106 protein-coding genes and 2 pseudogenes (2 of these 108 only partly in view) are annotated in these 113,840 nt (G+C 66.0%); 43 read left to right on the top strand and 65 right to left on the bottom strand.

The features are described from left to right. Together fadD12 and G6N15_RS09695 are read left to right on the top strand one after the other, a co-directional pair. Positions 1-1,229 carry the 3' portion of an acyl-CoA ligase FadD12 gene (gene fadD12 / locus G6N15_RS09700; RefSeq protein WP_083088757.1) on the top strand. 412 nt of this gene lie to the left of the window's left edge, so only the last 1,229 of its 1,641 coding nucleotides appear in the window; its start codon lies beyond the left edge, outside the window; its stop codon occupies positions 1,227-1,229. A 7-nt stretch (positions 1,230-1,236) separates the two neighbouring features. After that, positions 1,237-2,472: an alpha/beta hydrolase gene (locus G6N15_RS09695; RefSeq protein WP_083088758.1), complete on the top strand. Its 1,236-nt coding sequence runs from the start codon at positions 1,237-1,239 to the stop codon at positions 2,470-2,472. On the opposite strand, the gene G6N15_RS09690 is transcribed toward G6N15_RS09695, so the two are convergent. Both G6N15_RS09690 and G6N15_RS09685 read right to left on the bottom strand, forming a co-directional pair. Next, the gene (locus G6N15_RS09690; protein ID WP_083088774.1) at positions 2,469-3,887 is read right to left on the bottom strand and encodes a WS/DGAT/MGAT family O-acyltransferase; all 1,419 of its coding nucleotides are present in this window, start codon (positions 3,885-3,887) and stop codon (positions 2,469-2,471) included. The genes G6N15_RS09695 and G6N15_RS09690 overlap by 4 nt on opposite strands. Positions 3,888-3,930: 43 nt before the next feature. Further along, entirely contained in the window at positions 3,931-5,115 is a 1,185-nt protein-coding gene (locus G6N15_RS09685; protein ID WP_139797916.1) for an alpha/beta hydrolase fold domain-containing protein, read from the bottom strand. A 652-nt stretch (positions 5,116-5,767) separates the two neighbouring features. Here G6N15_RS09685 and G6N15_RS09680 point away from each other — a divergent pair. The 5 genes from G6N15_RS09680 (at position 5,768) to G6N15_RS09660 (ending at position 13,531) form a co-directional block, all read left to right on the top strand. Further along, positions 5,768-8,392: a carboxylate--amine ligase/circularly permuted type 2 ATP-grasp protein gene (locus tag G6N15_RS09680; protein WP_083088760.1), complete on the top strand. Its 2,625-nt coding sequence runs from the start codon at positions 5,768-5,770 to the stop codon at positions 8,390-8,392. Between the two features lie 14 nt (positions 8,393-8,406). After that, positions 8,407-10,188 carry an N-acetylglutaminylglutamine amidotransferase gene (locus G6N15_RS09675; RefSeq protein WP_083088761.1) on the top strand — a complete coding sequence of 594 codons (1,782 nt, stop codon included), beginning with the start codon at positions 8,407-8,409 and terminating at the stop codon, positions 10,186-10,188. 1 nt (position 10,189) lies between these two features. Further along, a complete protein-coding gene (locus G6N15_RS09670) occupies positions 10,190-12,121 on the top strand; it encodes an alpha/beta hydrolase family protein (protein ID WP_232070387.1) in 1,932 nt (643 codons plus the stop codon). Beyond that, positions 12,111-12,557: an ester cyclase gene (locus G6N15_RS09665; protein ID WP_083088763.1), complete on the top strand. Its 447-nt coding sequence runs from the start codon at positions 12,111-12,113 to the stop codon at positions 12,555-12,557. The genes G6N15_RS09670 and G6N15_RS09665 overlap by 11 nt, the downstream gene beginning before the upstream one ends. A gap of 62 nt (positions 12,558-12,619) precedes the next feature. Continuing rightward, positions 12,620-13,531, top strand: a complete 912-nt coding sequence (locus tag G6N15_RS09660) for an alpha/beta hydrolase (RefSeq protein ID WP_083088764.1) — start codon at positions 12,620-12,622, stop codon at positions 13,529-13,531. On the opposite strand, the gene G6N15_RS09655 is transcribed toward G6N15_RS09660, so the two are convergent. The 6 genes from G6N15_RS09655 to G6N15_RS09630 all read right to left on the bottom strand — a co-directional run bounded on the left by G6N15_RS09655 (position 13,500) and on the right by G6N15_RS09630 (position 20,106). Beyond that, positions 13,500-14,804, bottom strand: a complete 1,305-nt coding sequence (locus tag G6N15_RS09655; protein ID WP_083088765.1) for an amidohydrolase family protein — start codon at positions 14,802-14,804, stop codon at positions 13,500-13,502. The genes G6N15_RS09660 and G6N15_RS09655 overlap by 32 nt on opposite strands. Beyond that, positions 14,798-15,985, bottom strand: coding sequence for a CoA transferase (locus G6N15_RS09650; protein WP_163748011.1), 1,188 nt, complete (start codon positions 15,983-15,985; stop codon positions 14,798-14,800). Before G6N15_RS09650 ends, G6N15_RS09655 begins: the two co-directional genes overlap by 7 nt. A 93-nt stretch (positions 15,986-16,078) precedes the next feature. Beyond that, positions 16,079-17,374 (bottom strand): cytochrome P450, encoded by a 1,296-nt coding sequence (locus tag G6N15_RS09645; RefSeq protein ID WP_179961798.1) that lies wholly within the window; start codon positions 17,372-17,374, stop codon positions 16,079-16,081. Between the two features lie 13 nt (positions 17,375-17,387). Next, positions 17,388-18,767: an NAD(P)/FAD-dependent oxidoreductase gene (locus tag G6N15_RS09640; RefSeq protein WP_083089345.1), complete on the bottom strand. Its 1,380-nt coding sequence runs from the start codon at positions 18,765-18,767 to the stop codon at positions 17,388-17,390. Continuing rightward, positions 18,764-18,961: a ferredoxin gene (locus tag G6N15_RS09635; protein ID WP_083089359.1), complete on the bottom strand. Its 198-nt coding sequence runs from the start codon at positions 18,959-18,961 to the stop codon at positions 18,764-18,766. Before G6N15_RS09635 ends, G6N15_RS09640 begins: the two co-directional genes overlap by 4 nt. Positions 18,962-19,116: 155 nt before the next feature. Then, the gene (locus tag G6N15_RS09630; RefSeq protein WP_083089342.1) at positions 19,117-20,106 is read right to left on the bottom strand and encodes a MaoC family dehydratase; all 990 of its coding nucleotides are present in this window, start codon (positions 20,104-20,106) and stop codon (positions 19,117-19,119) included. A gap of 58 nt (positions 20,107-20,164) precedes the next feature. Between G6N15_RS09630 and G6N15_RS09625 the strand changes: the two genes are divergently transcribed. The 4 genes from G6N15_RS09625 (at position 20,165) to G6N15_RS09610 (ending at position 23,414) form a co-directional block, all read left to right on the top strand. Beyond that, on the top strand, positions 20,165-21,325 hold the full coding sequence (locus tag G6N15_RS09625; protein WP_139797986.1) for an acyl-CoA dehydrogenase family protein: 1,161 nt from the start codon (positions 20,165-20,167) through the stop codon (positions 21,323-21,325). 128 nt (positions 21,326-21,453) lie between these two features. Further along, positions 21,454-21,906: an Hsp20/alpha crystallin family protein gene (locus tag G6N15_RS09620; protein WP_372506518.1), complete on the top strand. Its 453-nt coding sequence runs from the start codon at positions 21,454-21,456 to the stop codon at positions 21,904-21,906. Between the two features lie 124 nt (positions 21,907-22,030). Further along, on the top strand, positions 22,031-22,519 hold the full coding sequence (locus G6N15_RS09615; RefSeq protein WP_083089340.1) for an Hsp20/alpha crystallin family protein: 489 nt from the start codon (positions 22,031-22,033) through the stop codon (positions 22,517-22,519). Between the two features lie 100 nt (positions 22,520-22,619). Continuing rightward, a complete protein-coding gene (locus G6N15_RS09610) occupies positions 22,620-23,414 on the top strand; it encodes an alpha/beta hydrolase (protein WP_083089355.1) in 795 nt (264 codons plus the stop codon). Here G6N15_RS09610 and G6N15_RS09605 read toward each other — a convergent pair. The 4 genes from G6N15_RS09605 to G6N15_RS09590 are packed head-to-tail and all read right to left on the bottom strand — an operon-like array spanning position 23,411 to position 27,685. Continuing rightward, positions 23,411-24,361 carry an enoyl-CoA hydratase/isomerase family protein gene (locus tag G6N15_RS09605; RefSeq protein WP_083089339.1) on the bottom strand — a complete coding sequence of 317 codons (951 nt, stop codon included), beginning with the start codon at positions 24,359-24,361 and terminating at the stop codon, positions 23,411-23,413. The two genes, G6N15_RS09610 and G6N15_RS09605, sit on opposite strands and share 4 nt — an antisense overlap. Before the next feature lie 3 nt (positions 24,362-24,364). Next, positions 24,365-25,882, bottom strand: coding sequence for a fatty-acid--CoA ligase FadD4 (gene fadD4, locus G6N15_RS09600; RefSeq protein ID WP_083089338.1), 1,518 nt, complete (start codon positions 25,880-25,882; stop codon positions 24,365-24,367). A gap of 34 nt (positions 25,883-25,916) precedes the next feature. Then, positions 25,917-26,975 carry an S-adenosylmethionine:tRNA ribosyltransferase-isomerase gene (locus G6N15_RS09595; RefSeq protein ID WP_083089337.1) on the bottom strand — a complete coding sequence of 353 codons (1,059 nt, stop codon included), beginning with the start codon at positions 26,973-26,975 and terminating at the stop codon, positions 25,917-25,919. After that, the gene (locus G6N15_RS09590; RefSeq protein ID WP_083089336.1) at positions 26,972-27,685 is read right to left on the bottom strand and encodes an SDR family NAD(P)-dependent oxidoreductase; all 714 of its coding nucleotides are present in this window, start codon (positions 27,683-27,685) and stop codon (positions 26,972-26,974) included. Before G6N15_RS09590 ends, G6N15_RS09595 begins: the two co-directional genes overlap by 4 nt. Before the next feature lie 57 nt (positions 27,686-27,742). On the opposite strand from G6N15_RS09590, the gene soxR reads away from it, so the two are divergent. After that, positions 27,743-28,213 (top strand): redox-sensitive transcriptional activator SoxR, encoded by a 471-nt coding sequence (gene soxR, locus G6N15_RS09585; RefSeq protein ID WP_083089335.1) that lies wholly within the window; start codon positions 27,743-27,745, stop codon positions 28,211-28,213. 48 nt (positions 28,214-28,261) lie between these two features. Here the strand turns inward: soxR and G6N15_RS09580 are convergent, their stop codons facing one another. The 3 genes from G6N15_RS09580 to G6N15_RS09570 form a co-directional block, all read right to left on the bottom strand. After that, positions 28,262-30,085, bottom strand: coding sequence for a phosphoenolpyruvate carboxykinase (GTP) (locus G6N15_RS09580; RefSeq protein WP_083089334.1), 1,824 nt, complete (start codon positions 30,083-30,085; stop codon positions 28,262-28,264). Between the two features lie 144 nt (positions 30,086-30,229). Further along, positions 30,230-31,777 carry a hypothetical protein gene (locus G6N15_RS09575; protein ID WP_232070386.1) on the bottom strand — a complete coding sequence of 516 codons (1,548 nt, stop codon included), beginning with the start codon at positions 31,775-31,777 and terminating at the stop codon, positions 30,230-30,232. Further along, positions 31,774-32,748, bottom strand: a complete 975-nt coding sequence (locus G6N15_RS09570) for a hypothetical protein (protein ID WP_083089352.1) — start codon at positions 32,746-32,748, stop codon at positions 31,774-31,776. The genes G6N15_RS09575 and G6N15_RS09570 overlap by 4 nt, the downstream gene beginning before the upstream one ends. Before the next feature lie 108 nt (positions 32,749-32,856). Between G6N15_RS09570 and trmB the strand changes: the two genes are divergently transcribed. From trmB to G6N15_RS09555, 3 genes are all read left to right on the top strand, one after another. Then, positions 32,857-33,648: a tRNA (guanosine(46)-N7)-methyltransferase TrmB gene (trmB, locus tag G6N15_RS09565; protein ID WP_083089333.1), complete on the top strand. Its 792-nt coding sequence runs from the start codon at positions 32,857-32,859 to the stop codon at positions 33,646-33,648. After that, on the top strand, positions 33,645-34,364 hold the full coding sequence (locus G6N15_RS09560) for an NYN domain-containing protein (RefSeq protein WP_083089332.1): 720 nt from the start codon (positions 33,645-33,647) through the stop codon (positions 34,362-34,364). Before trmB ends, G6N15_RS09560 begins: the two co-directional genes overlap by 4 nt. Positions 34,365-34,425: 61 nt before the next feature. Beyond that, positions 34,426-37,503, top strand: coding sequence for an MMPL family transporter (locus tag G6N15_RS09555; protein WP_083089331.1), 3,078 nt, complete (start codon positions 34,426-34,428; stop codon positions 37,501-37,503). Here the strand turns inward: G6N15_RS09555 and G6N15_RS09550 are convergent, their stop codons facing one another. Beyond that, complete coding sequence (locus G6N15_RS09550; protein ID WP_083089330.1) at positions 37,504-38,676, bottom strand: AI-2E family transporter; 1,173 nt, start codon at positions 38,674-38,676, stop codon at positions 37,504-37,506. Positions 38,677-38,793: 117 nt separating this feature from the next. Between G6N15_RS09550 and G6N15_RS09545 the strand changes: the two genes are divergently transcribed. Then, positions 38,794-40,038 carry a lysylphosphatidylglycerol synthase transmembrane domain-containing protein gene (locus tag G6N15_RS09545; protein ID WP_083089329.1) on the top strand — a complete coding sequence of 415 codons (1,245 nt, stop codon included), beginning with the start codon at positions 38,794-38,796 and terminating at the stop codon, positions 40,036-40,038. A gap of 23 nt (positions 40,039-40,061) precedes the next feature. Here the strand turns inward: G6N15_RS09545 and G6N15_RS09540 are convergent, their stop codons facing one another. Beyond that, a complete protein-coding gene (locus G6N15_RS09540) occupies positions 40,062-40,637 on the bottom strand; it encodes a hemophore (protein WP_083089328.1) in 576 nt (191 codons plus the stop codon). Between the two features lie 297 nt (positions 40,638-40,934). Between G6N15_RS09540 and G6N15_RS09535 the strand changes: the two genes are divergently transcribed. From G6N15_RS09535 to G6N15_RS09525, 3 genes are read left to right on the top strand one after another with little or no spacing between them, the layout of a single operon-like run. Further along, the gene (locus tag G6N15_RS09535) at positions 40,935-43,883 is read left to right on the top strand and encodes an MMPL family transporter (RefSeq protein WP_083089327.1); all 2,949 of its coding nucleotides are present in this window, start codon (positions 40,935-40,937) and stop codon (positions 43,881-43,883) included. After that, positions 43,880-44,383 carry a transcriptional regulator gene (locus tag G6N15_RS09530; RefSeq protein ID WP_083089326.1) on the top strand — a complete coding sequence of 168 codons (504 nt, stop codon included), beginning with the start codon at positions 43,880-43,882 and terminating at the stop codon, positions 44,381-44,383. The genes G6N15_RS09535 and G6N15_RS09530 overlap by 4 nt, the downstream gene beginning before the upstream one ends. Further along, positions 44,380-44,805, top strand: coding sequence for a CoA-binding protein (locus tag G6N15_RS09525; protein ID WP_083089325.1), 426 nt, complete (start codon positions 44,380-44,382; stop codon positions 44,803-44,805). The genes G6N15_RS09530 and G6N15_RS09525 overlap by 4 nt, the downstream gene beginning before the upstream one ends. A gap of 4 nt (positions 44,806-44,809) precedes the next feature. On the opposite strand, the gene G6N15_RS09520 is transcribed toward G6N15_RS09525, so the two are convergent. Together G6N15_RS09520 and G6N15_RS09515 are read right to left on the bottom strand one after the other, a co-directional pair. Further along, complete coding sequence (locus G6N15_RS09520) at positions 44,810-45,499, bottom strand: hypothetical protein (RefSeq protein WP_083089324.1); 690 nt, start codon at positions 45,497-45,499, stop codon at positions 44,810-44,812. Further along, entirely contained in the window at positions 45,496-46,134 is a 639-nt protein-coding gene (locus G6N15_RS09515; protein ID WP_083089323.1) for a hypothetical protein, read from the bottom strand. Before G6N15_RS09515 ends, G6N15_RS09520 begins: the two co-directional genes overlap by 4 nt. A 40-nt stretch (positions 46,135-46,174) precedes the next feature. Here G6N15_RS09515 and G6N15_RS09510 point away from each other — a divergent pair, with 40 nt between their 5' ends. After that, on the top strand, positions 46,175-48,160 hold the full coding sequence (locus G6N15_RS09510) for a M13 family metallopeptidase (protein ID WP_083089322.1): 1,986 nt from the start codon (positions 46,175-46,177) through the stop codon (positions 48,158-48,160). Positions 48,161-48,226: 66 nt separating this feature from the next. On the opposite strand, the gene G6N15_RS09505 is transcribed toward G6N15_RS09510, so the two are convergent. The 4 genes from G6N15_RS09505 to G6N15_RS09490 all read right to left on the bottom strand — a co-directional run bounded on the left by G6N15_RS09505 (position 48,227) and on the right by G6N15_RS09490 (position 51,572). After that, positions 48,227-49,258, bottom strand: a complete 1,032-nt coding sequence (locus G6N15_RS09505; RefSeq protein WP_163748009.1) for a L,D-transpeptidase — start codon at positions 49,256-49,258, stop codon at positions 48,227-48,229. Positions 49,259-49,400: 142 nt separating this feature from the next. Continuing rightward, entirely contained in the window at positions 49,401-50,627 is a 1,227-nt protein-coding gene (locus tag G6N15_RS09500) for an MFS transporter (protein ID WP_083089091.1), read from the bottom strand. A gap of 105 nt (positions 50,628-50,732) precedes the next feature. Then, positions 50,733-51,023, bottom strand: coding sequence for a copper-sensing transcriptional repressor RicR (ricR, locus tag G6N15_RS09495; protein WP_083089090.1), 291 nt, complete (start codon positions 51,021-51,023; stop codon positions 50,733-50,735). Beyond that, positions 51,024-51,572: a DUF305 domain-containing protein gene (locus G6N15_RS09490; RefSeq protein WP_232070385.1), complete on the bottom strand. Its 549-nt coding sequence runs from the start codon at positions 51,570-51,572 to the stop codon at positions 51,024-51,026. It lies immediately after the preceding gene. A 119-nt stretch (positions 51,573-51,691) separates the two neighbouring features. Here G6N15_RS09490 and ilvD point away from each other — a divergent pair, with 119 nt between their 5' ends. Next, on the top strand, positions 51,692-53,416 hold the full coding sequence (gene ilvD / locus G6N15_RS09485; RefSeq protein WP_083089089.1) for a dihydroxy-acid dehydratase: 1,725 nt from the start codon (positions 51,692-51,694) through the stop codon (positions 53,414-53,416). Between the two features lie 52 nt (positions 53,417-53,468). Here the strand turns inward: ilvD and G6N15_RS09480 are convergent, their stop codons facing one another. Then, positions 53,469-53,915, bottom strand: a complete 447-nt coding sequence (locus tag G6N15_RS09480) for an SPW repeat protein (RefSeq protein WP_083089088.1) — start codon at positions 53,913-53,915, stop codon at positions 53,469-53,471. A 169-nt stretch (positions 53,916-54,084) separates the two neighbouring features. Between G6N15_RS09480 and G6N15_RS09475 the strand changes: the two genes are divergently transcribed. Continuing rightward, positions 54,085-55,065 (top strand): NAD(P)H-dependent flavin oxidoreductase, encoded by a 981-nt coding sequence (locus tag G6N15_RS09475; RefSeq protein ID WP_083089087.1) that lies wholly within the window; start codon positions 54,085-54,087, stop codon positions 55,063-55,065. A gap of 3 nt (positions 55,066-55,068) precedes the next feature. Here G6N15_RS09475 and G6N15_RS09470 read toward each other — a convergent pair whose 3' ends face one another. After that, positions 55,069-55,728 carry an O-methyltransferase gene (locus G6N15_RS09470; protein ID WP_083089086.1) on the bottom strand — a complete coding sequence of 220 codons (660 nt, stop codon included), beginning with the start codon at positions 55,726-55,728 and terminating at the stop codon, positions 55,069-55,071. Positions 55,729-55,855: 127 nt separating this feature from the next. Between G6N15_RS09470 and mymT the strand changes: the two genes are divergently transcribed. Continuing rightward, positions 55,856-56,005: a copper-binding metallothionein MymT gene (gene mymT / locus G6N15_RS23180; RefSeq protein ID WP_083089085.1), complete on the top strand. Its 150-nt coding sequence runs from the start codon at positions 55,856-55,858 to the stop codon at positions 56,003-56,005. A 29-nt stretch (positions 56,006-56,034) separates the two neighbouring features. Here the strand turns inward: mymT and G6N15_RS09465 are convergent, their stop codons facing one another. The 4 genes from G6N15_RS09465 to G6N15_RS09450 form a co-directional block, all read right to left on the bottom strand. Then, positions 56,035-58,110: a beta-glucosidase gene (locus G6N15_RS09465; protein WP_083089094.1), complete on the bottom strand. Its 2,076-nt coding sequence runs from the start codon at positions 58,108-58,110 to the stop codon at positions 56,035-56,037. A 99-nt stretch (positions 58,111-58,209) separates the two neighbouring features. Beyond that, the gene (locus G6N15_RS09460; protein ID WP_083089084.1) at positions 58,210-58,713 is read right to left on the bottom strand and encodes a TIGR04338 family metallohydrolase; all 504 of its coding nucleotides are present in this window, start codon (positions 58,711-58,713) and stop codon (positions 58,210-58,212) included. Further along, positions 58,713-59,459, bottom strand: coding sequence for a DUF2786 domain-containing protein (locus tag G6N15_RS09455; RefSeq protein WP_083089083.1), 747 nt, complete (start codon positions 59,457-59,459; stop codon positions 58,713-58,715). Before G6N15_RS09455 ends, G6N15_RS09460 begins: the two co-directional genes overlap by 1 nt. Before the next feature lie 97 nt (positions 59,460-59,556). Then, a complete protein-coding gene (locus tag G6N15_RS09450; RefSeq protein ID WP_083089082.1) occupies positions 59,557-60,396 on the bottom strand; it encodes an alpha/beta hydrolase in 840 nt (279 codons plus the stop codon). Between G6N15_RS09450 and G6N15_RS09445 the strand changes: the two genes are divergently transcribed. After that, entirely contained in the window at positions 60,344-61,468 is a 1,125-nt protein-coding gene (locus G6N15_RS09445; protein ID WP_139797946.1) for a sigma-70 family RNA polymerase sigma factor, read from the top strand. The genes G6N15_RS09450 and G6N15_RS09445 overlap by 53 nt on opposite strands. A 15-nt stretch (positions 61,469-61,483) precedes the next feature. Here G6N15_RS09445 and G6N15_RS09440 read toward each other — a convergent pair whose 3' ends face one another. From G6N15_RS09440 to G6N15_RS23170, 3 genes are all read right to left on the bottom strand, one after another. Then, entirely contained in the window at positions 61,484-62,386 is a 903-nt protein-coding gene (locus tag G6N15_RS09440) for an endonuclease domain-containing protein (protein ID WP_083089080.1), read from the bottom strand. Between the two features lie 136 nt (positions 62,387-62,522). Next, positions 62,523-62,879 (bottom strand): hypothetical protein, encoded by a 357-nt coding sequence (locus G6N15_RS23175; protein ID WP_232070384.1) that lies wholly within the window; start codon positions 62,877-62,879, stop codon positions 62,523-62,525. A 6-nt stretch (positions 62,880-62,885) separates the two neighbouring features. Further along, entirely contained in the window at positions 62,886-63,494 is a 609-nt protein-coding gene (locus G6N15_RS23170) for a hypothetical protein (protein WP_232070383.1), read from the bottom strand. Here G6N15_RS23170 and G6N15_RS09430 point away from each other — a divergent pair. The 7 genes and pseudogenes from G6N15_RS09430 to G6N15_RS09400 all read left to right on the top strand — a co-directional run. After that, entirely contained in the window at positions 63,488-64,273 is a 786-nt protein-coding gene (locus G6N15_RS09430) for an IclR family transcriptional regulator (protein ID WP_232070382.1), read from the top strand. The two genes, G6N15_RS23170 and G6N15_RS09430, sit on opposite strands and share 7 nt — an antisense overlap. Before the next feature lie 96 nt (positions 64,274-64,369). After that, the gene (locus G6N15_RS09425; RefSeq protein WP_083089079.1) at positions 64,370-65,494 is read left to right on the top strand and encodes an NDMA-dependent alcohol dehydrogenase; all 1,125 of its coding nucleotides are present in this window, start codon (positions 64,370-64,372) and stop codon (positions 65,492-65,494) included. A 37-nt stretch (positions 65,495-65,531) separates the two neighbouring features. Next, complete coding sequence (locus G6N15_RS09420; protein ID WP_083089078.1) at positions 65,532-66,257, top strand: pirin family protein; 726 nt, start codon at positions 65,532-65,534, stop codon at positions 66,255-66,257. A 253-nt stretch (positions 66,258-66,510) separates the two neighbouring features. Then, complete coding sequence (locus tag G6N15_RS09415; RefSeq protein ID WP_083089077.1) at positions 66,511-67,215, top strand: hypothetical protein; 705 nt, start codon at positions 66,511-66,513, stop codon at positions 67,213-67,215. Positions 67,216-67,217: 2 nt separating this feature from the next. After that, positions 67,218-69,134: a YhgE/Pip domain-containing protein gene (locus tag G6N15_RS09410; protein WP_083089076.1), complete on the top strand. Its 1,917-nt coding sequence runs from the start codon at positions 67,218-67,220 to the stop codon at positions 69,132-69,134. A 202-nt stretch (positions 69,135-69,336) separates the two neighbouring features. After that, positions 69,337-70,383, top strand: coding sequence for a phosphodiester glycosidase family protein (locus G6N15_RS09405; protein WP_083089075.1), 1,047 nt, complete (start codon positions 69,337-69,339; stop codon positions 70,381-70,383). Positions 70,384-70,414: 31 nt separating this feature from the next. Further along, positions 70,415-71,203: pseudogene (locus G6N15_RS09400) on the top strand (aminotransferase class I/II-fold pyridoxal phosphate-dependent enzyme); the annotation flags it as partial. Here the strand turns inward: G6N15_RS09400 and G6N15_RS09395 are convergent. From G6N15_RS09395 to fadD5, 15 genes are all read right to left on the bottom strand, one after another. Then, complete coding sequence (locus G6N15_RS09395) at positions 71,176-72,189, bottom strand: FAD-dependent monooxygenase family protein (RefSeq protein ID WP_083089073.1); 1,014 nt, start codon at positions 72,187-72,189, stop codon at positions 71,176-71,178. The pseudogene G6N15_RS09400 and the gene G6N15_RS09395 sit on opposite strands and share 28 nt — an antisense overlap. A gap of 280 nt (positions 72,190-72,469) precedes the next feature. Then, the gene (locus G6N15_RS09390) at positions 72,470-72,712 is read right to left on the bottom strand and encodes an acyl carrier protein (protein ID WP_083089072.1); all 243 of its coding nucleotides are present in this window, start codon (positions 72,710-72,712) and stop codon (positions 72,470-72,472) included. 139 nt (positions 72,713-72,851) lie between these two features. Beyond that, positions 72,852-73,742, bottom strand: a complete 891-nt coding sequence (locus tag G6N15_RS09385; protein ID WP_372506517.1) for a mammalian cell entry protein — start codon at positions 73,740-73,742, stop codon at positions 72,852-72,854. Further along, complete coding sequence (locus G6N15_RS09380) at positions 73,709-74,341, bottom strand: mammalian cell entry protein (protein ID WP_083089071.1); 633 nt, start codon at positions 74,339-74,341, stop codon at positions 73,709-73,711. The genes G6N15_RS09385 and G6N15_RS09380 overlap by 34 nt, the downstream gene beginning before the upstream one ends. Continuing rightward, the gene (locus G6N15_RS09375; protein WP_083089070.1) at positions 74,338-75,321 is read right to left on the bottom strand and encodes an RDD family protein; all 984 of its coding nucleotides are present in this window, start codon (positions 75,319-75,321) and stop codon (positions 74,338-74,340) included. Before G6N15_RS09375 ends, G6N15_RS09380 begins: the two co-directional genes overlap by 4 nt. Continuing rightward, a complete protein-coding gene (locus tag G6N15_RS09370) occupies positions 75,318-76,073 on the bottom strand; it encodes a hypothetical protein (RefSeq protein WP_083089069.1) in 756 nt (251 codons plus the stop codon). The genes G6N15_RS09375 and G6N15_RS09370 overlap by 4 nt, the downstream gene beginning before the upstream one ends. After that, a complete protein-coding gene (locus tag G6N15_RS09365) occupies positions 76,043-77,599 on the bottom strand; it encodes a virulence factor Mce family protein (RefSeq protein WP_083089068.1) in 1,557 nt (518 codons plus the stop codon). The genes G6N15_RS09370 and G6N15_RS09365 overlap by 31 nt, the downstream gene beginning before the upstream one ends. Continuing rightward, positions 77,593-78,750: a virulence factor Mce family protein gene (locus G6N15_RS09360; protein ID WP_083089092.1), complete on the bottom strand. Its 1,158-nt coding sequence runs from the start codon at positions 78,748-78,750 to the stop codon at positions 77,593-77,595. Before G6N15_RS09360 ends, G6N15_RS09365 begins: the two co-directional genes overlap by 7 nt. Before the next feature lie 17 nt (positions 78,751-78,767). Continuing rightward, entirely contained in the window at positions 78,768-80,393 is a 1,626-nt protein-coding gene (locus G6N15_RS09355; protein ID WP_083089067.1) for a virulence factor Mce family protein, read from the bottom strand. Then, positions 80,390-81,994, bottom strand: a complete 1,605-nt coding sequence (locus tag G6N15_RS09350; protein ID WP_083089066.1) for a virulence factor Mce family protein — start codon at positions 81,992-81,994, stop codon at positions 80,390-80,392. Before G6N15_RS09350 ends, G6N15_RS09355 begins: the two co-directional genes overlap by 4 nt. Beyond that, complete coding sequence (locus G6N15_RS09345) at positions 81,991-83,031, bottom strand: virulence factor Mce family protein (protein WP_083089065.1); 1,041 nt, start codon at positions 83,029-83,031, stop codon at positions 81,991-81,993. Before G6N15_RS09345 ends, G6N15_RS09350 begins: the two co-directional genes overlap by 4 nt. Further along, positions 83,028-84,338: an MCE family protein gene (locus G6N15_RS09340; protein WP_083089064.1), complete on the bottom strand. Its 1,311-nt coding sequence runs from the start codon at positions 84,336-84,338 to the stop codon at positions 83,028-83,030. The genes G6N15_RS09345 and G6N15_RS09340 overlap by 4 nt, the downstream gene beginning before the upstream one ends. A 5-nt stretch (positions 84,339-84,343) precedes the next feature. Further along, entirely contained in the window at positions 84,344-85,213 is an 870-nt protein-coding gene (locus G6N15_RS09335) for an MlaE family ABC transporter permease (protein WP_083089063.1), read from the bottom strand. Between the two features lies 1 nt (position 85,214). Further along, positions 85,215-85,931: an MlaE family ABC transporter permease gene (locus G6N15_RS09330; RefSeq protein ID WP_372506523.1), complete on the bottom strand. Its 717-nt coding sequence runs from the start codon at positions 85,929-85,931 to the stop codon at positions 85,215-85,217. A 304-nt stretch (positions 85,932-86,235) separates the two neighbouring features. Then, positions 86,236-87,864, bottom strand: a complete 1,629-nt coding sequence (gene fadD5, locus G6N15_RS09325) for a fatty-acid--CoA ligase FadD5 (protein ID WP_083089061.1) — start codon at positions 87,862-87,864, stop codon at positions 86,236-86,238. 132 nt (positions 87,865-87,996) lie between these two features. On the opposite strand from fadD5, the gene G6N15_RS09320 reads away from it, so the two are divergent. Continuing rightward, positions 87,997-88,701 (top strand): GntR family transcriptional regulator, encoded by a 705-nt coding sequence (locus G6N15_RS09320; RefSeq protein ID WP_083089060.1) that lies wholly within the window; start codon positions 87,997-87,999, stop codon positions 88,699-88,701. Here G6N15_RS09320 and G6N15_RS09315 read toward each other — a convergent pair. Both G6N15_RS09315 and G6N15_RS09310 read right to left on the bottom strand, forming a co-directional pair. Further along, positions 88,698-89,153 carry an SRPBCC family protein gene (locus G6N15_RS09315; protein ID WP_083089059.1) on the bottom strand — a complete coding sequence of 152 codons (456 nt, stop codon included), beginning with the start codon at positions 89,151-89,153 and terminating at the stop codon, positions 88,698-88,700. The two genes, G6N15_RS09320 and G6N15_RS09315, sit on opposite strands and share 4 nt — an antisense overlap. A 30-nt stretch (positions 89,154-89,183) precedes the next feature. Then, positions 89,184-89,654, bottom strand: a complete 471-nt coding sequence (locus tag G6N15_RS09310) for an acyl-CoA thioesterase (RefSeq protein ID WP_083089058.1) — start codon at positions 89,652-89,654, stop codon at positions 89,184-89,186. A 14-nt stretch (positions 89,655-89,668) separates the two neighbouring features. Between G6N15_RS09310 and G6N15_RS09305 the strand changes: the two genes are divergently transcribed. Then, positions 89,669-90,778: an alcohol dehydrogenase catalytic domain-containing protein gene (locus G6N15_RS09305; RefSeq protein ID WP_083089057.1), complete on the top strand. Its 1,110-nt coding sequence runs from the start codon at positions 89,669-89,671 to the stop codon at positions 90,776-90,778. Here the strand turns inward: G6N15_RS09305 and G6N15_RS09300 are convergent. Together G6N15_RS09300 and G6N15_RS09295 are read right to left on the bottom strand one after the other, a co-directional pair. Next, entirely contained in the window at positions 90,775-91,347 is a 573-nt protein-coding gene (locus G6N15_RS09300) for a hypothetical protein (RefSeq protein ID WP_083089056.1), read from the bottom strand. The genes G6N15_RS09305 and G6N15_RS09300 overlap by 4 nt on opposite strands. A 91-nt stretch (positions 91,348-91,438) precedes the next feature. Continuing rightward, a complete protein-coding gene (locus tag G6N15_RS09295) occupies positions 91,439-92,614 on the bottom strand; it encodes a CaiB/BaiF CoA transferase family protein (RefSeq protein ID WP_163748007.1) in 1,176 nt (391 codons plus the stop codon). Between the two features lie 79 nt (positions 92,615-92,693). Here G6N15_RS09295 and G6N15_RS09290 point away from each other — a divergent pair, with 79 nt between their 5' ends. Next, on the top strand, positions 92,694-93,374 hold the full coding sequence (locus tag G6N15_RS09290) for a DUF427 domain-containing protein (RefSeq protein WP_083086773.1): 681 nt from the start codon (positions 92,694-92,696) through the stop codon (positions 93,372-93,374). A gap of 135 nt (positions 93,375-93,509) precedes the next feature. Here G6N15_RS09290 and G6N15_RS09285 read toward each other — a convergent pair whose 3' ends face one another. Further along, positions 93,510-94,391, bottom strand: coding sequence for an acyl-CoA thioesterase (locus tag G6N15_RS09285; RefSeq protein ID WP_083086776.1), 882 nt, complete (start codon positions 94,389-94,391; stop codon positions 93,510-93,512). 38 nt (positions 94,392-94,429) lie between these two features. Continuing rightward, complete coding sequence (locus G6N15_RS09280; RefSeq protein ID WP_083086778.1) at positions 94,430-95,356, bottom strand: LLM class F420-dependent oxidoreductase; 927 nt, start codon at positions 95,354-95,356, stop codon at positions 94,430-94,432. Positions 95,357-95,482: 126 nt separating this feature from the next. On the opposite strand from G6N15_RS09280, the gene G6N15_RS09275 reads away from it, so the two are divergent. Together G6N15_RS09275 and G6N15_RS09270 are read left to right on the top strand one after the other, a co-directional pair. Beyond that, positions 95,483-96,313 (top strand): SMP-30/gluconolactonase/LRE family protein, encoded by an 831-nt coding sequence (locus G6N15_RS09275; RefSeq protein ID WP_083086781.1) that lies wholly within the window; start codon positions 95,483-95,485, stop codon positions 96,311-96,313. Between the two features lie 16 nt (positions 96,314-96,329). After that, positions 96,330-97,139 carry a thioesterase family protein gene (locus G6N15_RS09270; RefSeq protein ID WP_083086783.1) on the top strand — a complete coding sequence of 270 codons (810 nt, stop codon included), beginning with the start codon at positions 96,330-96,332 and terminating at the stop codon, positions 97,137-97,139. 34 nt (positions 97,140-97,173) lie between these two features. Here the strand turns inward: G6N15_RS09270 and G6N15_RS09265 are convergent, their stop codons facing one another. Next, entirely contained in the window at positions 97,174-97,842 is a 669-nt protein-coding gene (locus G6N15_RS09265) for an SDR family NAD(P)-dependent oxidoreductase (RefSeq protein WP_083086786.1), read from the bottom strand. 124 nt (positions 97,843-97,966) lie between these two features. Here G6N15_RS09265 and G6N15_RS09260 point away from each other — a divergent pair, with 124 nt between their 5' ends. After that, entirely contained in the window at positions 97,967-98,503 is a 537-nt protein-coding gene (locus tag G6N15_RS09260) for a TetR/AcrR family transcriptional regulator (protein WP_083086787.1), read from the top strand. On the opposite strand, the gene G6N15_RS09255 is transcribed toward G6N15_RS09260, so the two are convergent. Beyond that, positions 98,500-99,840, bottom strand: a complete 1,341-nt coding sequence (locus G6N15_RS09255; RefSeq protein WP_083086908.1) for an FAD-binding oxidoreductase — start codon at positions 99,838-99,840, stop codon at positions 98,500-98,502. The two genes, G6N15_RS09260 and G6N15_RS09255, sit on opposite strands and share 4 nt — an antisense overlap. A gap of 59 nt (positions 99,841-99,899) precedes the next feature. Between G6N15_RS09255 and G6N15_RS09250 the strand changes: the two genes are divergently transcribed. The 3 genes from G6N15_RS09250 to G6N15_RS09240 all read left to right on the top strand — a co-directional run bounded on the left by G6N15_RS09250 (position 99,900) and on the right by G6N15_RS09240 (position 102,151). Beyond that, a complete protein-coding gene (locus tag G6N15_RS09250) occupies positions 99,900-100,796 on the top strand; it encodes an alpha/beta hydrolase (RefSeq protein WP_083086791.1) in 897 nt (298 codons plus the stop codon). Positions 100,797-100,859: 63 nt separating this feature from the next. Continuing rightward, positions 100,860-101,330 carry a GbsR/MarR family transcriptional regulator gene (locus G6N15_RS09245; RefSeq protein WP_083086794.1) on the top strand — a complete coding sequence of 157 codons (471 nt, stop codon included), beginning with the start codon at positions 100,860-100,862 and terminating at the stop codon, positions 101,328-101,330. Further along, entirely contained in the window at positions 101,327-102,151 is an 825-nt protein-coding gene (locus G6N15_RS09240) for a class I SAM-dependent methyltransferase (protein WP_083086796.1), read from the top strand. The genes G6N15_RS09245 and G6N15_RS09240 overlap by 4 nt, the downstream gene beginning before the upstream one ends. On the opposite strand, the gene G6N15_RS09235 is transcribed toward G6N15_RS09240, so the two are convergent. Beyond that, positions 102,114-102,788 carry a TetR/AcrR family transcriptional regulator gene (locus G6N15_RS09235; RefSeq protein WP_083086799.1) on the bottom strand — a complete coding sequence of 225 codons (675 nt, stop codon included), beginning with the start codon at positions 102,786-102,788 and terminating at the stop codon, positions 102,114-102,116. The genes G6N15_RS09240 and G6N15_RS09235 overlap by 38 nt on opposite strands. 131 nt (positions 102,789-102,919) lie before the next feature. Between G6N15_RS09235 and G6N15_RS09230 the strand changes: the two genes are divergently transcribed. Next, the gene (locus G6N15_RS09230; protein WP_004571620.1) at positions 102,920-103,045 is read left to right on the top strand and encodes a hypothetical protein; all 126 of its coding nucleotides are present in this window, start codon (positions 102,920-102,922) and stop codon (positions 103,043-103,045) included. Here G6N15_RS09230 and G6N15_RS09225 read toward each other — a convergent pair. From G6N15_RS09225 to G6N15_RS09215, 3 genes are read right to left on the bottom strand one after another with little or no spacing between them, the layout of a single operon-like run. Then, positions 103,042-104,466: an NAD(P)(+) transhydrogenase (Re/Si-specific) subunit beta gene (locus G6N15_RS09225; RefSeq protein WP_083086802.1), complete on the bottom strand. Its 1,425-nt coding sequence runs from the start codon at positions 104,464-104,466 to the stop codon at positions 103,042-103,044. The two genes, G6N15_RS09230 and G6N15_RS09225, sit on opposite strands and share 4 nt — an antisense overlap. After that, positions 104,463-104,843: an NAD(P) transhydrogenase subunit alpha gene (locus tag G6N15_RS09220; protein WP_083086805.1), complete on the bottom strand. Its 381-nt coding sequence runs from the start codon at positions 104,841-104,843 to the stop codon at positions 104,463-104,465. The genes G6N15_RS09225 and G6N15_RS09220 overlap by 4 nt, the downstream gene beginning before the upstream one ends. Continuing rightward, complete coding sequence (locus tag G6N15_RS09215; protein WP_083086818.1) at positions 104,844-105,941, bottom strand: Re/Si-specific NAD(P)(+) transhydrogenase subunit alpha; 1,098 nt, start codon at positions 105,939-105,941, stop codon at positions 104,844-104,846. Between the two features lie 145 nt (positions 105,942-106,086). On the opposite strand from G6N15_RS09215, the gene G6N15_RS09210 reads away from it, so the two are divergent. Next, positions 106,087-107,301 (top strand): acyl-CoA dehydrogenase family protein, encoded by a 1,215-nt coding sequence (locus G6N15_RS09210; protein ID WP_083086909.1) that lies wholly within the window; start codon positions 106,087-106,089, stop codon positions 107,299-107,301. Next, positions 107,298-108,116 (top strand): tyrosine-protein phosphatase, encoded by an 819-nt coding sequence (locus G6N15_RS09205; protein WP_083086819.1) that lies wholly within the window; start codon positions 107,298-107,300, stop codon positions 108,114-108,116. Before G6N15_RS09210 ends, G6N15_RS09205 begins: the two co-directional genes overlap by 4 nt. A 4-nt stretch (positions 108,117-108,120) precedes the next feature. On the opposite strand, the pseudogene G6N15_RS09200 reads toward G6N15_RS09205, so the two are convergent. From G6N15_RS09200 to G6N15_RS09175, 6 genes and pseudogenes are all read right to left on the bottom strand, one after another. Beyond that, positions 108,121-108,837: pseudogene (locus G6N15_RS09200) on the bottom strand (zinc-binding dehydrogenase). Then, positions 108,834-109,697 (bottom strand): SDR family oxidoreductase, encoded by an 864-nt coding sequence (locus G6N15_RS09195; protein ID WP_083086820.1) that lies wholly within the window; start codon positions 109,695-109,697, stop codon positions 108,834-108,836. Before G6N15_RS09195 ends, G6N15_RS09200 begins: the two are co-directional and overlap by 4 nt. A 48-nt stretch (positions 109,698-109,745) precedes the next feature. Further along, positions 109,746-111,164 (bottom strand): aldehyde dehydrogenase family protein, encoded by a 1,419-nt coding sequence (locus tag G6N15_RS09190; protein WP_083086821.1) that lies wholly within the window; start codon positions 111,162-111,164, stop codon positions 109,746-109,748. 119 nt (positions 111,165-111,283) lie between these two features. After that, positions 111,284-112,144, bottom strand: a complete 861-nt coding sequence (locus G6N15_RS09185) for an SAM-dependent methyltransferase (protein ID WP_456299209.1) — start codon at positions 112,142-112,144, stop codon at positions 111,284-111,286. A gap of 62 nt (positions 112,145-112,206) precedes the next feature. Continuing rightward, positions 112,207-113,136 (bottom strand): class I SAM-dependent methyltransferase, encoded by a 930-nt coding sequence (locus G6N15_RS09180; protein WP_139797763.1) that lies wholly within the window; start codon positions 113,134-113,136, stop codon positions 112,207-112,209. 40 nt (positions 113,137-113,176) lie between these two features. Beyond that, on the bottom strand, positions 113,177-113,840 hold the 3' portion of the coding sequence (locus tag G6N15_RS09175; protein WP_083086824.1) for an SAM-dependent methyltransferase. It continues 287 nt past the right edge of the window; the window shows 664 of its 951 coding nt (coding positions 288-951); its start codon lies beyond the right edge, outside the window; the stop codon is at positions 113,177-113,179.

The following is a 113,840-nucleotide window of genomic DNA, read 5'->3' as shown; positions in this document are numbered from 1 at the left end:
TCGTCGAGCGGGAAGGCGCCGACGCGATCATCTATGACGAGGAGTTCACCGGCTCGGTGGATCGCGCGCTGACCGACCGGCCGGACACCACACGCGTCGTTGCGTGGACGGATGATCCGGACAACCACGAGCTGACCGTCGAAAAGCTCATTGCCGCGCACAGCGGCGAGCGGCCGGCCAGGCCGCAGCAGAAGGGGAAACTGATCCTGCTGACGTCGGGAACTACCGGAAGCCCCAAGGGCGCCAAGCGTTCCGGCGGTGGGACCAGCGAACTCAAAGCGATCCTAGACCGGGTGCCGTGGCGCGCTGAGGAGACGACGGTAGTGGTGGCGCCGATGTTTCACGCCTGGGGGTTCTCGCAGCTCGTGTTCGCCGCATCGCTGGGTTGCACCGTGGTAACCCGACGCAAGTTCGACCCGGAAGCCACCCTCGAGCTCATCGACCGCTACCAGGCCACCGGACTGTGCGTGGTGCCGGTGATGTTCGACCGGATCATGGAACTGCCCGACGAGGTGCGCCGCAAGTACAGCGGACGATCGTTGCGGTTCGCCACCGCGTCGGGTTCGCGGATGCGCCCCGACGTCGTCACTAAGTTCATGGACGAGTTCGGCGACGTGATCTACAACAACTACAACGCAACCGAGGCCGGCATGATCGCCACGGCGACTCCCGAGGATCTGCGGGCAGCACCCGACACCGCGGGAAAGCCCGCGCCCGGGACCGAGATTCGCATTCTGGATTCGGAGTTCCGCCCGGTGCCCACCGGCGAGGTCGGTCAGATCTTCGTGCGCAACACCAGTCTGTTCGACGGCTATACGACGTGCTCCACCAAAGACTTCCACGACGGATTCATGGCCTCCGGCGACGTCGGCCGCCTCGACGAAGCCGGACGGCTCTACGTCGTGGGCCGCGACGACGAGATGATCGTCTCCGGCGGGGAAAACGTCTATCCGATCGAGGTGGAGAAGACCCTGACCGCCCATCCCGAGGTCGACGAGGCCGCGGTGCTCGGGGTCGACGACGACCAATACGGCCAACGGTTGGCGGCGTTCGTCGTGCTGACCAGCGGCGCCTCGGCCACCCCGGATGACCTCAAGCAGCACGTGCGCGACAACCTCGCCAACTACAAGGTGCCCCGCGAGATCGTGGTCCTCGACGAGCTGCCCCGCAGCAGCACCGGCAAGATCCATCGCGGCGAGCTGCTTGCCCGGATCGGAAACGCCGGCTAGCGGCTTCGTGACAACCCATCCGAGCCGCACCGTGCTTCGCGCGGCCGCCGAACTGGCCAACGCCGCCAACGGATTACGGCCGCTGGCACGCCAGGGCTACGTCACGATTCCGGTGTTCGCGGTGGGCTGGCCCACCACCGAGCTGGCGCCGTGGCTGCTGGGCGGCTCGCTGCTCGACGCGCTGCGCCGCGCCCGCCGCGGCGACTTCGCCGGCGTGCCGGGTCGTCTGGCCTTGTGCCTGACCGTGGTCGCATGGGTGATGTTGTGGGTCATCCACCGCCGCGGTGTCCGGTCGGCACCGTATCTCGACGCGGCACTGCGTGACGCGCTAGGCCCGGATTACCGTGCGGTCCAATCGAATACGGCCACGCGCATAGCGCGCCCGACAGGTGTGTTGCGCACCGGCTTGGCCCGCCGCACATATGTGGAGAAAACGGCCACTGTCCGCTATGGTCCGCATGGCCGCGCGAACACGCTCGACATCTGGCGCCGCCGCGACCTGCCGCGCGACGGACACGCACCGGTGCTGGTGCACATCCCGGGCGGGGCGTGGGTGTTGGGCTGGCGGCGCGGGCAGGGCTACCCGCTGTTGGGATATCTCGCCGCGAGCGGCTGGGTATGCGTGTCGATCGACTACCGGGTCAGCCCGGCGCACACCTGGCCGGATCACATCGTCGACGTCAAGCGGGCATTGGCCTGGGTCAAGCAGAACATCGCCGACGCCGGCGGCGATCCGAACTTCGTGGTGCTCACCGGCGAGTCGGCGGGCGGACACCTGGCAGCGCTGGCAGCGCTGACGCCCAACGATCCGCGGTTCCAGCCCGGGTTCGCCGACGTCGACATCTCGGTGGTGGCTGCGGTGCCGGTGTACGGGCGCTATGACTGGTTCTCCACGGACGGCGCGGGACGAGCCGAGTTCATCGCGTTTCTGGAGCGGTTCGTCGTCAAGCGCCGACGAGCCGATGATCCGCAGATATTTCTCGACGCGTCGCCGATCAAACGCTTATCCTCGGGTGCGCCACCGTTTTTCGTGCTGCACGGGCGCGATGACTCGCTGATTCCGGTGTCCGAGGCGCGTGATTTCGTCAGTGCACTGCGCGAGGTGTCGACCTCGCCCGTCGCCTATGCGGAATTGCCGGGCGCCCAGCACGCTTTCGACATTTTCGGGTCCCCCCGCGCCCGCCACAGCGCTACGGCGATTGGGCGTTTTCTGTCGTGGGTCTACGCGACGTCGCGCCGCTAGGCCTGCGCCATCGCGGTCTCGACAACGGTCAGCTTTTCGGAAAGCCCTGCAGCCCTGCGTATTTCCACGAAGGTATCGATCATCGCGTCGGTCACCTCGTGAGGGTCCTTGAGGGTGGCACCATCGGTCAGCACCGAGATGTTGAGCTGATCGACATAACTCCACACGGTGATGTTCAGCCCGCTGCCGGCAGTCAGCGGTCCCACCGAATAGATTTCGGTGACCAGCGCACCGCCGACCCGGCCGCGCTCGCGCGGACCGGGAACATTGGAGATGTTCAGGTTCAGGATTTTGTTCTGCCCGTCGCGGCCGGCCAGCCACCGGAAGAAAGCCTCGGTCGGTGCCGGCGGGAAGTAGGCGGCCCAGCGGCTGACCAGCTCTGGTCCCATCAGCTGGTGACTTTCCTTGGCGGACACAGCGTTTTCATGGCACAGCCGCGTCCGCTCCAACGGGTCCTCGAGGTCGACGGGCAGCGCCACCAGCATCCCGGTGAAGTAGTTGCCGGAAACCCGCTCCGGGGAGAAGTCGAAGCTCACCGGCACCGACGCCAGCAACGGATGGTCAGCGTTGCCGTCATAGCGCAGCAGCAGGGTGCGCAGCGCCCCGGCTGACATGGCCAGCACCATGTCGTTGATCGTGGCGCCGAGCGACTTGCCGGTCTCCTTGACATCAGCCAACGCCAAAGTCGCGCTGGCGAATTTGCGCTCGGGAGTGAGCATGTGGTTGATGAACGTCGGTGGCGGCGTGAACGGCCGAGTGAGTTCCGGCGACAGTTTGCGGGAGCTGCGGCGCACCCGGGCCAACCCCTGCGTGGTGTAGCCGATGGTGCGCGGAAGCCGGCCGACATGTCGCAGATGATCGCCGAATGCCGAGCGCAACAGCTGCCCCCTGGTCGGTGCGGGGTCCGCCTCATACGAGCGGCGAGAGGGCTCGAAGTTCGGCTGGAGGTCCATCCCGCGGGCCAACAGGTTGGCCGAGGCCACGCCGTCGGCGAGCGCGTGGTGGATCTTGCCCACCACCGCTATCCGGTTGTTGGCCAGGCCCTCGACGAAGTACATCTCCCACAGCGGGCGACTGCGGTCCAGCGGGGTGCTGGCGATCTGGCCGATGGCCTCGTCGAGCTCGCGGCGCCCTCCCGGGGCCGGCAGCCGCCACGGGCGGATGTGGTAGGTCAGGTCGACGTCGCAGTTCTCCCGCCACATCGGGTGGTGCAACTTGTACGGGATCTCCACCAGCTCGTAGCAGAACGGCTCGAGCTTGTAGAGCCGACTATGGATGACCCGCCGGAATTCGTCGATGCCGAAGTCACGCCGGTCCGGGTCCAGCTCGATCACCCCGACCTTGATCGTGTGCATGTGGACGTTCGGCGTTTCGCTGTACAGCAGTACCGCGTCCCACCCGCTCAGCCGTTTCACGGTCGCGCCTTCCTCATGCACGGACCTTACATTCGGGCCGCGGTCAAATAACCTCTTTGGCCCCAATCGGCGGCCGGTTGCGGTGGACCTGGTTGAGGAACAGCCCGACAGCCGTGGCCATCGCGCCGGTGCGGGCACCGTCGGTCAAATCGAACCCGTGCCCCGCCCCGGGAAGCTCCATGTAGCTGACCGGGGAATGCGAGACCGAGCGCAGCCGCTCGACGAAGCTGCGTGCTTGCTCCACGGGGATGACGGTGTCCTTGCTGCCGTGAATCACCAAGAAGGGCGGCGCTTTCGGGTGCACCCGCGCGATCGGGGAAGCCTTGCGGAACACATCGGGGTGACGCGCGATCCGTTGCTTGACCACCACGCGCTCCAGGAAGTCCACGAAGCGGACCCGCTCAGCCGTGGAGCGATCTTCCCAGTCGTAGCGGCCGTAGATCCCGACGACGGCGTCGACCGCTGTGTCGGAACCTTCGGGAAGCGCGGCCCGCAACTCCGGGTCATTGCCGGTCAGCCCGGCCAGCGCGGCGAGGTGCCCGCCGGCAGAACATCCTGCCACCGCAATGAAATTGCGGTCGCCGCCGAATTTGTCCACGTTCGCCCGCGCCCACGCGATCGCGGTTTTGACGTCCACGATGTGGGCCGGCCAGCGGTGGTGCGGCGAGACCCGGTAGCCCACTGACAGGCACACCCAGCCCAGTTCGGCCAGGTGTGACATCAGCGAATAGCCCTGCAGGGAGCGGCTGCCCTGGATCCAGGCGCCACCCGGCACGAAGATCAGGACCGGCGCGGGCTGAGTGGGCAGGTCCTTGCAGCGCCACACGTCCAGCAGCTGGGCGGGGTGCTCGCCGTACCGCACGGAGCCGCGGTACAGGTGTCGGCGATGTTGCAGCGCTCGCCAAATCGGCGGCGTTCGGTGCGGCGCGGGCCAGTCGATGGCCAGGTCGTCGCTGGGGATGATGCCACGCAGCGCTGCTTCGGAGACCGCTTGGGTCTTGTCACGGTCGCGGCGACGGATCTCGGTGATACCGGGCGTCAGCCACGCCTTGGCGGTGGTGGAGGCGAATTCCGGCAATATCCGGCAGCCCCAGACACCCATCGCGGTGACGCCGCCCAGCGGCTCCAGATGCTTGCCCACCACAGGCAGCGAAGCTGACGCAACGCTTAGCGCGAGCATGTAGTCGCCGGGACGCGCCCGCAGCAACCATTTGACGCGGCTGGCCATCGTAGGGCCGGGATAGCGGGTCGCCGGTCGTACCGTCATGCCCGGACTGTACCCCGCCAGTGCCGCAGCAAACGGTGAACAAGCCAGTTGTTCGGTAACAACATCGTTTGCGCAGGTCAGCGGGGCGGCGACCGGCTCGTTAGGGCCGGGAAAGCGGTCGATATTGTCGGGCGCCGCGCTTCTTCAATATCGCGGTGGTAGCCCGGTCAACCTGTCCAAAATCAGCGGCCGCGATTTGCCCGGCCACCACCGGGAAGGATCCGATGCGGCGGTAGCCGACGATCGCTGCAACATAAGCCATCCCACGCCATGCGGTTGCGGACGACGGGATCGGCGACGGACCAACGCCCCTGTCGCCAGTCCAAGCTTCCGAAATATACAGGGGCACAGGGTATTCGGATAGCCAGCCCACAACCGCGATGCTCGGAACTTGTATCCTATTGGCAGACAATGGTTCTCGACGCATCAGTTGTGATGGTTCATCCAATCTCTCCGTTGACGCCGCAATTGTTTCCGCGCTGTTTCCGCTGAGTAACACCCTTGGCGTGCCTAAAGGTCCGCGGGTCCGGCAGGCGGTTTGGTGTCCGTTTACGAAGCGGAAAGGTCCGCTTGTGCTTAACATTGCTGAGTGCAACGCGAGCCGCCGCGAACCATGGGTGTCGAAGAGGAGTTTCACCTCGTCGATCTGAAGACGAGGCGCCTGACCGCCCGCGCGCCCGAGTTGCTGGACGAATTGTCCGACGACTTCGTCGCCGAGTTGCAGTGCTGCGTCGTCGAGGTCAGTAGCGGGGTTTTCGACACCCTGGACGGCTTGCGCGACGACTTGGTGCGCCACCGGCGCGTGCTGGTCGAGACCGCAACCGAACTCGGCATCGGGATAGTGGCGGCCGGCACGATGCCGTTGTCGGTGCCGGCCGAAATGCAAGTCACCCAGACCGCCAGGTATCGGCAGATGCTGGCCGACTACCAGCTGTTGGCGCGCGAACAGCTGATCTGCGGCACCCAGGTGCATGTCGGCGTCGAGGACCGCGATGTTGCCGTCAAGGTAGCCAACCGGATCGCCCCGCACCTGCCAACGCTGCTGGCGCTTTCGGTCAGCTCGCCGTTTTGGGCCGACGGCGCCGACACCGGCTACTCCAGCGTGCGCACCCTGGTCTGGCAGCGGTGGCCGACCACCGGCCCGGCGCCACCGGTGGATTCCGCTGCTGACTACGACAAGCTGGTGTCGGACCTGATCGCCAGCGGAGTGATCAGCGACCCCGGGATGGTCTACTTCGATGTCCGCCCGTCGAATGTGGCGCCCACACTGGAACTTCGGGTGTGCGACAGCTGCCCGCTGGTGGACACAATCGTGTTGATAGCCGGGCTGTTTCGCGGGCTGGTGCAGCGCGAGGTCGAGGGCTTGCGGGCCGGTGCGGCGCCGACGCGGATTGCCCCGACGCTGGAGCGGGCCGCACTGTGGCGTGCGGCGCGCTCCGGCCTGGAAGGTGTGCTGGTCGACGTCAGCCGGCCGCGGGCCCGCCCCGCGGCTGACGTGGTGCGCGACCTGGTGTGCTCGTTGCGGCCACAGCTCGAGGCGACCGGTGACTGGGAGATCCTGGACGAGCTGGCGCAGCAGGCACTCGTTGCCGGTACTTCCTCGGCGCGCCAGCGCCGCGCCCTGCGCCGCCGCGGCCGGCTCACCGACGTTGTCGACCAGCTGATCGCCGAGACCGCCGAAGGCTGGCGCAGCGCCGGTGTGGCGCTCGGCGACGATCCCAGCCTGCTCTTCGGTTATCAGCCCACCGCCCGCTCCGCCCAAGGCCTTGCCGCCGACGTGTTCGCCAGTTATGACGAAGCGGTGGGCGGCGGTCGTCCGCGGCGCCCTTACGTCAAAGTGCTTGAGACGATGGCGAGTCTCGGCGCGGCCGCCTTGCGCTCGCGGGAGGGCGCTATCGAGCAAGAGCAGCGCGCCGAGGACATCACGTTCCGCGTCACCGGTCAAAGCCGCGCCCAGGTGTTCCCGCTGGATCTGGTGCCTCGCGTGGTGGCGGCCGACGAATGGGACCGGTTGGCCACCGGCCTCGGGCAGCGCGCCCGCGCGCTGGACGCATTCCTGCGCGACATCTATTCGGCTCAGCAGATTCTCGCCGACGGGGTCATCGGCATGGAGACCCTGGACCGCGCACCCGGGTTCCGTTCGACTGGCCGACTGGCCGGTGACACCGTGCACGCGCACATCAGCGGAACCGATCTGGCCTGCGACGGCGACGGCCACTGGCTGGTGCTCGAAGACAACCTGCGGGTGCCGTCGGGAGTGGCATACGCGGTTGCCAACCGCCGGTTAATGCGCAAGTACCTGCCCGAACTGCGGCCCCCAGAGGAGATCGCCGACCTCGACCGCGTCCCCCAGATGCTGCTGGAAACCCTCTCCGCGGCGGGTCCGCCGCACGCAACCGGCGCACCGGCCGTCGCGCTGCTGTCCGCCGGCTGGAAGGACTCCGCCTGGTTCGAGCACAGGTTCCTCGCGGACGAGATGGGCGTGCCGTTGGTGCAGCCGTCCGACCTGTCGGTGCGCGATCGCAGGCTGGTGCGTCATATCGGCACCGGCACCCGGCCCGTCGACGTCGTCTACGCGCGGATGGACGAAGACATGCTGTTGTCCTCGACGGGTTACGACGGCGGGCCGCTGCGGGCCGGATTGCTCAACGCGGTCATCGGCGGCAATCTGAGCATCGTGAACGCGCTCGGCAACGGGGTTGCCGACGACAAGGCGATCTACGCGTATGTGCCCGCGATGATCGAGTACTACCTCGGCGAGAAGCCGCTGCTGCCGCAAGTGCGGACGTGGATCTGCGCCGAACGCGACCAGCGCGACTATGTGCTGGGCCACCTCTCCGAGTTGGTGGTCAAGCCGATCGACGGGCTCGGCGGCAGCGGCGTGCTGATCGGTCCGGACGCCAGCGACGCGGCGCTGGAGGCGCGCCGCCGCGAAATGACGCTGCAGCCAGAGCGTTTCATCGCCCAGGAGTTGATCGCGCTGTCGACGCACCCGACTTTCGACGGGGAAGGCATGTACCCGCATCACGTCGACCTGCGCGCATTCGTACACTTGCGCGCACGCCCCAGTGGGTCGGTATCGGCCCATGTCGCGCCCGCCGCGCTGACGCGGGTGGCGAGCAGGGGGTCACGGATCGTCAACTCGTCAGCCGGCGGCGGCAGTAAGGACACCTGGATTTTGACTCAACCGATAACCGGTGCGTCGGAACACCGCGACCGCCAGACGATACCGGCCTGAGGGAGCGGCCACGAATGTGCGGTATCGGCGGTGAGATCCGGTTCGACGGGCGATCCGCGGACGTTGCTGCGGTGGCCCGGATGGCCGACGCGATGCGGTCGCGCGGCCCGGACTCCGACGGCCTGGTGGCACACGGGCCGGTCGCGCTGGGACACCGCCGGCTGTCGATCATCGACCTGTCCACGCGTGGCGCCCAACCGATGGTGGACAGCGCCCTGGGGCTGACGCTGGTCTTCAACGGCTGCATCTACAACTACCAAGACCTCCGCCGTGAACTGGAAAAGTTTGGCTACCAATTCTTTTCGACCGCCGACAGCGAGGTCGTGATCAAAGCGTTCCACCGCTGGGGAACCCGCTGTGTGGAACGCTTCAAAGGGATGTTCGCGTTCGCGATCGCCGACCGCGACTCCGGGGTGGTGACCCTGGCCCGTGACCGGCTGGGCATCAAGCCGCTGTATCTCGCCCAAACCCCGGGCCGGTTGCGGTTCGCCTCGGCGGTGCGCGCGCTGCTGGACGCCGGCGAAGTGGATACCGAACTGGACCGTCACGCGCTGCACCACTACATGACCTTTCACTCGGTGGTGCCCGCGCCCCGCACGATCTACCGGGGAGTACGCAAACTGCCGCCAGCCACCGTCCGGGTGATCCAGCCCGACGGCACCCACACCGACACCGTCTACTGGAACCCCGCCTTCGAGCGCGATCCCGATCGCGCATCCTGGTCCGAACGGGACTGGCAGGACGCCCTGATGGACGCGCTGCGCACGGCCGTACACAGACGGATGGTCGCCGACGTGCCGGTCGGAGTGTTGCTTTCCGGCGGCATCGACTCCTCGATTGTGGTGGCGCTGCTGGCTGAGCAGGGCCAGCACGGGCTGGCCACCTTCTCCATCGGGTTCGACTCTGCCGGCGGCGAATCCGGCGACGAGTACGCCTACTCGGATCTGATCGCCAAGACCTTCGAGACCGATCACCACAAGATCCATATCGACAGCTCGCGGCTGCTGCCCGCGGTTCCGAAAACCATTGCCGCCATGAGCGAACCGATGGTCAGCCACGACTGCGTGGCGTTCTATCTGCTGTCGGAGGAAGTGAGCAAATCGGTCAAGGTGGTGCAGTCCGGCCAGGGCGCCGACGAGATCTTGGGCGGATACAACTGGTACCCGCCGCTGGCCAACGTCGCACGCGAGCAGACCACCGAGGCATACGCCAAGGTATTTTTCGACCGCAGTCATAGCGACGTGATGAAAATCTTTGCACCCGAGTACGGAATCGACGTCGATGTCAGCCGTCAGTTCGCGACCGCGCACCAGTCTGCGCCCGGCGCCGAAACCGCCGTGGACGCCGCGCTGCGGCTCGACACACAGGTGATGCTGGTCGAAGACCCCGTCAAGCGCGTCGACACGATGACCATGGCGTGGGGGCTGGAGGCCCGGGTGCCGTTTTTGGACCACGACTTCGTCGAGCTGGCCGCCACCTGTCCTCCGGAATTGAAGTTGGCTTCGGACGGCAAGGGTGTGCTCAAGGACGCGTCGCGGGCCCTGCTGCCGTCGCAGGTGATCGACCGCACCAAAGGCTATTTCCCGGTGCCGGGTATTCGGCACTTGAATGGGCCGGTGCTGGACATGGTTCGGGAGGCATTGAGCGACAACGCTGCTCGCGCGCGGGGTCTGTACCGCGCCGAAACGGTGAATGCGCTGCTGGCCGAACCCAACAAGACGCGCACCACGCTGGATGCCAACGCGCTCTGGCAGCTTGCGGTGTTGGAGATGTGGCTGCAGGGCATGGCGGGCTGACGTGGTCACACGGCACGTACGCGCGAACTACGGCGCGTCACTGTCCCCTGACGCGAGGGTCTTCGCGCACATCGTCGACGACGTCGGCTATCCACGAGCGGTACAGCGCTTTTTGCGCGGCTGGCGAGCCAGCTCTTCACGTGATGTCGTGCTGCCGGTCGACGGTCCGGTCACTCGGGTGATCCACTCCCCCAACGACCGCTGGCTGGCCTGCGAGGTGGCGCCCGGTGGCGGCACCTGCACCCAGATCTGGATGGTTACGACCGATCCCGACGATCCGTCGGCTTGGCGAATCGACCGGGAGGAGAATGGTACCGCCGAGTTGGTCGGTTGGGACGGCGCCCGGGTAGCGGCGATCCTGACCGAAGAAAACGGTATCGGCTCGTCCTGCCTGATCGACCCGTCTGACGGCAATTGTATTGTGCTTGACAAACGTTCGGGTGGCCACCTGGTCGACGCATGGGCCGGCGCGTCGCTGGTGCGGGTCGGCCCCCGCGGCTACCACGAGCTGATCTTGCTGCACGGGCTGACTGAAACAGCGCTGCTGCCATCGGATCCTGGATCTAATACCGAAGCAGGCATCATCCTCGACGACCATCATCCACGCCGGATACGTTGTGGCCCGACGGGTGAGCAGACCAGACGCTTCTACCCACACAAGTTCTACGACATCAACAGTCCGCAGGGTTATGTGCGTTGTCTGGTCCGCAGCGACAACGGCTGCGACCGTGCCCGCCTCTTGGAGGCCACCGCCACCGAGGACGGCGTCGTCTATCACGTGGTGGCCGAACGCCCTGACTGCGAGCTTGACGAGTTCATCGTCAGCGACGACCTCAGCACAGTTGCACTGTTGTGGAACCTCCACGGCGTCAGTGAACTACAGATGATGTCGTTCCTCGACTACACGCTGCAGGAACCGATTCCGCTGCCGGGACCGGTGGCAAGCGAACTGTCCATCAGCGCCACGGGCTCGATGGTCGCGCTCACCGTCGAGGGCCCGTCGATGCCGCGGACAGTGGAACTGGTGGATCCGCGATCTCGCGAATGGGTGCGCATCGAGCGCGAACCCAGCCGCGGACCGGTGGTGGCCGGACACAGCACTGGGCCCACGCTGGAGACGATCACCGCGCGCGACGGTCTGACGTTTACCGGTTGGCTGTACCGGCCGCCGGCCTGGGTGGCGCACGCCGGGGCGCTGGTGTATCTACATGGCGGCCCGGAGGGACAGGCCAGGCCTGGCTATGACGAGTTTTTCCCGGACCTGCTCAATGCGGGCGTCACGGTGTTTACTCCGAATGTCCGGGGCTCTGGGGGATTCGGGAGGTCGTTTCTGCACGCCGACGACAAGGAGAAACGCTTCGCCGCGATCGATGACGTTGCCGACTGTGTCCGGTTTTTGATTGAGGGGGGCTTCGCCGAGGAGAACCGGATCGCATGTGCTGGCCGGTCGTACGGCGGTTTTCTGACGCTGGCTGCGCTCACGTTTCATCCGGAGCTTTTCGCCGCCGGGGTCAGCATCTGCGGGATGAGCGACCTGTCCACGTTCTACCGCAATACCGAACCGTGGATCGCCGAGGCTGCATTTTCTGAGTACGGCCACCCAGTCCACGACCGCGCATTGTTCGAGCAACTGTCGCCGCTGCGCCGCGTCGACGCGTTGACGGCGCCGCTGCTGGTCGTGCACGGCGCCAACGACACCAATGTGCCGCCGAGCGAATCCGAGCAGATCGTCGAGGCGCTGCGTGAGCGGGGCCGAGATGTGCGCTTCCTGCTATTCGAAGACGACGGTCATGACATCGCTAAACGGGAAAACCGCGAGACACTGGCCACCGTCCTTGGCGAGTGGCTCGCCACCGCATTCGCGAGCGCCCAGACAACTCCTGGGGCACCAGGTGCCGGCATTCACCGAATAGGAGTAACCGATGCTCAGTAATGATCTGCGGCGGCGCCGGCTGGAAGTCATCCGCGAGCACCTGGACACCGAAGTAACCCAGGACTTCGACCGCACGCTAGCCACGTTCAATGGGCACCCGCACTACGAGATCATGGCGACGGGCCAGGTTTTCGACGGCGACGACGAGGTCATGGGTTACTACCGAACCACCCGGGCGGCGTTTCCCGATCAGCGCCACGACAACGTCCGTTACCACATCGCCGATGACGCGGTGATCGTCGAATTCGACCTACTGGGCACCAATCTCGGCGAATTCTACGGCCTTCCGCCGACGGGCAAGGCGTTTCGGGTACCGGTCGTTGCGGTGTTTTTCTTCGACGCTGACCGCATCGTCAACGAGCGAATCTATTTCGATTCGGCAAGTCTGGTGACCCAGATCGGTCGTGCTGAGCTGCTCGGCCAAGCTCCGGTCTGATTGCCCGGTACCGATTTCGGTATCGGTCCTGCGGCGCGACCAAGACACGCGATACTGAACCGATGTCCGGCACAGACTTTCACCCTGACCTTCGCACTATCGCCCGCGTCCTGCCGCGAGGCCTAGGGCTCGGCCGCACGCTGGGGCTGATGCGTGCACTTCACTTTGTGATGGGGATTCGCGGGCCGAGCGATGTGGAGGTGCTGACCTTGGGCTCCGGTGCCGGTGTCCGGCTGTTCCGGCCCGCCGGGGTTATCGAGCCCGCCCCCGCGCTGCTATGGATCCACGGCGGTGGGTACGTGCTGGGCCGCGCTCGGATGGACGACGCCTGGTGTCGCCGGGTGGCCGACACGCTCGCTATTACGGTCGCGTCGGTGGAATACCGGCTGGCACCCGAATTCCCCTATCCGGCAGGGCTGGAGGACTGCTATTCGGCGTTGACCTGGGTGGCGGAGCTTCCTGCGGTGGACCCAACGCGAGTGGCGATTGGCGGCGCCAGCGCCGGTGGTGGTATGGCCGCGGCGCTGGCGTTCTTGGCCCGGGACCGCGGCGAGGTCGCTCCGGTTCTACAGCTGCTGGCCTACCCGATGCTCGACGACCGCAGCGCGGCAAACCCGACAAACCCGAATTACCGGCTATGGGACCCCGCTTGCAATCGGTTCGGCTGGAGTGCATATCTCGCTGACGCCGATCCGCAGGTGGCGGTGCCCGCCCGTCGCGACGACCTGAGCGGGCTGCCGCCCGCGTGGATCGGCGTCGGAACACACGACCTCTTCTACGACGAAGATCTCGCCTACGCCGAGCGGCTCAACCGGGCCGGGGTACCGTGCTCGGTCGAGGTCATTCCGGGCGCGTTCCACGGTTTCGATCGTGTGGCACGCAAAGCTTCAGTGTCGCAGGCGTTTTTCGCTAGCCAGTGCGCCAGTTTGCGGGCAGCGCTTCTCACCCCGAAGGATGCACCACCTCCCCGCTGACGATGGTCGCGGCGACCATCTCGGCATCGAGTTCGCCCAGCGCCGTGTGCGCCGGCACGCTCAGAATGCACAGATCCCCGGGCTGTCCCGGTTCGACGGCACGTGGTCGGTCGGGCTCGCCGGCCCGACCGAAGAACATCGACAAAGCCGTTCGCGCCGTGATGCATTCGCTCTGATTGAGGACAGCGCCGCTGGGCGTGGCGCGGCGCACTGCTGCGCGCATCGCCGCCCACGGATCGTCGCCGCCGAACGGCATATCGGTGGACAGTGCGACCGGAACGCCGGCGTTGACCAGCGATGCCACCCGCCACAGCTGGTCATGCTCACCAACCGGGACTTCGGCGAGGTACTGATCGCCGCGTTCGGCGACGAAGTTGGGTTGGGTGACCACGATGACGCGGAGCTCGGCAAGGTCGGCAAGCGAGTCGGGCGGCGCCACGGCGGCATGCTCGATCCGGTCGCCCGGGCGTGCGCCGGCCTGGCGCAGCGCCGCGATGGCCACTACCAGCTGCGCGGCGGTCACACAATGGATGGCGACCGAGCCGCCGGCACGGTGGCGCTCGGCGATCCAGCCCGCCAGCGCGTCGAGGTCCAGGCTGTCGTCATGCAGGATGCGCTTGCCCGGCGACAGACAGCGCACGTGTTGCAGCAATGTCCCGCGCCGGTGCAGTTCGGTCAGTGTCACGATGTCGCCGACCCCGAGATCCGGTGTGGCGTCGGTGACGCCGGTGACGCCGTAGCGAGCCAGTCTGCGGCTGACCGGGGCCAGGTTGGTTTCGCGGCGCCCCAGCGCGTCTGACCAATCGGGGTCCGAACTGCGCAACCTGCCGTCGGGGTGATCGGACAACCCGACCCTGTCCAGGGCCGGCGAGTTAAGGATCCACAGCACCCCACTGCGGTGCTGGACGCGCACCGGCACCGGCGGAGAGATGGCGTCGAGCACTGCGCGATCCAGCGGGCCGGCGACCGAATCGTGGTAACCGACGGCGCGGATCCAGCCGTCGCCGCCGACTTCGGCGGTGGCCAACGCGAGGGTCAGCTCCTCGCGGTTGCGCACCTGCGGCGGCCCGACCCGCACCGAATCCTCCGCGGCCGCAGCCGAATACAGATGCACGTGGTGGTCGTGCAGCCCGGGCAGCACGGTCCCGCCGGCGGCGTCGAACACCGCCTCGCCGTGCCGTGGCGTTAGGTGGACGTCGACCTCCTCGATCTGCGTCCCTACCCGGACGTCGACCGCCGTGCCGTCCAGCGTGGTGGCGCGCTGGATCAGCATGGGGTGCAGAGCCGTTCGGCGACGATGTGCCGCACTGCGGCGTTGTCGGCGCCCAGCGGCGGCGCCGACGGGCTCGGTGGCGGCGGCTGCGGCGCCGCGACAGGTGAATCCGAGATCGACGATTCGCGCGGCAGCCCGGCATACCTGGCGGCGACCGCCGCCATCGACACCTCGATCACCTCACCGCCGCCGCGGTGCAGCGACTGCGCGACTGCGCGCGCGGCTTCCAGGCCGCTGAGCGGGTCGGCGATGGCGTCGCCGCAGAACACAGGTCCGTCGCTGTCGGAGCCGACGAGCCCGCCTGCCACCGCGGCGTCGTCACCGAACGCTGCGCGGTCGGGCTGATCGCGGTAACCGTTGATGCGCAGCCACACCCGCCCCGGTCGGGCCGGCACGTCGTCGGCGCTCAAGCGGCGCCGCTGCAGCCCAGCTGGGCGCGAGGCTTCGATGACGACATCGGCGGCTGACAGCAGCCGCCGCAGCTCGTCGACGTCGTTGTCGAAATCGACTGCGTAGGAGAGCTTTCCGAAGTTCATCCAATCGAAAAACGCCGGCTCCCCGCGGCGCGTGCCGTCGGGGCGGGCCGGGCTTTCCACCTTGACCACGACTGCGCCTGCCCGGGCGAGCAGCTGAGCACACAACGGGCCCGCCCACAGCGGCGACAGGTCGGCCACCAGCAGCCCGTCGGCCTCCCGCGTCTCGGTCGCGGTGCCGGCGCGTCGTACGACGGGTGGCGCCGCCGCCGTCTCGCCCAGCGCCGCGGCGGCGATGTCGAGCAGCTGCGCGCGGGCGACAACCGCTTCGCTGGAATGCGTTGCCGCCCAGTCCGTTAGCGCCGGCCACGGGTCCGCCGGAATGGTGTCGGCTTCCAGCAGCGCCGGCAGTGCGGCAACGTCGTCGGCGCGCGGCAGCGCTATCGCGCACCACCCGTCAGCGGTGGCCAGCAGCCGCGTCGCGCGACCGGCGGAGACGCGGCCCTGCCGCGTCAGGCCGAGCAGCGCGGCCCGGCCGGCCAAGATTGTGGCGGCGTCGGTTTCGACGCCGAGCAGTTGGCCGATGTCGGCGGTCAGCCGCCGCGCCTCGGCCAGCACGCCGGCGCGCGAGAAGTCCGGCGGCCCGTCGGCGGGCCCGGTCAAGTGGGCCAGCCCGCTAGCGGCCCAGTCAGCCGCGGCCGAGTCCACGCTCCCATTGTGCTTGTGGCACATCCTCGACCGCGCGCTGGGGATCTCCCGCAGTCGGCACGGGCTCACCTTAGCGGACGAACTGTCCGGCTTTTACGCCTGCTCGCCGTCGGGCCGGATCTGGTTGTAATCGACGAGTAGATGCCGTGGGCCGCGGAAGACTTGGCTGATCCGGTAGGGCGGCGGATCCTCGACGAGCCGCGGGTTTTCCACCCGGCGAAGGAAGGCCTCGAACGCAGTATTGACTTCCAGCCGGGCCAGCGGACCGCCGAAACAGACGTGAATACCGCGTCCCCAGCCCACGTGCTCGTTGTCGACGCGTTGGGGGTCGAAAGTGTTGGGGTCGCGGAAGCGTCGCGGATCTCGGTTGGCTGCCGCGTATATCAGATAGATGGGTGAACCCTTGGGGATCGTTGTGCCGGCGATTTCGATGTCGGCCAGCGCCGAACGAGTCGGGAAGAACTGCACCGACGACTGCAGCCGCAGCACTTCCTCGATGGCGGCGGGAATCAAATCCGGTCGGCTGCGCAACAACTCGATCGCCCAGGGGTTGCGCAGCACGGTGAGCACGCAGTGTGAGATCAGGTTGACCGTCGAGTCATGACCTGCGGCAAACAGCAGCATGGTGTTGTTGACGATCTCACTGGGGGACATCCTTCCATCCGGTCCGTCGTCGTGCACAAACTGCGAAATCATGCCCGGACCGGGGGATTTCTCGGCTTTCTCGACCAAGCCGATGATGTATTTCTTGAACGCAAGGTTGCTCGCTTCCCCTTTGGCCCGGCGAGCCTGGCCCTCCTCGGTGGCGATCTCGGGGCCGAGATCGAAGAGGCCGGTTATCGCGTCGGCGATCCAGGTGTGAAACTGCGGCTCGTCTTCGATCGGCACGCCGATGATCCGGCACATCACGTTGACCGGCAGCGGATAGGCGAACTCGTCGACAACATTCATGTGGGTTTTGGCCCCGCCCTTTTCAGAGGCCTTGTCGAGCAGCTGGTTGACGATCAGCTTGCACAGCGGCTCCTGGCTGGGAATCACATCCGGCGAATGCGGCGGCCCGAAAAAGCGCATACACTGCCGCCGCGCACGGTCGTGGTCGGGCGGGTCTGACGCGATAAAGCTCGGCTGGTGATCGTAGGCCTCCATCAACTCCATCACGGACTCCTCGGCCACCTGCCGGTGGCCGGTGACGGGAGGGCGACCTTTGCGACGGTCGGAACTCACCCGCGGGTCGTGGGCGAGCGCGATGAGCTCCTCGTATCCGGTTACGGCGTAGATGCCGTTCGTCACTCGCGCGACCGGCGTCTTGCGCAGCTCGTCGAAAAACGGATAGGGATTGGCGCGGTTTTCATGCCGCATTGCGGCGTCGAAGGCTTCTTCGGGTGTCATTCGAATTCCTCACTCATCGCCGCCGTGGGCGGAACTCGGCGCGGCGTTGGCTGGGGTCGTGCCCCGTCAACACCACGTCCGGGGCCTCCGTCGGCACGCCGCGCGGCGGGAAGTCGGCGGGCATGACGCGCATGTCCTCAGGGAAATCGAAACCCGGCGGATGCGGTGGAAACGGTCCCGACCGCGCGATCTGGTCCCGGTAGTAGTTGATCCACTTGCCGTGGTTGAAGGTAACGGCGCCAACGATGCGGCCGCGGCAACCATAAGCGGCGGCGAACCGTCGCTGCTTCACCGAGCCCTGGGTGAAGGCGATCTCGTCGCCAAAGGATGGCACGCCAACGGATTTCACGTTCACACCGAACTGGCCCGACCAGAACTGGGGAATCAGCAAGTGTGGCCAGCGATCGACCTCTTCGCAGACCATGTTGTGTGCGGCGACCTGAGCACCCAGCACGGCATTGTCCCAGTGTTCCATCGCCAGGAACTGGTAGTCGTAGAGCACATGCGGGGCACGCGCAATGTCGCCGGCGACGAAGATATTGATGGTGATCAGGCCGTTGATATCGAACGCGCGGCAGCCCGCATCGCAACCCACCCCCCAGAACCCGGCCGCTAGCCCGGAGCCGTCGAGCCATTCGACATTGCGGATCGACCCTAACGATGTCACCACCACATCGACGTCGAGCACGCTGCCGTCGGATAGCCGCGCGCGGCGTACGTGCCCGCCCGCATCGCCCTCCAAGCCCAGCACCGCGACACCGGTACGAAGATCCACCCCGGCCTCGCGCTGCATCTGGGCAGCGATCGCGCCGATCACCCCGCCGAGCGCTCCGGACAGCGGGGCCGGGCCGCGCTCGGTGACGGTGACGTCCAGACCAAGTTCGCGGCACACCGAGGCCACCTCCGAGCCGATGAACCCCGAGCCGATGATCAGCACCCGCCGCGGTCGAGCGGCCAAGGCGGCCTGCAGTCGCGCGGCATCGCCGCTCGTGCGCAGGGTGTAGACGCCCTCAAGTGCGGCTTCCTCCGCGTTGGGCCATCGTCGGGCCCGCACACCGGTGGCGATCAGCAGCCGATCGCCCGGCACCTCGCTGCCGTCAGCCAGGCGCACCAGCCGGTTGACTCGATCCAGCCCGGTGGCGGCCACGCCGAGTCGCCACTCGGCATCTACCGCGCGCAGGCGCGGCAGCTTTGTGTGATCGGCTGCCACCCATCCCTTGAGGACCTGTTTGGACAGTGGGGGCCGGTCATAGGGTTCGCCCGGCTCGTCGCCGATGATGGTCAGATGCCCCCGAAAACCCTCTTCCCGTAGCGCTTCGGCTGCCCGAAGCCCGGCGAGCGAGGCACCGACGATGACGATGCGGCCCTTTTCTTTGAAGCCATTGCCGTTCATTGATCGAGCTGTTCGACGATGATCGCCTGCACTGGGCACGATGCCGCGGCACGCAATACCCGCAAATGCTGCGTGTCATCCGGGTTGGGGTCGTAGGTGAGGGCTTCTTCGCCGCTGAGCTTGAGCACCTCCGGTGCCAGCGGCACACACTGCGCATACCCCAAACAGCGATTCAGATCGATGACGATGCGCATCAGCACTCCGATCCTCGTGGCTGAAGACCTAGTACGCTGCGCAGCGTACTGCCGCAGCGGCGCTAATTAAGGCGATTGCAAGACCCTTCGCCACCCTTACGGAGAACGTTTACGTGGCAGCAACGGCGTCACCCGGATGCACCAACCGGACGCGTCTAGAAGTGCAGCGCGGTGAACCGCCAATCCAGCACCTGTTGGTCGGGCTCTGTGGGAGAACTGCTGACCGCGTAGACCAGCGACCGCAAGCCCAGCACACCGCCGTTCGCGACCGGCTCGGCGGATTCGACATGCAGGTCGCTGTAGAGCGTGTCGCCCTCGTGCACCGGACCGGTGTGGTCGCACGACTGCCAGCCCAGCACGGTCACCAGGTTGGGCAGCAGCCGGGTGGCCTGCGCGAGTGCCAAGCCGATGGTGTGGCCACCGTACACCAGCCGGCGTCCGCTCACCCGTGAATCATGATGGGTGGCAGCGATGTTCAGCGTGAGCCTCGCCAACTCGGGTGCGCTGCTCACCACGTCGGCGCTGCTGTGCAACACCGTACCGGCGAGACCGGCGTCGAAATGCGGGCCCGGCACCCGTCGGCGAAACGCGGCGGCGTCCCACTCGGCGGTCGGGTCATGCGCAGGTGCCACCGCGTCGGCGCCAATGGTGGAGAGGTCGTCGCCGGGCTGACCGTCGGGCCGCCAGTCGGGACTGGCGGGCAGCATGGCGCAGCGGTAGAAGTCGAGCACCAACCGGTCGGCCTGGTCGATGGTGGTCATCCGCAGCGCCGCCAGCCCGGTCGGCGCGCGCCCCGGCTTGACCGAGTTGGCCCGCAGCCCCAGCACTTCGGTGCGGGTGTAAAGGGTGTCGCCGATGACCGAGAACCGGTGAAACACCAGCCCGCGGTAGAACAGGTTGGCTTTGACGCGCTGGGTGGCCAGCGTCGTCTGCCCGATCGCGACATCGCAGACCAGTCCCGGATGCGCCAGCGCGGCGGGCGCGCCAGTGACCGCGGCCGACAGGTCGGCGTCCAGCGGCAGCCGCAACCGATCACCCACGATCGCCTGGTGAACCGCGGCCATCCCGACAGTCAGCGTCACCGACGGCGCCCAGTCGAACACCTGGCCCACCACGAGGTCGTCGAAATAGGGCCCGCCTCTCATCGCACCTCCCGTGCGTCAGTATGGCGGTACAGATCCTGGCACACGCGGAAGGTGATCGATGGGTCTCAACGACGAAGAAGCCATGCTGGTCGCCACGGTGCGAGAGTTCATCGACCGCGACGTGAAGCCCACGGTGCGCGAGGTCGAGCACGCCAACGCCTACCCCGAGGCGTGGATCGAGCAGATGAAGCGGATCGGGATCTACGGCTTGGCTATTCCCGACGAGTACGGCGGGTCGCCGGTGTCGATGCCGTGCTACGTGCAGGTCACCCAGGAGCTGGCGCGGGGGTGGATGAGCCTGGCCGGCGCGATGGGTGGGCACACCGTGGTTGCGAAGCTGCTGTCGCTGTTCGGCACCGAGGAGCAGAAGCGCCGCTATCTGCCGCCGATGGCCAGCGGTGAGCTGCGGGCGACCATGGCGCTGACCGAGCCCGGCGGCGGCTCGGATCTGCAGAACATGTCGACCACGGCCCTGCCCGACAGCCCCCATTCCCAGGACCTGGTGGTCAACGGATCCAAGACCTGGATTTCCAATGCCCGGCGTTCCGGGCTGATCGCCTTGCTGTGCAAGACCGACCCGGACGCGACGCCGCGGCACCAAGGGATTTCGGTATTGCTGGTGGAGAATCCTTGCGCCGGGCTCTCGGTGTCGCGGGATCTGCCCAAGCTGGGCTACAAGGGGGTGGAGGCCTGCGAGCTGTCCTTCGACAACTGCCGCGTGCCGGCGTCGGCGATCCTGGGCGCGGTGCCCGGAAAAGGCTTCGCGCAGATGATGAAAGGCCTTGAGACCGGCCGTATTCAAGTGGCCGCTCGTGCGCTGGGAGTGGCCACGGCAGCGTTGGACGACGCGCTGGCGTACGCCCAGCAGCGGGAAAGCTTCGGCAAGCCGATCTGGAAGCACCAGGCCGTCGGCAACTATCTGGCCGACATGGCGACCAAGCTCACCGCCGCTCGCCAGCTCACCCGCTATGCCGCCGAGCGCTACGACAGCGGCGAGCGCTGCGACATGGAGGCCGGGATGGCCAAGCTGTTCGCCTCCGAGGTGGCGATGCAGATCGCCCTCGACGCCGTGCGCATCCACGGCGGCTACGGCTATTCGACCGAATACGACGTCGAACGCTACTTCCGCGATGCACCGCTGATGATCGTCGGTGAAGGCACCAACGAAATCCAGCGCAACGTCATCGCCGGGCAGCTGGTCGCGCGCGGCGGGATTTAGGTCCTCGCCGCCGAGCGGCCACTTATGGCACGGTTTCTCGCCGCCGGCGTGCATTTAGTGGCCGCTCGGCGGAGGCCAGGAATATGCGGCCGCAGACAGAGGTTATCTGTGCCGAAACCAGCACATCGATGTCGCAGAAGGGAGTGATGACGATGCTGACGTTTGATCCGTTCCTGCGTGACTTCGATCGACTCACCAAGCAGCTGTTAGGCACCACGCTGGGCACCGCCACCCGTCCCGTGGTGATGCCGATCGACGCCTGGCGCGAGGGCGACCACTACGTCGTGGAACTTGACCTTCCAGGCATCAAGCCGGACTCCATCGACGTCAGTGTCGAGCACGACACGGTAACGGTGAAAGCCGAACGCCCCGCCGCCACGGAAGAGCGCAACTGGGTTGTCGCCGAACGCCCGTACGGCGTGTTCAGCCGGCAGCTATTCCTGGGCAACAGCCTGGACGCCGACAAGATCAGCGCCAACTACAGCGACGGCGTGTTGCGGCTGAGCATTCCGGTGGCCGAGGCGGCCAAACCCCGCAAGATCGCCATCGAGACCGGCGCCCACAAGGCCATCGACGCCTGAGGCGGCCTGGCTGAACCGGAGTAAGTCCACAGCGAGGGCCGCCCTGGAACCGCCTGCGCCAGGGCGGTCTTCGCTCACCAATCGCAGGTATCCGGCGACGTACTCTTGAAGGAGGTGAAAGGTGATGACCAGCTTGCTCGATCCATTCGTTGACGACCTCGACCGGCTATCCGCACGACTTCCACGAATCCTCGGCACCGCCGCCCACCCCGCGTTGATGCGGATGGATGCCTGGCGCGACGGCGACACCATGATTGCGGAGCTCGACGTGCCTGGCATCAACGCAAACTCGCTTGACGTCACCGTCGAAAGAGGTGTGCTGACGGTGCGCGCCGAACGCGAGGAGCCCGCTGACGGCGACCGCGTCTGGGTAACGTCCGAGCGTCCACACGGCGTGTTCATCCGCCAGTTCTACCTCAACGAGCAGCTGGACAGCGACAGGATCAGCGCCGACTACACCAATGGGGTTCTGCGGCTGACGATTCCGCTGGACACTGCTGCCAAAGCGCGCAAGATCGCCATCGAGGCCGGCCGGCGCGACAATGGTCGCACCGGAGACCGTCAGCATCTGCACTGGGCGCGTCGCTGGCTGCGGCCCATCGTCCGCCACTGAGCAGGCTCAGCGCGCCGAGTGGCCAGTTACGGCAGGGTGTTTCGCCGCGTCGCGTGCGGTAACTGGCCAACCGGCGGCCGGGCCGTGTTAAGTGTTGCTGATGCCGCGCTTCCCTGTGGACATACCGCTGCTGGCGTCAGTGCAGCGGCGGTTGATCTACTTCCCGACGCCCGGGCCGCTGCCGTCTGTCCGCACCCTGCTGCCCGGCGGTGAAGACGTGGTGCTCGACACCGATGACGGACTGCAGCTGAGCGCATGGTTCTTGCCGGCGCCGGCCCGTGGGCCTGCGGTGCTGATCTGCAATGGCAACGGGGGTGACCGCACGCTGCGCGCGCCGCTGGCCGCTGCGCTGTGTCGTGCAGGCTTGTCGGTGCTGCTGTTCGACTACCGTGGCTACGGCGGCAATTCGGGTCGCCCGTCGGAAGACGGATTGGCCGCCGACGCCCGCGCGGCGCGAGCTTTCCTGGTCGCCCGGCCGCAAGTCGATCCCGCGCGAGTCGCCTACTTCGGTGAGTCGCTGGGCGCGGCGGTCGCGGTTCGCCTCGCGCTCGAGTCGCCACCGGCTGCGCTGGTGTTGCGTTCACCGTTCACGTCGCTGATCGACGTCGGCCGGTTGCATTACCCGTGGCTCCCGGTCGCCGCAGTGCTGGCCGACCGCTACCCGTCGATCGACCGAATCTCGCGGGTGGCTGCACCGTTGCTGGTGATCGCCGGTGATCGCGACACGCTGGTGCCGGCGCAGCTCAGCCGGCGGCTCTACGACAAAGCCCGCCAGCCAAAGGAATTCGTCTTGGTGCCGGGCGCCGACCACAACAGCATGGAGCTGCTCGACGGCCCGGTGATGATCGACGCGATCGTGCGGTTCTTGCGTGAGCACGGCGTGCTCGGCGGCTAGGCGATCGCATCGACCAGCCCCCACTGCAGCGCGGTGTCCGGGTCGATGTTCGTGCCCGAGAGCACCAAATACGCGGTGCGCCAACGACCGATGCGTCGTGTCACGCTGACGGTGCCGCCGGCCCCGGGGATCAGTCCCAGACTCAGCTCGGGTAAGCCGAAGACAGCGTCGGGTCGGCACACCACCCGGCCGCAAAACGCCGCCATCTCCAGTCCGCTGCCCAGCACCCGGCCATGCACCTCGGCGCGGCAGGCCGACCCGAGCCGGGCGGCGATCGCGTCGAGCACCAGGGCCGGGCTGTGCCGGGTGCGGGCCAGATGCGCGCTGGCCGGGTCGTCGAATGTACCAAATTCAGCGAGGTCTCCGCCGCTGCAAAACGACGGCCCGTTGCCTGTCAGCACCACCTCCTGCACCGACGTGTCGAGCTGCGCGACCGTCAATGCTTCCAGCAGCGCGGAGCGCGCATCGGTGGAAAACGCGTTGTGGCGCTGCGGCCGGTTGAACGTGATCCGCAGCGTATTGCCGTCGCGCACGCTCAGTACCGGGTCGGGCATCTCGGGCAACTGGGCCGGGCCGCGCTCGGCAAGCCAGCGGGCGAACTCCGGGCCGGCCTGCAGGGTGGAGTAGGCCAGCGACTCGGTCACCACCCCGGCCAGGGCGGGCCCAAGCGGATCGATACTGCGCAGCACGTCGTCGCAGACGGCGCTGGCATGCGGCCATCGGGTGCAGCGTTCGCGCAACGTGGCCAGGGCGTCGGGCACCGAGTCGACCGTGATCACCCGCAGGTCGCTGCTGGGATCTTCGGTCAGGGTGAAAGTTGCTGTGGCAAGCCATGGCTCAGCGTCAGGCGCGGCAAGTTCAGCAGCTGAACCGAATGCCACGATTACCCCGGGCGGCGGTGCGACGTCGGCGTCCGGCGCCGCCGACAGGTCGACCACCCGAAGCATGGTTTACGCCGAATACTTCTCGACCAGTTCGCGTTTGAACAGCTTGCCCGTCTCGGTGCGCGGCAGCTGCGCCTCGAACGAGATCGACCGTGGACATTTGTAATGCGCCAACCGATCTCGCAACCAGGCCAGCAGCTCGTCGGCGAACTGGTCGGTCGCATCGGCGGGGTCGACGGTCTGCACTACCGCCTTGACGCTTTGGCCCATCTCCGCGTCGGGTATGCCGAAGACCGCCGCGTCGAGCACTTTCGGGTGGGTGACGAGCAGGTTCTCGGTTTCCTGGGGATAGATGTTGACTCCGCCGGAGATGATCATGTGGTGACGTCGGTCGGTCAGATAGAGGTAGCCCTCGTCGTCGAGATAGCCGACGTCGCCGACGGTGACCCAGCCGTGCTTGTCTTTCGATGCGGCGGTTTTCTCCGGGTCGTTGAGGTATTCGAAGGAATAGCCGCCTTCGAAGTAGATCTCGCCCGGCTGCCCTGGGGGCAGCTCGTCACCGTTTTCGTCCGAGATGTGCACCGCGCCGAGCATCGGCTTGCCGACCGAACCGGGGTGCGCCAGCCACTCCTCGGCGCTGATCAACGTCGACCCGATCGCCTCCGAGGATGCGTAGTACTCGTCGATGATCGGACCCCACCACTGCATCATCTGCTTTTTGATTTCTACGGGGCAGGGCGCCGCCGCGTGCATCACCCGCTTCAGGCTGGACACGTTGTATGAATTGCGAACAGATTCAGGCAGTTTCAGCATGCGGGTGAACATGGCCGGCACGAACTGCGCGTGGGTGACCCGGTAGCGCTGGATGGCGTCCAGGCAGCTCTCGGGATCGAACTTCTCCAGGACGACCGTCGTGATCCCTCCGGCTTGCACGCTCATCGACCACACCGACGGCGCGGTGTGATATAGCGGGGCGGGGCTCAGATAGACCGCATCGGGGTCCATCCAGAAGCCGACCAAGGCCGACATCATGCCGGGCGCCTCGGCCGGGGAGACGTGCGGCAGTTCGCGTTTGATGCCTTTCGGCCGCCCGGTGGTGCCCGACGAGTACTGCAGCAGATCGCCTTCGACTTCGTCGTCGATCGGCGTATCGGGTTGGTCGGCAACGCATTCGGGGTAGCGCAGCCAACCGTCGAGGTCGTCGTCGGCGATCAACAACAGGGCCGGCAAGCCTCTCGGAAGATGCTCGGCCAGGTTCTCGCAAGTCTTGCGCAGCGCAGCCGAGCCGATGATCGCCTGGGCGCTGCTGTTGTCGACGATGTAGGCCGCCTCCGCGGCAGTGAGGTGGGTGTTGATCGGCACGTAGTACAGACCGCTGCGCCGGGCCGCCCACATGGCCGCATGGATGTGCTCGTTGTTCTCCATGAGGATCGCAACGGTGTCGCCCTCCCGCAGGCCGGCGCGCCGGAAGTAGTGCGCCAGCCGGTTGGCGCGGGCTTCCAGGTCGTCGAAGGTCACGACGGTGCCGGACGGATGCAGGATGACGGCGGGCTTGTCGGCGCCCAGATGTTCGCGGATCTGCATGCGCAGACTGTACCGCTGCGAAAGTTGACAGGTGTCAAGTGGTCGGTGCAGGGAACAACAGGGCGCTGTCTCCGAATTCATGCCAGAGATAACCGTGGTCGACGGCTTCCCGGTAGGCAGCGGCCACCATGTCGGGGCCGGCGACGGCCTCGAGCAGCAACAGGTGCGAGACGCCGGCGTCGTGCCATCCGGTGATCAGGCCGTCGACCACACGAGCCGGATGGTCCGGCCCGAGGACGAGGTTGGTCCACCCCACCCTCGGAATAACCATGCCCCTGCCGTCGGCGGCAGACTCGAGAGCACGGGTCACCGTGGTGCCCACCGCAATCACCCGGCGGCCCATGGCGTGCGCCAGGTTCACCAGGCGCGCGGTGGCTGCCGGGACCTCGAACGGTTCGGGTGCGGGCGGCTCTCCCGCCTCCGCTGACGAGACCCCGGCGTGCAGGGTGATCGGCGCGATAACGACACCGGCGGCCACCAGCGCCGTGACGAGTTCGGTGCTGAATGGCCTTGCTGCGCTCGGCATTTCAGCGCTGCCGGGGCGGCGGGCGAAGACGGTTTGGTAGTAGCTGAGCGGCCATTGCCGCGGCACATAGGCGTAGCGGATCGGTCGGCCATGCCGGCCCAGGTACGACGGGACGCCACCCTCGACCGCCACGCGCGCCGTCCACAGTCGTGCCCCTTCGACGCCCGCTACGGGGTAGGACGAGCGGACGTCTAGTGCAGCGCCGTGGGGCAGGTCGATGCGCTCGCCGGGGCGGATGTCGGGCAGATGCGCGGTCGCGGTGCCAGCCGGTCGCACTTCGACCACCCAGGTGTTGGCGGTACGCGCGGTGGAGAAGTGGACGGTGACGGGCTGTCCACGCCGGCGGCCGTCGACAGCGGCCGGCAGTGTGGCCGAGTTGTTCACCACCAGCAGGTCGCCGGGGCGCAGATAGTCGCCGAGGTCGGTGAAGCGGGCGTGGCTGATGCCGCTCGGCTGGGCGACGAGCAGTTTGACCGCGTCGCGGGCGACGCCGCGTGCTTCGGGCGGGCCGGTGGCATCGGAGCCCGGCGGGCGCTGAAAAGCGGTCAGTGGGCTGGGAAGGTTCATGAGCGCGCCACCTTGAGGTCGGCGGCGCGGTAGCGCCCGGCTGGCGGACGGGTGTCGAGCAGCCGCAGCAGTGCCGGCACCACCGATGCCGGCTCGGCACGATCCGAGATGTCCTCGCCGGGGAACGCGGCTTGGTGCATCTCGGTGCGCATGTCGCCGGGGTCGAAGGCGTAGACCGGAACACCGGGAGTCTCGGCGGCCAGGATCGCGGTGAGCTGGTCGAGCGCAGCCTTGGACGACCCGTATCCACCCCAGCCCGGGTAGGGCTCGACGGCCGCATCGGACGTCAGGTTGACGATCGCGCCGCGGTTGGCGACCAGCGCCGGCAGTGCCGCCTGGATCAGGTCAAGCGGGGCAAAGACGTTCGTGTTGTAGACCGCGCGCAGTTCGGCGGGCGGGTAGTCGGCCAGCGCAGGCTGCGGGCTGGGGCCCAGCCGGCTGGCATTGTTCACCAGCAGGGTGAGCGGTCCGGCGTCGACGGCGGCGGCGAGCAGTCCGGCGCGATGCGCGGCGTCCGTGACGTCACCGGGCAATGGGATGAACTGGGGTGAGTTCAGTTGGTGGGCAAGTACTTCTAGTTCGTTGCCGCGGCGGCCGTCACCGACGACAGTCCAGCCGCGGTCCAGCAAGGCCGCGGTCAGCGCTTGACCGAAGCCGCGTGCGGCGCCGGTGACGATGGCAACGGGTCTGGTGTTCTGAGTTTGCGTCATACCGGCATACTGGTAGTTGAAGTTAACTTTAAGTCAACGTGGAGTGAGGTAGGTCACATGGACAGTCGAGATCTACTGACCGTCGGCGAACTTGCGCAGCGCAGCGGATTCGCGGTGTCGGCAATCCGCTTCTACGAGAATGCCGGGCTGATCACCGCGTCACGGACGTCTGGCGGCCAGCGTCGATTCGAACGAAACATGCTGCGCCGCTTGGCATTTATCCGTGCGGCCCGCAATGTGGGGCTCAGCCTCGACGAGATCGCCGCCGCGCTGGCGAAGCTGCCCGACGGCCGCACGCCGACTCGCGCCGACTGGAACCGGTTGTCGAAGGATTGGCGGGCGCGACTCGACGACCAGATCGCCGGTCTGATGGCACTGCGCGACAACCTGGACTCCTGCATAGGGTGTGGTTGTCTGTCGCTGAAGCGGTGCGCGATCTCCAATCCCGCCGACTCCGCAGCGGGAGCCGGCCCAGGTGCGGTCTACTTACCGAAGTCCTTGCGACGCATGCCTGCCGAGAAGACGTAAAGGCCCCAACACGCCAGGCGTGTTGGGGGCCTTTACGTCTGTTCGCGCTTATTCGGCGAGTCGCTGCTTGAGTGCCTCGAACTCGTCTTTGACGCCGGTGGGCAGTTTTTCACCGACGAACTCGAACCAATCCTCGATCATTGGCAGTTCGCGGCGCCATTCGGAGGCGTCGACGGCAAGCGCCTTCGCCACATCGTCGCCGTCGACGTCGAGGCCATCCAAGTCGAGGTCGTCGACGTTGGGCACGATGCCGATCGGGGTCTCCCGACCGCCGGCCCTGCCTTCGATGCGGTCGACGATCCACTTGAGCACCCGGCTGTTCTCGCCGAAGCCCGGCCACAGGAACTTGCCGTCGTCGCCGCGGCGGAACCAGTTGACGAAGAACACCTTGGGCAGCTTGGACTCGTCATGGTTCTTACCGAGGTCCAGCCAGTGCTGGAAGTAGTCGCCGACGTGGTAGCCACAGAACGGCAGCATCGCCATCGGGTCGCGGCGCACCGTGCCGACCTTGCCCTCGGCGGCGGCCGTCTGCTCGCTGCCCATGGTGGCGCCCATGAACACCCCGTGCTGCCAGTCGCGGGCCTCGGTCACCAGCGGAACCGTGGTCTTGCGGCGGGCGCCGAACAGAATGCCGGAGATCGGCACGCCCTGCGGGTCGTCCCACTCCGGCGCCAGGATCGGGCACTGCGACATTGGGGTGCAGTAGCGCGAGTTCGGGTGAGCGGCTTTGGTTTCCGTCTCGCGGATAACCCAGTCGTTGCCCTTCCAGTCGATCAGGTGGTCCGGCTCGCCTTCCAGACCTTCCCACCACACGTCGCCGTCGTCGGTGAGTGCGACGTTGGTGAACACGGTGTTGCCGGCGGCGATGGTGCGCATCGCGTTGGGGTTGGACTTCCAGTTGGTGCCGGGCGCGACGCCGAAGAAGCCGGCCTCCGGGTTGACCGCGTAGAGCCGGCCGTCCTTGCCGAACCGCATCCAGGCGATGTCGTCGCCGAGCGTTTCGGCGCGCCACCCCGGGATGGTCGGCTGGATCATCGCCAGGTTCGTCTTGCCACAGGCCGACGGGAACGCCGCAGCGAAGTAGTAGGCCTTGTTTTCCGGCGAGATCAGCTTGAGGATCAGCATGTGCTCGGCCAGCCAGCCCTCGTCGCGGGCCATCACCGACGCGATGCGCAGCGAGTAGCACTTCTTGCCCAGTAGCGCGTTGCCGCCGTAACCGGAGCCGTAGCTCCAGATTTCGCGGGTCTCCGGGAAGTGGGTGATGTACTTGGTGTCGTTGCACGGCCACGGCACGTCTTTTTGGCCGGGCTCCAGCGGCGCCCCGACCGAATGCAACGCCTTGACGAAGAAGCCGTCGTCACCCATCTTCTCCAGGGCAGCCTTGCCCATCCGGGTCATCACTTTCATCGAGACGACGACGTACTCGGAGTCGGTGATCTCGACGCCCAGCTTGGGGTCGTCGGCGCCCAGCGGGCCCATGCAGAACGGCACCACCCACATGGTGCGGCCGCGCATACAGCCGCGGTAGAGCTCGGTCATGGTCGCCCGCATCTCCGCGGGGTCCATCCAGTTGTTGGTCGGGCCGGCGTCTTCCTTGCGCTCCGAGCAGATGAAGGTCCGAGACTCCACTCGCGCCACATCGGACGGATCGGACAGCGCCAAGTAGGAGTTGGGGCGCTTCTTCTCGTTCAGCTTCTTGAAGGTGCCCGCCTCAACCAGGTGATCGCACAGCCGCTGCCACTCTTCGTCGGAGCCGTCAGCAAAGACCACCCGGTCCGGCTGGGTCAGCTCGGCGACCTCCTCCACCCAGGCCAAAAGACCCTGATGGTTCGTCGGCGCGGTATCGAGACCGGGAACGGTCGCTGAGGTCATTAGCTTCTCCTGCGTACGTATCAATCTCGGACGTGTTTCGTCCCTGGGATTCGCTGTGGCTCTAAGAACAGGTTATCGCGGGTGATATACCCAGGATGGCTCGGGCGTGTATCAGCTCACTCACAGGAACGATTCAGATGAGCGTCACTCGCGGTTCTCCTCGGGTGCGGCCGAATCGTCTGCGCTGGTTGTGGCGCCAGCCAGCGGCGCCGTTTCGTCGTCGACGTCAGGCTCGTCAATTTCCGGCTCGTCCAGTTCGCCCAGCTCGCGTCGAACCGCTGCCAGCGCGGCGTGCAGCGTCGGCATCTCGCGGTCGCGCACCGCAGTCGCCCGCGCCGTGGCCACGGCGTGCTCGCGCAGTTCGCTGTCAATCGCTTTCACCCGAGCGGCGACCCTTGCATGGTCGAGTTCGTCCTGCTCGCCCAGAGCGGCGCTCAGCACGGTGTCGGCGGCGAGCACCCGGGTCGCAACCAGCTGCTCGACCGCTGCTCGCAGCGACGCGGTCGCCTCACCCACCCAGCGGTCGAGCACCGCGCGGTCATGCAGCAATCCTCGTGTGCCCACCACCCACACGGTGACCGCAAGCCCGATCGCCACACACGCGACGATCCCCGCCGCAGTCAGGCCCGGGGCCAGGTTCGCCAGTAGCCGGCTCAGCGTCAGGGCCACGCCCAAGCCGAAACCGGCGCCCAGCGCCATCATCAGCCGGGTCTCCAGCCGTCGGGATTTCAGCGGCGGCGCTGGCACCTCGGCCACGGGCGGCTGCGGCGCGGCCGGCAGCTCGACAGACAAACCCAGGCTTTGGGCCATGTCGGCCAGGTGCTGGCTGCTGCCGTCGTTCACGTCGGCCACAACCTCGGTGATCCGGTCACGGGCATAGGGTTCGAAGCCCGCCAGCTTGCGCCGGGTCAACCCAGCCACGTCCTCCTGCAACTCGCTGCGCACGGAAGCACACCGGTTGCGGGCGAAGTAGGACAGCTGGACGCGCGCCTGCTGGGTTTGGCTGCGCAGCGCGATGGTGCGCTCGGATTTCGACAGCCGTCGCTGCCGCAGGGCGGTGCTGCGCTCGTCGCGCAATGCGGCCACCCGGGCCTGCCGGCCGGCGCCCTCGGCATCGCGTTCGTATCGGCGGGCAATCATCTGCAGGCGAGATTCCCACGCGCGCAACCGATTTCGCCGCGCGACGTCCGGGTCGGCCAGTTGCTTGCCGACTTCGGCGACCAGGTCGTCGACGCGTGGCTCGCCGGTCTGGGGTGCGGCGGCCACTCCCACCCACGTCACGTTGCGGTAGTGCGGCGCATGGGCGGCCAGCAGGTCACGGTCGATCGCCAGCATGTCACACCACTTGTGGTGCACGTCGATCTTCGACACCGCGCCGATCACCACGTCGGTGTCGGCGGCCGCGGCGTCGAGCAGCGCGCAGTCGGAGCTGGTCAGCTCGGCCGCCGCCGACACCACGAACACCACCGCGGTCGGCACCTCGCCCGGCGCCAAGTCGGCCGATTCGATGAAGGTGTGCTCAGGCAGCCGTTCACGCAGCGCCGATGCCACAGCGCTGACGCCGGCCAGCCACGGGCCCATCACCAGGACGGCATCTCGGCGCTGCACGCTCGGCGCTGCCAACCGGGGCCCGATCGCGGCGACCAAGGCGTCGACTTCGGCGGCCGGATCCTGGCGGTCCGTCTCGATCACGGCGACCCCCCAGCGTGCGACCACAGCCGCAGCGATCCCCTGGCGATGTCCGCGCCGCAACTGCGGTGCACGGCTGACACCGGTCCGCGGCTGTAGCGCTGCCACGTCACGGCCCGCCGCAGGTGGGCAGCCCGGCCGTCACCCGGGTCGACGCTTAGACCAGCGGCTTCGACGACGTCCACCGCGGCGGCCATCCGGGCGATCACCGTGTCGTCGCGGGACAAGAAGCCGCTGATCCGCTGGTCGCACACAGCCAACGTCTCCAGTTCGTCGAGCGCGTCGAGGATGCGCCGGTAGCGCACCTCGGCGCCGGCCGCGTTGATCCGGTCGACGACGACGTCGACGCAGCTGGCGCGCCGCAACCAGGCGCGGACCTGCCCAAAAGATCTCCCCTGCCGCGCCGCCGCGACCGCCAGCGAGATGCCGAACATGTCGAAAGTCTCCACCAGCCGCTGCCGGGTAGTGCGCGGCAGTCGGTGCGCGGCGGCCAGAAACGCATCTGCCGAGGTCAGATCGGCGGGCTGGGCGGCCAGCAGCTGTAGCGGCGGCCACAGCGCGTCATCACACTCGATCGCGGCGGCGGCGAGCAACCCGATCATCGGCTCGACCGCGATTCCGGTGACCTCGGACAGGAGTGCACAGTGCGCCGCCGCCGTCGGTCCCATCAGATCCGCCTTGGTCAGCACCCCCACCGCCGGCTGGCGCGCCGCGGCGATGGCGTCGCGGTCCTCGGGCTTGACCACCTCGGCGACCACGTAGACGTCGACGTCGGCTTCCCATGTGGTGATGTGCACACCCGCGCCGGCCAACGCCCGCGCGACCGTACCGCGGCCAACCCCGCGCCGCCCGTGGACCGCCACGCGCAGCGGCGCCGCTACCCGCCGCGCGACATCGCTCAGCGCAGGATCGTCGACCTCGTCCGCGAATCGTGCCAGCTCATCGACGAAGAACTGGTGCCCCTGCTCGCTCATGCCCACGAATGGTGGCATCTGCGCCGCCGTGACGCGAGCCACGCCATAGCAGCAGAAGGCAACTGTTGGGTATCAATCTGCACCACGGGGCGGCTGCACCATGGGTTCATGGGCCACGATGGACGGATGCATGCGCAGCGCGGGGCAGCAGCGACATCGGCGGAGCTGCCCGACACCGATCTGTCTGCGCCGCGCTATCCCCGGGTCACCAGCTTTCGGTCCCGGCGTTCCGCGCTCTCCAGCGCACAGCAACAGACATGGGAACGGCTCTGGCCGGTGTACGGCCTCGATGCCCCCCGCTCCGGGGGCCATCCGACCGCGACCGTCGACACCAGCCCGGTGGACACCGCCGCCTGGTTCGGCCGCGAGGCGCCGGTAGTGCTCGAGATCGGCTGCGGCGCAGGCACTTCCACGCTGGCGATGGCTCAGGGCGAGCCGCATGTCGACGTCATCGCGGTGGATGTGTACCGGCGCGGGTTGGCGCAGCTGCTCTGTGCCGTCGCGCGTGAAGACGTCGGCAATATCCGGCTGATCCGCGGCGACGCCGTCGACGTGCTCCAACACCTGATCGCGCCCGGTTCGCTGGCCGGGGTCCGCGTCTTCTTTCCCGACCCGTGGCCCAAAGCTCGCCACCATAAGCGCCGGTTGCTGCAACCGGCGACGTTCGCGTTGATCGCCGAGCGGCTGCGACCCGGCGGCGTGCTGCATGTGGCGACCGACCACGCCGGCTACGCCGAGCAGATCGCTCAGGCCGGTGACGGTGAGCCGCGCCTTGTCCGGGTTGATCCCGGTACGCGGTCGCTGGCCATCTCGGTCGAGCGCCCGACGACTAAATATGAAACGAAAGCCCGGCACGCGGGCAGTGCCGTAACGGAGTTGCTCTGGGAAAGACAGCCATGAGCCTGACGCAAGAAACACACACACCCGAACCTTTCCCTCCCCCGGCGGCCTCGACCGACTCCTATGGGAACGGCGTCGGCGGATTCGCTCAGCCGGTTCGCCGTGTGCTGTTGGTGTGGGACGCCCCCAACCTCGACATGGGCCTGGGCTCCATCCTGGGCCGGCGCCCGACGGCGCTGGAGCGTCCGCGGTTCGACGCGCTGGGCCGCTGGCTGCTCGCCCGCACCGCCGAATTGGCCGCGGGTCGCTCCGATGTGTCCGTCGAACCTGAGGCCACCGTGTTCACCAACATCGCCGCAGGAAGCGCCGATGTCGTGCGCCCGTGGGTGGACGCGTTGCGTAACGTGGGCTTCGCCGTCTTCGCCAAACCGAAGGTCGACGACAACAGCGACGTCGACGGCGACATGCTGCGGCACATCGCGCTACGGTGCAATGAGGGTCTTGCCGCGCTGGTGGTGGCCTCCGCTGATGGTCAGGCCTTCCGGCAACCGCTGGAAGACATTGCGCGCGGCGGGGTACCCGTCCAAGTGCTCGGATTTCGCGAACATGCGAGTTGGGCGCTAGCGTCGGATAGCTTGGAGTTCGTCGACCTGGAGGACATTGCAGGCGTTTTCCGGGAGCCGCTGCCGCGGATCGGTTTGGATTCGCTGCCTGAAGAAGGGGCGTGGCTGCAGCCGTTCCGGCCGCTGTCCTCGCTACTGGCCTCGCGTGTGTAAAAAAACTAGATAAAACGCCGCGGGTCACGGGGTTTTTCAGCAGATCCAGTAAGGAGATTACGTGTTCGCCTGGTGGGGCCGAATGGTCTACCGCTACCGGTTCATCGTAATCGGAGTCATGGTGGCGCTTTGCCTCTGCGGCGGCATCTTCGGGCTGACGCTCGGCAAGCACGTCACGCAGAGCGGTTTCTACGACGACAGCAGCCAGTCGGTGAAGGCATCGGTGCTGGGCGACCAGGTTTACGGGCGCGACCGCACCAGCCACATCGTCGCGACGTTCCCCGCACCGCCGGGCAAAACGGTCGACGACCCGGTCTGGTCGAAACAGATCAAGGACCAGCTCAACAAGTTCAAGGCCGACCATCCCAAGCAGGTTCTGGGCTGGGTCGGTTACCTGGCCGCGCCCAACACCACCGATCCGGTGGTCAAGGGGATGGCAACCGCGGACAAGAAGCACACGTTCGTGTCGATCCCGCTCAAGGGCGACGACGACGACACCATCCTCAACAATTACAAGGCGATCGCGCCCGACCTGCAAAAACTTGACGGCGGAAAGATCGAACTGGCCGGGCTCGAACCGGTAGCCAACGCGCTGACCGGAACCATCGAAACCGACCAGCGCCGTATGGAAGTGCTGGCGCTGCCGCTGGTGGCGGTGGTGCTGTTCCTGGTGTTCGGTGGCGTGGTCGCCGCCTGTCTGCCGGCGATCGTCGGTGGTCTGGCCATCGCCGGGGCGCTGGGCATCATGCGCTTCATCGCGATCTTCGGGCCGGTTCACTTCTTCGCCCAACCCGTCGTGACCATGATCGGCCTCGGTATCGCCGTCGACTACGGGTTGTTCGTGGTGAGCCGGTTCCGAGAAGAGATCGCCGAGGGCTACGACAGCGAGGTCGCGGTTCGCCGAACCATGATGACGGCCGGGCGCACCGTCACGTTCTCGGCAGTGCTGATCGCGGTATCAGCGGCCAGCATGCTGGTGTTCCCGCAGGGCTTCCTGAAGTCGTTGACCTACGCCACGATCGCGGCGGTCATGCTCTCGGCGATTCTGTCGATCACCATCCTGCCGGCCGTGCTCGGCATCCTGGGCCACCACGTCGACGCCCTGGGCGTGCGGACGCTGTTCCGGGTTCCGTTCCTCGCGAACTGGAAAGTGTCCCGGGCATACCTGAACTGGCTGGCGGATTTGCTGCAGAAGACCAAGACCCGCGAAGAGGTCGAGCACGAGTTCTGGGGCAAGCTGGTCAACCGGGTGATGAAGCGCCCGTTGCTGTTCGCCCTTCCGATCGTCGTCGCGATGATCTTGCTGATCATGCCGCTGTTCAAGCTGGAGCTCGGCGGCTTCAGCGAGAAGTACCTGCCGCCCAGCAATCCGGTGCGCCAAGCCCAGGAGCACTTCGACAAGCTGTTCCCCGGCTACCGCACCGAGCAGGTGACCCTGGTCATCCAGAGCACCAACCACAGCAAGGTGACCGATCAGCAGGTCGCTGACATCCGCAGCAAGGCGCCGATCAACGGGTTCACCGCCAAGACGTGGGACGAACGTCCATGCCCGAATATCGCGGGTAATCCGTGCGTCCCGGGACCTAACGGCACCACCCATCCGAAGGACGACACGGTCCGGGTCATCCAGAACGGCTTGGTCAACCCCAACGATGCAAAGAAGAAGATCGCCGAGCTGCGGGAGATCACCCCACCCAAGGGCCTCAACATCATGGTCGGCGGTACCCAGGCCCTCGTGCAGGACAGCATCCACGGCATCTTCGCCAAGCTGCCGCTGATGTTGGTGATCCTGCTGACCACCACCACGCTGCTGATGTTCCTGGCATTCGGGTCGCTGGTGCTGCCGCTGAAGGCAACGGTGATGAGCGCGCTGACACTCGGCTCGACGATGGGCATTTTGACGTGGATCTTCGTCGACGGTCACTTCTCCAAGTGGCTGAATTTCACGCCGACACCGCTGACCGCGCCGGTGATCGGCTTGATCATCGCGGTCGTCTTCGGGTTGTCGACCGACTACGAGGTGTTCCTGGTCTCCCGGATGGTCGAGGCGCGGGAACGCGGCATGTCCACCGCGGAAGCGATCCGGATCGGCACAGCGACCACCGGTCGCATCATTACCGCGGCGGCGACCGTGCTTGCCGTGGTCGCCGGCTCCTTCGTGTTCTCCGACCTCGTGATGATGAAGTACCTGGCGTTCGGGTTGATGGCGGCGCTGTTGCTTGACGCCACCGTGGTGCGGATGTTCCTGGTGCCGTCGGTGATGAAACTGCTCGGCGACGACTGCTGGTGGGCGCCGGCGTGGATGAAACGCCTGCAAAACCGCATCGGGCTGGGCGAGATCCACCTGCCCGACGAACGTAAGCTGCCGGTCCCCCGCCGCAGGGCCGAACGTCCTCCGGCCGAGCGGACACCGGCCGCGGCGATGGCCTCAGCTGGCCGGCCGCCGCGTCCGCCGCACGATCCAACCCATCCCGGCATAGAGGGACCGTCGCGTCCTCGCACGGCTGGGCGGCCCCCGTCCCGGCCGCCCGCTCAACCGACCCCCTCCGGTGCCGCCACCACGCGGATGCCAGCTGGGGGTGGTGAGCCAGCGGAGCCGCCGACGACCCGCTTGTCCACACCGAAGAGCACTGTCACGAATGCGGCGCCGACCAACCGGCGCCCGCAGCAGCCGGCTGCGCCGCATGACCGCGAAATCGAGTCGTGGCTCAGCGAATTGCGCGACGGTCTGGACGTGCCCCGGGACCGGCCGCCCCACGACCGGGACGTGCCCCCAGCGCCGCCGCGGCCGGGTGAGCGGGATAACCAACCACGCCGTGAACGCGAGGAGCGTCCACCGGCTCGCGACCGCCAAGGTGACCGTCCGGCGGATCTGCACGGCGCAGCACAGGCCGCGACGCCCACGCCGTCGGCCGAGCAGACCCCCGGTCTGCCCGTTCCGGACAACCATTCCGACGCGCCGGCCAGCGACGCTGACGCCACCACCGCGATCCCTACTCCGCCATCGGAGGAAAGCGACTCAGACGTGGCTACCGAGAAGCTGAACTCGCGCGGCCGGCGAGGCAACAGCGGCGAGCAGCCCCGCCAGCGCGGCAGCGTCAGCGCCCAAGATCTGCTGCGCCGCGAAGGCCGGTTCTAACTAGTCCGCGGTATGTTGCTTGGACTCGCCACCATGCGGTGACGAATCCGATTCGACGCTGTCCGGTTCGGCATGGACGAGCGCCGGGCCGCTGTCGGCTGTCGCCTCCACCTCCGGGGCGGGACCGGATGCCATCAGCGCCCGTACCGCACGGTCGAAGAACGCGATGGTCGGGACGGCCAGCAAAGCGCCGACGATGCCCGCGAGGATGCCGCCGGTTGAAATACCCACCACTACGCCTAACGGATGGATTGACACCGCGCGCCCCATGACCAGCGGCTGCAGCACGTGCCCCTCCAATTGGTTGACCCCGATGATCACCCCCAGCGTGATCAAGGCATAAATCCATCCTTTTGCGATCAGCGCCACTATCACCGCCACCAATCCGCTGACCACCGCCCCGACCAACGGGATGAAGGCGCCGAGAAACACCAGCGAGGCGAGCGGCAAAGCCAGCGGCACACTCATGATCGCCAGACCGGTACCGACACCGGCTGCGTCGACCAGCGCCACAAGGAAAGTCGCCCGCACGTAACCGATCAACGACTGGAACCCAGCGATGCCGGCTTTGTGGACCTTCTCGCGTACGTCGCTCGGGAAGATCTTGACCACGAACTGCCAGATGTTGCGGCCGCCGTACAAGAAGAAGATCAGCGTGAACAGCACCACGAACGCGCCGGTGACGATCTCGGTGATGGTGGTCGCTGTCGACAGTGCGCCGCTCGTCAGCTTGGACTGATTCTTTTGCAGCATGTCGGTCACGGTGTTGCCGATGTTGTTGACCTGGTCCCGGCTCATGTGGATCGGGCCTTCGACGAGCCACTTACGGGTCGAGTCGATTAAGTGCGTCACCTGATTGACCAGCCCCGGCAGACCGTCGATGAACTGGGTGACGACGAAAGCCAGAACTCCGCCGATCGCGGCGAACCCGGTGAGCAACAGCAAAAACACCGCGAGCCCACGCTGCACCCCGTGCCGGTCCAGCCAGTCGACGCCGGGCAACAGCAGTGCCGAGAGGATCAGCGCCAGCGCCAGCGGAACGGTGACGACCTCCAGCCGCTTGATCAGCCACAGCACCACCACCAGGGCGGCGAACATCACCAACAGTCGCCATGACCACGCGGCCGCCTTGCGCACAAGCGGGTGGACGGATTCGTCTTCCAGCACAGACATCCCGGTAGCGTATCCACCTTGTCCGCGCTGAAACGGCCGAAACCCTGCGCCACAAGCCGACACCCCGGCGAAGCCGCGCGACGCTGACGCCGCGACGTGCACCGCTACCCTTAAGCAGTGCCGTATGACGCACAGGCTGGCCCCCTTCGCCCTCAGCAGGAAGGACCTTCCCGGGGCAAATACTGGTGGTTGCGCTGGGTCGTTCTGGCCGTCGTGGCGACCGTGCTCGCGGTCGAAGTGGGGCTGGTGTGGGATCAGTTGGCCAAGGCCTGGACGACGGTGCTGTCGGCCAAGTGGTGGTGGTTGGTGGCGGCCACGGTGGCGGCAATCGCATCGATGCACAGCTTTGCGCAGATCCAGCGCACGCTGCTGAGATCGGCCGGGGTACAAGTCAGGCAACTGCGCTCTGAAGCCGCCTACTATGCGGCCAACTCGTTGAGCACCACGCTGCCGGGCGGGCCCGTGCTCGCGGCCACGTTTCTGCTTCGGCAGCAACGCCTTTGGGGTGCTTCGACGCTGGTGGCGTCCTGGCAGCTGGTGATGGCGGGCGTCCTGCAGGCGGTCGGGTTGGCGCTGCTCGGTCTGGGCGGCGCGTTCTTGCTGGGCGCGAAGAACAATCCGTTTTCGTTGCTTTTCACGCTCGGCGGCTTCCTTACCTTGTTGCTACTGGCGCAGGCGGTGGCATCGCGTCCGGAGCTGATCGACGGGATCGGGCTTCGCGTTCTGTCGTGGGTGAACTCGATTCGCGGCAAACCCGCCGGCACCGGTGTGCAGAAGTGGCGCGAGATTCTGACGCAACTGGAGTCGGTCAGTCTGAGCCGCCGCGACTTGACCGTGGCGTTCAGTTGGTCGCTTGCTAACCGCATCACCGACGTCGCTTGCCTCGGCTGTGCCGCTTATGCCACGGGCGGCACGGCGTCGCTCGCGGGTTTGACGGTCGCCTGTGCGGCTGCGCGTGCGGTCGGCACGATCCCGCTGATGCCGGGCGGCCTGCTGGTCGTTGAGGCGGTCCTGGTGCCCGGCCTCGTTTCGAGCGGCATGTCGCTGCCGGGCGCAATTTCGGCCATGCTGATCTACCGGGCGATCAGCTGGTTGCTCATCGCCGCCATCGGGTGGGTGGTGTTCTTCTTCATGTTCCGCACCGAAAACAAGGCAGAACCCGACGCCGTCGTCGCCGACGCCGAAGCCGCCGCGCCACAGGCAGCTGGCTCAGGCCCGGTCGCCGAGTCGAACAGCCAAGTCGAGCTGCCGCACCCCACACCGCCCGACGCCGCGTTGCCGGGCCCGCTACTACCGGCCAATCCAGACGCCGCATCCGCCGACCGGCGCAGCACTCCGCGCAACCCGCTCGGCAGCCCGTAGCTACGGCACGACGCGGTTAGTGATTACCTGACAGCGGTTATCGGCGATGCGGCCGGCGCACCCGGCTGGAGTCCGGTCGCGGGACCCGGCTGAGGTCCGGTCCCGGCCGGTGGGGCCGCTGGTGCGGCCGGCGCGCCGCCGGGCGTCCCGGCAACCGGCTGGGCCGGCGGAATGCCGCCGGGCAGACCACCCGGGAGCCCGTTCTGGGCGCCCTGCACGAGCCCGAGCATCTGCGGAAGCGTGATCGGCAGCTTGCACTTTGTTCCCAGCCCGGTCAGCGGCGCCGAGATCGTCTGCAGATCGCTAGCCACCTTGGGATTGGCTTCGAAATAGCTTTTCAGCGACGTGACCGACTGGGGCCCCGCCGGCTGCTGCAAGATCGACGTCATCGCCTGGTTGGTCTCAGGGTGCGAGTCCAGGTAGTCGCCTGCCGACTTGGCCACCGAACCGACCGTCCTGGCCATCTCGCTTGCCGCGCACGGATCCTGTGCACCCGTTGCCGAGGGCACAGCAAGCACAGCGGTGGCGACGCCACCCAACGCCGCAGCCGTCAACACCCCGAAAAGCCCGTGACGCAAGGTCGCAGCAGTCGGTTTCATGGATAACTCCTTACGGTTTGCGAATATCCACATGTCTCGCAAACGGGCTGAGGCCCAGGGTCTTTGGCCCGACCCGGTGACGGCCACCTGACATCGTGCCATCTACTGCAAGGACGCCGCCAATTGAGGACGCTGAGAATCCGCTCACGGTCCAGCGTCGGGATCGGGGCATCAAGACCATCACGATTTGGAGTCACCGCAGCTCAGAGCCGATAAGTCGAGTTACTTTACAGCAAGCTGCGGTAGGCTCGCGTCCACGCAACGGGGTAGAAGGCGGGGAAAGAAATCCAGCAGTTCATGATGCGTCTGAGCAGCAACCTGCGCAGATATCGCTGGCTTGTGTTCACGGGTTGGCTGCTGGCACTAATTCCCGCGATTTATCTGACGATGACCCAGTCGGGTCATTTGACCGGCGGCGGTTTCGAAGTTTCGGGCTCACAGTCGCTGCTTGTTCACGATCAGCTCGAGGACCACTACCCCGATCAGGGCGCTTCTCCGCTGGCGTTGGTGGCATCCCCCCGCGCCGACGCCACCTACGCGGACATGAACGACGCCGTCGCGCTGCTCAACCGAGTGGCCCGCGAGGTTCCCAACGTGTCGGTGGTTACCGACCCACGCCAGCCGGCCCCGCAGCCGGACCGCCCCTATGTGGTGTCGCTGCGGCTGGACTTCAACAACAGCGGCGCCAGCGATGTCGCCAAAAAGCTGCGGGACAAGGTCGGCGTGCACGGCGACAAAGCGGGCAGCATCAACAACGGCCGGGTCCGGCTCTATGTCATCGGTCAGGGCGCGCTGTCTACAGCCGCGGCGGGAAACACCAAACACGACATCGCCGCCGCCGAACGGTGGAACCTGCCGATCATTCTGATCGTCTTGCTCGCGGTGTTCGGTTCGCTGGCCGCGGCCGCGATCCCGCTGGCGCTGGGCATCTGCACCGTCGCGATCACCATGGGCCTGGTGTACCTGCTGTCGGCGTACACCACGATGTCGGTGTTCGTCACCTCTACGGTGTCGATGTTCGGCATTGCGCTGGCCGTCGACTACTCCCTGTTCATCCTGATGCGCTTCCGCGAGGAGCTGCGCGCCGGTCGCCAACCGCAGGAAGCCATCGACGCGGCGATGGGCACCTCGGGCCTGGCGGTGGTGTTGTCCGGCATGACCGTCGTCGCCTCGCTGACCGGGATTTATCTGATCGGCACTCCGGCGCTGGCGTCGATGGCCACCGGCGCGATCCTCGCTGTCGCGGTCGCGATGCTGACGTCGGCGACGATGACGCCGGCGGTGCTGGCGACCTTCGGGCGCGCCGCCGCCAAGCGCTCAGCGGTGCTGCACTGGTCGCGGCGGCCTGAGTCCACCCAGTCGCGGTTTTGGACCCGCTGGATCGGGTGGGTCATGCGCCGCCCGTGGGCGTCGGCATTGGGCGCGGCGGCAATCCTCATCGCGATGGCGGCACCGTCGGTATCGATGGTGCTGGGCAACAGCCTGCTGCGCCAGTTCGACTCCACGCACGAGATCCGCTCAGGGGTGGCCGCGGCGGCCCAGGCGCTCGGGCCCGGGGCGCTGGGCCCGGTGCAGGTGCTGGTCACCTTCCCCGACGCCGATGCATCCTCACCCGAGCACCAGGACACCCTCGCGGCGATCGGTCGCGAACTGGCGAGCGCTCCCGACATCGTGTCGGTGACAGCGCCGGTATTCGCTGACGACAACACCAGCGCGCTGCTCAATGCGGTGCTGTCGGTGGATCCCGAGGATATGAGCGCACGGCACAGCGTGGACTGGATGCGCGCCCACCTGCCCGACGTCCCGGGCGCCGGCTCGCTGCGCGTCGATGTCGGCGGACCCACCGCGCTCATCAAAGACTTCGACGATCGCGTGGCCGAAACCGAGCCGCTGGTATTGGTTTTCGTCGCGACGATCGCTTTTGTGATGCTGCTGATCTCGATCCAGTCGGTGTTCTTGGCGTTCAAGGGCGTGCTGATGACGATGCTGTCGGTCGCCGCCGCCTACGGCAGCCTGGTGATGGTCTTCCAGTGGGGCTGGCTGGAAAAGCTTGGTTTCGAGCGCATCAGTTCCATCGATTCCACCGTGCCGCCCCTGGTGTTGGCGATGACCTTCGGGCTGTCGATGGACTACGAGATCTTTCTGCTGACCCGGATTAGGGAACGTTTCCTGCAGTCCGGGCATACCCGCGACGCTGTCGCCTACGGTGTGAGCACCAGTGCGCGCACGATCACCAGCGCAGCGCTGATCATGATCGCAGTGTTCATCGGCTTCGCGTTCGCCGGTATGCCGCTGGTCGCCGAGATCGGGGTGGCCTGCGCCGTGGCGATCGCCGTCGACGCCACGGTGGTGAGGCTGGTCCTGGTGCCGGCGCTGATGGCGATGTTCGAGCAGTGGAACTGGTGGCTGCCGCGGTGGCTGCACCGCATACTGCCGTCGGTCGACTTCGAAAAGCCGCTGCCCAAGGTGGAGCTCGGCGACGTGGTGATGATTCCCGACGACATCTCCGCGCCGGTGGTGCCCAGCGCCGATCTGCGCGTGGTGATCAAGTCGGCGGCACGGCTTAAGCGCCTGGTTCCCGACGCGATCTCGGTGACGGATCCGCTGGCGTTTACCGGGTGCGGCGGCCGGGATAACGGCGGTGAAGAGGCCACCACCCGTCGCACCGCGATGGCAGGCACCACTGTCGCGGCCAACGGGTCGGCGGTGGCGAGAAAGTTCGGCGGCTTGCCGTACCGCAACGGCACCGGCCGGAGCACGGCACGACCGGTGCATCCGGTCACCCTGTGGCGCGGCCGGCTTTCCGTGGCCCTCGACGCACTGGAAGCCCAGGCCGATGCGGTTGACCCGACGTTCGAGCGGCGCAGTCCGGTGGAGACCACCAACGTCCAATTGCCCACCGGCGACCGGCTGCAGATCCCGACCGGCGCAGAAACCCTGCGCATGAAGGGTTACTTGATCATGTGCCGCAACAGCAGCCGCGACTACGCCGAGTTTGCTGAACTCGTCGACGCAATGGAACCGGAAACCGCTGCTGTGGTCCTGGCGGGGATGGACAGGTATTACTGTTGTCAACAACCGAGGCGACAATGGGTCGCCAGCCAGTTGGTCCGTCGGCTTGCGGATCCGCACCCGTCCGACATCGACGACGAGGACTTGTCGGACCCGGGTGCCCGGGCCGAGTGGGAAGAGGTCAGGCAGCGCTGCCTATCGGTGGCCGTAGCGATGCTGGAGGAGGCGAGGTGACGTTGGCAGCGGACCGACGGCCTGGACCGATGCCGCGTCGGCCCCCCACCCAGCCGCGGTACACCGACCGCCCGGTCGAGTTCTGGCCGACCGCCGCTATCCACTCGGCGCTGGAGAGCGGGGACATCGGCACCTGGAAGCAGATCGCAGTCGCGCTCAAACGCGACCCGTACGGGCGGACCGCCCGCCAGGTCGAAGAGGTTCTCGCGGGCTCACGGCCATACGGCATCTCCAAAGCGATGGCAGAGGTGCTGGAACGCGCCCGCGCACACTTGGAAGCCGACGAACGCGCAGAGGTGGCCCGCCACGTGCGGCTGCTGATCGAACGGTCCGGTTTGCGGGAGCAGGAATTCGCCTCCCGCATCGGAGTTCCCGCCGAGGACCTCGCCGCCTACCTCGACGCCAGGGTCAGCCCGTCGGCCTCTCTGATGATCCGCATGCGCCGCCTGTCCGACCGGTTCGCCAAATTGAGGTCGCAGCGTCCGGCCGGTAATTCATGACCGGCCAACCCGACGCCGCCGCGCTGCAAGAGATCCTGCGCCAAACGCGCAGCATTGCGGTGGTCGGCGCGTCGGACAAGCCGGGCCGGCCGAGTCACGGCGTCTACTCGTATCTGGTGTCGACCGGCGACTACGAGGTGTATCCGGTCAACCCGACCATCACTGGAATCGACGGCGCGCCAGTCTATCCGAGCCTGGCGGACCTTCCCGTCGTTCCTGACATGGTCGACGTATTCCGCCGCTACGACGAGCTGCCGTCGGTGTTGGCCGACACGCTTGCCTTACAGCCGCGGCCCAAATATCTGTGGTTGCAGCAAGGCCTGTGGCATGAGGAGGTGGCCCGCGAGGCCGAGGCCGCCGGCCTGCAAGTCGTGATGGACCGTTGCCTGAAGGTCGACCACTCCCGCCTGTGCCGACGCTGAGCAACTACCGCGAGTTGATCGGCGACACGTCGAACACCAGCCAGTGACCGCTCTTCTTGGTCAGCGTCACCCGCAGCGCGAGCACGGCACGGCTCGGCGGCTGCCCGGGTGTGTTCTGGATCGCGCGGAGCACGACCGCCACACTGGCCGCCGACGGACCTTGGGCCTCCACGCCGGCCGATAACGTCGAAGCCTGCGCGGTCACATTGTGCTGCGCCAAATCCTTTGTCGACTTGGCGAATTGGTCTTTGAATGCCGTCGCGTGTTCGGGCACCATCATCGCGGCGGCCCGGTCGACGGACGCGGCCGGATCGCTCGGGGAGAACGTCGCCGTCGCCTCCGCCATGCCGGAGGCGATCCGTACCACGTCCCGGGAGTCGCGGTCGAAGTCGCGGTCGGGCATGGACCAGCGCGCGTAACCGGTGATCACGGCCGCCACCAAAGCAATCGCGCACACCGCTACCACCGCCAGCCGCAGCGCGGGCGCGTCGTCATCGGTACCGACCGTCACCGAATCACGCCGGGCCAGCACGAAATTGACGACGACCCCTTCGACGATCAGCAGCATCAGCACCGAGCACAGCGACACCCACCACAGCGGCCAGGCCAGCACGATGCCGATCATCGCCAGCGCGCCGATCGCGCCCAGCGGTGCCGCAACGTCGAACGCCAACACCCGCCAGAGGTTTCTCATTTGATCGACCCCAGCCGTGAGACAAGCAGCTTGCCGTCCACATCGGAGACGTCAAGTCGCAGGTTCCAGTGCACGGTTTGCGGTTTGCCGCCGACGCTTTCTGCGACCGATGTGGCGACCACCATGACGGTGTCGGTGCGGCTGGCGACCGGAGGAAGGTGCGAGTTGGGCGGGCCGACGTTCGGTCGGGCGTCGGGGTCGTGGTGCAAAGCTTCGATCGCCACCGCCTCGATCCGGCCCTCGCTGCGGGACTTGAGCCGCTGCACCACTTCCCGATACGGCTGCACGGTGGCGTCGAAGTCGACGTTGAGCTCACCGACGGTTCCGTCGTGCAGCCGCTGCAAGCTGGCGTCGACGTTGTCGGTGTTCATGTTGATCAGCACGCCCGTCCAGTCGGCGGCGGTTTGCAGGACCCGGCTCTGGTAGCCGCGTTCGCCAACCTCGTCGCGGTGCACCGACCAGATGGTCAAGCCCAATGCGATCGCCGCGATCGACAGCACGCCCAGCACGGCAGATGCGACGCCGTACGCGGTGATGATCCCCCCGTCCGATGGTTCGGCGTCGCGGGCCGCCGCAGCGGGCGCGGCGTCGTCATCCTCGGCCGGTGACCCCGTCCGCTCGCCGTCGTCGGGCATGGCCGTGAGGCTACCCGGCCGGTGATGGAAGGATGGCGGGGTGACGGTAGAAGCGCTGCACTCCGGCATCGACCTGACCAATGTCGACGCCGGTATCCGCCCCCAAGACGACCTATTCGGCCACGTGAACGGCCGCTGGCTGGCCGAATACGACATTCCGCCGGATCGCGCGGTCGACGGCGCGTTCCGGTCGTTGTTCGACCGGGCCGAGGCCCAGGTCCGCGACCTGATCGCCGAGACGGCTGCCGCCGCTGCCGCGCCGGGCACCGACGAACAGCGCATCGGCGACCTCTACGCCAGCTTCCTCGATGAAGAGACCGTCGAACAGCGCGGTGTGCACCCGCTGCTCGAGGAGCTGGCCGCAATCGAGGACGCCGCCGATCCCGACGCGCTGGCCGCTGTGCTCGGCGCGCTGCAACGCACCGGAGTCGGCGGCGGCGTCGGCCTATATGTGGACACGGACGCCAAAAACTCCACCCGCTACCTGCTTCATGTCACGCAGTCCGGCCTCGGGTTGCCCGACGAGTCGTACTACCGCGACGAGCAGCACGCGCAGATCCTGGCCGGCTACCCCGGCCACATCGCGCGAATGTTCGCGCTGGTCTACGGCGGTGATGCACAACAGCACGCCGAGACCGCGGCGCGCATCGTGGCGCTGGAATCCAAGCTGGCAGCGGCGCACTGGGACGTGGTGAAACGCCGCGACGTCGCGCTCACCTACAACCTGCGGACCTTCGCCGAGGTGCAGGCCGAGGCCGCTGGGTTCGACTGGGCCGGCTGGGTCGGCGCGCTGGGCAGCACACCGGAGCTGGTAGCGGAAATCGTTGTGCGCCAACCAGATTACCTGACCGCGTTCGCGCAGCTGTGGGGCAGCGAACCTCTCGACGAGTGGAAGCGTTGGGTCCGTTGGCGGGTGATCCACTCGCGAGCGGGGATGCTCACCGACGCACTGGTGCGCGAGGATTTCGAGTTCTACGGTCGCACGCTGACGGGCGCCGAGCAGATCCGCGAGCGCTGGAAGCGCGGCGTATCGCTGGTGCAAAGCCTGATGGGTGACGCGGTCGGAAAGCTTTACGTGCAACGCCATTTCCCGCCGGACGCGAAGGCCCGCATCGACGCCTTGGTCGACAATCTGCGTGAGGCGTATCGGATCAGCATCGAGGGCCTGGACTGGATGACGCCGCAGACCCGCGAGCGTGCCCTGGCCAAGCTGGACAAGTTCACCCCGAAGGTCGGCTACCCGAAGAAGTGGCGCGACTACTCCGCGCTAGTGATCGACCGCGGCGATCTGTACGGCAACTACCGACGCGGGTACGCGGTCAACTACGACCGCGAACTGGCCAAGCTGGGTGGACCCGTCGACCGCGACGAGTGGTTCATGACGCCGCAAACGGTCAACGCCTACTACAACCCGGGCATGAACGAAATCGTCTTTCCCGCAGCCATTCTGCAGCCGCCGTTCTTCGACCCCGAGGCTGACGACGCCGCCAACTACGGTGGCATCGGCGCGGTGATCGGACATGAGATCGGCCACGGCTTCGACGACCAGGGCGCCAAATACGACGGCGACGGCAATCTGGCCGACTGGTGGACCGACGAGGACCGCGACGAGTTCGCCGCCCGCACGAAAGCGCTGATCGAGCAGTACGACGCTTACACGCCAAGGGATCTCGGCAACGATCACCACGTCAACGGCGCGTTCACGGTCGGTGAGAACATCGGCGATCTGGGCGGGCTGTCGATCGCGCTGCTGGCCTATCAGCTGTCGCTGAACGGCAAACCCGCGCCGGTCATCGACGGGCTCACCGGCGTGCAACGGGTGTTCTTCGGCTGGGCTCAGGTGTGGCGCACCAAAGCCCGCCAAGCCGAGGCGATCCGACGGCTGGCGATCGACCCGCACTCGCCGCCCGAGTTCCGCTGCAACGGCGTCGTGCGCAACATCGACGCGTTCTACGACGCGTTCGACGTCACGCCCGACGACCAGTTATACCTGGTACCCCACCGCCGCGTGCACATCTGGAACTAACCGCGAGCAGACGCAAAAGCCCCCAATTTCCTTGCGAAATGGGGGCTTTTGCGTCTGCTCGGCGAACTAGATCTGCCAGTCGTTGGAGCCGTCGTTCTTGCTGTAGGTACCACCGCTGGAGTTCTTCACCACGATGGGGTCGCCGCTGCCGAAGTTGTCGAAGAACCACTTGGCGTTGGCCGGGCTGATGTTGATGCATCCGTGGCTGACGTCGCGCACACCCTGATCGGCCACCGACCACGGCGCGCTGTGCACATAGTCGCCGCTGTTGTCGAACTGCACGGCGTCGTTGACCGTGACCTTGTAGCCGTAGGTCGAGTTGACGGGCACGCCGTAGGTGGAGGAGTCCATCACCACCGAGGCCTTCTTGTCGAGCACGTAGTACGTGCCGTTGGGGGTCTGGTGGCCACCCGACGACATCCCCATCGACATCGGGATGGTCTTTTCCACCTTCCCGTTGCGGGTGACGGTCATCGTGTGGGTGCCGTCGTCGGCCGTGGCCACCAGCGCGTCACCGGTGTGGAAGTCCGACGTGGTGCCGGCTGCGTCGATGTGGACCGCGGTGTGGGCGGGCCAGAAGCTCAGTGGACGCCACCGCACCTGGGTCGGAGTCATCCAGTAGAACTTGCCGGGGACCGGCGGCTCCGAGGAAATGTGGATTGCTTTTTCGGCCATCGCCGGGTCGGCAATGGGCCGCTGGAAGTTGATAACGATCGGCTTGGCCACACCGACGGTCGCGCCGTTGGCCGGGTTGAACGAGGGCGGCAGGAACGGCGGCTCACCGACGAACGGTGTGGGGTCCTGTCCCGCGGCGGGCCCGGACGGTGTCGCAACAGGCTGCGCGGGCGCCGCCGGCGGCGAGGCCGCCGGGTCCCCGGGAGGCGGTGGCGCTGCCAGTGGATCACCCGCGGGCGGTGCCACGGGCGCGGCGGGCGGGGGCGGCGGCGGTGCGTCACCCGGGGCCGGGTCGACCACGCCCGGATCACCGGGCGGCTGGTCGGGGTCGGCCAGCGCCGGGCCGGTGCCCAGCATCACCACAGCAGCCAACGCGCCCGTGCTGAGAGCGGCGAGAAGCGTGCCTCTCGTCGATCGCGACATATGCATACCTCCAGTCACAGTTCGTAGCCCAGTGTCGCATAGCGACGCAGCCGACTTTGCCTGCAGCGACCGGTGAACGGCCGGAGAACAGCCCCAACATGCTGTCTGACCTGCAGTGTTAATCGCCGCCACGCGGCCACCGTTACGGCCGCTTGGCCAGTTCACCTACGTCGAACAGCTGACGGCTGGCCGCCATGCCACCCAATGCGGCGCCCATCAGGACCGCGGAGGCGGCCAGCATCACCGGCACGCTGCGTTCGTAGAGCAGTCCACCCGCCAGCGAGCCGGCCATGATGCCGACCTGAAAGGCCGCCATGTACAGCCCCGACGCCCCGTCGGGATCGTCGGCGCCGGCCCGCATCGCGGCGGCTTGCAGCATCGGGGACGCCGCGTTGGCCGCCGCGCCCCACAGCGCGATGGCCGCAGTGCCGATCAGCGCGGTCGCCGTGGTGGGCGAGCCGAACGACAACGCGGTCAGCAGGAACAACGCCGCCCACAGCCCGACCATGCAGCTGATCACGGCGGCTTTGGGCCGACGGTCCGAGGGCCAGGCCACCACCGGCATCGCCAGCAGACCGGCAATGCCGTAGGCGGCCAGCAGCCACGCCAGATTCGGCCCGCGCACGCCGACGACATCGCGGATGATCACCACGATGTACGTGTAGGCGATGTAGTGGCCGGTGACGGCGACCAGCGTGAGCAGGCTGACCCGGATGAGCCGCCCGTTGCGGTGGTGGCGGGCCCGCGGGCCGACGGTGGCGAGCTGGTCGTCGCTGAGCACCATCGTCGGCAATACCACCCAGGCCGCCGCGGTGACGGCTGCCGCGGCCACGGTGATACACACGACCGCCAGCCGCCAGCCCCACAGCAGGCTCATCGCCGCCGTCGCCGGGCTGCCGACGACGACGGCCAGACTGATGCCCACGTAGACGACCGTCGTCGCGCGACCGGAGTGGCTGGCCGGCACTAACCGGGTGGCGATGGGCGCCACCACGGACAACATCAGGCCGTGGGTGACTGCACACAACACCCGACCGACGGCAAGCATGGAGAAAGTGGGCGCCACCGCGGAGATGGCCTGGGAGGCGGTCAGGCACACCAGGGTCACCAGCAAGGTCCGGCGCCGCGGCCAGTGCGCGGTCCAGCGCACCAGCGGAATGGTGGTCACCGCGGCAACCAGCGCATACCAGGCCAGCAAGGTACCGACCAAGGGCACGCTGACGTGCAGGTCGCGCGCGATCGCGGGCAGCGCACCGACCGGCAGGATTTCAGCAGTGACGTAAATAAAGGCAGCGGCCGCCAGCACCGTCAACTGCACCGCGATCCGCGGCGTCCACGGTCCGGCGCGGCCGGTGTCGGGGCCGATCATGCGGGCTGAAGCGTCGCGTGGACGACGGCGCGATCGCGCCGCTCCCTCGGTATGCACCTGCCCCACGGCCACTACTCAACCATGGGTTTCCCCACGGGTTAACGATCAAGAGCGAACGAGTCGGGCGATGGCGGCGGAGGCTTCCGCGATTTTCGCGTCGGCTTCGTCGCCGCCGGCGGCGATGGCGCGGCTGACGCAGTGGCCGAGGTGCTCGTCAAGGAGGTTCAGCGCCACAGACCGCAGGGCACTGTTGGCTGCGCTGATCTGGGTGAGGACGTCGATGCAGTACTTATCCTCTTCGATCATCTTGGCGATGCCACGCACCTGGCCTTCGATGCGGCGCAGGCGCTTGGCGTAGTTGTCCTTCTGCTGCGAATAGCCGTGTGTCGATGCCATTCACCCTCCAAGCATCTTCTTCATCTGGTCTATCTCCCCCTGCTGCGTACTGACCATGCGCTTGGCCATCGCGATCGCGTCGCTGTTGCGCCCGTTCGTGATCTCGGTGTTTGCCATGTCGATGGCCCCTTGATGGTGACTGATCATGGACTGCAGCCACAACTTGTCGTAATCGGCGCCCTGCAACGATCCCAGCTTGGCCATGGTGGCTTGGTCGACCATCCCCGTCATCGCCGTGTCGGCGGGCCCCCGCGTATCAGCGTCGGGCTGGGTGCTCCACTGCACCAGAAATCCCTGAAGTTTCTGAATCTCCGAATGCTGAGCGCTGCCGATACCAGAGGCCAACTTGACCAACTCGGCGTTCCCTGTATGGCTCGGCACGGGCGCCGACAGGTCGACGGCCTGTTGGTGGTGCGGAATCATGTTGGCGGCGAAGGCGATATCGGCGCGGTTGTGACTGGCCGACTGATCAGCCTGGCTGCCGGCAGCGCCTTTTTGCGTCGAAGATCCGCCGCACGCGGACAGTCCCGCCGCGGCGACCAGCGCCATAGCAGCCACGATGCGAGCGACACGAGTTGCCATACCAGCCACCATACCCACTCGCAATATACCCCCTGTGGGTATCAGCGCAATTTTGGCGACTATATCGCCACGCGCATACTGAGACGATGGCCGAAACGATCGAGGGCAGGTCCGTGTCGCAGTCCGTCGATATCAAACCCCGCAGCCGCGATGTCACCGACGGTCTGGAAAAAGCCGCTGCCCGGGGCATGCTCCGAGCGGTCGGCATGGACGACGACGACTTCACCAAGCCGCAGATTGGCGTGGCGTCGTCGTGGAACGAGATCACGCCCTGCAACCTGTCGCTGGACCGGTTGGCCAAGGGAGCCAAGGACGGCGTGTTTGCCGCCGGCGGGTATCCGCTTGAGTTCTGCACGATCTCGGTGTCCGACGGCATTTCGATGGGCCACGAGGGCATGCACTTCTCGCTGGTGTCGCGGGAGCTGATCGCCGACAGCGTCGAGACGGTGATGCAGGCCGAACGCTTCGACGCGATGGTCCTGCTCGCCGGATGCGACAAGTCACTGCCGGGCATGCTGATGGCCGCCGCCCGGCTGGACCTTGCCGCGGTATTCCTCTACGCGGGCACGATTCTGCCCGGGCGCACCAAGCTGTCCGACGGCAGCGAGCGCGAGGTCACGATCATCGATGCGTTCGAGGCGGTCGGTGCCTGCACGCGCGGCCTGATGCCGCGCGAAGACGTCGACGCCATCGAACGGGCCATCTGTCCCGGTGAAGGCGCATGCGCCGGTATGTACACCGCCAACACGATGGCCAGTGCTGCCGAGGCGCTGGGTATGTCGCTGCCGGGCAGCGCGGCGCCGCCGGCGACTGATCGCCGCCGCGACGGATTCGCGCGCCGCAGCGGCGAGGCCGTCGTCGAGTTGCTGCGCCGCGGCGTCACTGCACGCGACATTCTCACCAAGGAGGCGTTCGAGAACGCGATCGCGGTGGTGATGGCGTTCGGGGGCTCCACCAACGCCGTACTGCACCTGTTGGCGATCGCCTACGAGGCCAACGTCAAGCTGTCGCTGGAGGATTTCAGCCGCATCGGTTCACGGGTGCCGCACTTGGCCGATGTGAAGCCCTTCGGGCAGCACGTGATGGTCGACGTCGACCGCATCGGCGGGGTGCCGGTGGTCATGAAGGCGCTGCTGGATGCCGGTCTGCTGCACGGGGACTGCCTGACGGTGACCGGCCGGACAGTGGCCGAGAACCTCGCGCGCATCGCCCCGCCCGATCCCGACGGAAGGGTACTGCGGGCATTGGACAACCCGATCCATCCGACCGGGGGGATCACGATCTTGCATGGATCGCTGGCACCGGAAGGCGCGGTGGTCAAGACCGCAGGTTTCGACACCGACGTATTCGAAGGCACCGCAAGGGTTTTCGACCGTGAGCGGGCCGCGTTGGATGCGTTGGAGGACGGGACCATCACGGCCGGTGATGCCGTGGTGATCCGGTACGAGGGCCCCAAAGGCGGCCCGGGAATGCGCGAAATGCTCGCCATCACCGGCGCTATCAAGGGCGCCGGCTTGGGTAAAGACGTGCTGTTGTTGACCGACGGCCGGTTCTCCGGGGGCACTACCGGACTGTGCGTGGGACACATCGCCCCCGAAGCGGCCGACGGCGGGCCGATCGCTTTCCTGCGCGACGGCGACCGGATCCGGGTCGACGTCGCCGGGGCGACCTTAGACGTCTTGGTCGACCCAGACGAATTCGCTTCGCGCCGTGCGGGTTTCACTCCGCTGCCGCCGCGTTACACCAGCGGTGTGCTGGCCAAGTACGTCAAGCTGGTGGGTTCGGCCGCCACCGGAGCAGTCTGCGGTTGAGCCGCATCCCGGCCGGCTGATCCCGGCCGGGATTGTCGAACTTTCCGTCAGGCTACACGTGCTTTGCTACGTAGCTGCGCGCACGCATACCGAAGTACACGGCGATCAGGCCCATCACCGTGATCACCGCGCCTGCGACCACATTCGACCAGATCATGCCCGCGGTCGGGGAGACACCGTGCATGACGACCCACGGCGAAACGATCAGCCACACGCCGAACACCGGCAGCGTCCAGGTCATTCCGTGCGTGCGGTCCAGCGCCGACGCGAAGCAAAACGCCAGTACTGCCACCGCTATCCCGCAGATCAGATCGTTGCGGGCCAAGGGTCTCGTCATGCTGAAGCCGACCACCCACGGCGACACGGCCGCGTAGATCCCGGCCAGCAGTGCCAGACCGAAGGTGAACTGCGCGGTCATTGACTCCGCGGCACGCTCGTAGTTGGCGCGCAGAGCCAACAAATCCGGGTGTTGTTCGATTGATGGATGCACTGTGCTCATTTTGTGACCTTTCTGTTATGCGGCAAGCCTTTTGGGCTCTCCGCAACCCATCCATCTGTCCCAAGATTACGCTGGTCGGCGCCGCCCCAGCAACGAAAACCAGGCGGGCCCACCTGCATAGACGAGCACTGGTGGCTACCCGTAGCGTCAAGCTGAAGCGAGGTGAGACATGGATATCTTGGATCGGCTTCGGCTCGACGTTCCGGTGGGTCAAGCAGGAATGGGCGGCGGACTGGCCGGGGCACCGTTGGCCGCTGCGGTCGCCAAGGCCGGCGGCCTGGGAACACTGGGGCTCACGACACCGAGCCAGTTGCGTACGTCGATCGATCAGGTGCGCGCCGAGGCCCCCGGACGCGCCGTCGCAGTGAACCTGTTGTCGTCCTTCACCCGTCGCCGCCACGTCCAGGTATGCGTCGACGCCCACGTCGACGTCGTAGTCGTGGCCTTCGGCGGTGACCGCAGACTGGTCGAGCATCTCCGCGACGCCGGCATCTTCGTCTTCGTAATGGTCGGCACCGAAGCCCGGGCGCGCGAAGCTATCGGCTGGGGCGTCGACGGTCTGATCGCCCAGGGGCAGGAGGCCGGCGGTCATCTCGTCGGGACCATGCCGGCGCTCGACTTCCTGCCGCAGGCGTGCGCCGTTGCCGGTGAACGTCCGGTGTTTCTCGCCGGCGGGATTGCCACCGGGGCCGACACCCGTGCCGCCCTGGACGCCGGGGCCAGCGGCGTCATCGCCGGAACCCGGTTTCTGATGACGCACGAATCCAACGCGCATCCCGAGTACCGGCGACGCGTGATCAACGCGGACAAGACGCTCGAAACCACATTGTTCGGGTTGAGCTGGCCGCTGCGGCACCGTGTCGTTCCCAACGCCGCTACCCGCCGGTGGTGCCACAGCGACGGCAGCGCCAAAGCGCTCCCCACTGCCCTCAACGCCGGAAGCCGCGCGCTGGCCGTGCTCGGCTACCTCGATGCCGGGGCGTTGATGCGACTGCAGTCACCGGGGCGCCCGGTGTTCACGCCGCTGGCGCCGTTGGCGGGAATGCCGGATTCCTGGGTCGATCGCGCGGCGCTCTACGCCGGTGAAACAGCGCTGCGGATCAACCAAATCACTTCGGCCGAACAAGCTCTCGCAGATCTGGCACCCTGACGGTCACTTTACCAACGCCATGGCGAAGCCGTCCCAGTTCTTGGCGCCGACCGTCTGCAGCGCCGCGGTATCCAGCTGTGGGTGCTTACCCATCAGCTCGATCGTTTGGCGCACTGCCTGCATCAGACGGTCGTCCGGTGCCGGCGCCAGAATCTGCCCGTCCCGTATGACGTTGTCCACGACGATGATTGAGCCCGGCCGTGTCAGCCTCACCGCCCACTCCACATACGCGAGGTTGTTCTCCTTGTCGGCATCGACGAACACCAAATCGAACGGCCCGCCGGTCACGCTCGGAAGCGTGTCCAGCGCGGCGCCGACGATCACCTCCACGCGGTCGGCGACACCGGCGCGTTGCAGGTTGGCCCGTGCCACCTCGGCATGCTTCGGCTCATATTCCAGCGTCACCACCCGCCCCTCCGGGCCCGCGCCGCGCGCCAGCCAGATGGTGCTGTAGCCACCCAGCGTGCCGATCTCGAGGATGCGGCGCGCCCCCATCGCGGCGGCCAGTAAGCACAAGAACTTTCCCTGCTGCGCCGACACGGCGATGGACGGCAATCCGGCCGCGGCGCTGGCTTCCAATGCCGCCGACAGCGCCGGATCGTCGCCGACCAGTGTGCTGTCCAGAAACGCGTCGACGTCTCGAGGGGTCGGTTCCTGACTCATGCCTTCCGACGCTAGTCGAATCGCCGGCAAAGGCTCTTTACTCCATACCCCTATGGGGTATAGGCTCCAGAGCGGAGTACCGCTGGATTCCGCGCTTCGGAATCCCGATCAGATAGGGGTGAGGCCAATGGCGAACTACGACCAAGGCACCGTGCTGACCTGTAGCCACGATGGTTGTGGGTGCCGCGTTCGCATCGAGGTTGAATGCCACTGCAACGAGGCGGGCGAGCCGTACCGCTGCACATGCGGCGAGGAATTGGTCGCCGTCAGCGACTGACCCTGGCGCGGTGGAGCCGGGGCCCGACATCAACGCCCGAACGTCCGGCCGACCAGGTCGACGTCGGCGCTAAGCTCCGGCTTCACCGCGGCAACACCTACTGCCACTGCGTAAGTGCCCTCTTCGATGCGCCAGCTGCCAGCACTGCCGTCGTAGCGGGCAAGCACCCGCGGATCCGCCTCGATGGTGACAGTGCACGACTCGCCTGGCTCAAGCTCGACACGCTCGAATCCCAGTAGCCGCAACCGTTGCCCCTCTGGCCCGGCCGTCAGATAAAGCTGTGGAACGTCGGCGCCGGCGCGCTCGCCGGTATTGACGACGGTGAAGCCGGCCGTGATGGTGTCGCCGCCGCTGACTGTGAGGTCGCGGTACTCAAATATGGTGTAAGACAGGCCGTGACCGAACGCGAACATCGGGCTGTGCCCCTGCTGCGCGAACCATCGGTAGCCGACCTCGGCTCCTTCGGTGTAGCGGATTGTCACCGGCGTTCCCCACGGATCACCGAGCCCGGGTAGCTCGGGTCGCGGCGTCTGGCTGAGATCGGCCGGGAACGTGATGGGCAGCCGGCCGGACGGATTGACCGTGCCGAGTAGCACCTCGGCGATCGCTCGGCCTCCGGCTTGCCCGGGATACCAGGCTTGCAGGATCGCGTTCACTTTCTCCCGCCATGGCATGGCAACCGGGTTGCCAGTTTCCAGCACCACGACCGTATCGGGCTGGGCCTCGGCGACCGCGGCGATCACCGCGTCCTGCCCCCATGGCAACGACAGGTCGGCGTTGTCCAGGCCCTCTCCTTCGACGCGCACCGCAAACACGATCGCGATGTCGGCCCGCCGCGCGGCGAGTACCGATTCAGCCGGGCTGATTCCCGGGTCGAATTCAATGACCGTACCGGGCAACATGTTTCGCAGCTCCGCGAGCGGGCTCGTCGGCAGCAGATAGAGATTGCGCGCGCTGCCCATCAGCCCGGGCGCGCCGATCGGGATGACCGCGGCATAGCCTCCAGGCGGAACGACGGCGCTCGACCCGCAGCCGATCGGCACACCGACCTGCGCGTAGCCACCGATGACGGCGATGCGCGCCGTGCAGTCCGGCCCCAATGGCAGCACCCCGCGGTTTTGCAGCAGCACGAGTCCCTGCCGAGCGATATCCAGCGCAATTGCATTGTGGGCGGCCATATCCGGTGACGGCGTGGCGTCCCACCGATCGGCGCCGACGGCGAATATCGAACGTAGGATCCGGCGCACCATATCGGACAGGCGTTGTCCGGGCAGTTGACCGTCGGCATACGCGGCTTTGAGCTGGTCGGTGAACGCCTCCGCACCCCAGAGCAACCGGTCTATTTGTGCGCCGGATTCCTGGTCGAGTCCCTTGAGCGCGAACTCCCAGCTCGGCGTGGCGCCCCAGTCCGACATCGCCCAGCCTCGGTAGCCCCAGGCGACTTTCAGGATGTCGTTGAGCAAAACGTCGTTGCCGCTGGCGTATTCGCCATTGACCTTGTTGTATGCGGTCATCACGGCGCCGGGCTGCGCTCGCCCGATCGCGATTTCGAAAGCCAGCAGGTCGGATTCGCGATGGGCGTCCGGGTCGATGACCGCGTCGAGCCAGTTGCGGTTGGTCTCGTTACAGTTCAGCGAATAGTGCTTGATCGTTGAGATGACGCCCTGTTGCTGGATGCCGGTGATCGACTCTGCAGCGATCGTCGCGCTCAAAAGCGGGTCTTCGGAGACGTATTCGAAGTTGCGACCGTTGCGTGGGTCGCGGGCGAGGTTGATTCCGCCCGCGAGCAGCACGTTGAATCCCCGACTGCGGGCTTCACGCCCGATCCCCGCGCCCGAGGCGCGTGCGAGTGCCGGGTTGAAGCTGGCGGCCAGGGCGAGCCCGGCGGGAAACGCGGTCGCGGTGTCGCCGGGGCGGTAGCCGGGGTTGGTGACGCCGAGGCTGGCATCGGTCATCAACAGCGCCGGCACGCCAAGGCGTGGGATGCCGGGCACGTACCCGGCGCTCATCGGAACGTCGGCGGGGATGCGCTCGTCGCGCACGGGCAGCAGCTCGTTAGCGCCCATCACGCTGATCAGCAGCGAGAACCGCTCGTCGTCGGTCATCTGCGCTTCGACCTCGCGCGCCCGAACGTCGGCCTCGGTGTCGATGCCGCCCAGAGCGGCTCCTACCTCGGTCACCTGGCCAACGTTAAGACGTGGCGATTAGCGCACACCCTCTTTGGCGTAAACGACGCGCAGCACATGCCCGAGCTCCGGTCCCATCACCAGCTCAGCCAGCGCACACATGGTGTCGACGAATTCCGGTCCGTGCGGCGGCGCCGCTTGACAGAGGTGGTGTGCCACTTCGTGCAAGACCACCAACTCACGCATCGCCCAGTCGGCGGTGTCGCGGTCGGGAACTGCGATAACACCTGAGCCGTCGTGGCTTTCGTAGTGCGCGGCGCTAGCGGCGCGCCGCGCGCGAACCGTCAGCGGCGGTGTCGCCGGCCAGCGGCGCCGCACCGCGGGCAACGCGAGCACGTCGTCGACGTAACGCTGCACCGCCGCCAGCGAGCCGAACCGCCCTTCCGGCGGGAGCGTCAGCTGTGTGCCGAAAAATTCGACGGCCGGCGAACCATGCTGGGCCGCGCGGTCGAACAACGTCCGCACGAAGTCCTCCGCCGCGTAAACCTTCGACCGCTGCTGGTCTCGCTCGGCAGTGCCCATTACTCCAGTGCGTGCCGCGCCGACGACAACTCGGGGCTGTTGCCGAGCCGGGCCCGCCGACCGGCTCGGTCCCCTGCCCGCCGCGCGGCCGACGAATAGCCGGCCGAGGCCCGGTAGGCCTGCCACGTGCCGCGTGCCTTCGACGCGCTGCGGTAGTAGTCGTGCAACTCGATTTCCTTGTCCCGCAGCGCAATAGCGGTGCCGGGCGAACGGCCACGGTCCCTTTTCGCCTCTTGCTGCGCCTGCTCGCGGGCCTCGGCCAACCGCTGGCCCACCCGCGCTCCGAACGCCAGCTGAAAGTTCAGCCGAGCGGTTATCGTCGGCGTCGGTCGATGCGCGCCTGAGGCGATGTAGGCGTCCGATGCCCGCACCATCTGGACCACCAGGCTGGCGTACAGGGCGTGGCTCACGTCGATGTCCTCGGCGAACCCGTAGGCGTACACGAACGTCGAATTCGACGCCACGTCGCAGCGCACGTCGTTGGCATGGGCGATGACCACGAACAGCTGCACATACGTGCGCAGCCCCTTTGTGCCGGCCGCTCCGATGGTGATGGTGCGTTGGACCGGGGTCTGTGCGCGGGTGCGCTTATCGGCGTGCGAGCGGGCTACCGCCAAGTCGATGGACGTCGCCGTGGCCAAGCGTTGCGCTGCCGCCATGAACGCCTCGGCCTCATGCGGATTGTCGGTGCCTTCGGCCTGGCGCAGCAAGGCAGCGATGCGTGCCAGCATCTTGTCGTCAGTCATAAGCGCCGCTCTTCCTCATCGCTTCGCTCTGCATCGTCGCCAGCGCGAGTCATAAGCGCCAAATTACGGGATACGCCCGACATTTCCGTTCCGCCATTCACAGCCGGGCATTGATCCAGCTGACCACGTCGTCGAGCACCTGCTCGCGCTCCGGCTCGTTGAACACCTCGTGGTAGAGCCCCGGATAAACCTTCAGGTCGACGTCGGAGCTGCCCACACACTCGACGAGTTGATGGCTGCCGTCGACGCAGATGAGGCGATCCTCCGAACCGTGCACGACCAATAGCGGCGCTGTCAACGCCGCGGCGCGTTGCGGCATGGTTTCGCCCACCAGGAGCAGGGCCCGGGCAATGCCCGCCGGCACCTTGCCGTGATGCACCAGCGGATCGGTTTTGTATGCACTTACGACTGCGGGGTCGCGGGATATCGCGTCGACGTCGAGTTCCTGCACGGGCAGGCCCGGGGCGATCGCGCCGACGGCCTTGGCGACAAACGCCAACACCGGCGACACGCCGGTCTGCGCCGCCACCGCCGGACCCGACAACACCATCAGGTCGTAGTTGTCGGGGCGCTCGACGCCGTAGGCGAACACGATGCCACCGCCCATGCTGTGCCCCAACACGATGCATTTACAGCCGGGATGCTCTTTGGTGGCGATGCCAACCAGCGTGTCGAAGTCGCCGGTGTACTCCGAAATGTCGTTGACCAGCACCCGCTTGCCGCCCGAACGGCCGTGCCCACGGTGGTCTAGCGCGTAGGTGACTAGCCCGTCGTCGCCGAACCGCTGCGCGACGTGGTCGTAGCGGCGAGCGTGTTCGCCCAGGCCGTGCGAGAGGACGACCACCGCTTTCGGTGTGGTGTCTGGTGTCCAGACGTCGTAGACGATGCGCACGCCGCCGACGCCGTCGAATGTCCGTTCCGTGCGGGTGGTAGGCATCAGAGGCAGCGTAGACCGAGGCGCCCGGCTCCTGCTCAGCGCGCCGCTCTGCGGCGCGCCTCGTCAGCGGACGCGGATGTCAGGCTGCCTGCGTAAGCTCGTGCGCGTGAGTCTGCTCACCGAAAGCCTCGACGGCGACTTCTCCGCGCAGGCTGAGCTGTACCGGCGGGAACTGCTCGCGCACTGCTATCGGATGACGGGTTCGCTGCACGACGCCGAGGACCTGGTTCAGGAAACGTATCTGCGGGCCTGGAAGGCCTACGACCGCTTCGAGGGCAAGTCCTCGGTGCGGACGTGGCTGCACCGCATCGCCACCAACACCTGCCTGACCGCGCTGGAGGGCCGGCAACGCCGGCCGTTGCCTACCGGGCTGGGGGCGCCCAGCGCCGATCCCACTGCAGAGCTGGTTGAGCGAACGGAGATTGCCTGGCTCGAGCCGCTGCCGGACACCACCAGCGATCCCTCGGACATCGTCGAATCGCGGGAGTCGGTGCGGTTGGCGTTCATCGCGGCCCTGCAACACCTGTCGCCCCGGCAGCGGGCAGTGCTGGTGCTGCGCGACGTGCTGCAGTGGAAGGCCGCGGAAGTGGCCGAGGCAATCGGCACCAGCACCGCGGCCGTCAACAGCCTGCTGCAACGGGCCCGCACGCAATTGGAGGCGGTCGGTCCCTGTGCCGAGGACCGGCTGGCGGCGCCCGATTCGGCGGACACACAGGATCGGCTGGCCCGCTACATCTCAGCGTTCGAGGCCTACGACGTCGACCGGCTGGTCGAGCTGTTCACCACCGAGGCGATCTGGGAGATGCCGCCATACGTCGGCTGGTACCAGGGTCCGCAAGCGATCGCCACATTGGTGCGCCAGCAGTGCCCCGCGCAAGCCACCGGCGATATGCGGCTGATCCCGTTGCTGGCCAACGGGCAACCCGCGGCCGCGATGTACATGCGCGACGGCGACCAGCATCTGCCGTTTCAGCTGCAGGTCCTCGACATCACCGACTCCGGTGTCAGCCATGTCGTCGCGTTCTTAGACACCACCCTTTTCCCGAAATTCGGCCTGCCCGAGCGCCTCTAATGGCCGAGTGGCCAGTTATGACACGCATTCGAGCGAAAAGCGTGCAATAACTGGCCAGTCAGCGCCGGCTTCGCGAAGCGCAGCACACGTCCGGGCGACGATGACGTTATGCCGGTAGCGCAGCATGTTTGCCCCAACACGGACGACCCTCCAACCAACTGCCACCAACTCCGCATGTTTGTCGATGTCGTATGCCCGTCGTGCCGGATCAGTCCAGTGCTGGATACCGTCGTACTCCACACCGACTTTGAAATCTTCGTAACCCATGTCGATCCGCGCGAACGGGGCGCCGTACCGGTCACACACCACGATCTGGGTTTGCGGCCGTGGTAAGCCGGCGTCGATCAGCACCAGCCGTGTCCGGGTTTCCTGCGGAGACTCAGCACCACCGTCCATCAAATCGAGCGCCCGTCGCAATTGGACCAGGCCACGCACACCGTTACGCCGTCGCACCAACTCCTCGACCTCGTCGACCGTCAGCCTGGTGGCGCGCGCCAACGCATCCAGGTGAATTACCGCGCGGACCAAACCTTTTCGGCGACCGAGATCGAACGCCGTGCGTGTTGGCGTAGTGGCCGGTATCCCGCGAACCGTGCATACCTCGTCGTCCGACAACTCATCACGATGGATAACGATGCCTTCAACAGGCTTGCCGTTACGGCGGTACAACTCTGCGGGAAGTCGTGGGTCAATCCAATCCGAGCCGTGCAACGCGGCGGCCGACAATCCTGCGGCCGTGGCCGTGCGCCCGGACCACAGCCATGCCGCGACTCCTCGGGTGACTGCGGTGAGATCGTGATCGTTCGGCAGGTAGACGTTGCGGTAGACGCGCCGGTGTCGGCTGTGCAGTGCGCGTCTACTTACCTGGCCGTCGGCCAGCGCTTCGGTCCCGATGAACGGCCAGTCGCCCTCCGCCACGCGCTGACTTTGACAGCAGTCCGCCGACCATGTCGGCCGCGCTGAGCCGACCTGTGGATAAACGCTCCGCGAGTGGCCAGTTATGACACGCATTCGAGCGAAAAGCGTGCAATAACTGGACCACTCGCCGAAATGGCTAGAACAGTCGGCTGTCCGGTGGCGGTCCGGATACCGGCCGCACCAAACCGCGTCCGGTGATCAGTGGCAGATCCAGCGCCGACAGCAGGCCGGGCGGCGCTTCGCATACCGCCGGGATGGCGTTGACCATCCGCGATGCGCCGGCTACCCGCGCGCCGAGATCGTGGTCGTGGTCGTCGGCCAATTCAAGCTCGCAGCGCATGCTCGGTGAGCCGTCGATTTCGACGCGGTAGACCCCGCGACCGGAAGCCCCGCCGTAGCCGAGGTCGCGCGGCGGAATCGCGATATGTGGCTGTGGCCAGTCCGGAGCGATGTCGTCGTGCATGCGGGTGACGTGGTCGACGACGAAAGTCAACCTGTCTCAGACATATCCGGTCAGGGTCGAGCGCATCGCCGCTATTGTCCCGGCCGCGATGTGGCCGGTGGGCGTGTCGAACGATTCCGCAGCGGCCACGCGGTCAACGCGTTCGTCGATGTGGTCGATCTGCACACCCAGCCCGGCGGCAAGCTGGTGCAGCACCGGGCCCCAGCCGAAGGTGAAGACGCCAGTGGTAGCCGCGAACGGGGTGACCTCAGGCGGCTTGCCGAACCCGAGGTTCTCGTACACCGCCGATTTGTCGGGGTAGGTAGCGTAGTTGGAAATCTCGCTGACGCGGACGCTCTCGACAACCCGCGACACTCCCGAAAGCACCAGGGGCAGAACATCGTTGGCGAACCCAGTGTCGATGCCGGTGGTGAAGAACGACGCGCCGCCCGCACGCGCCGCCTCCCGCAGCGGTTCGGTGAACGCGGCGTCGACGGCGTCGGGAAAGACAAGAGGCACCACCGAGCACGACACCACGTTTTTGCCGGTCTCCAGGATCGCCGCCATGTCCTCGACTGCCTCCAGCGGCCGCAGATTGGCCGCGGCGGCATAGAGCACCATGTCGGCGTCACCGGTCAGCATCGCACCAGGATCCTGCGTTGCCACGACTCCACCGGCTCGACGCCGCAGAGCTGCCCGGCGTCCAGGCCGGCCTTGGCATCGCTGTGCACTACGAGGTCGACCAGCTCCAGCTGCGGGTGGTCGATCGCTATGCGCTGGGCAGCGGCCTGTTCGGAATCGTCCATGGTCTCCGGGCGCAATTCCTGTTGCTGGACCGCGGCCGCGAAGCGCTCACCTTCTTGAACACCACACTCGCAGCGGGCTGCTCGATGTCGAAAATCGGCGACCGGCAGCTGACGACGGTGGACGCGGTCGGCCACAGCACCGACGGCGAGCACGCCGTAGGGCAGCGCTTCCCGATCGCTCCGCCGTTCGGGCTGGTTGCGATGGCCTGGCGCGACGACACCGCGGTCGAGGACTGGCTGCATCGGGTCACACCCCGGCTCACCCGCGCCGACATCACCGCACATCGCCGTGTGCTCGCCGACATCCGCCACCGCGGCTACGGCGCCTGGCGCTTCGACGACGCCCACGCCGCACTGCACGACCGGCTCGCCGCCGTCCTGGCATCGCTGCAGCCCGCCGCACAGATAACCCGCCAACTCAGCACGCTGATGACGATGGTGACGCTGCGGTCAGTGACGCATACTCTCGAAACGGAGCTGCCGGCAACTGAATTCGTCGTCTTACCGATCTTCGGACGCGACGGTCAGCCAGAGTACCAGATCGAAATTCATCTGGGCGGCGCGCGAAAACTGACACTTCCCGGGCTGGACGCCGCGCTGAGACAAGCGCAAACCCTGCTGACCCCCGCCACAGCCTGACCAACGAGACGATGTAGCAGTCCATTCACGCAGGTAAAGCAGCGTTTCAACGCGTGGATTGGAACACGTTCTGGCTCGTTCGCTAATATCCCGGGCATGAAGACCAAGGGCGCACTGCTATGGGAGCTGAACTCGCCGTTTCGGGTCGACGAAATCGAGGTCGGCGATCCGGTCGACGACGAAGTTCAGATCCAGGTGCATGCCGCCGGCATGTGCCACTCCGACTACCACCTGACCACCGGAGCCACCCCGATCGGCTTGCCGGCACTGGGCGGGCATGAGGGCGCCGGCGTCGTCACCAAAGTCGGCAAGGGCGTCACCGGAATCAGCGAAGGCGACCACGTCATCTTGGCGTTCATCCCGGCCTGCGGCGATTGTCCACCGTGCTTGAAAGGTTTCCGGTCGCTCTGCGACCGCGGCGCCCTGTTGCTCGGCGGCAAAGCGATCGCCGACGGCACCTCCCGCATTAAAGCCGGATCGCATGACGTCTCGCCGATGAACCTGCTCGGCACTTTCGCGCCCTACATGACCGTGCACAAGGATTCGGTCGTCAAGATTGACCCCGGTGTGCCGTTCGAGTCGGCGGCGATTATGGGTTGTGCGGTGCCGACTGGGTTCGGCTCGGCGACGAATGTCGCCGAGGTCCAGCCGGGTGAGACGGTCGCGATTGTCGGCGTGGGCGGCATCGGGATGAGCGCGCTGCAGGGCGCGGTATTGTCCGGCGCCAAGCACGTCATCGCAATCGACCCCGTCGAATTCAAGCGGGAGCAAGCCGTGAAGTTCGGCGCCACCCACGTATACGAGTCGATGTCCGCCGCGATCGCACCGATGATGGATCTGACCTACGGCCTGATGGCCGACAAGACCATCATCGCGGTCGGCGAGATGCGCGGGGAATACATCGAAGAAGCGCTGACCCTGACCGCCAAGACCGGGACCTGCGTGGTGACCGGGATGGGTGCGATGACCGACGTCGACGTCAAGCTCAACTTGTTCTTGTTTGCGATGTTGCAAAAGACGTTGAAAGGCAACATCTTCGGTGGCGGCAGCTCGCACGTCGAAACGCCACGGCTGGTGGGTCTGTACAAGTCCGGGCTGCTCAAGATCGACGAGATGGTGACGAACACCTATCGGCTGGAAGACATCAACGAGGGCTATCAGGACATGCTGGACGGCAAGAACATCCGGGGCGTCATCCGCTACACCGACGCCGACTGGTGAGCCGCACAGGCATGTCCACGGGACTACCCTGAGGGCTATGCCTGCCACCGCGGAGATCCGGCGCGCGGCCGACCGGTTTGTCACGAAGACGTCCTGGCTGAATTCCCGGCATTCCTTTTCGTTCGCCGACCACTACGACCCGGCCAACACTCACCACGGCCTGCTGCTGGTCAACAACGACGACATCGTCGCGCCGCGTACCGGGTTTGCCACCCACCCGCACCGGGACATGGAGATCGTCACCTGGGTGCTGGAGGGCGCGCTGACCCATCAGGACTCGACCGGAAACCACGGTGTGATCTATCCCGGACTGGCGCAACGCATGTCGGCCGGCAGCGGCATTCTGCACTCGGAAAAGAACGACTCGGCAAGCGAGCCAGTGCATTTCATCCAGATGTGGGTGCTACCCGACGAGACCGGTATCGAGCCCAGCTATCAGCAACACGAGACCGACGACCAACTGCTGACCAGTGGGCTGACGACCATCGCCTCCGGTATGACCGGCCACGAGGCCGCCATCACCCTGCACAACCGCAATGCGGCGTTGCACGGAGCGCGGCTGCGGCCCGGCGACAGTGTCGAGTTGCCGTCGGCGCCGTACGTGCATCTGTTCGTGACGTCCGGCCTGGTGTCGGTTGAGGGTCTCGGCGATCTGCATGAGGGCGACGCGGTCCGGTTCACCGCATCCGAAGGGCGACGGGTGACCGCAACCGAGCCGGCGGAGATTCTGGTGTGGGAGATGCACGCAAAACTTGGCGGCTGAGCGTACAGTCGGCTGACTAACGCCGGATGCGGTTGGGGCCAGTCACTGCCAGGTAGATGGCAATGGCGATAACGGCGCTGACAACAGTGCCGACCATGGTGCCCTCCGCTCCTCAGGCGCCCGCCAACTGCCTTCATACCGGGATGCCCGATTGACGGCTCTGCCTAACTTGCCGCCGTGAGCACCAACACTCGCCTGGAGGTCGCGCGTTTGATCGAATGGATCGAGCCATCGCCAGAAATGAGCAGAACCCATGAACGCCCATGACGAGCAGGATGCTGCACCGCCGCCGACGAACACCGAGTCTGGGTCCCCGCTGATCACCGCCGCCGGCCTAGGGGTGGACGGCGAGCACGGACCGCTTTTCTCGGGCATCGATCTGGCACTCACACCGGGGTTCCACGCCATTCGAATGCCCGGAGGACCGGGGCAGACAGCACTCCTGTTGACACTCGCCGGACGGCTCAAGGCCACCCACGGGTCGGTGACAGTGCTCGGCGATTCGGAACCGCGGACGATCCGCCGGCACTGCTCGATCGCGGCATTCGCTGACATCGATGACTTGGAGGAAACAGTGACAGTGCAGACCGTGCTGGCCGAGCAGTGCAGGTGGCTGGCGTCGTGGTATGCGCGGGTACCGGCCCAGTCCGGCCAGACCGAACTGGGCGAAGTCATGGGCGAGATGCCCCCGCCGTCGGCCGAGTCCTACATCATGGACTTGTCGGATCTGGAACTGTTCTTGCTGCGAATCACATTGGCGCTGTTGTCAAACCGCCCAATCTTGGTGGTCGGTGATCTCGAGCAGGTCCGCGACGAGTCGCGGCGGGCGATCGCGGTCGAGAGGCTGGGCGCAATCGCCGCGCAGCGCACCGTCGTCGTCGGGGTGACCAACCCGCTTGGCGCTGAAGCACCCGACCACGAGCTACACGATCACCGCACCTTGACCGGAAAGGGCTGACGATGCTTGCCGGGCTCGCATTTGGTTCGGAAATAAAACGTTTCGGCCGCAGCAGAATGACTCGCGCAGCCATCGTGGTCTTGATGTTGCTCCCGCTGGTCTACGGAGCGCTGTACCTGTGGGCGTACTGGGACCCCTTCGGACACGTCAACAAGATGCCCGTGGCGCTGGTCAACTCTGACCGCGGCGCTGTCGTGTCCGGGCAGCAAATCAATGCCGGCGCCGAGATCGCCAAGGGCCTGACGGCCGACCGCAGCCTGGACTGGCACGTCGTGAACCCCGAAGAGGCGCGTGATGGCGTCGGACACGGCAAGTACTACTTCATGCTCGAGCTGCCGCCCGACTTCAGCGCGGCGATCGCATCACCGGTGACCGGGCAACCCAGACAAGCCAACCTCATCGCCGTCTACAACGACGCCAACAACTACATCTCGACCAGCATTGGCCGCACAGCCATCAGCCAGGTGCTCAATGCCGTATCAGCCCGAATATCCGGGCAGGCGGTCAATCAGGTGCTGTCTGTGGTCGTGTCGTCCGGTTCAGGGATCAAGCAGGCCGCTGACGCGGCCAGGCAACTCGCCGACGGCGCAGCGCGGGTCGACGACGGCGCCAGTCAGCTTTCAGCGGGCCTGCACACCGCCCGATCCGGCTCAGCGCAGCTTGCCACCGGCGCCAAGCAGCTTTCCGACGGCACCAACGAGGCCACCGACCCGCTGCTAGCGGTGAGCAAAGCGCTCTCGACGGTCGGCGGCAACAGCGGCCAGGCTGCGACCGCGATGCAGCAGGCCGCCGATCAGATCAACGGCATTGCGGTCGCGCAAGAGGCCGCCGCTAACGGCCTGTCATCGGTGATTGATCAGCTCTCGGCGAGCCAAGACCCAGCCGCACGCAATGCCGCCGCTGCGCTACGCGGAATACAGGATCAGCTCCGACAACACCAGTTCACACCGCAGATCCGCCAGCAGCTCACCGATGCCCAAAACGCCGCAGGCCCGCTGAAATCGGCCCTGGACCAGGTCGGCAACAAGGGACAGGACCTGACGAACAAGCTCACCCAGCTGCGGAACGGCGCCCAGCAGCTCGCCGCCGGAAACGCCGAGTTGGCAAGCGGTATAGCCAAACTCGATGACGGGGCGCAACAGCTGGCATCGGGAACCGGGCAACTCAGGGCAGGATCGGCCGAACTGGCCACCAAACTCGCCGAAGGCGCCAAGCAGGTACCCAACTGGACGACCCAACAGAAAGAGGCGATCGCCAACACCATCGGTGGCCCGGTCCAGCTGGAAACCACCCATGAGAACGCCGCGCCCAACTTCGGCACCGGCATGGCGCCGTTCTTCCTCACCCTGGCCTTGTTCTTCGGTGCGCTCGTGCTGTGGATGGTGCTGCGACCGTTGCAGAACCGCGCGATCGCCGCAGAGGTGATCGCCCTGCGCGTTGCGCTTTCCAGCTACGTACCCGCAGCAGTGATCGGAATCGCACAAGCGGTCATCCTCTACGGCGTGGTGCGATTCGCCCTCGGCATGCACGCGGCTCACCCGGTCGCGATGCTGGCTTTCATGATCCTGGTCTCCTGGGCGTTCGTTGCCGCGACACAGGCGATCAACGCACTCGTCGGCCCGGCTGTAGGGCGCGTGCTGATCATGGCGCTACTGATGCTGCAGCTGGTCAGCGCCGGCGGGATGTACCCCGTGGAGACCACGTCTAAGCCGTTCCAGGTATTCCACCACTTTGACCCCATGACATACGGCGTCAACGGATTACGTCAACTTATATTGGGCGGGATCGATTTCCGGTTGTGGCAAGCGGTGATCGTGCTGATCGGCATATGGGCTGTCTCATTGGCGATCTCGTCTCTATCGGCCAGGCGTAATCGACTGTGGAACCTGACCAGGCTGCTGCCGTCGATCAAGGTCTGAGCCCGACTCCAGCGGTGCTCACCCTCAGGCGAGTAGCCCTCATCAAAGTTCAAGCAGCGGAACGTGATTCGCCTGCGGCCAAAGCGTCACGCTAATGTGACATAAGTTGACACTGGTTTAGGTGTGGCTAATGTTGTGATACTAATACGACGCCGCGCCGAAAGGGCAACCTGTGCCGAGTCTCGCCGTCACCCTCCGGCGGATGGCAGCCAGCTGCGCAGCGGTAGTCTGTGCGGCGCTGGCCACGAGCACCGGACAGCCGGTCGCCCACGCAGAGTCTCGTGACCTGCTGGCCGCCGCCATTGCCAATACGCGGGGTACATATCTGGTGTACAACTTCGGCGCCGGGCACCCAGCCCCCATGCTTAATGCGGGCGGTAACTGGTACGACGGGAACAGCGGCGGTCATCTAATGATCATCAAGGCTGCCTCGCAACGGCTTTCGCCCCATCTACTGGTGGACAGCCACAGTGGTTATCAGGCTCGCTGTGAGCGCAACCCGGGGGCGCGCACCGGAGAAGGGTTGATGCAGGCGTCGGAAACCTATCCGCCGCTGCAGGCTTGGCAGGCGTTGGGTCAACCGACTATCGCGATCAACGCCAACTTCTTCGACATCCGCGGGCAGAAAGGCGGGTCGTGGAAGTCAACCGGTTGCAGCTCGCCGCTGGGCGCGTTCGTCGACAACACCCGCGGCCAGGGCCGGGCCAACCAGGCGGTGACCGGAACCGTCGCCTACGCCGGAAAACAGGGGCTCTCCGGTGGAGACAACAACTGGTCTGCTTTGAGCACCATGATCTTGCCGACGGAGGGCGCGCCGTCGGTGATTCGGCCACGAAGCAGCAACGATTACGATGTGGCGGCGCCGGTCATCCAGGGACTGGTCGACAAGGGTGCCCGGTTTGTGGCGGTCAGCGGGATCGGGCTGTTGTCGCCCGGCGACACGGGCCAGCTCAACGACGGCGGACCCAACGCCGCCCGCACCGCAATCGCGTATTCGCGGCCAAAGGACGAAATGTATGTGTTTCAAGGCGGTAGCTACACCCCGGACAACATCCAAGACCTGTTCCGCGGCCTGGGCAGCGATACCGCGGTGCTGCTCGACGGTGGCGGGTCGTCGGCGATCGTGCTGCGCCGCGATACCGGTGGCATGTGGGCGGGCGATGGAGCGCCGAAGGGAAACTGCGACACCCGTCAGGTGCTCTGCGACTCCCACGAGCGGGCGCTGCCGAGCTGGCTCGCCTTCAATTGAGTAAGCTTGCAATGCGTCTGGCGCCACCGCGGTGACCCATCCATACGGCGATTCCACACGCAGCGTCAAAGCCGTTCGATCTCCGGCTATCCCTGGCCAACCGGTCGCACCGTCTCCTGTTTTTGCGTCGACCTACCATCTACCGGCTGAACGGCACCCCGACGACGCTGGTGGCCTCGACACCTACGGTCGCAATTCCAATCCAACGTGGCGACGGCTCGAATCGGCGATAGCGACGCTGGAAGGCGCAACGGCAGCATTGGTTTTCGGCTCCGGAATGGCAGCGATCACCTCGATGTTGCGGGTGCTGGCTGAGCCGCAGTCGGTGGTGGTCGTGCCGGCCGACGGCTACTACCAGGTGCGCCGGTATGCCACCGAACATCTCGGTGGCCTCGGCGTTACCGTGATCGAAGCCGACAGTTCGGAGATATTCGACGCCGCAGCACGCGCCGATCTCGTTGTGGCGGAGACTCCGACCAACCCCGGCCTTGATGTGGTCGACCTGAACCGACTGGCGGCGGTCTGCCATAGCCGTGGCGCCACACTCGTTGTCGACAACACAACCGCCACACCGCTCGGCCAACAGCCGTTGTCATTAGGCGCCGACTTGGTGGTTGCCAGTGCCGCAAAGGCATTGGGGGGACACAGTGACGTTCTAGCCGGATACGTGGCCGGTATCCAGCCGGACCTCATCGCTGCGATCGAACGTGAACGGCTGCTCAGCGGAGCGATTCTCGGCCCGTTCGAGGCGTGGTTGGTGCTACGCAGCCTGGGCAGCGCCGGATTACGGTTTCAGCGGCAATGCGAATGCGGCCGCGCTGCCTTGGTCAAGTAGAGGTCGTTGGCTTGGTTAGCGACCCAGACCGGCCCGATCCGTTGGGCGGCAGCCCGAAAGAATCGCTTGCTCAGGTCGGCATCTGCACGTAATAGGCACTCGCGCAACGTAACCGCCTCAAGTAGCGCCATGGTGATGCCCTGGCCGTAAATCGGGTTGAGGCTGCATATCGCGTCGCCGAACGCCAACAGGCCGGTCGGGAATGTCGGCATCTTGTCATAGCGTCGCCACACCCCGCGATGGCGGATCACCGCCACTTCCCCGAGGGTTTCGCCGGCGCGCACCGCCGCCGCGGCGGCAGCAGGTGCAAATTGCGCAAACACGCTGATCATGCCGGCAAGGTCACGGGGTGGCTCACGCCTGTCGACGCATCCGACCGACAGTATCCACGTGCCGTTCTCATACGCCGATAACGCTCCGCCGGTCGGTCGATCCGCTTCCGGGCAGACAAAGATCAGCAGCTCGGGAATCATTCCGTCCGGGATCCGCAGCAACTGGCTCGAATAGCTGCCGTGCATCAGCGCGCGTTGCTCAACGGGGCGGCCATAGCCCAAGTTCTCCAGGAAGGCGGGTGTGCGCGCGCTGCGGCCCATCGCATCAACGACCAAGTCGGCGTCGAGAACCGTCTCCGTACCGGTGTCCCGATCGACGACCCGCGCGCCGGTGATTCGGTCCGGCTGTGACGCAATTGGCCCGACCACGTCATGACCGTCCAACACGACGACGTTCGGGAGTGCGCGAACGCGTCGTCGGACACGGGATTCCAGGAGTGAGCGGCTGGCAGAGAAAAGCACTCTGGTGGCCGGATCACTGAACTGGCCTGACCGGTTGAGCTCGTGTCCGCCCGCGCGGAAACAGACCCGGGACAGATTGGCGTCATCGCACATCCTCGCGCCCGCGGCCACGATTGCATCGGGCAGCCCGAGGAACAATCGCCCCAGCAGTTGGGAAACCGCCGATCGAAAGGGCATGAAAGTGCCGACCCTGGGGCACCCCCCGGCGCTCGGACTCATCGCTGGTTAACCGATCACGCTCGACGAGGGTCACGGTCTCGTAGAACTCGGACAGGACCCGCGCGGCGAAAAGCCCAGCCATGCCTGCCCCGCAGACGACCGCACGCTTCGCTGGTTCGTTCATCGCGCTCCTTTTCCGGTACCGGGGCACATCAGGACGCGACACTACATCCAAAAATAAGAAAAATAAGCGATATCTAAGATTACGATAAGATCTAGGCTGCGGCCGGCGACGTGGTCACTTCACCGCAGGCCCACCCTGCGAGGAAGCCTGTAACTTAGCCAGCAATTCGTGACAGCGCTTGGCCCGGTCTGAGTCTTGAGCCATGACCTCCTCGAAAAACGAGGCAACCTCATCCAGGCCCGCGTTCTTCGCATCACGCACGTACTGCCCATAGTCGTGACCGGCTTTCAGCGAGTGATACTGCACGGAGATGAGGTCGAAGGTGACGTCGCTGAATCCGGTTTCTCCGGTTGCCATGGTTCCTCCCGTCCACCGTATGGTCTGAACCTCTCAGTGCTACCCGCCGATTCCCGCCCTAAACACGCCGCTTGTAGCGCCCTCGGCTTCCACCACAACCAGCTGCCTTTTCACGATGGCCGTCGCCGCCGCCCGGCGCTTAAACCCGTGGCGTCAAATCCAGCGACGTAATCGTCGTCATCCGGTTGACGAGCCAGCGCCCATGGGCCCGCTTCATGAAGAGCCGGTAGGACAGGTACTTCAGCGACGGAATGCCTTTGGTCAGCGGGCTGGTCGAGGTGGTGTTGGTGTACACGATCGCGACGGCATCCGGCACATCCAGCGATTCCACCGCCACCCCGGTCACCTGAGTGTTGTTCGTAATCTTTGCCTGTTTGTTGGTCGGCGCGATCCCGTCGACGAATTTGCGGTACTGAGCTTCGAAATCACCGCTGAGGTAATTCGCCGCCCGATCCGCCAACGTGCTCATGTTGTCCGGTGTGTAGGTCCACAACGTCGTGATGGCATCTGCTGCGGTTCGGGCGATCTCGAGCTTGGTGGCCACCGCGGCCTGATCGGCGAGATAAGGCTGCACGGTTGCACCCGCGAAGGCCGCTGAGCCGACGAACAAAGCCGCGGCCATGCCCACCGCGACAGCGAGCCGCTTGCCGGCCGGTCGTCGGGCCCGTGTGTCACCCTCTTCGGCGCTTTCCGCTGCTTCTCCCCCGCTTTCGCTCTCTGGGGCCTCGTCGCTGTCCGTCTCGGCGTCTTCGCTTGTGGCGCCGACGGTTTCAGCGTTCTCGGCTACGTCGTCGTCGACGGATTCCGTCTGGGCTTCCTCGGACTCGCGCTGTGGCGCATAAGTTTCGATAGGTTCGGCCTCGACGGCGCCGCCGGAACCGGATTCCTCACCAGAGGCCTCGTCGACGCTTTCGGTCGGCGTTGTTGCTGCGCTGGCCCGGGCTTGTCGACGACGCTCCCACCACCGCGGCATCCGGTGTGACGGTCGGGTTTTGGTCAGATCACCTGTGTCAGGTTGCTGATCTTCCACTGGTTCCCTTCCTGCTTAGCTGTCGCCATCCATCGAGTCGCGTTCTCGAATGTCTGCTTGCCGTCCGGAGACTTGGAGGTGACGTCGACGGCGACCAGCACGTCGGCGCCGCCGTCGTCGGTCCACCTTTCCACCCCAGCGTCGAGGACCGTGCCTCTCGTCGGTTCCTGCTTGGCGACCTGGATGAGGATCTCGTTCTCTTTATCCTGGTACTGCTTGGCGAAATCACCGGTGGCTTCGGCCAATACGCGATCCACATAGTCGTTGGCGTGAAACGGGTCAACGGAGGTGAACTGCGTCATAAAAGAATTCACGTAGGTCAGCACCGCCGCCTCCTTCGTGGCAGTCCGCCGGTGCGATTCGTGCGAAAACAGCATGAGAGCGCACGCCGAGATTGCGCCCACCATGACGACGGCGGACACCATGGTGGCCAGCGGCCACGCCCATCGTCGCGACCGCGCAGCCGCCCGGAGCCGTAGCGCCAAAGCTTGCGGGCGCAACCGCTCACGCAGCCGCAGCGCCAGCTGCCGCGGCCGCGTCCCGGTGCGCGCGACGAGCAGCGGTTGCTCGTCGGATTGAATCTTGCGGCGCGGGCTCATTTTTTGTGACCCACCGGCCCGGGTTTGGTCAACACCGTCAGGTCATCGACACGCCACTGCGCGTCCGCGCCCTTGGCGAATGTCACCCGGACAGTTGCGCTGAGGTACCGCTCCCCCGGCGGTAAGCCGCGCTGCCCCTGCATGAACAACAGCATCGTTGCACGATCGGTCGACACCGACCGGATCGCGCTGTCCACCACCCGGTACTGGTTGATGACCGGTTTACCTTTCTGTACCGCCTGCTGTTGGGCGGCGAGTTGGTCACGGTAGTTGTCGGTAGTCAACGACCGGGCATGTTCGAAGTCGCTCTGCAACGTTTTGGGATCGTAGGTCAGCATTTCCGTGACAATCCTCGGGCCCTGTAGCGCAATCTGTGCACGAACCTGGTCGAGCGCACGGTCATGGCGGTAGACCACCAAGTAGCCCATCGCAGTTCCTGCCAGGCACAGCAGGGCCGCGGTCAGCACCACCGTCCCGGTCAGGCGACGGAGGTTGCGCGGCCGCTGATCGGAATGGACCTGGCGGACCTCGGTGTGCAACAGCAAGTCGGCGAAGGTGCGCCGCCGCGAATCCCATAGCGGCCAAAGCCAACCCACGAACACCGATACCGTGTCCAGCACGTGTGCCAGATCTCGGAGCAACAAACGCCACGGTCCGACCGCTTCGCCGTCGTCTCGCACCACTCTGATACCGCAAACCGCACGGCCCAAGCTCCAACCGGTGATCGCCGGTAGCAGTACCCGGTTGACGGCCGTGAGCAGGAAAACCAGGCCAATGAGCGAAACCGCCAGCCAAAACCACGTGCTATGTAGAGGCGATGCCAACGCCTTGGCGCTCAGTCCCATTGTCGCGATGACCGCGACGCCGGGCAAAAAGTCCACCCCCAACGCGCCGGCACGAATGTGCCACGGCGCCAGGCGATCCTTCGGCTCGACGTTGGCAGCCTGTGCGGTTGCGGTGTCCTCGACCGCTACCGTCACTTCGTCACCTGTTCGAGCTTTGAAATCTTGTATCGCCCATCATCGGATGCCATCTTGACCCGCAGGCGGTAGCCGGTTTCCTGGTCTTTGGCTTCAGCGTTGGTCACCTTGACGCGCAGTGCCACCAGTACGTCGACCGAACCATCGCCGTTGTTGCGCTCTACCGCCGCACGCATGTCCGATACCTGAACATGGGCGTTTGCCGCCTGATAGGCATCGACGAGCAGACTGCTGTACATCGCGGCTTGGGCACCGAAGTCGCCGGTGGAACACTCGATGATCTTCCGTCCGCTCTCGGCCATGGCACCGGTGTCCGGTGCCTGCGTTGCTCCGACACAGTCCTTGGCCGCCACTATGGCCGCCGCCTCGGCGCGGGCCACGTTCTGGCTGTGCCGGTGCGCGCGCAGTGCAAAGTATCCTCCGGCGCCGATGCCGCCGGCCAAAAGAAGAAGCGCCACAGCGATCCCGGCGAACCACCGCCGGCCCAGGCGCGAGGGGCCTCGCTCGACACCGGCGGGCGGTGGGCCTGCCTCGGATATATCGTCAGCGGTCGCCGAATCCTCCGCTGTCAACTCTGTGTTCGTCTGCGCGGCTCGACCATCGGATTCGGCCGAATCCTCCGCGGTCACTTCAGGACTGGTCTGGTCGGCACCCACTTCGGATTCTGACGAGTGTTCAACCGTCACGTGAACAAACGAAGAGTCGTCCGCATCGGTGGGATTCAGCTGGCTGGCGCCAGCATCTCCTTCCATCCGTCGTCTCCTGTTTTCTTCGAGTTTTCGACGGCGTACTTGACACCATCGGGCCCGATCAGTTCACCGCTCTGGGGACTGTAGACCGCCGCGGGAGGCCCGCTGGGAGTGTAGACGCAGGGATTCGGTTGCTGTCCGTTGCACTGCACCGTACCTGAACCAGGCCGCTGCAGCGGATCGCTGATCGGAGGTGGCGTCCCTGCTACGCGGTCGGCCGGTGCCGGGTTCAGGCCGGTGTTGATCGACGGTGCCGGTATCACCTGGCCTGGATTGATCGGCTGATCGCAGCGAGCGCCGGGCGCGGGGCAGTTTTTGACCTGGTTCGGGTCGCCATACCAGGGGTTTGTCCCCAGCGGAACGTACGGCTTAGGGTCGCGGCAATCGCGCGGCGTCGCAGCACGTTTACCCGGGACGTCGACACAAGGAATGTTGCGCGACCCGCGGACCGCATTGGCTGGCGTCTCCTTCGGAATCCTGCAGTAGATGCCTTCGGGCAACGGCAGCAGGCTGGTGTCCGCCGCCGACCGCCATTCCGATGCCGGAAGGAACCCGGTCAGACACGGCGGCGGCTGATTGATCGACAGTGCAAGGGGGAGCGAAAGACGCCCATCGCGCTCGGAAGGTGCCGCCACCGCCTGGGCAATCGACGCGCCCTGCGGCAAGAACACTAGGGCTTGCTCGACACCGCTGTGGTATCGCTTGAGCATCTCGAGCACGATCTCGAGATTGGCCAGCGTCTGCGGCAGCGACTCCCGGACATCGTTGAAAACTTCGTTAACCTGGTCAGCCGTCGGCGCTGCTTGCCTTAGGACGCTTTGGAGGTGCTGGTCGTTTTCCGCTGCCTGTGCACCGAGGTTGTTCAAATTGCGTGCCCAGCGCTCGATCGCGTTGCCGGAATTAACCTGGCTTTCCAGGATCGGCCCGGAGTGCTGGATGATGTCGTTGACGTCACGAATATTGGTGTTGAAGTCGCTGGTGATGGCTTGGGTCGCGTCGACCAGCCGTTGCAGCGACGGACCCAACCCGCCAACTGCTTGCGCGGTTTCGTCGAGCAACGTCCCGATCTTGTCCTTGGGCAACACTTCCAGCCCACGGTTGGCGGTGTCCAGAGCCGGCCCGATCTCAGCGGGAACGGTTCCCTTGGTGATGGTGTCTCCGTTTGAGAAGTACTGGCGCGAGTTGCCAGTGGAGACCAGGTCCAGGTACTGCTCACCGACGGCCGACACCGAATGTACGTTGGCTGTCGCGTCGCGCGGGATTTTGTAGCGGCTGTCGATGCTCATCGTCGCTTGGGCACCGCTTTCCGTGGGCTGGACGTCGGTGACCTTGCCGATGGTGATACCGCGGTAGGTGACGTTAGACGTTCGATACAGACCGCCCGATGAGGGCAGGTCCGCCTTGAGAGTGTACTGACCGATACCCGCTAAGGTGGGGAGACGCAAGTAGTACACGCCCAGCACGACAATCGCGATGGCCGTCAAAATGCTGAACAGGATCAGCTGCCGCCTGAGAAACCGACTTAGCATGTCGCCCTTTCGACCAGCGGCCCGCCGGGCGCGTCATTCGGATTCGGTGTGTAGCGAACGTCCGGGATCATTGTTTCCGGATCACGGCCATAGGACTGCTCAAGTGCTCGCAACATCCCGGAGAACCCAGTCCCGGTCAGGAACGCGTTGTCGACGGCGGAGAGGGTCAGGTCCAACTCCAGCGAGACGTTCATGTAGTCGCCTCGAAGCAACTTCGGCACGGTGTCGATGTCGAAGGGCTGAGTGAGGAGCAGCTTGAGTGCGCCGCGTAGATCCGGTGCGGCACGGCCAAGTTCCCTCAACGGGCACTGCAGCGACTGCAGATCCTGGTGCAGGTTGGGCCGCGTACCGGAAAGGTAGCGGTCGGCTTGGTAGCTGAGCCGGCCCAGCGCATCGACCGCGTTGATCAGCAGATCCTGTCTTTCGTTGAAATGCTTGATCAGCGGCGGAAATTCGGTGAGCACCCGGTCAATCACGTCGGAGCGGGGACCGACGTAGGCCAGCAGCCGGTTGGTGGAGTCGATGGCGTGGGTGATGTCATACCGCTGCTCGTTGACCTGCCGGGTGAAGGTGTCCAGCCTCCCTAGCAGAGCGCGGATCTGATCGGCTCGCCCGTTGACGATGTTGTAGATCTCGTTCTGCAGCACTTCGAGGTTCGGGATACCGCCTCCGCGCAGGATCATGGCGAGACTGGCCAGAGTTTGCTCGATCGTGGGATACGCCGACGAGTTCTTCAGTGGGATGGTGTCCCCATTCTTCAGCAGCTGCGGCGACGGGTGCGGCGGCGCCGCCAGCTCCACATGCTGAGAACCCAGCAAGCTGGTCTGACCGATCTTCGCGGTGGCGTTCTTCGGCAACTTGACGGTCTTGTCCAACCTCAATGTCAGCGTGGCGATCCAGTTCTTCAGTTTGATTGCACGCACGGAGCCGACGAAGACATCAGCCACCAAAACTCGGCTGTTGTTGTTGAGCGCCAAGGTTTCCGGCATCTGCACATAGATCGTGTACGAGCCGGCTCCGGTGCCGGGACCGCCGGGAATCGCCACGTTCGCGATTCCACGCCAGCCGCAGGAGCTCAGCATCACAGCCGCCAGAAGCAGGGCCAGTCCTTGCCAGATGCGGCGTCGGGCCCGACAACCGATGGCGCCCACGGCGCGCGTCACCCCCTTCACTGGCCACCTGCCTCAGCGGGCAGCGGCGGACCGGCCGGCGCAGACGCCGATCCCGGCGAAGGTGCCGACACCGGCGCAGGTGTCGGCGGCACCGGACCCGGGACCACCGCCGGTGCCGGCGGCGGTGGCGGGATCGGCACCTGCGGTGCTTGCACGCCGATCGGTGGCAGCACCGGGTACTCGTCGTACGCATTCGGCGGTCCCGGCGGTGTCTGCAGCCCGCCTGGCGGCGGCGGCGCATCCGGGCCGCCCATGAGTTCGGCCAGCGAGTCCGGTGTCATCAGACCCGCGGTGATCGGACCCACTTGCGTTCCTTGCATGCCTGGCGCGACGACCCAGCCGTGTTGGGTGTTTTTGTGCGAGGTTGGTGTGTCCGGCACCCAGATGCCCGGAACGGTGGTGTCCTTGTAGCCGTTCGGTGGCTGCAGCCGCGGCTCGGAGTAGGCGATTTCTTTAGGCAGCGTCTCGGCGGTGCTGAACAAGTTCAGGCCGAACGGCAGGTAGTTGAACTTGATCGCATCGAGAATCGGTGCCAGGTATTGTGCGCACAGTTCGGCGGACTCCTGATACCCTTGCCGGCTGGCGGCCTGAATCGCGCTGCAGATGAACTGCATTGGATTGGTGAAGTTTGGAATCTCCGAAATCGCGACGACACCGCCGTGCGACGGGTGATAGATCTGGTTGATGTTCGCGGCGGCCGTGGGCAGAACGTGCAGACCGGTCTCCAACCCGTTCAACGGCTCCGGCTGGACCAGGGTGGTGGTCGCAGTGGCGAGGTTGTTGACGTCGTGCGTCAGCACCTCACGGTTCTTGTCCAGGAACGGCCGCAGGGTGGCGAACAAACTGTCGGTCTGCTGGAGCGCATTGGCCAGATCCCGGTCGGAGCCGACCAGGTTGTCGGTGAACTGAGCCAGGTTTTGGTTCAACGCGACGAACTGCTGGTCGTCCTGGTGTAGGGCGTTGACGAACAGCGCCAGGCTGCGCAGAACTGCGAAGAAGTCACCACGGCCCTCGTTCAGCGCGGTCAACGCGCGCGACAGGGCGTCGAATGTGGTGTTGATCTGTTTGCCTTTACCCTCCAGCCCGTTGGCGAATGACTCGATCACGTCACCGAAGGGTCCCTTGGGTTGCTCCTTGGTTGGGCCGAGTTTCGAGATGATGTTGGTGATGCTGTTGCGCAGTTGGTCGTACTCAGTTGGCACCTGAGTACGCTCGATCGGTATCACTGCGTTGTCGGGAAGTACCGGGCCGCCTTTGTAGGGCGGTGTCAGCTGGATATTCCGGGCCGCCACCAGGGTCGGGTTCAGGATCACCGCCGAGGCGTTGGCTGGCACCTTGTACTTGTTGCTGTAGTGGAAGGTCACTTTCATCTTGTCGCCGGCGGGCTCGATCTTGTCGATCGTCCCCACCTTCACACCCATGATCTGGACCTTGTCCCCGGCATAGAGCCCATTCGTTTCGGTGAAGTAGGCGACCACGGTGTTGTTGGTCAACTTCTGCAGGATCTCCCGACCGACGAAGAAGGCGACGATGGCCAGCACTACCGCCAGTGACGCGATGATCACCGATGCCCGCGACAGCCGGGGCAGTCGCATGTTCCGGATATCGAAGATCGTGCTCACTGCTGGCCACCTCCCAAGCTTCCTCCGCCGCCGCCCGGCTGGCTTCCCAGCACACCGGGCGGGATAAAGGGCGCCGGCAGCTGTTGCCCCGGACCTGGCGGCGCCGGCGGCCCCGGGGCCAGTGGTGGCGGCGGCGGTGCCGCCGCAGGATTCGCGGGAGCCGGGCCCGCCACCGGTGCGTTGGGTGGCTCGCTGCGGGCCCCCGGCGGCGCGTTCGGTGGCAGCGGAACCGGGGTACCGGGAACGTCCGGCGGGATTTCACCCGGCCGCCCGGCGATCGGAATACCCGGTGTCGGCGGAAGTCCGTTCGGGTTCGGCGGCGATGCCATGACGTCGGGCGGGGCCAGGTCCGGGCCCGACAATGGGCCGAACGGGCCTTGGTTTTGATTGATGCCCGCGCACGGCAGCGGGTTCCACGGCCGCGGCAGCAGTTCCGGCGTCGGCGTGTACGAGCACGGCGATCCGGGCGGGACAGCCGGCCCCGGATGGTCCGGGGTGCCCTCCAACACGGGCGGCGCCGGCGGCGGCGCGCCATTGGGGAACCGGGTTCCATTCGGATCGGGGAACCGGAATGCGGGCAACCCGGCATTGCGCCAGAACTCCTCGGGGTCGATGCCGCGTTTCTTGAACGCCGCGTCGACCCAGGGCTGCAGGATCCAGTACGGCAGCAGGTTAGACAGGACCACCTTGAAGTACGGTCCCGACGCGATGGTCTCGTTTACAGCTGCGGCGAATTTACCGATGATTGTGAGCGCCTGAGCCAGGTCGTCCTTACGCCTGACCAGCAGGTCACTGACGATCCGCAACTGCTCCAAGACGTGGTTCAGGTTCGGGTTGTCGTTGATGAGACCCTGCACCTGAAGCGAAAAGTACGATACGTTGCCAAGCAGCGCACTGATGGCCTGGCTGCGTGCGTTGAAGGCGGCCAACAGGGTCTTCGCGTTGACCAGCAGCCGGTCAATCTGCTGGCTGCGGTCACCCAGTACGCTGGCAACCTTATTAGCCTGCGCGAGAAGGTGTTTGACCTCTTCGTCGCGTTTGCCCACGGTGTCGGACAGCTTGGCCACCCCGTCGAGGAGCGGGCTCAGGTGCGGGTACGTCTGGTCGATAGTCTGGGTCAGCACGTTCAGCGACCGCTTCACGGTGTCGATGTCCCAGCCAGAGGCCGCCTTGGTCACGTCGAAGAACGCGTCATAGATCTGATACGGGGTGGAGCTCTGGCCCAGCGGCAGTACTCCGTTAGGGCGCAGTTGCTGGGTGCCGCGCGGTTCAACCTCGAGCACCTTCTTACCCAGGATGGTGTCGGTCTTGATCGCCAGCCGGCTTTCGGTGCCGATGGGGTTGCTGCCGGTCGAAAACTTGATCACCACGTGGTCGCCGTCGATCTTGAGTGCTTGCACGACGCCGACGTTCACCCCGGCGATGCGCACCTTGTCGCCTTTGTTGAGTTGGCCGCTGTCGGTGAACTGCCCGTAATAGCTGGGCTGGGCGAACAGCATGGGGACGCTGGTCATGGTTTGGCCGAAGGCTACGACCATCAACACCACCACCAGGCCCATGAGCCCGATGCGTAGCCGGTTGGGGGGTTCGAGCGTTCTCATTGCGGTGTGCACCTGCCCGTCGGCTGCTGCCAAACCCTGACTGTGCGCACCGGGCCACCGGCTTGCAGCCCGTTCCATTTGATCGTGATGTCGCAGGCGTAGAAATTCACCCAGTCGCCGTAAAGGCCGATGCCGCGGCCGATTTGGTTCAGCGCGGGCGGCGTCCGGCGAAGCTGGTCGTCGTACTGATCCCGTTCGTCGATGATCGGTTGCTGAATAGCCTCCAGGTAACCCAGCTCCTTATGCAACAGGGCGCGGTTGTCGGCCAGCAGGTCAGCGACCGTGCCTGCGGCGTTGCTGATGTTGGCGGTGCCGGCGGCCAGTGGGTCGGCGTGGTTCTTCAGCCCGGTTATCAGCTTCTCGAAGTTGTCCAGTGTCTGGTCGAACTGCTTGCGGTGTTTGGCCGTGGTGTCCAGCACGAGGTTGAGGTTCTTGATCACCTCGCCGATCGCTTCGTCACGTTCGGCGATATGGGACGTCAATTGCGCGGTCTGGTCAAGGATGTCGTTGATCGTCCCGCCCTGACCCTGGAACACCGTGATAATCGCGCTCGCGATGGTGTTGACCTTCTGTGGGTCGAGCGCCCGGAACAGCGGTTTGAAACCACCGATCAGCGCGTCGAGATCCAGGGCGGGCGACGTGCGCGACAGCGGGATGAATCCTCCCGGCGGCAGCACCCGGTCTGCTCCCCCGCCCTGGCCGCGTTTGAGTTCGACGTAGCGGTTGCCGATCAGATCCTGATAGCGGATCTGCGCGGTCGTGGACTGGTACAGCGGTATCGAGCGGTCGACGTTGAAGTCCACCCGCACCCGCCGGCCGCCGTCAATCAGCTTGACATTCGTGACCTTGCCTACTTCGACTCCCGAAGCGCGGACGAACTGGCCATTGCGCAGCCCGCTGGCATTGCTGAACTCCGCGGAATAGCTGTAGGTCCGGTCGAAGCGCATCTGACCAAACACCACAATGATCAGCACAGTGAACAGCAGCAGCACCACCGCGATGATGCCGAGCCTGACAGCGGTACCGGTGATTTTCATGGGTTGATCGTGTTGTCCCCTACCTGGCGGCCCCAGACATACTCGATCGCGTACGGTGAGCCGACCTCGATGTGGTTGTACGGTGCGATGCTGTTGCCGGTGTCCATCACCAACTCGGGAGCGGGCCAGAAATCACGGGTGATTGTCTGCCAGCAGCCCGGTGCACCGCCAGGACCCCCGTGAGCGTTCACGCGCGGCAAGTTCTCCGGATAGATATAGGGATTGGGCGCCCCGCCGACCAGCCCGGCTATCCCAAGCAAGCCCTGCGTAAGTATGGTGCCGGTCAATCCGGCAGGAGTCAGTATGGCCCCCAACCCCGACAGCAACTCCGTCTCGGTTCGCAGCGCGTAGCCTCCGCGGCCACCTGTCCCCGCCGCGATCTTGGGCTCGACATCGTGATAGTTGCGGACCGTGCAATACAGTTCCGGGCTGTAGGTGTCGAGCAGCTTGGCAGTCGGAACCAGATCGGCGGCTCCCCGCTCCAAATACGGTCCGCCCCTGCGGAAAATGTCCTCACCGGTGTTGCCTAAACCGGCCGCAGCCAGCAGAGCCTGATCCAGATCTTTTTCCTGGCGATGCAACGTACGCGCCGTGATCACCGCATTGTTGAGGAAGTCGATCAGATCCGGTGCGGCATTGGCATAGGTGTCGCCGAGCGCCGCCAACTGCTGAATGTCGCGACGAACTTGCGGCTGCTGGGGATTGACGTCGTCGAGCACGGCGTTCGCCTTGACCAGCGACTGACCGAACTTGTCGCCCAACCCGTTGAACGCCTCCGCAGCCGCACTCAGCGTCAGGTTGACCTTGACCGGATCCACCTTGCTGGTGATCGAGGTGATCGTCTGGAACAACGTGTTGATCTCCGTGGTCACCGACGTTGCATCGATCACGTGCTGCGGTGTAATCCGTTGGGGGCTCGGGTTTTTCGGCGACGTCAGTGCCACATACTTGTTGCCGAAAATCGTGGTGGCCCTGATGTTGGCGTTCACGTTGGCCGGAATCAGCTTGATGTACTTGGGATTCACGTTCAGCGTGAACTTTGCCGCAGGCTTGCCGTTATGCTGCGTTTCGGAGATGCTGCCCACCCGGCCGATCTGGACGCCGTTATAGGTCACCGGGTTACCGGGGTCCATCACCAAACCCGCCCGCGAAGACAGCATTGTCAGCGGCGTCTTGGGTGTGAAATTGCCCCGGAACTGCCAATACACCAGCCCGGTCACGACCAGCGCCAGCACCAAAGCGACTATCCCCGCCGTCTTGTACGGCGGGGTGCGGATGACGTTCTCTTTCCCTCGTGGTGTCGTCATGGCGGTTACATCGTGAGATTGAAGTTGGGGTTGACGCCGTAGAGCGCCAACGCGGCAAACAGGGCAATGACCTGAACCGAAACCAGCGAGAACCGCATCGACCGGCCGACGGCCTCACCGACGCCGACCGGGCCGCCGCTGGCGGTGTATCCGTAGTAGCAGTGCGTGAGCATCACCAGACCGGCGATGATGATGGCCTCGACGAACGACCACAGCACGTCCTCGGGACGCAGGAATGACCGGAAATAGTGGTCGTAAGTGCCCGAGGGCTGGCCGTATAAGACCGTCGTGACGAGCTGCGGGGAGATGAACGACATCAGCATCGCCGCTGCATACAGCGGGATGATCACGATCAGGCCGGCCAGCGCCCGGGTGGACACCAGATATGCGATGGACTTGATGCCCATGACCTCGAGCGCGTCGATCTCCTCACTGATCCGCATGGCGCCCAACTCGGCCGTCGCGCCCGCGCCGACCGTGGCCGCGAGTGCGACTCCGGTCACCACAGGGGCGGCGATGCGCACGTTGATCAGCGCGGCGAAGAAACCGGTGAAGACGTCGAAACCGATGTAGCCCAGCGACGCAAAGCCCTGGATGGCGACCAGCGAGCTACCGGACAGCGTCACGAAAGCGACAATCGCGACGGTGCCACCCACGACAGCCATGGCGCCGGTGCCCATGCCGATCTCAGCGATGAGCCGCAGTACCTCTTTGCGGTAATGACGCAGTACCCAGGCAAACCCGATGGCGCCTTCGACCGCAAACACGGCCATGCGCCCCGCTTTATCGAATCCCCCAACCGCGGCGCTGGCGGAGCGGCTGACGTTGCGAGTGGCTCGGGGGAATCGGGAGCGCAGTACGGCGATCGTCGACATGTCAGCGCCCCGTTCCGAATCGGACACCGATGGTCGTCAGTATCACGTTGACGGCGTATAAGGCGACCACACACAGCACCACGGTCTCGTTGACGGCCACTCCTAACCCCTTCGAGCCACCCCGGACGGTCAGCCCGCGGTAGCAGCCGACCAGACCGGCGATCAGTCCGAAAACGGCGGCTTTGACGGTCGCGATGACGACTTCGGGCAAACCGGTGATCAAGGTCAGCGAGCTGAGGTAGGCGCCGCCCGACACGTTTTGCAGATAGACGCCGAAGATGTAGCCGCCGACCAGTCCCACCATGATCACGAGTCCATTCAGCAGGGTGGCGACCACGGTCGCAGCGAGGACGCGGGGCACGACCAGTCGGTGGATCGGGTCGATGCCGAGCACCTCCATCGCGTCGATCTCTTCGCGGATGGTGCGCGCGCCCAAGTCGGCGCAGATGGCCGTTGAGCCCGCGCCGGCCACCACCAGCACCGTGGTCAGCGGGCCGAGCTGGGTGACAGCGCCGATCGCCGCACCCGCGCCCGAGATGTCGGCAGCACCGGCCTGGGCCAGCAACACGTTGAGTGTGAAGGTAAGCAGCACCGTCAACGGGATCGAAACCGCAATAGTCGGCAAGATGCCGACCCGCATGATGAACCAGCACTGCAGGATGAACTCTCGCCATTGTGGCGGCCAGTGAAGGAGCGCCTTGCCGGTCAGCACACACATCCGGAAGAAGCCGCCGACGGTTTTGAGCGGCGGACCCACTTGGTCACGCACATAGTCGGTGAGCCGTGGCTGCTGCGTCGTCGTCACTAGTGCCCCCTCACGATCCGACCGCGAGCCCCCAGGTGTAGCGGCGGTTCATGTCGCACGCCTCCTCCTTGCCCCGCCCCTGGGTGGTGTGACCGCCGCCTCCCTACTCACAGGTAGTAAGAGAGACCACAGGACTGTACCCGATGCCTTCAGGACCGCACATCGCAATCCGCACAATTGGCCTCTCATGACACCCATAGTGAAATTGTCGTTATCGTCAGTTATCTGTTCTGGCTGGAGGACAGCTGTTTTCGGGGCCTGAGCGGGCCTCCGGTGCGCCGCCGTAGCGCCGGCGGAGCTCGGTCTTGAGCACCTTTCCGGCCGGGTTGCGCGGCAGCGCGTCGACGATTTCCAGGCCCTTGGGATGCTTGTAGCGCGCCAGCCGGTCGTTGAGGAACTCGTCAAGATCAGCGAGGCTCAGCTCGGTCTCGGGACCCACCGCTGCGACGGCAATGGGTACCTCTCCCCACTTCTCGTCCGCTCGCCCGATGACGGCAACTTCGACGATGGCGGGATGGCCCGCGAGGACGTTCTCCACCTCGGCGCAGTAGATGTTCTCTCCACCGGAGATGATCATGTCCTTCTTGCGGTCGACAACCCAGACGTAGCCCTCGTCGTCCATGCGCACGAGGTCGCCGGAGTGGAACCAGCCGCCGGCGAACGCCTCGGCGGTGGCTTCCGGGTTGTTCCAGTAGCCGCTCATCAACGTGGGCGCGCGGTAGACGATTTCGCCGACTTCGCCGACCGGTACGTCGTTCATGTCGTCGTCGACCACACGGGCGGCCACGGTCGGGATCACCTTGCCGACCGATCCCCGCTTTCTGATGGCGTCCTCGCCGAGCAGCATGCAGGTGACCGGCGACATCTCGGTCTGGCCGAACGCCGCCAATATCTGAGCGCCGGGGAAGGTCTCACACATCTGCCGCAGCAACGTATCCGACGCCGGCGCCGCCCCCCACGAGATCACCCGCAATCGAAGGTCGCGCGGATGGGCCTGCTGCTCGGCGCATACCGCCTGCCACTGTGCGGGAACCAGGAAGATCCCGGTGACTTTCTCTGCCGCCAACACATCCAGTAGCTGACCAGGGTCGAAAGCGCTCAGTGGATGAATCACCGTGGGGAGGCCGAGCAGCATGCCGGTCAGCATGTTGCCGATCCCGGCAATGTGGAAGAACGGGACACCGATGAACCCGACGTCGTTCACGTCGGCGCCGTGGGTGTAGAGCGCCGTCATCGTCTGGCCGGTGAGATTGGTGTGGGTGAGCACGGCGCCCTTCGGCCGTCCGGTGGTTCCGGAGGTATACATGATCAGCGCCGGCGAGTCATTGGGAACGTCGACCGGTTGGTGTGGATCCCCGGCCTCGTTCACCAGATCTTCGTAGCCCAGCAGGCCGTCCTCGGTGGCGCCACCGGCGACCACGATCGCGCTCAGGCTCGGCTCTATGTCGCGAACGGCAGTCGCCACCGCAGCCAGCACCGGTTCGGTGATCATCACCTGCGCGTCGCAGTCGCCTACCAGGAAGGCGACCTCGGTCGGTGTCAGCCGGAAGTTCACCGGTACCGCGATCGCGCCGATCATGTTGGCCGCCAGCACGGCTTCCATGAACTCCGGGCGGTTGAGCATCAGGATCATCACCCGATCGCCGAAGCCGACCCCTCGACGGCTCAACGCATCGGCCAGCGCGGCCACCCGGTGCCGCAGCTGCCCCCAGGTCAGGGTTTTGCCCAAGAATCTCAACGCCGCCGCTTGCGGTTGCATCAGCGCATGACGCTCGAGTTGGTTGACCCAGTTCTGGCGTCGCGAGAGGTAGGGCTGGTCCGTGGAGGCGGCCGTCTGTCCGGTCATCAGCGCGGTCAACTAGTGATGCCCCTTCCTCGGCGTTCGGCTCAAGTCGGGTTGATATTTGATCAAACTTCGTGTTGTGTGGGTCACATTATGGCCTGACGGCAGCTGAGACAAGTCCCCCGGAAATCCAAGGTGAACGCACCCCTTAAGGCATCTCCTTCCAGGCAGCCGCGCAGCTGGCGTCGTGTGCGCCGCGCGCAGTTGTCCGATGAGGTCGCAGCACATCTGCGTGCGGCGATCATGTCCGGCACGCTGCGTCCTGGGACGTTCATCCGGCTCGACGAGACCGCAGCCCAGCTCGGCGTCAGCGTCACACCGGTACGGGAGGCGCTACTCAAACTTCGCGGCGAGGGCATGGTGCAGCTTGAACCGCACCGCGGCCACGTCGTGCTGCCGCTGACCCGCCAAGACATCGCCGATATTTTCTGGTTGCAGGCCACCATCGCCAAGGAGCTGGCCGCCGCTGCCGCCAATCTGATCACCGACGCCCAGATCGACGAGCTTGACCACCTCAACGACGAGTTCACCGCAGCTGTCGGATCCGGCGACACCGAAGCGATCGCGTCGGCCGAGTTCGTTTTCCACCGCTCCTTCAATCTCGCCAGCGGCCGGATCAAACTGGCGTGGTTTCTGCTGCATGCCGCGCGTTATATGCCAGCACTGGTCTATGCCTCCGACCCGGAGTGGGGTGCGGCCGCGGCGGACAATCACCGGCAGTTGATCGGTGCGCTGCGCCGCCGCGACACCGCTGCGGTGGTCGAGCACACCGCGTGGCAATTCACCGACGGGGCACGTCGGCTCACTGAGAAGCTGGAACGGACGGGAATCTGGTGCTAACCGGGCCTATGTTGATTGGCCGCTAGCTGCTCGGCCCGCCGCTTGAGGTTGTCGGCAAGGTAGTCCAGCACGTCGTTGACCATCTTCTTGACCATCAGGCTGGGCACCGACATCTCGGTCTCGACGTCCATGTCGACCGTCAACAGCGACGTCGGACCCATCTCCACCACGCTGAACAGCTGCTCGTGCTTGGTGAAGTGGTCGCCCTGCTGCATGACCGTCTGAATCTGCGTCGGGCTCGGGTAGTACACGGCCTGGATGTAAGTGCCTTCGATGCCCTGCCACGCCATGTCCAGGCGCAGCTGGCTGGGACGCCCGTCGTCGTAGCGGGCCAGCACCCAAAGACCTTTGATCTCCTCATTCCACTGGGGGTAGGACTCGAAGTCGGCAACAATGCCGATGACGGAGGCCGCATGGGCCGCAACCTCGACCGTCTTGCTCACGAACGGCATTGGCCGAGCATACGTGGGAGGGCCGAACCGCTAACTGACACAGGCAGTCGACAGCAGCGCTCGAATGGCATCGGGAATCGGTACCGGTTTGCGGCTGGTCCGATCGACGTAGACGTGAACCCAGTGGCCGAGCGCGGCGGGCGGCTGCGGCTCGTCAGCGGCGAGTTCCTCGGCTGCCCGGAATAGTCCGAGTCGATAGGTGACGCTGGTGCGTCCGAGCCGAGTCACCGCCAGGCCGACGACGAGGCGTTGCGGGAAGTGGAGTTCGGAGAAGTAGCGGCAGCCCGACTCGGCGACGATTCCCTGGGCCGGCATGGTGACCGGGTTCACTTCGACGTTGGTGTTGATCCAGCCGTTGATCGCGGTGTCGAACAGTTGGTAGTAGACGGCGTTGTTGAGATGGCCGAACATGTCATTGTCGGCCCACCGGGTGAGCACCGGCCAAAGCACCGGAAAGTCGCGGCTGGTGAGGCTGTCCGGTGTAGGCGGAACCGACGTCATGGTTGTATTCCAACATGTTTCGAATTCGCGGCGCCGTGCTGGAGCGGATCGGACTGCCGCGGCCCTACGCGCGATCGAAGCCCATCACTGTGGTGGAGCTTGGTTTGGCGCCGCCTGCAACCGGCGAGCTTCTCGTTCGCATCGAAGCAGCCGGGGTGTGTCACTCGGACTTGTCGGTGGTCGACGGCAACCGGGTACGACCGGTACCCATGCTGCTCGGCCACGAAGCGGCCGGTGTCGTCGAGCAGGTCGGTGACGGCGTCACCGATCTGGTGGTCGGCCAGCGGGTGGTGATGGCGTTCTTGCCACGCTGTGGACACTGCGCGGCGTGTGCCACCGAAGGGCTTACCCCGTGCGAACCGGGCAGCGCCGCGAATACTGCCGGCACTTTGCTCGGCGGCGGTATGCGGCTGACCCGGGACGGCCAGCCGGTATATCACCATCTCGGCGTATCGGGGTTTGCGACTCGCGCCGTGGTCAACCGTGCCAGCGTCGTACCGGTGCCCAATGACGTCCCTGCTCCCGTCGCCGCGCTGCTCGGCTGCGCCGTGCTGACTGGCGGCGGAGCGGTGCTCAACGTCGGCGTCCCGCAACCCGGTCGGACGGTCGCCGTCGTCGGACTCGGGGGTGTGGGGATGGCTGCAGTGCTGACCGCATTGGCCTACGACGACGTTCGTGTCGTCGGCGTCGACCAACTGCCGGAGAAATTAGGGGCGGCCCGCGGCCTCGGCGCACACGAGGCCTACACGCCGCAGCAGGCCGCCGATGCCGGGGTGAAGGCCGCCGTGGTGATCGAGGCCGTCGGACACCCCGCCGCGTTGCAGACGGCGATCGACTTGACCGCTCCGGGCGGTCGGACGATCACGGTCGGGCTGCCGCCACCAGAAGCTCGAATCAGCTTGTCGCCGTTGGGCTTTGTCGCTGAGGGGCGTTCGCTGATCGGCAGCTACCTGGGTTCGGCGGTGCCCAGCCGCGACATTCCCCGGTTTGTGGAACTGTGGCGATCGGGCCGGCTTCCGGTGGAATCGCTGGTGTCGTCGAGGATCGCGCTTGAGGACATCAACGAGGCGATGGATCATCTCGCCGACGGCGCCGCCATCCGGCAACTGATCACGTTTGACTAAACCGGCACCAAGTCTGAAGCGACGGGCAAACATGTCTTCATGTCGCTGCGCAGTGTCTCCGTGGGGCCGGCGGGCTGCGCTGAAATCCCCGCTTCCGCAAGGGCATAACTCTTGAAAATCCGGGCCGCTCCGCTGAGCACATGCTGCACAGTGGTCGTGCGGCGCCCGACCGCCAACGGCCAACCGTCATCCCAGAGCGCGACTTCCGTCAGGCGATGGTCCAGGGCCTCGAACACCAACTCGCGGATACGTGGATGGGCTGCGAATACGTCGGCGCTGACGGCTAACCCTTGGCCGAGCCACGGTGCGCTCGCGGGCGCAAACTGCTCGTCGAGGTCGTCGGCGTGTACGCCGAGGATCTGCAACGGTCGGGTATCGCCGCGGTGCGGCAAGAGAACGTGGACATCCCAGCCGGCCGCCACTCTGTCATATAGCCATCCACCCGCCGAGCGCACCACATCGACGACGGTGTTCGCGACGACGTCGAGGCGATACGTCAGCACCCCGCAATAGGGATCGCTGAGTTGCTCCGATGAGCACGGGTTGTGCACCGGGGTGGAGGTCGTCATCGCATCCCTTCGGCAGTTCAAGCAAGGCCACGCCGGAGCATCGCGCCGGTCCACCCCAGCGTGACAGTTTCGGCCGGATCTGTAAAGTCGGTCAGTCCCGACCGGCGCGACGCGCCTTCAGTTCGGCGAGGACTTCCTCGGTGTGCTGACCAAGTTTTGGTGCGGTGGATCGCGGCGTCAACGGGGTCCCGTGGAAATCCGCGGGCGTCGCGGCCATCGCGACGGCTCCATCCGGGTGCGGTACGTCGACCAGACCGCCCGCGGCGTGGAACTGGGGGTCGGCCACGACATCCTCGAGCGAGTTGACCGGCGACCAGAAGAACTCCGGTTCGGCAGCGAAGATCTGCGCCCACTCGTCGAGCGGTTTGGTCGCGAAGATGTCGTCTAGCTGGGCGATGAGCTCGACGGCGTGGTGCGCGCGGGCGCGGGCATCGGAAAAGCGAGGATCGGTCAGCCAGTCGGGGTGGCCCACGACGCGGCAGAGTGCAGGCCAGTGCCGGTCGCCTTGCAAGCCGACGATCCAGAATCGCCGCCCGTCACCGGCCGTGTAGTTGTTCATGCACGGGTTGCCCATCGACTCGCGTTGCCCGACGGCGATGGTGTGGCCCGTCATCAGGTAGGTGTTCAAGTCGAAGCTCACGGTGTAAGCGCCCTGGCGATACAGCGACGTGCTGACCAACTGACCGGTGCCGGTTCGGCCGCGGGCAATCAGCGCCGCGCAGATCGCGGCCGCCAGCGTCATGCCGGCCATGTGGTCGCCCATGCCGCCCCGTTGAAACGGTGGCGTGTCACCGGGACGGGTCAAAAGATGAGCCACCCCGGCACGCGACCAGAACGCCGCGATGTCGTAGGCGGCCCGGTCGCCGTCGGGACCGGTTTCGCCGTAGCCGGTGATCAGCCCGTAGACCAGCCGGGGAAAGTCGGCGGCCAGCGATTCGTAATCCAAGCCGAGGCGCTGCAACGCGCCGAGGCGGATGTTCGTCACGAAAACATCTGCGCCACTGAGCAATTCGAATACAGTCGTGCGGCTGTCGTCGCTGGTGAGGTCGAGGACGATGCTGCGCTTGGAGCGATTGTCCATCTCGAACGGTGGGTTGGTGTCGAGATCGAGCCCCAGCATGCGCCCGAATGCGCGTCCCGGGTCGCCGGTCGGCGGCTCGATTTTGACGACGTCGGCACCCCAGTCCGCGAGGATGGCTCCGGCGGCCGGGCCGGCCACCCAGACACCGAGCTCGACGACTTTGACGCCTTCCAGTGGTCCGGCCATGGCCATACCCTGCCATGAACCATCGCTCGACGGTGTTTACAGAGCTGGCATGATTTGTAAGCTGAGGCGTGGAGGAACTATGAGCTTGGTCGCCGGGCGAGGCCCGCTGAGCAACGATCCCGCCGGGTGGTTCTCGCCACCGCTGCCCGACGACCCGGTGTACGTCGAGCCGCATCCGCGTCGCGTCCAGGGTTTCCGAGACGGACGAATGGTGATCGACACCGAGCGGGCATTGCTAGTGCATCGCCGAAATCAACCGCTCAGCTACGCGTTTCCCGCATCGGAGGTCGACGGGCTGCCCAACGAGCCGGTGCCGGAAGCACCCGGGTTCGTGCATGTGCCGTGGGATGCGGTCGACACGTGGCTGGAGGAGGGCCGCCGGCTCGTGCACTATCCGCCCAATCCGTATCACCGTGTCGATTGCCGGCCGACGCGGCGCCGGCTGCGCGTTCACATCGCAGGCGGGGTATTGGTCGACACCGACGACACCGTCATCGTTTTCGAGACCGCGCTGCAGCCGCGGCTCTACGTGGATCCGTCGCACGTCCGCACCGATCTGCTGCGGCAGACCGATACGTCGACCTATTGCAACTACAAGGGTTTCGCGACATATTGGCGGGCCGTCATCGGCGACACTGTGGTCGAGGACGTGGCGTGGAGCTATCCGGACCCGCCTGCGGAGAGCCTGCCAATCAGGGGCTACGTCAGCTTCGACGAGACGCGCGCCGACGTCGTTGCTGAACTCCCGCCTGCCACATGAGTCACGCCACGGAGTGGATAGTCAACGTGCCCGCCTAGCAGCGATTAGCCCAGCTAGGAATCGCTCGAAGGCGGGCACATCGGGTAGTCCCCCGCTGCAGAGACTGGCGTGGCCAGTGAGACACATGAACGGAAGTTAGAGCCGCGCTTCGGCTTTGATCGCGGTGTCGGTCTGCCTCAGCGGCCGGATCAGCGCTTCCTGAGCGAACGACGCGATCAACTCACCTTCTTCGGTGTGCACCGTGCCGCGGACATACGACATGCCCGCCCCGACCTGAGTGCTCTCGTGCGTGTAGAGCAACCAACCGGTCCACGACACGGGTTCGTGGAAGCTGACCGCGATCGTCATCGGCGCAGTCGACACGGTCAGGTGCGCCTGGCTGGTGCCGATGCCTTCGTGGGCGCGCATCGTGGTCGAGATGCCCAGGTGGCCGGTGAAATACGCGATCAGCGCCTTGGCCAGATCGTCGCGGGTGGGGATCGGGTCGTAGTGCAGCCAGGCATACAGCTCCGGCGGCCCGACCTCGTCGGGGCTGTTGACATCGATGACGTCGACCAGCCGGACTTCGCGACCGGCCATCGGCATGGGCGAAGGGTTCGCCGCAGCGGGCGGGGCCACCTCGGGACGCGGCAAGTGGTGGGTGATGACGTCAGGCGACGGGACGTCGGCGAGCGCGGTCACCGTGATGCAGCGACGGCCGTTCTGCTGCACCGACACGACAGCGGTTGCGGTGGAGCGACCCTCGTGCACGACGTCGATGTCGAATTCGACCGGCGGACCGACCATGACGGCGCGGACGAATACCGCGTGCGCGGAGCGCACCGACTTATCCGGAAACCGTTTGGCCACTGCGACAATCGCTTGCGCCAGCACCTGGGTGCCTTCCACCACCTGCCGCTCGTCTTGGCCCGCGATCCCCGTGTCGCCGGTGAAGCGGTCGGCTTCGGCGGCCTGCACGTCGAACAAGTCAAGCAGGCCGGTAACCGACCAATGGGTCTGCTCAGATTCCGTGGTCACACAGGGAGGGTGACATTTCCCTCGAAACTTGTAAAGCCTTACGGTTGGCCCGAGTCGATCACCAAGGCCCGGAACCGGTCGATGGTTTCCAGCGCGTGCGCCAAGCTGTCGCCTGGCAAGCTGACCTGCACCCAGGTGACGCCCAACGCAGCCAGCTTGTCGAGACCGGTCAGAAAGGCGTCAGCATTGAAGTCGTCGCTTGCCGGCCTGCCGCCGTCGAAGTTGGTGAATACCACGTCGATTACCGACCAATCCCGGCCCGCCGCCTCACAGCGGCGGCGCAAATCCTCGATGCCGGCGCCGAGCCGCTCGATCGAGTCGATGGCGGCCGTGCGGGCGGTCTGGGCCAGTGCCGCCGGGGCGGGGAACGGACACCAGCCGTCGCCGTGCTTGATGACGCGCCGGCGGGCCGCCCCGGTATTGCCGCCGATCCAGATCGGCGGGTGCGGCTGGCTCACCGGCCGCGGATGCGCGGTGATCCCTCGGGCGGTGAAGTGCCGTCCGTCGAAGGACAGGCCGTCGGTGGTCCACACCGCGCGGATCACTTCCAGCGCCTCATCGAACAGCTCGGCCCGTTCGTCGTAGTCGACCCCGAGGGCCGCGAACTCGCGTTTGAGGTAGCCCACGCCGACCGCCAGCGTGAACCGGCCACCGGACAACAAATCCAGCGTCGCGCCGGATTTGGCCACCAGGAACGGGTTTCGGTAGGGCAGTACCACGATGTTCGGGATCAGCCTCAACGTGGCCGTGCGCGCGGCGGCGAACCCCATCGCCACAAACGGGTCCAGAGCGTCATGACCGCCGGCGTCTAGCCAGCGCTGCGTGGGAGCAGGGTGGTCGGTGAACCCGAATCCGTGGAAGCCTGCCGCTTCAGCCGCTGCGGCGACCGTCGAAACACCCTGCCCGCTAACCAATTCCGGATGATACGGGTGGCTGTGCATGGGATGGGTGATCGAGAAGTACATGCTCGCCGTTTCGCTGGTAGCGCCGTTGCACCGAAACGGTACACGGTCGGTGGAACTTCCGTGACACTTGTCGGCTACTCTGTAAACCTTCGGTAGGCGTCGTCACAGGAGGTAAGGACACATCGAATGGCGTTGACAGTTGACCAGCTGACGCCGTTAGCCGAAGGCTTCTGCTTCGGTGAAGGCCCACGTTGGTTCGAGGGCCTGCTGTGGTTCTCCGACATGCTCGGCGAGGCGGTGCACACCGTCACGCTGGGCGGCTCGATGACGACGTTGCCGCTGCCTGGTCACAGCCCGTCCGGGTTGGGTTTTCGGCCGGACGGCTCACTGCTGATCACCTCCACCGAAGACCGGCTGGTTTTGCGCTATGACGGCGACAGCGTGACCACGATCGCCGACCTTGCCGAGGCGGTACCGGATGAGCTCGGCGATATGGTCGTCGACGACGCCGGGCGCGCCTACATCGGGTCCCAGGGCTTCCACGGCGGTGTGATCGTGCGCCTCGATCCCGACAATTCGGTGAGCGTCGTCGCTGAAGACCTAGATTTCCCTAACGGCATGGTGATCACGCCCGACCGAACGTTGATCGTCGCCGAGTCGATGGCGCGCCGGTTGACCGCCTTCCGCATCACCGAGGACGGTGCCCTCACCGACCGCCGGACCTTCGCCGACGGGCTGGACGGACCACCCGACGGTATCGCGCTGGACGCCGACGGCGGGGTGTGGACGGCGATGACTCTGCGCCACCAGTTCGAACGGATCACCGCCGGCGGCGTGGTAACGGACCGCATCGACATCGGCGAGCGGGCCGCCATCGCCTGCACGCTCGGCGGTCCGGCACGCCGTACCCTTTTTCTGTTGTCGAGCACCGATGTGTATCCCAAGCGGCTCAAGGGAACTCGGTTGTCTCGGCTGGACGCCGTCACCGTCGACATTCCCGGCGCCGGCCTGCCGTGACACTGGCGAAAGACGCATGAGCGACTCGTACTACGAGCTGGTCGACTCTGCCGATCCGTTGGGCGAGAAGTTCACTGCAACCGATCTGGTGCGCAGCACGTGGTCAGCGTCGATGCAGCACGCCGCACCGGTGTCCGCGCTATTGGTGCGGGCACTCGAGCGCTGCGCTCGCCGCGACGACACCCGGCTCAGCCGCGTCGTCGTCGACTTGCTGGGTCCCGTACCGGCGGAAGGCGACTTCTGGGTTCGCTCGCGGATCGAACGGCCCGGCAAGCAGATCGAGTTGCTTACCGCCGAGATGCTGGGCCTGGGGCCGGGCGGTCAGCCCAGACCCGTCGCCCAGGCCAGCGGGTGGCGGCTCCTGCAGCTCGACACAGCGGATGTCGTGAACGCGCCAGCCCCGCCGCTCGGGCCGCTCAGTCAAGGGCGCAGCCGCAACCTGGAAAAAGATTTCGACCGCAACTACGTGCACAGCCTGGATTGGCGCTGGCTCACCCCGCCCCTCGATGCCGGGCCGGGCGAATCGTGGATCAAGCCCACCGTCGATCTCGTCAAGGGTGAAACGATGTCGCCGCTGGAGCGACTCTTCGCGGTGGCTGATTGCGCCAATGGCATCGGGTCGAAACTCGACATCACCAAATGGACATTTCTCAACAACGACCTCGTTGTGCATGTGCACCGGATTCCGCAGGGCGAGTGGATTGGTATTCGCGCCGAAACCAGTTACGGCCCAGACGGTATCGGAACGACCGTGGGCACCCTGTTCGACGAGCACGAAGCGGTGGGCGGCATTCAGCAGTCCGTGCTGGTGCGCCGCCGAACCTAGCTTCCGCCGAGGATGTGGGGCCGGTCGGCGACGCTCAGCGAGCTTTTCGCTCTTTGGCCGGTGCGGGCGCCGGGTGCTGCGAGATGACCTCAACAAGCCGCAGGTGCATCGACTCGCCGGACCCGACCATGGCTGCGATCACACGTGCGACGTCGGCCGGTGCCACGCGAGCGGCGATCCCGGCGGACCGGATGATCGACGCCCGCACGCCGGTGCCGACGAATTCGGCGTCCAAGCCCGATAACCACGCGTCCAGGGCACGCCGGCACGCATTTGGTGGCGTCGCGCCGGCAAGGATGTCCGGACTGACCAGAACCACGTCGCCACGGCCACGCCTGATCATCGGCGGAATCACTTGTGCCGCAAGGTGTTGCGCGCCGAACATATCGCTTCTGGCGGCTGAGAGGCCAGCGTCGGTGATCAGCACGTCCACCTCGCCGACGAGATAACGCGCCGACTCGACGAACAAATCGATCGACGACGTGTCGGCCAGATCGAGGTAGGCAGCGAACGCCGTCGCGCCTTGTGCCCGAAGACGAGCGGCGAGCCGCTCACAGATCTCGGGGCGCCGGCTGCCTATCAGCACCAGATCGCCCCGACGAGCCAATCGCGCCGCCGTGGCGCGGGCTACCGGTGACGATGCGCCGGTCAGCATGACGGCGCGCGGAGGCTGGGCCGGCACGGCGGGCTCAGCTTCAGTCACGACCAGCGTCTAGGATTTGGTGGTCAGTTACCTCGCCGGCGGGCGGAAAGGCTCCCCCGAAGGACCAAGACAGTGGCACGAAAACAGCGTGACACTTCGACCAAAGTTTGTAAAGTTTTCAGACGTGAACCACCCGACGACCACCGACACCGACACTTCGACCCGGCAGCGGATCCTTGCGGCCACCGCCGAGGTGGTCAGCCGCAACGGCAAACGCAAGCTCAGCCTCTCTGACGTCGCCGCGCAGGCGCATGTCTCGCGTCCGACCCTCTACCGCTGGTTCGCGTCGAAAGAGGAGTTGCTGGATGCGTTTTCGAGCTACGAACGTCAGACTTTCGAAAGCGGTTTAGCCAAGGCAACAGCCGGTCTTAAGGGCGCCGACAGGCTCGACGCCGCCTTACGTTTCATCGTCGAATACCAATACTCCTACTCGGGCGTGCGCATGATCGACATCGAGCCCGAGCATGTGATCGCGCAGTTCTCCCGTGTCCTTCCGGAAATGCGTGAAGGACTGCAACGCCTGCTTCCGGGGCCCGGCGGCGCGGTCAAAGCCGCAGCCGCGATCCGGATCGCAATCTCGCACTACATGGTCCGAGCCGACGACGCCGAGCAGTTCTTGGCGCAACTCCGCCACGCTGTGGGCATCAAAGCGAGTGATTAGTCGAAAAGCACAGCGGCGTTGAGGTAGCCGGTCGGGTCGAAAGCCTTCTTGACCGTCCGCATCGCGGCGATGTCGGCCGGTTCGCGGGACATGCCGAGGTAAGCGCGTTTGCGGCTACCCACGCCGTGTTCGGAGCTGACGTTGCCGCCGCAGGCGGCGATCAACTCCATGATCGCCGCGCACAGGTCGGGTTCCTGCTCGCGCCCGCAACGCAGGACGTTCAGATGCAGATTGCCTTCGCCGATGTGGCCGAACAACAGCGACAGGGCGCCGGGAGCATAGCGGTCCACCAGCTTCGCAGCCTTGTGGGCAAAGCCGCAGATCGCCGACAGCGGCAGTGACACGTCGAATTTCACTGGCGGACCGTAGGCGCCGAGAACTTCCGGCACCGATTCCCGCACCCGCCAGAGCCGCTGCCGCGCGGCGACATCCACACCGACCGCGGGCTCGCCGCACAGCCACGCGCCGTCCAACGCGCCGGCCAGCCGCGGGGTCTGGTCGTGATCGCCCGCCAACTCCACCACCAGCAGCCAGTCCCCGCTCACCGGCGCCGCCACTCCGAGACGTTCTGCGGTCAGGGCACTTGCTTGGCCGTCGATCAGTTCCAGCGCCGCGATGCCGTCGAGATCGCGAAACACTCGCGCCGCATCGACCAATGCGCCGAGGTCGGAGAAGCCGCATATGGCGGTCACCCGGTGCGAGGGCGCCGGGTGCAGACGCAGGTCGAGCGCGGTGATGACGCCGAGGGTTCCCTCGGCGCCGACGAACAGCGCGGGCAAGTCGTAGCCGGTGTTGTCGGCACGCACCCTGCTGTGCCGGCGCAGCACCGAGCCGTCGGGCAGCGCGACGTCCAAGCCGAGCACCTGCGCGCCCATGTTGCCGTAGCGCACAGTGCGCAGTCCGCCGGCATTGGTGGAAGCCATGCCGCCGACGGTTGCCGTGTCGCGGGCGGCCAAGTCGACGCCGAAGACCAGACCGGCACCACTCGCAGCCTGCTGCACGGCGGCCAGCGTGGCCCCGGCGCCGACCTGGAGACGGCGCTCGACGCTGCCGACCGACCCGACGGTGTTCAGTCGCTCGGTGGACAGCAGCACATCGTCGTGCTCGGGGACGGTGCCGGCGACCAGCGATGTGCATCCGCCTTGAACGGTGACGTGTGCGCCGGCGTCGCGGCACACGCGCAGCACCTCGGCGACCTCGTCGGTGGAGCCGGGACGCACCAGCGCACTCGCTTGACCGCGGTGGCGGCCGGTGTGGTCGACGCTGCGGGCGGCCAGGACGTCGGAATCGGCGCTGATGTGCTTAGCTCCCACGACCGTGGACAGCCGCTGCAGCATGCGTGCGGTCATCGCGTGGGAGTATCACATGGCGACGCCAGGCCGAGACGGAGGCATTGATGGGACAGCGTGCGGATGTCCAGTTCAACTCCGGCCATGAACGGATCAGCGCCTGGCTGTACCGGCCGGAAACAACCGGCGATGCGCCGCTGCTGGTGATGGCGCACGGGCTCGGTGGTGTGCGCGCCATGCGGCTCGACGCCTACGCCGAACGCTTCTGTGCTGCGGGATTTGCCTGCCTGGTGTTCGACTACCGCAACTTCGGTGACAGCGAAGGCGAGCCCCGCCAGCTGCTTGACATCGGCATGCAATTGCAGGACTGGGCGGCCGCTGTTGCCTATGCCCGCACGCTGCCAGGGGTCGACGATCAACGAATCGGCTTGTGGGGCACCTCTTTTAGTGGCGGTCATGTGATCGCCACGGCGGCCCGGCTGCCGGGTATCGCGGCCGTCGTCGCTCAGTGCCCGTTCACCGACGGCATCGCCTCTACGCGCAAGATGAACCCATTGATCACCGCGCGCATTACCGCATTAGCGTTGCGCGATCTGGCCGCTGCCCGGCTCGGCAGGCCGCCGGTGATGGTGCCGGTGGTCGGCTACCCGGACGAGATCGCGCTGATGAACGCACCCGACGCGTACCCGGGATTCCTGCGGCTGCTGCCCGACGGGATGCAATTCCGGAACGAGGTCGCCGCCCGCTTCGCTATCAAGGTCCTCAGCTACCGGCCGGGCCGTGCGGCCACGAAGGTCATTTGCCCGATCTTGTTCTGTGTGTGCGAACGCGACTCGGTGGCACCCGCCGCGGCCACCCTGCGCCACGGCGCCAAAGCGCCACGAGGCGAAATTAAGGTCTATCCAGAAGGTCACTTCGACATCTACGTGGGAGACGCTTTCGACCGAGTCGTCGCGGATCAGCTGGCCTTCCTCGACATGCATCTGAAGCCAGGCGCTCGGTAGCCCCTCGCCAGGCGCAGCTTATACTACGTTCAGTCCGTACTGAACGTTCATGACGAGGTGGCAATGTCTCCTGGCGAAGCGGAGTTCGTCGACCGTGTCGGCTTGTTCTTCGAGATGCTGGGTGCCACCCGAACGATGGGCCGGGTCTACGGGTGGCTGATGATCTGTGACCCGCCGCAGCAATCGTTGTCGCAAATCGCCGAGGCGCTGTTGGTGAGCAAAGCATCGGTCAGCACTGTGGCGCGTCAACTCCAGGAGGGCGGCATGATCCAGCGGCTGCCCGCCGCGTCGCGCCAACATCATTACCGTGTCACCCCCGGGGGGTTCACCAGCGTCTTGAACGTGCAACTGGCACTGATGCGGCCCGGCATCGAAGTGGCCGAGTTCGGCCTGTCGCTGCTGGACAAGGATCGCGCCGAACAGCGTGAGCGACTGGAGGATTTCCGGGACTTCTGTGAGTTCTGCGTCAGCGACTACCGCGACGAACTGATGCGGCGGTGGAGCGAGTATCGCGCCGACAGGAGAAAGCGATGACAGAGCAGTCGGACAAGGTCGACTTCAGCAGCGTGCGCTGGGGTTCGGTGGAGTGGACCAACCTGTGCACTCTTTACCTGCGGGCATACGAAAGCCGTTCGGCGCACCCAGTTCTCGGTGACCACGCCGCCGCCGAGGCGGTAGACCGAATCGACTATGACTTCGCGCGGATGCGTTGGTCGATGCTGCCGGCGACCAACCAGTTCATGGTCACAATCCGCGCCAAGCAGCTTGACATCTGGGCCGCCGACTTCCTGCAGCGTCATCCCGATGCCGTTGTCCTGCACCTGGGCTGCGGGCTGGATACCCGTGCGTTTCGGCTTGAGACGCCACCGACAGTGCAGTGGTTCGACGTCGATGTCCCCAACGTCATCGACTTACGGCGCAAGTTGTACGACGACCACGACGGATACCGGATGATCGGCTCGTCGGTGACCGATCCGCAGTGGCTGGAACAGACCCCTGCGGGTGGCCCCGCGTTGGTGATCGCCGAAGGGCTGCTGATGTACCTCACCGCAACCGAAGTCCGTGATCTGCTGCAGCGGGTGACCGATCGTTTCAGCACTGGCGAACTGCTGGCTGACCTGGAATCACCGTGGGGCCCAAGGCTTTCCCGGATCTTTACGTCCGGCATCGTCAAATGGGGCACCCGAGGCGGCGGCGAACTCATGCAGTGGATCCCGCGGCTGGAGCTGCTTGAGACGGCGCCGCTCATCGATCCGGCGAAGATTCCGCTGAGGCCGCAACGGCTGCTTTATCGGATGCTGTTCGCAATCCCGTTCGTCAGGAATATCGACCGGCTGTATCGCTTTCGGTTTTGACGTCGTCGCCGAGCGACCACTCCGCTCGGATCGACTCGTCGCGGATCAGGCCTCGCAGCAGCGCGGTGCTGAATTCGGCGGCGATCTCCTTGGCGGTGCGTCGGCCGCTGGGCCGCAGCCAGCGGTAGCTGCCCAGCGTCATCCCGATGTAGCCGAGCGCCAGTACGTGGGAGTCGCAGTCGTAGAACTCGCCACTGGCGATGCCGCGGTCGATCAGGCCGTGCACGTGTTCGTAGACCTGGGTTTCCTTTTCGCGGATCTCGGCGACCTGTTCCTCGGTGAACCATTCGGTGATGTACGGCTGCTCCTGGAAATACACAGCGGCCTGCTCGGGGTTGCCGGCGATTCCGGTGAGCAGCCGGACGGTGTACTGGTAGAGCGCCTCGCGGGCCGTCCACGACGGGTCATCGTGTACGGCAGCCAGCGTGCCCTCGGCAGCCCGGCGGTAGATGTCGAAGAGGATCAGCGACTTGCTGGCGTAGTAGTGATACACCGTTGCCTTGTTCAACCCCACGACATCGGCGACGTCGTCCATCCGGGTGCCGTGGTAACCGCGCGCGGCGAACAGCTTGGTGGCAACGGCCAGCAGCTCCTCGCGGCGGGAAAGCCCATTCGGGCTGGTGCTGTCGGATGGCATGTCTACTCGTTTCGGCAGTGTCGATCAACTAGTTGGATACTCTATTCAAGCCGCTCATCGGCTGTCGCGCCGTTGCCGGGTGGGACTAGACTGCGGAGCTAGAAACGTCGCGGTCGAGATGAGGTGGTCACATGGATCCGGATCCCAGCTACGACTTTTCCGACGAGCTCGAGTTCTTCTTCAAGTACTTCACCTGGGGGTTGCGCGGGGTGACCGACGGCCAGGGCTACCCGCCGCCGGCGTATCCACCGGTTTAGAGCGCCTTCAGTTCCTCGGTCACCTCGGACACTGACTTCTTCGCGTCACCGAACAGCAAGGTGGTGCCCTCGGCATAGAACAGCGGGTTGTCGATGCCCGCGAAGCCCGAATTCATCGACCGCTTGAGCACGATCACCGATTTGGACTTGTCCACGTTGAGGATCGGCATGCCATAGATGGGCGAGTTCGGCTCGTTGCGCGCGGCCGGGTTGGTGACGTCGTTGGCGCCGATCACGAGCGTGACGTCGGTCCGGGCGAACTCGTCGTTGATGTCGTCCATGTCCTTCATCGCGTCGTAGTCGACTTCGGCTTCGGCGAGTAGCACGTTCATGTGCCCGGGCATCCGGCCGGCGACCGGGTGGATCGCGTATTTGACCGGCACGCCGCGGGATTCGAGCAGGCTCGCCATGTCCTTGACGGCGTGTTGGGCCTGTGCGACGGCCATGCCGTAGCCAGGCACGACGATCACCTGGTTGGCGTAGGCCATCTGGATCGCGGCGTCGGCGGCCGAGGTGGACTTGACGTGCTTGTCGCCGCCGCCGTCGCCGCCGGGAGCCACGCCGCCGCCACCGAACCCGCCGGCGACGATCGCCGGGATGGAGCGGTTCATCGCTTTGGCCATCAGGTTGGTCAGGATGGAACCGGAGGCGCCGACGATCATGCCGGCGACGATCATCGCGGTGTTGTTCAGCGCGAGGCCGGCTGCGGCGGCCGACAGACCGGTCATCGCGTTGAGCATCGAAATGACGACGGGCATGTCGGCACCGCCGATAGGCAGCACCACCATCAGGCCAAGCACCCCGGCAGCGGCGAGCAGCCCGATCATCCACCACAACGCCACCCCGCCGGTGCCCGGATGCGCGCCGAGTCCGATGACCACTGCGCACACCACGGCCGCCACCAGCAACAACAGATTCAGCGGCTGTTGCGCCTTGCCGATGCCAATCGGGCGGCCGGAGATGATCTCCTGGAGCTTGCCGAACGCGATGATCGACCCCCAGAACGAGATCGACCCGATGATCGCGGCGAACAGCGAAGCGACCACGATGTGCACGGTCGGCGACTCGCCATACCGGAATGCGGAGAACCCAGCCGTCTCGATGAACTCCGACAGCGAAATCAACGCGACGGTGCCGCCGCCCACGCCGTTGAAGAACGCCACCAGTTGCGGCATAGCGGTCATCTTGGTCAGCCGTGCCGGTGGAACGCCGAGCACGACGCCCAGGACCAGGCCGGCAATGATCAGCGGCCACTGGTGGGTGTGGCGGATCATGACCAGGGTCGCCGCCACGGCGATGGCCATACCCACCGCGGCGATCAGGTTGCCGCGGACCGCGGTCTTGGGCCCGGTCAGACCCATCAGGCCGTAGATGAACAGCGCGAACGAGATGATGTAGAGGATCGTGACCAGGTAGCTCATCGACCCTGCCCGTCCGTCCCAGTTTTAACGGGGCCCGATTGTCCGGCTCCTCCTCGGGCCGCATCGTCGCCGGACGTCACAGGCGCCGGCTTCTTGCCTTTGAACATGCCCAGCATCCGGTCGGTGACAATGAAACCGCCGATGACGTTCAGGGTGCCGAAGACCAACGCGACAAACAGAATGATCTGCAACGCGATCGACGGGTGCTCGATTCGACCGAGCAGCACCAGCGCGCCGAGGACGACGATGCCGTGGATGGCGTTGGTGCCCGACATCAGCGGGGTGTGCAGCGTGTTGGGCACCTTGGAAATCACCGCAAAGCCGACAAACCCGGCGAGCACCAGGATCGCCAGATTGGCCAGAAGGTCGTTGTACATCTAGCTGTCCTCTCCCGCTGTTGCGGTCACGCATGCCGCCGCCACCACTTCATCGTCGAAATCGGGCGCCAGCTTCCCGTCCTTGACCAACAGCTCCAACAGGGCCGTGATGTTTTTGCTGTAAAGCTCGCTGGCGTGCTCAGGCATGGTCGCCGGCAGGTTGAGCGGCGAGGCGATGGTGACGTCGTGCTTGACGACGGTGCGGCCGGGCTCGGTCAGCTCGCAGTTTCCGCCGGCCTCCCCCGCCAGGTCCACCACCACACTGCCCGGCTTCATCCCTTCCACCGCCGCAGCGGTCACCAGCCGTGGCGCCGGGCGGCCCGGAACCAAAGCAGTGGTGATCACCACGTCAAACCCGGTGATCGCCTCCTCCAACGCTTTCTGTTGCTGCTCGCGTTCTTCTTCGCTGAGCTCGCGTGCGTACCCGCCCTCACCAGTAGCTTCGATGCCCAACTCCAGCCACTGCGCCCCCACCGAGCGGACCTGGTCGGCCACCTCGGGCCGCACGTCGTAGCCGGTGGTGCGCGCACCCAGTCGTTTGGCCGTCGCCAGCGCCTGCAGGCCGGCCACGCCAACGCCGAGCACGAGCGCCGTCGCCGGCTTCACCGTGCCTGCCGCGGTGGTCAGCATGGGGAAGAACCGTGTCGACTCCCAGGCGGCCAGCAGCACCGCTTTGTATCCCGCGACGTTGGCTTGCGACGAAAGCGCATCCATCGACTGCGCCCGCGAAATCCGCGGGATCGACTCCAACGCGAACGCCTGCACACCCGCCGCCCGCAGCGCCTCGATCTGATTGTCGGCGTTGCGTGGGGCAAGAAAGCCGATCAGGGTCTGGCCGCGGTGCAGCCGGGCGACCTCCTCGGCGGTCGGCGGCGCAACCTTGACGACGATGTCGGCGGCCCACGCGTCACCGATGCTGGCACCGACGGCCGTGTAGAGCTCGTCGGGCAGCAGCGCCCCTCCGCCCGCACCGGATTCGACGACGACCGCGACACCGCTTTTCGTCAGCGGCGCCACCGCCTTGGGCACCAGCGCGACCCGCCGCTCGTCCGTCCCTGACTCGGCGACCACCCCAACCGTCGTCTGCGTATCTGTCATCGCGCGTACATCTACTTTCCTGCGCCGTTGGATTGCCCCGCTACCCTAACCCGATGGCCCGGCTCCTCCTCGGGCCGATGTAGCCCGCGATGCGTCTACTCGCACGGCAAGCCGGTCGCCTATCGTGACTGGCATGGATTTCGCCATGTCGGCCAAGGCCAGTGACTACCACAAGCGGCTGTCCGACTTTATGACCGAGTACGTCTTTCCGGCCGAAGCCGAGTACGACCGTTACCGCCACGAAGCGGGTCCGGGCGACCACACTGTGCCCCCGATCATCGAGGACCTCAAAGTCAAGGCCAAAGAGCGTGGATTGTGGAACCTGTTCCTGCCCGCCGAGTCGGGGCTGACGAACGCCGACTATGCGCCGCTGGCCGAGCTGACGGGCTGGAGCCTGGAGATCGCGCCCGAAGTGCTCAACTGCGCCGCACCGGATACCGGCAACATGGAGATCCTGCACCTGTTCGCCACCGACGAACAGCGCTGCCAGTGGCTGCAGCCGCTGCTCGACGGCGAGATCCGCAGCGCGTTCTCGATGACCGAACCGGCCGTCGCCAGCAGCGACGCCCGCAACATCGAAACCACCATCACCCGCGACGGCGACCACTACGTCATCAACGGCCGCAAGTGGTGGACGTCGGGCGCGGCCGACCCGCGCTGCAAGATCCTGATCGTGATGGGCCGCACGAATCCCGATGCCGCGGCCCACCAGCAGCAGTCGATGATCCTGGTGCCGATGGACACCCCGGGTGTGACGGTCGTGCGCTCCACTCCGGTGTTCGGCTGGCAGGATCAGCACGGCCACTGCGAGATCATCTACGACAACGTGCGGGTCCCGGCGACCAATCTGCTGGGCGAGGAGGGTGCGGGTTTCGCGATTGCGCAGGCCCGGCTGGGTCCGGGCCGCATCCACCACTGCATGCGTGCCCTCGGCGCCGCCGAGCGCGCGCTGGCGTTGATGGTCGACCGGGCCCGCAGCCGAGTGGCCTTCGGCAAGACGCTGGCCGAGCAGGGCGTGGTGCAGCAGTCGATTGCCAAGTCGCGCAACGAAATCGACCAGGCTCGGCTGCTGTGTGAAAAAGCCGCATGGACCATCGACCAACACGGCAACAAGGCCGCGCATCTACTGGTCTCGCAGATCAAGGCGGTGGCACCGCAGGTGGCCTGCGATGTGATCGACCGCGCCATACAAGTGCATGGCGCGGCGGGGATCAGCGACGACACCCCGCTGGCCCGGCTGTACGGCTGGCACCGCGCGATGCGCATCTTCGACGGGCCGGACGAGGTACACCTGCGCTCCATCGCCCGTGCTGAAATCGGCCGCGAGAAAAGCGCTTTCGCTTCGGCGGTTACTCAGTGACCACTGAGATCCGGGAACTGCCCGGCGCGGTGAACTTCCGCGACGTTTCGGTGGCCGCGGGTATCCGGCCCGGGCGGCTGTTCCGCTCAGGGGAGTTGACCAGTCTGGACGACGACGGGCGGGCAGCGCTGCGCCGGCTCGGTGTTAGCGCTGTCGCCGACTTGCGCTCGCCTCGCGAGGTGCAGCGCCGCGGACCGGGACGGGTGCCCGACGGCGTCGACATTCACCTGTTGCCGATCCCTGACCTCGCCGCCGACCAAAGCGAGGCCGACGGCGAGCCGCCGCATGAGCATGCGTTCAAACGGCTGATGACCGACAAGCCCAGCGACGAGTCGGTCGCCGAGGCCGCCAGCCGCTACATGGTCGACGAGTACCGCAGGTTCCCCACGTACCCCGGGGCGCAACGCGCTGTGCGGCAGGTCGTTTCGCTACTAGCCGCCGGACGCTCGGTACTGGCCCACTGCTTTGCGGGCAAGGACCGCACCGGCTTCGTCATCGCTGTGGTGCTGGAAGCGATCGGGCTGGACCGTGACGATATTCTGGCCGACTACTTGCGCAGCAACGAGGCGGCGCCAGAGCTGCGCGCCCGAATCATGGAGATGATCCAGCAGCGCTCAGACACCGAACTGACTCCCGAGGTCATGACGTTCACCGAGGCCCGCCTATCCGATGAGGTCCTCGGTGTCCGCCCCGAGTATCTGGCCGCTGCGCGCCAGTCGATCGACGAGACCTTCGGCTCCCTGGACGTTTATCTGCGTGACGCGGGCATCACCGACGACGACGTGCATCGGCTTCGGGTCGCGCTGCTGGACTGAGCGTCTACGGTTCCAGCACCACCTTGCCGAACACACCGCCATCGGCCAGGCTCTGCAGTGCGGCACGCCCTTCCGACAGCGGATAACCCGGAACCTTGTTCAGGTATTCGCCCCACGCCACGCCGAACACGCCAACGTTGCGCAGCAGCAGCCGGTTGACCTTGACGCTCGGGATGCCGCCGGCGGCAAAACCGATCACCAGCAGCTTGCCGTCGATGGCCAGTACCCGGATGGCGTCGTCGAACGCAGGCCCACCGATGGGGTCGACCACGATGTCGACGCCGCGGGCCGTTGGTCACGTCGCGCACCCGCTGGGCCCAGCCGTCGGTCAACGGCAATACCACGTCAGCGCCCAGCGACTCGACGGAATCCGTTGCGCCCGTACGATGCACCATCGCGATCACCTGACCGGCGCCCATCGCCTTGGCCACCTGGACGGCGGCGCTGCCCACGCCACCGGCCGAGCCGAGACCCGCTCGCCCACCTTGAAACCCGACTCCTCCGGTGCCGAGCGAACCACACCCGCGACCTCCATGCCGGGAATGAACGGCGGCGGGAGCTTGAGCTGGGACTCCTCTTTGCTCAGCAGCAGGTCGGGAAAGCAGACTCCAGCGGCGCGCACATCGACGACCACCATGTCGTCGCCTCCCTGCACATCGTCGACGTCGGTGTAGACCAGTCCACCAGGACCCGAAAGTTCCTTGACGACGCAGGCTTTCACCGTACGGAGAAGCTAGCCTGCTTCGCCCCGGACAAATCGGTGATCTGCGCCCACTGGGAGGCGACCTCGTCAACCGACGGCGGATTGGCGAAGTTGGCGCCCTCGTTCTCGAACAGCGCAACCCGCTGCACCCTGCCGCCGCCGACGACGAACACCGATCCGTTGTCGCTGGATTCTTCAGTGCACAGGTAGGCCACTATCGGCGCGACGAACTCGGGCTTGAGCTTTTCCAACACCTCTGGAGGCAAGATGTCCTGCGTCATCCGGGTCGCCGCGACTGGAGCGACCGCGTTGGCGTGGATGTTGTACTTGGCGCCTTCCAGCGCCAGCGTGTTGATCAGGCCGACCAGGCCCAACTTGGCTGCGCCGTAGTTGGATTGGCCGAAGTTGCCGAACAAGCCGCTGGTGGAGGTGGCGACGACGACGCGGCCGTAACTCTGTTCGCGGAAGTGTGGCCAAGCCGCGCGCAGCACGTTGTAGCCGCCGTACAGGTGCACCTTGAGCACCGCGTCCCAGTTCTCGAACGACATCTTGTGGAAGGTGCCGTCGCGCAGAATCCCGGCGTTGCTCACCACGCCATGCACCGCCCCGAATTCGTCGAGCGCGGTCTGGATGATGTTGGCCGCGCCCTCGGCCTCGGCGACGCTGTCGTAGTTGGCGACCGCACGGCCGCCGGCGTCTTTGATCTCGGACACGACCTGATCGGCCATCGAATGTCCGGCTCCCGTGCCGTCGCGGGCTCCGCCGAGGTCGTTGACCACGACGCTGGCGCCTTCTCGGGCCAAGGTCAGGGCGTATTCGCGGCCCAGTCCCCCGCCGGCTCCGGTGACGACGATGACACGATCCTGCACTCCGGGCATGAACTTCCTTTCGGGTCGATTGCGCTCGGGGTCAGCGTCCGGCAACCGCTAGAAGAGCCGGCGCGCCAACTTCCACGCCTTCTCTGTATACGGCGGGTAGATAAAGCTCGATAAGTCGGGGCGGGTTGGCTTGGTGAGCACCGACTTGCGGTGGCTAAATTCCTCGAACCCCCAACGGCCGTGGTAGGCGCCCATGCCGGACGGGCCGACGCCACCGAACGGCAGCTTGGACGTGAAGTAGTGGAAGGCGAGGTGGTTGACCACCATGCCGCCCGCTGGCACTTCCTTGATCACCCGCTCACGCACGGCGCGGGTCTTGGTGAACAGATACGCCGCCAGCGGCTTGGGCCTCGAGTTGACGAAACGTATTGCCTCATCCAAAGACTCGGTCGTGACCACGGGCAGAATCGGGCCAAAGACCTCGTTGGTCATCAGCGGTTCCTGCGGATCCGGGTCGACCACCACCGTCGGCTGAATCCGCAGATCCGCAGCAGCTGAAGTGCCTCCCACGGCGACGGTACCCTTCGTGTTGGCCAGGTAACCGGTCAGCCGGTCGAATTGGCGTTGGTTGACGATGCGCATTCCGGCTGGCTCGTCGGAGCCGAACGTGGTGATGGCTTCGCCGATCTTGGTGACGAGTTCGTCGCGGATCCTCGCGTCCGCCAGCACATAGTCCGGCGCAATGCAGGTCTGGCCGGAGTTGAGCAGTTTGATCCAGGCGATGCGCTTGGCGGCGACGTCCACGTCAGCGTCCGCAGCGACGATCACCGGGCTCTTACCGCCCAGTTCGAGAGTGACGGGAGTCAAGTGTGGTGCAGCAGCTTCATAGACTTTGCGGCCGATCTCCGTGCCGCCGGTGAACACCACCCGATCGAAGCCTTGGGCGATCAACTGCTGGCTGACCGCAGCGTCGCCCTCGACTACCGCGATCGCTTCGCCGTCCAGGTATCGCGGCACCAGTTCGGCTATCAACCGCGAAGACGCTGGGGTGACCTCAGAAGGCTTGAGCACCATAGTGTTTCCGGCAGCGATCGCCCCGATGGCTGGGCCAAGGGTCAATACAAATGGGTAGTTCCATGCACCGATTATCAGCACCGTCCCGTAGGGTTCGTACTCCACCCAGCCGAGGCCGGGCAGCTGTGCGCGTTCCAGCAGGCGGTATTTACGGCGCATCCAACTGCCAACGTGCTTGGCCGCATACCGCGCTTCGGCGGCGGTGCCCGCGATGTCGGCCATCCACGCCTCGAATGGTTTGCGGCACAGGTCGGCTTGAAGCGCCTCGGCGATCTTGGTCTCGTTCTCGGCCATCATCTTCTCGATGGCGCGCAACTGCGTGCGCCGCCACTCAAGGCTGCGGCTTCGGCCGGTGGCGAAGGTTTCCCGTAGGTGAGCGACCGTTTGCGGGATGTCCGTTCGAGCGGATGCGGCGGTGTCGGGGCTGGGTTGTGCGGCGGCTTCGCTAGTCATAGGCGCCGCTCCTCCTCATCGCTGCGCACTTATCGTCGCCGGCGCGGGTCATGGGTTTCCCTTCCCGACCGGCGGAAGCCCAATCTTAATCAACCACCCGGTTGGGCAACAGGCGCTGGTTACGGCTTCTCTGCGGAGACGAAAACGGCCCGGAACGTTGTCTCGACATCGGGGTTCTCCGGAAGGTCGCGACCGACTCGAGTGAGGTAGTCGCTGCCGGACACAGACTTCACGCGCCACCCGTGCGTTTCGAACCAGCGCGCCGGATCCCGGCGCTCGTCGTCGGTGTACCACAGGTCGCCGGGGTCGAAGACGTTTTCGTCGCCGAGCCGCTTGCGCAGCTCGTCGGTCTTGGCCCGGCGCTTCTGGTAAGCCGCCCGGGCGGCGTCGTCCAAGCTGAACTCCTCGATGCAGGACCGGCTGCCCGGTGCGCTCAGCGTGTCGATGTCGGCGAACAGCCGCTCCTCGGCCTCTCCCGGCAAGAACATCAACAATCCCTCAGCCAGCCAGGCGGTTGGCTGGTCGGGGTCAAAGCCTTTGTCTCGCAATATCGTTGGCCAGTCGAATCGAAGGTCGGCGGGCACCTCGCGGCGGTCGGCGGACGGTTGGGCGCCATGTGCCGCCAGGGTTGCGGCTTTGTACTCCAGCACTTTCGGTTGGTCGACCTCATAGACCGTGGTCCCGGCCGGCCAATTCAGCCGATAGGCCCGCGAATCCAGCCCGGCGGCCAAGATGACGTGCTGACGAATCCCGGCCTCCGCCGCCGCGGTGAAATACGCGTCGAAGAAGTGGGTGCGCGCAGCCTGGTAGTCGACCATGTGCCGATGCACCGCCGCGATCTCGGGATCGGCCGCGTATGTCCTCGACATCCGGGACACCAGCTCGCGCAGTTCGGGCCCGTCGATCAGGATCTGCGCGAACTCGTCGCGGATCAGCGGCTGGGCGCTGGCTGTCTCTTCCGCCCGGGCAGCGGCCACCATCACGGCGGTGGCGCCGACGCTGGTCGCGATGTCCCAGCTGTCGTTGTCGGTGCGGCTGGTGCTCATCGCTTCTCGGCGGTCACGAAATCAGCGAACGCGTCTTTGTCGTCGGCCATCGGCACACCCTCGACCCAGCGGCCCAACCGGCGCATCTCGTCGTGGGAGTGTTGCGCTGTGGCCCGCCAGCCGTGCTCGTTCAGCCAATCCACCACAACGGCACGGTCCTCGTCGCTGTAGATCAGCTCCTGCACGTCGACGGTCTGCTCGAAGCCCAGCTTGTCGGCCACCCGCTTGAACCGCTCGCGCATCTCTTCACGCCGCTCGTCTGCGTGGCGCGCCGCGGTTTCGGCGGCGATCCGGCTGCCCGGGGCGCTGAGCTCGGTGATCTGCTCGAACAGCCGGTCCTGGGCGGCGGCCGGCAGATACATCAGCAGTCCCTCGGCCAGCCAGGCGGTCTGCGCCGCCGGGTCAAAACCGGCGGCGCGCAGTGCGGCGGGCCAGTCCTGCCGCAAGTCGATGGGCACCTCACGGCGGTCGGCCGACGGCCTGACGTCATGCTCGGCCAGGGTCGCGGACTTGTAGGCCAGCACCTTCGGCTGGTCGATCTCGTAGACGACGGTGCCGGCCGGCCAGTCCAGCCGGTAAGCGCGCGAATCCAGCCCGGACGCCAAGATCACCACCTGGCGGATGCCCGCGGCGACAGCATCGGCGAAGTAGGCGTCGAAGAAATGCGTACGGACCGCCTGATAGCTGCGCATGTGGTGGACGATCGCGGCGGTCTCGGCATCCATGCCCTCTACTTTGGCGACCATCGATTCGTCGAGCAGGGCTTCCCATACGCCGGTGCCGGCGTTGGCGACGAGCAACTTGGCGTAGGGATCGTTGATCAGCGCATCGGGGCGATCGGTCTCGGTGGCGCGGGAAGCGGCCACCATCACCGCGGTGGAGCCGACGCTGGTGGTGATGTCCCAGGTGTCGTCATCGGTGCGCATGGTGCTCATCGAGCTTCCTTTCACAGGTTCGCCGGGCCGGTCAATTGGCGACCAGGCGTGCACGTAGCAGCCTGCTGCTAACCGTCTCCTCGACCAAGTCGCCGGGTATCGGTCGGCCCAGCCGTGCCATTTCGTCGGCGTTGCTCACCGCATGTACTTGCCAGCCATGGTCGGTGAGCCACTGCACTGCATCGGCGCGGCTGGTGTCGTTGTAGGTCAGCGTTTCGAAGTTGATGTCGAGGCCCAGTCGTTCCCGTACTCGCGCCCACCGAGCCCGTCGCGCCGCCCTGCGCCGCTCGCTGACGGGCGCAGCCAGGCTGAATGCTTCGACGGCGACCTGACTGCCCAGCGCACTGAGGTCGGTGACCTTCGCGAAGAGGCGGTCCTGAGCGTCGGGAGGCAGATAGGGAAGCAGTCCTTCGGCCAGCCACGCCGTTGGCTGGGTGCGGTCGAAACCCGCGGCAGCCAGCGCGGTCGGCCAGTCGTCGCGCAAATCCACCGCGACCGGGCGCCGGGTTGCCATCGGGACTGCGCCGTGCGCCTGCAAAGTGCTGGACTTGTACTCCAACACCTTGGGCTGATCGATCTCGTAGACGGTGGTGCCAGTCGGCCAGTCCAGTCGGTACGCCCGCGAGTCCAGTCCGGCCGCGAGGATCACCACTTGCCGGATACCGCTGCGCACGGCTGCGGCGAAGTACTCGTCG

It is taken from the genome of Mycobacterium noviomagense (assembly GCF_010731635.1).
Taxonomy (GTDB): Bacteria; Actinomycetota; Actinomycetes; order Mycobacteriales; family Mycobacteriaceae; genus Mycobacterium; species Mycobacterium noviomagense.
Note: the sequence above shows the minus strand (reverse complement) of the source record. Positions and strands in the feature narration are given on the sequence as shown.

Excerpts from the sequence above, each read along its gene's own strand:
- G6N15_RS09300 (WP_083089056.1), bottom strand. The coding sequence starts at position 91,347 with ATGACGACCTCCACCCCGGTGCACAACCCGTGCTCATCGGAGCAACTC.
- G6N15_RS09620 (WP_372506518.1), top strand. The coding sequence starts at position 21,454 with ATGTCGCAGAAGGGAGTGATGACGATGCTGACGTTTGATCCGTTCCTG.
- G6N15_RS09220 (WP_083086805.1), bottom strand. The coding sequence starts at position 104,843 with ATGTACAACGACCTTCTGGCCAATCTGGCGATCCTGGTGCTCGCCGGG.
- G6N15_RS09655 (WP_083088765.1), bottom strand. The coding sequence starts at position 14,804 with ATGCTGATCCAGCGCGCCACCACGCTGGACGGCACGGCGGTCGACGTC.
- G6N15_RS09470 (WP_083089086.1), bottom strand. The coding sequence starts at position 55,728 with ATGAGTCAGGAACCGACCCCTCGAGACGTCGACGCGTTTCTGGACAGC.
- G6N15_RS09515 (WP_083089323.1), bottom strand. The coding sequence starts at position 46,134 with ATGCCCGACGACGGCGAGCGGACGGGGTCACCGGCCGAGGATGACGAC.
- G6N15_RS09370 (WP_083089069.1), bottom strand. The coding sequence starts at position 76,073 with ATGGAAGGAGATGCTGGCGCCAGCCAGCTGAATCCCACCGATGCGGAC.
- mymT (WP_083089085.1), top strand. The coding sequence starts at position 55,856 with ATGGCGAACTACGACCAAGGCACCGTGCTGACCTGTAGCCACGATGGT.
- G6N15_RS09210 (WP_083086909.1), top strand. The coding sequence starts at position 106,087 with ATGTCGGCCAAGGCCAGTGACTACCACAAGCGGCTGTCCGACTTTATG.
- G6N15_RS09225 (WP_083086802.1), bottom strand. The coding sequence starts at position 104,466 with ATGAGCTACCTGGTCACGATCCTCTACATCATCTCGTTCGCGCTGTTC.
- G6N15_RS09500 (WP_083089091.1), bottom strand. The coding sequence starts at position 50,627 with ATGATCGGCCCCGACACCGGCCGCGCCGGACCGTGGACGCCGCGGATC.
- G6N15_RS09680 (WP_083088760.1), top strand. The coding sequence starts at position 5,768 with ATGGGTGTCGAAGAGGAGTTTCACCTCGTCGATCTGAAGACGAGGCGC.
- G6N15_RS09405 (WP_083089075.1), top strand. The coding sequence starts at position 69,337 with ATGGCAGCCAGCTGCGCAGCGGTAGTCTGTGCGGCGCTGGCCACGAGC.
- G6N15_RS09275 (WP_083086781.1), top strand. The coding sequence starts at position 95,483 with ATGGCGTTGACAGTTGACCAGCTGACGCCGTTAGCCGAAGGCTTCTGC.
- G6N15_RS09185 (WP_456299209.1), bottom strand. The coding sequence starts at position 112,144 with ATGGTGGCCGCTGCCCGGGCGGAAGAGACAGCCAGCGCCCAGCCGCTG.
- ricR (WP_083089090.1), bottom strand. The coding sequence starts at position 51,023 with ATGGCATCGACACACGGCTATTCGCAGCAGAAGGACAACTACGCCAAG.
- G6N15_RS09245 (WP_083086794.1), top strand. The coding sequence starts at position 100,860 with ATGTCTCCTGGCGAAGCGGAGTTCGTCGACCGTGTCGGCTTGTTCTTC.
- G6N15_RS09280 (WP_083086778.1), bottom strand. The coding sequence starts at position 95,356 with ATGTACTTCTCGATCACCCATCCCATGCACAGCCACCCGTATCATCCG.
- G6N15_RS09350 (WP_083089066.1), bottom strand. The coding sequence starts at position 81,994 with ATGAGAACGCTCGAACCCCCCAACCGGCTACGCATCGGGCTCATGGGC.
- G6N15_RS09270 (WP_083086783.1), top strand. The coding sequence starts at position 96,330 with ATGAGCGACTCGTACTACGAGCTGGTCGACTCTGCCGATCCGTTGGGC.
- G6N15_RS09570 (WP_083089352.1), bottom strand. The coding sequence starts at position 32,748 with ATGAGCGAGCAGGGGCACCAGTTCTTCGTCGATGAGCTGGCACGATTC.
- G6N15_RS09610 (WP_083089355.1), top strand. The coding sequence starts at position 22,620 with ATGCCGCGCTTCCCTGTGGACATACCGCTGCTGGCGTCAGTGCAGCGG.
- G6N15_RS09230 (WP_004571620.1), top strand. The coding sequence starts at position 102,920 with ATGGATCCGGATCCCAGCTACGACTTTTCCGACGAGCTCGAGTTCTTC.
- G6N15_RS09410 (WP_083089076.1), top strand. The coding sequence starts at position 67,218 with ATGCTTGCCGGGCTCGCATTTGGTTCGGAAATAAAACGTTTCGGCCGC.
- G6N15_RS09560 (WP_083089332.1), top strand. The coding sequence starts at position 33,645 with ATGAGCCTGACGCAAGAAACACACACACCCGAACCTTTCCCTCCCCCG.
- G6N15_RS09540 (WP_083089328.1), bottom strand. The coding sequence starts at position 40,637 with ATGAAACCGACTGCTGCGACCTTGCGTCACGGGCTTTTCGGGGTGTTG.
- G6N15_RS09590 (WP_083089336.1), bottom strand. The coding sequence starts at position 27,685 with ATGACGCAAACTCAGAACACCAGACCCGTTGCCATCGTCACCGGCGCC.
- G6N15_RS09465 (WP_083089094.1), bottom strand. The coding sequence starts at position 58,110 with ATGACCGACGACGAGCGGTTCTCGCTGCTGATCAGCGTGATGGGCGCT.
- G6N15_RS09425 (WP_083089079.1), top strand. The coding sequence starts at position 64,370 with ATGAAGACCAAGGGCGCACTGCTATGGGAGCTGAACTCGCCGTTTCGG.
- G6N15_RS09340 (WP_083089064.1), bottom strand. The coding sequence starts at position 84,338 with ATGACGACACCACGAGGGAAAGAGAACGTCATCCGCACCCCGCCGTAC.
- G6N15_RS09415 (WP_083089077.1), top strand. The coding sequence starts at position 66,511 with ATGAACGCCCATGACGAGCAGGATGCTGCACCGCCGCCGACGAACACC.
- G6N15_RS09475 (WP_083089087.1), top strand. The coding sequence starts at position 54,085 with ATGGATATCTTGGATCGGCTTCGGCTCGACGTTCCGGTGGGTCAAGCA.
- G6N15_RS09190 (WP_083086821.1), bottom strand. The coding sequence starts at position 111,164 with ATGACTAGCGAAGCCGCCGCACAACCCAGCCCCGACACCGCCGCATCC.
- G6N15_RS09365 (WP_083089068.1), bottom strand. The coding sequence starts at position 77,599 with ATGCTAAGTCGGTTTCTCAGGCGGCAGCTGATCCTGTTCAGCATTTTG.
- G6N15_RS09380 (WP_083089071.1), bottom strand. The coding sequence starts at position 74,341 with ATGAGCCCGCGCCGCAAGATTCAATCCGACGAGCAACCGCTGCTCGTC.
- G6N15_RS09255 (WP_083086908.1), bottom strand. The coding sequence starts at position 99,840 with ATGCTGCAGCGGCTGTCCACGGTCGTGGGAGCTAAGCACATCAGCGCC.
- G6N15_RS09660 (WP_083088764.1), top strand. The coding sequence starts at position 12,620 with ATGTCCGGCACAGACTTTCACCCTGACCTTCGCACTATCGCCCGCGTC.
- G6N15_RS09305 (WP_083089057.1), top strand. The coding sequence starts at position 89,669 with ATGTTTCGAATTCGCGGCGCCGTGCTGGAGCGGATCGGACTGCCGCGG.
- G6N15_RS09520 (WP_083089324.1), bottom strand. The coding sequence starts at position 45,499 with ATGAGAAACCTCTGGCGGGTGTTGGCGTTCGACGTTGCGGCACCGCTG.
- G6N15_RS09635 (WP_083089359.1), bottom strand. The coding sequence starts at position 18,961 with ATGCGCATCGTCATCGATCTGAATCGCTGTTTGGGGTATGCGCAGTGT.
- G6N15_RS09605 (WP_083089339.1), bottom strand. The coding sequence starts at position 24,361 with ATGCTTCGGGTGGTCGACCTGTCGGCGGCGCCGGACGCCGACGTCGCA.
- G6N15_RS09490 (WP_232070385.1), bottom strand. The coding sequence starts at position 51,572 with ATGGCGCTGGTCGCCGCGGCGGGACTGTCCGCGTGCGGCGGATCTTCG.
- G6N15_RS09315 (WP_083089059.1), bottom strand. The coding sequence starts at position 89,153 with ATGCCGTTCGTGAGCAAGACGGTCGAGGTTGCGGCCCATGCGGCCTCC.
- G6N15_RS09630 (WP_083089342.1), bottom strand. The coding sequence starts at position 20,106 with ATGAGAGGCGGGCCCTATTTCGACGACCTCGTGGTGGGCCAGGTGTTC.
- G6N15_RS09390 (WP_083089072.1), bottom strand. The coding sequence starts at position 72,712 with ATGGCAACCGGAGAAACCGGATTCAGCGACGTCACCTTCGACCTCATC.
- fadD5 (WP_083089061.1), bottom strand. The coding sequence starts at position 87,864 with ATGACCGGACAGACGGCCGCCTCCACGGACCAGCCCTACCTCTCGCGA.
- G6N15_RS09480 (WP_083089088.1), bottom strand. The coding sequence starts at position 53,915 with ATGAGCACAGTGCATCCATCAATCGAACAACACCCGGATTTGTTGGCT.
- G6N15_RS09580 (WP_083089334.1), bottom strand. The coding sequence starts at position 30,085 with ATGACCTCAGCGACCGTTCCCGGTCTCGATACCGCGCCGACGAACCAT.
- G6N15_RS09505 (WP_163748009.1), bottom strand. The coding sequence starts at position 49,258 with ATGTCGCGATCGACGAGAGGCACGCTTCTCGCCGCTCTCAGCACGGGC.
- G6N15_RS09675 (WP_083088761.1), top strand. The coding sequence starts at position 8,407 with ATGTGCGGTATCGGCGGTGAGATCCGGTTCGACGGGCGATCCGCGGAC.
- G6N15_RS09460 (WP_083089084.1), bottom strand. The coding sequence starts at position 58,713 with ATGGGCACTGCCGAGCGAGACCAGCAGCGGTCGAAGGTTTACGCGGCG.
- G6N15_RS09215 (WP_083086818.1), bottom strand. The coding sequence starts at position 105,941 with ATGACAGATACGCAGACGACGGTTGGGGTGGTCGCCGAGTCAGGGACG.
- G6N15_RS09450 (WP_083089082.1), bottom strand. The coding sequence starts at position 60,396 with ATGCCTACCACCCGCACGGAACGGACATTCGACGGCGTCGGCGGCGTG.
- G6N15_RS09395 (WP_083089073.1), bottom strand. The coding sequence starts at position 72,189 with ATGCCCTTTCGATCGGCGGTTTCCCAACTGCTGGGGCGATTGTTCCTC.
- G6N15_RS09615 (WP_083089340.1), top strand. The coding sequence starts at position 22,031 with ATGACCAGCTTGCTCGATCCATTCGTTGACGACCTCGACCGGCTATCC.
- trmB (WP_083089333.1), top strand. The coding sequence starts at position 32,857 with ATGGGCCACGATGGACGGATGCATGCGCAGCGCGGGGCAGCAGCGACA.
- ilvD (WP_083089089.1), top strand. The coding sequence starts at position 51,692 with ATGGCCGAAACGATCGAGGGCAGGTCCGTGTCGCAGTCCGTCGATATC.
- G6N15_RS09235 (WP_083086799.1), bottom strand. The coding sequence starts at position 102,788 with ATGCCATCCGACAGCACCAGCCCGAATGGGCTTTCCCGCCGCGAGGAG.
- G6N15_RS09625 (WP_139797986.1), top strand. The coding sequence starts at position 20,165 with ATGGGTCTCAACGACGAAGAAGCCATGCTGGTCGCCACGGTGCGAGAG.
- G6N15_RS09595 (WP_083089337.1), bottom strand. The coding sequence starts at position 26,975 with ATGAACCTTCCCAGCCCACTGACCGCTTTTCAGCGCCCGCCGGGCTCC.
- G6N15_RS09420 (WP_083089078.1), top strand. The coding sequence starts at position 65,532 with ATGCCTGCCACCGCGGAGATCCGGCGCGCGGCCGACCGGTTTGTCACG.
- G6N15_RS09445 (WP_139797946.1), top strand. The coding sequence starts at position 60,344 with ATGCGCACGCCGCCGACGCCGTCGAATGTCCGTTCCGTGCGGGTGGTA.
- soxR (WP_083089335.1), top strand. The coding sequence starts at position 27,743 with ATGGACAGTCGAGATCTACTGACCGTCGGCGAACTTGCGCAGCGCAGC.
- G6N15_RS09240 (WP_083086796.1), top strand. The coding sequence starts at position 101,327 with ATGACAGAGCAGTCGGACAAGGTCGACTTCAGCAGCGTGCGCTGGGGT.
- G6N15_RS09180 (WP_139797763.1), bottom strand. The coding sequence starts at position 113,136 with ATGCGCACCGATGACGACACCTGGGACATCACCACCAGCGTCGGCTCC.
- G6N15_RS09645 (WP_179961798.1), bottom strand. The coding sequence starts at position 17,374 with ATGACACCCGAAGAAGCCTTCGACGCCGCAATGCGGCATGAAAACCGC.
- G6N15_RS09335 (WP_083089063.1), bottom strand. The coding sequence starts at position 85,213 with ATGTCGACGATCGCCGTACTGCGCTCCCGATTCCCCCGAGCCACTCGC.
- G6N15_RS09310 (WP_083089058.1), bottom strand. The coding sequence starts at position 89,654 with ATGACGTCGGTTCCGCCTACACCGGACAGCCTCACCAGCCGCGACTTT.
- G6N15_RS09685 (WP_139797916.1), bottom strand. The coding sequence starts at position 5,115 with ATGGCCAGCCGCGTCAAATGGTTGCTGCGGGCGCGTCCCGGCGACTAC.
- G6N15_RS09525 (WP_083089325.1), top strand. The coding sequence starts at position 44,380 with ATGACCGGCCAACCCGACGCCGCCGCGCTGCAAGAGATCCTGCGCCAA.
- G6N15_RS09250 (WP_083086791.1), top strand. The coding sequence starts at position 99,900 with ATGGGACAGCGTGCGGATGTCCAGTTCAACTCCGGCCATGAACGGATC.
- fadD4 (WP_083089338.1), bottom strand. The coding sequence starts at position 25,882 with ATGCAGATCCGCGAACATCTGGGCGCCGACAAGCCCGCCGTCATCCTG.
- G6N15_RS09535 (WP_083089327.1), top strand. The coding sequence starts at position 40,935 with ATGATGCGTCTGAGCAGCAACCTGCGCAGATATCGCTGGCTTGTGTTC.
- G6N15_RS09455 (WP_083089083.1), bottom strand. The coding sequence starts at position 59,459 with ATGACTGACGACAAGATGCTGGCACGCATCGCTGCCTTGCTGCGCCAG.
- G6N15_RS09195 (WP_083086820.1), bottom strand. The coding sequence starts at position 109,697 with ATGCCCGGAGTGCAGGATCGTGTCATCGTCGTCACCGGAGCCGGCGGG.
- G6N15_RS09345 (WP_083089065.1), bottom strand. The coding sequence starts at position 83,031 with ATGAAAATCACCGGTACCGCTGTCAGGCTCGGCATCATCGCGGTGGTG.
- G6N15_RS09330 (WP_372506523.1), bottom strand. The coding sequence starts at position 85,931 with ATGTGTGTGCTGACCGGCAAGGCGCTCCTTCACTGGCCGCCACAATGG.
- G6N15_RS09550 (WP_083089330.1), bottom strand. The coding sequence starts at position 38,676 with ATGTCTGTGCTGGAAGACGAATCCGTCCACCCGCTTGTGCGCAAGGCG.
- G6N15_RS09665 (WP_083088763.1), top strand. The coding sequence starts at position 12,111 with ATGCTCAGTAATGATCTGCGGCGGCGCCGGCTGGAAGTCATCCGCGAG.
- G6N15_RS09290 (WP_083086773.1), top strand. The coding sequence starts at position 92,694 with ATGAGCTTGGTCGCCGGGCGAGGCCCGCTGAGCAACGATCCCGCCGGG.
- G6N15_RS09295 (WP_163748007.1), bottom strand. The coding sequence starts at position 92,614 with ATGGCCGGACCACTGGAAGGCGTCAAAGTCGTCGAGCTCGGTGTCTGG.
- G6N15_RS09640 (WP_083089345.1), bottom strand. The coding sequence starts at position 18,767 with ATGAACGGCAATGGCTTCAAAGAAAAGGGCCGCATCGTCATCGTCGGT.